We start from the raw sequence: 111903 nt of genomic DNA on the forward strand, positions 1-111903 counted from the left end.
CGAAACATCCGCGCCGGCCTGCTGCGCGACCACGATGCACGCCGTGCGGATCTGCTCGCGCGGGGACTCGACCCCGACCAGTACCTGACGGCCCCCTGGGAGCCCGAAGCGACTCCGGACTTCGACGACTTGCCCGAATACCTCGAGCGAGCGGAAGCCTCGGCCATGGAGGCGCGGGACCGGCTGCGGAAGGAGGGCGAGCGGATCGAGGCCGAGCGGGATTCCCTCCCAGTCGAAAGCGCTGCCGGATCGGCGGCGCGAGCACAGCCAGTGGTGCCCGATCCGCAGCAGCTCCAGCAGGAGATGGCAAAGGGCGACCGCTACGACCAGGCAAAACCGGGCACCGGGGATGCCGGGACCCATGGCGTCGAGGAGCCGGACGTCCCGACCGTGCCTGCCGATCCCCTGATGCGTCTCGGATACCTGCACTCCGCGCATCTCGGAGGATCGGCGCCCGCAATGCCAAGCTTCCGAAGCGCCAAGCTTCGCCGTCGGCTCTCGGTGGCCGAACCCGGGCAGCGCGCGTTCGCGCACATGAACCTGATCGGCGCCGATTTGTCCGGCATGGACCTTCGCGGAGCCGATTTCTCGCACGCCATGCTGGCGGATGCGGACCTGACGGGCGCGCAGCTCGACGACTGCAACTTTTCGCAGGCAGTTCTGGCGCGCGCCAACTTCACGGATGCGAGCCTTGCCCGAGCGTGGCTGGACGAGGCAAACATCGGCGGTGCGCGCTTCGATCGCACCAATCTCGAAGGCGCAAGCCTGCGGGAGGCGCATGCCGACGCAGCGCAGTTCGTTGGCTGCCGCATGGCGGGAGTCCGCATGGACCAGGTGCAGTTGCACGAGGCGTCGTTCGCGCGCTGCGACCTCCGCGGTTCGCGCTGGCACCAGGTGGCCCTGCTGCGAATGGCGCTCGAAGACCTGAATCTCGATCAGTCCGAGATGCTGCAGGTGGTCTGGATCGAATGCCAGCTGCGCCGCGTGTCATTTACCGGTGCAAAGCTGACGCGTTGCGGATTCGTGACGACAACGCTCGACAGCTCGGTGAACTTTTCCGATGCGACGCTGGACGCTTGCAGCGTGGCGCTGCGCAGCTCGCTGTCTGGCGTGCGGCTGAATGGCGCGAAGCTCAAGCAATGCGGCATGCGCGGCATGCCATTGGTTGCAGCGGACCTGAGCGCGGCGCACCTCGATACCTGCGATTTTTCCGAATGCAACTTCAGCGACGCGAAGATGGATGGCCTGTCCGCCGGCGAGAGCCTGTTCGTACGCGCCGATTTCACCCGCGCCTCCCTGCGCGCGGCCATCCTGATCGATGCGAACCTGTCGAAAGCCGTGCTCACCCATTGCGATCTGCGCGGTGCGAATCTCTTCCGCGCCGATGTCTCGCAGGCCCTCGTCGACGGCACCACCCTGCTGGATGGCGCCTACACCCGGCACGCCAAGGTATGGCCTGCGCGCCCTGCGGACGCACCAGCACCATGACGCGCGACGAACTTCTCGACCATGTGCGGCACGGCGTACAAGTGCGGAGCGTCGAATGCCGAGGCTGGGACCTTCGCGGCCTCGATCTGTCGGGCGCCCTCTGGGACAACGTCGATTTCACGGGCGCCAACTTCCAGGGCGCGCACCTGGCAGGCAGCGTGATCTCGCATTGCCGGATGGGTGAATGCGACTTCTCCGGCGGCATCGCAGGCAAGGCGCAGTTCTACCGGTGCCGACTGGAGCGCGCCGATTTCTCGCAGGCCACGCTCGAAGAGGCATCGTTCGTCGAATCGCACGTTCAGCAGGCCGATCTGTCCGGCGCCAATCTGGACCGTGCAACCTTCTTCCGCTCGGACCTCACGCAAACCCGGCTCGCCATGCTGCGAATGGATCGGGCCACCGTGGCCGAGTCGAAGCTCGCGCAGACCGATTTCACCGGTGCCGTGCTGAGCTTCGTGACCATGTACAAGCTCGACCTCTCGACGGCGATCTTCGCTGGCATGCAGGCCGACAGCGTGATATTCCTGGAGTGCGACCTGACGCGCCAGGTCTTTGCGGGCCTGACGCTGCAGCGGTGTCAATTCACCGACAGCAGGATGGACGGGGCGGACTTCCGCAACGCCACGTTGACGCAGAGCAATTTCAAGGGCGCGTCGCTGCTCAACGCGGACTTCTCCGGTGCCGCCGCAGCACAGACGATCTTTGCCGAAGCCGATCTGGGCGAGGCGAACTGCAGGGGCGGCCGCTTCGAGCAGTCGATCTGGGTCGACGCGAAGCTGCAGGGCACGGCGTTTGACGATGCCTTTCTGCCGCTGAGCGTGTTCCATCGCGCGCGTGCGAACGGGGCGGTCTTCCGCCGCGCCGAACTGCAAGACGCCGACTTTTCATACGCAGATCTCAGTGGTGCCGACATGAGCGGAGCGCACTTTTTTCGTACGCGCTTTCATCGAGCCATCCAGCAAGGGGCCCGGATTTCCGCACGCGGTGGCATCATTGAAAACGACCCCGAGCTGCACAAGGCGCAGGCCTGGTCCGACTCCCCGTGAACGGCAAAGCCATGCGCCATCGATCAACGCCAAGAAGGGAATCATCATGAATGTCGTTCCGCTCCGCTCGACTCCAGCCGAATCGACGCCGGTCCATTTCATCGGACGGCTGACAGCCTTCATGCCCGACGGGCAGCTGGGGGTCGAAGACGACGAAGGCGTCGTGTGGATGTGCCGGCGGGCAGCGAGCTGCCTGCTCAAACCAGAGCAGGGCGACACGGTGCTGTTGTCCGGGCCGGACCGCTACCGGGTCTACCTGATCGCGGTGATCGAACAGGCAGACCCCGCGACGAGCCGCATCGACGCCCCCGGCGACATCACGCTCGGTGGGGCTGTGGGAATGGTGTCGATCGAGAGCGCGGGCAATCTCAGCCTGCGAAGCGGAGCGACGCTGGAAATGAAAGGCGCGCAATGGACCCTGCAGGCCGACGAGGGCGATTGCCGCGTGGACCAGTTGCATGTCACAGCGCAGTCGGTCGATGCGACGGTGGGTCGGACGCGGCTCGTCGGCAAGGTGCTCGAGACCGTCGCCGAACGCATCGTGCAGATGGCGCGCAACGCCCTGCGCATGGTGGAGGAAGTCGACCAGTCCCGCGTCGGTCATCTGGACTGCAAGGCCACGCAGACGGTGCGCATCCACGGCCAGCACACGATGGTGACCGGCAAGGAACTGGTGAAGGTCGACGCCTCGCAGATCCACATGGGCTGACAAGGAGCTTCAACGATGTTTGCCAACTGCCAATTGATGGGGATGGACCTCGCCTTCCCGGACGTTTGCCGCACGCCGGTGCCTATTCCGTTCCCGAACATGGCCCTCGGGCCGATGGCCGTACCGAACGCCTGGAACATCCTCTTCATGGCGATGCCGGCACACAACATGGCTACGACCACGCCAATCACCCTGGGCGATCAGCCTGGGGCGCTGGGCGGCGTTGTGTCGCAGACCTTCATGCAGCAATCGCGTCACCTTACCGGCGCGTTCACGGTACTGCTCAAGGGCACGCCGGCCACCCGCGTGACCAGCATCACGATGCAGAACCGCTGCAACATGGTCGGCATGCGCATCGTGCCGAGCCAGTTCAAGGTGCTGATGCTGGCGCCCTGAGAAAGCGCGCCGCTTCCCGCGATCGTCAGACGGGCCTGGCCGTGCCCGCCAGCGTCACCTGCTGCGGAAACCCCACCCACACCGCCAGCGCCGAGTAGTTGTCGCGCGACTCATCGGCCTTGGCCTCGGCCGCGCGGCGCAGCAGCGCGAGCCACTCTTCAGCGCTGTCGGCCAGTTGCAATGAACGTTCCATCACCTGCTGTGAAATGAGCTGCCACAAGCCGTCGGTGCACAGCAAAAAAGCATCGCCGTCGGCCAGGCGCTGCGGCGTCGACACGGTGGTTTCCACCGCGGCCCTGGCGCCGAGCGCGCGGTACAGCAGGTTGGTCTTGACCAGGCGTTCTCCGCCATTGGTACCGTTGCCCAGTGCCGCTTCGCCCGAGCGCTCCGACAGGCTGTGGTCTTCGGTGCGCTGCATCAGCGCGCCGCGGCGGAACCAGTAGAGACGGCTGTCGCCCACGTGAGCCCAGCAGGCCTGGCCGCTGGTGCGGTCGACGAACAGCGAGACGATGGTCGCGCTCATCCTGCTCTGGTCGGCGAGCTCCCGCTGTTTGGCAAGGATGGCGTCGTTGGCGGCCTTCACGGCGTGCTGGATGTCCTCTTGCTCCACCGATGGGTTGCGCACGAAGGTGTTGAGCGCGGTGTCGACCGCAATGCGCGCGGCCAGTTCGCCGCCCGCGTTGCCGCCCACGCCGTCGCTGACGACGAAGCAGGCGTTGTATTCGTCGAGGTGGTAGCCGATGGCGTCCTGGTTGCCGCTGCGCTCGCCGACACAGGAGAACTGCGAGGTCGATATCGGCACCGCGAAAGCGCGGGTGAGTTCAAGCACGGCGCGCCTCCTTCAATCTTTCCATTTCCTTGTCGTAGGCCTGCTGGAAGGCCCGGCCGAAGACGGCCTGGAAGTCGTCCTCGACGGCCGCGGTGGTCTCGGTGTGCAGCTGCTGCAGTTCGCGCCACAGGCGCGCCTCGCGGCCACCGGGCAGCAGCTTCTCGCCCAGGCCTCCGTCGTGCGGCGTGGCGCTGTTCAGTGCCGCGGGATCGAAGCGCTTCAACAGCGTGAGCAGCGCGGCGCGCATGCCGGCAACCATGCCGAGCTGGTGCGACTGCAGGTCGCCGAGCGCATCGTGCACGGCCGCTTCGGGCGGCAGGAAGCCGGGCATGCGCGCGCCGAACATCTGCATCAGCACGGCGCGGCCGTTGGGCAGGATCTTGAACGGGTTGTTCTCCTCGTCCACGATCATCGTGATCTCGGCGCGCACCTCGCGCTTGAGCATGGCGCGCGAGGACAGCAGGTCGATGGTGCCGTCGGTGAAGGCCCGCATGATGCGGCCCAGCCGCTGCATGGCCTCGATGTCGAGCGGCTGCTGGCCGGCGACCTCGGGCACGCCGGCGCCTTCGAGGAAAGCCTTGAAGAGAGCTTCCGACGAGGAGGACGGGGCTGCGGGTTGTTGTTGCGCCGCAGGTTGCTGCGTTGCTGCCGCCGCTGTAGCGGCGGGCGCGGCAGCGGGCTCCGCGACCACGGCAGCCACCGGCGGAGCCACGACAGGCGGCGGCGCGGGCGGGCTCTCTTGCATCACGACGGGTGGAGACGGTGGCGGAGGCGCTGGAGGCGGCGGAACGGGCACCGGCGGAGGCGGCGGTGCCTCCACCTTCACCGGCTCGACAACGGGCGCAGGTGCGGGTGCCGGCGCTGGCATCGCCACGGGATTCGGCGGACGAAACTGCGCCGCCACTTCGCGCGCATGGTTCGACTGGCTGTACCCCTGCACGGCAGGCCTGTTGTTCTGCAGCAGGTCGAGCGCGGGGTGCGTGTCGCCCGGCAGCAGCGGATCGGTGTGCGCCAGCGCGGTGGGGCGCGGGTCGGTCAGCGGCGAGTGCGCGCTTTCGTCGGCCGCGAAGAAAGAGAGCGGATCGACGCCGCGCTTGAGCGCCATGTCCGACATGTCGTTGGCCGCGTCCGGGTTCAGTTCCGCGAGCGGATCGACCGGGTTGCGGCGCGCCTGCGACGGTAGCTCGAAGGGTTCGTGCGCCATCGGGTCGGGCATCGGCGCGGGCGTGCTGTCGACGCGGCGCGGCGCGTTGGCGAGGATGGCGTCCCAGTCCGCGGCGGAAGGAATCTGCGCCGGGGCAAGGCTCGGGCCTGTCTTTGGCGGGGGTGGCGGTGACGGCGGTGCCGATGGCTGCAGGGGCGCCGCGAAAGATTCGCTGGGCGCCGGCGCCGCCACGGGTGCTGGAGCCGGAGGGGGGGCCTGCCGCGGCGGCGTTGGCATCGCCACCGTGGGCTGCGTATCGCCGATGGGCAGCGCGCCTTCGCCGAACAGATCGGCGAACACGTCGGATGCGCCGGAGGACGGCAGCAGCGCATCGACGGGGCCCGCCGACACGGGCGCGGCCATCATCGGTGCTGCCATCGAAAGCGGCTGCAACGGCTGCACTGGAGAAGCCGGCGGCTGTACCGGTGCTGCCGCCGTCACGGGCGGCGCAACAGGCGGCGCACGCAGCGGGCTCGCGGCCTCCAGCACATAGCTGCCGATCGCCACGCGGTCGCCGTCGGCCACGCGCGCCTCCTGCTCATGCGCAAGCGAGCGCCCGTTCACGCTGATCGGCAGCACGGCACTCATGTTGCGCAGCACCGCAACGCCGTCGTCGTCGAAGCGCACTGTGGCCTGCAGGCGTGAGATCTGGCGCTGTTCGTCGGGCAGCACGAGGTGGTTGTCGGGGCTGCGTCCGATCGTTCCGCCGGGCGCCGCGAGCAATGCCGAGGGCCCCGCAGCCACCGGCCTGCCCGCATGTTCGATCACTGTCCAGAGCATGGCTTCTCCGTGTTCGTTTTCCCGCGCTTCGGCAACAGCGGCGGCCGCAGGGCCGCGGTGTTCTTCATCAGCGCTTCATTCGCTTGGCGGCCTCGAACGCAGGCCCCCACACCGGATGCTTGCGCTCCGCCACGTTGAGCTCGAAGCTCGGGAACGCATCGAGGATCTTGCGGAACTGCGTGCGGCATTCGGGCACCTGGTTTGCCACACAGTAGCTGAAGGCTTCGAGCTTCATCGCATCGAGCCGCGTAGCGGGCTCGGCGGCGTCGAACACCGACACGCCGCCGCTCTTGAGCGTGTTGACGGCCTTGGCATAGTCGCCGTCGTCATAAGCCTGCTGCGCGCGTTCGAGCGTGGTGCGTGCCACCTGCTGGCTCAGCCGTTCGGGTTGCGGTGCGGGATCGGGCGGTGGTGTGGTCGTGCAACCCGCGATCACCAAAAGAGCGAGCGCCAGAGCAGGCAGACATGACTTCAATCTTCTCTCCTACCTTGCAAAAGGCAATCCTTGAGTAGTGTGCCGCTGTGTTGCGACATGCACGCGACGCGCCATCGTAAGGGCGCACGACTTCGATAATATAGGCCGCGAACCCCCGGGGAGAATTCAATGCATCGACGAAGCTTGCTACAAGGCGCACTTGCAACCACACCGTTGTTTGCGGGCCTCATCAGTGGATGCGCATCGACGGCCAAGTCCATGCCCACGCCCTATGCCATCACCGTGAAGATCGACGATGGCGTCAACCCCGACGGACGCGGCCAGGCCGCGCCGATCCTCGTCAAAGTCTTCGAACTGAAATCTTCCGGCAACTTCGAGACGGCAGACTACTTTGCACTACAGGACCGTGACCGCGAGACGCTCATGACCGAGCTCGTGAACGCCGACCAGGCCATCATGCGCAGCGGCGAAGAGCGCGTGTTCAAGCGCGAGGCGGGACTCGACTCGCGCGCCATCGGCATCATCGCGGGCTACCGCAAGCTGGAAGCCGCGCGCTGGCGCATCGTGCTGCCATTGAAGGAACCGAAGCAGACCAACCTGTACAAGGTGTGGCAGTTCTCGCCGAGCGAGCAGGCCGTGCATGTCGCCATCCGCAAGACGGGCATCGAGTTGCTACCAAGTCGTTAATTTCTTCTCAAAAATTTGATTCGCTAGTACGAAAGTGCGAAAAATTAGCTAGCGAATTGCGATGCAAAACGTAAGACGCGCCGTGTAGCATCAAGAGCAAAACAGGTGGACCGGGAGGCCGCTCCTCAGCGCATCTTCCGCTTCGACGTGAGCACTCCCCAGGAGGTCTTTTGGTGACAGTTCGCAATCCGGGCGCCGCAAAGAACGGCGCCCTTCCGCAGGCGTTGGCGAATCGCGTGGTGTGGTCCGAAGGGATGTACCTGCGGCCGCAGCATTTCCAGCAAATGGAACGCTATGTCGAGCAGTACGTGACCCGGCGTACCGCAGGCCTGCAAGGCGCCTATTGGGGTTGGCTGCATCTCGAGATCGACCGCGACGCGTACGCACTGGGCCGCGTGTCGCTGCTCGGCGGTGCGGGCGTGATGCCGGATGGCACGCCGTTTTCGTTCGGCGCCGAAGACGCGCCCCTGCCTTACGAAGTACCGAACGACCTCACCGACGAACTCATCGTGCTCGCGCTGCCGCTGCGCAGGCCGGGCAGCGAGGAGGTCATCTTCTCGGAAGACGAAGGCTCGGCCGCGCGCTTCGGCGTGATCGAGCGCGAGGTGAACGACGGCAATGCCGTTGCGCTCGGTCCTGCCGTGCTGCAGCTCGCTTCGCCGCGCCTGCGCCTGGCGCGCGCTTCTTCGCTCACCGCGGAGTGGCAGGCCATCGGTGCGGTGCGCGTGATCGAGCGGCGCACCGACCACAAGCTGGTGGTCGATGCCAACTACATTCCGCCGGTGCTCGATGCCTCGGCGCACGGGATGCTGCGCAGCATGATCGCGGAACTGCACGGGCTGCTCACGCAGCGCTCCGAGGCACTGGCCTCGCGGCTGTCGCAGCCGGGGCGCGGCGGCGTGAGCGAGGTCTCCGACTTCCTGCTGCTCGAACTGGTCAATCGCTACCTTGCACTCACGTGGCACGCGCAGCAGGCGGTGCAGGTGCATCCCGAGGAGCTGTTCGTCGACTGGCTCAAGCTCGCTTGCCACCTGGCCACGCACACCTCGCCCACGCGCCGTCCGGTGCTGTGGCCGGTGTATGACCACGACAACCTCAACGATTGCATCCGCCCCTTGCTGGAAGAGCTGCGGCGTTCGCTGTCGGCGGTGCTCGAGCAGAGCGCGATCGCCATCGAACTCGAAGAGCGCAGCCACGGCGTGCGCGTGGGCCGCATGCCCGACCCGGTGCTGGTGCGCAACGCGGGCTTCGTGCTCGCGGTGCATGCCGACCTGCCGGCCGATGCCATCCAGCAGCGCTTCCCCACGCAGGTGAAGATCGGCTCGGTCGAGCGCATCCGCGACCTCGTGCAGCTGCAGCTGCCGGGCGTGGTGGTACGGCCGCTGCCGGTGGCGCCGCGGCAGATTCCGTACAACGCGGGCTATCACTATTTCGAACTCGACAAGAGCGGCGACATGTGGCGACAGCTCGAAAAGTCCGGCGGCGTGGCGATGCACCTGGCCGGTGACTTTCCCGGCCTGGCCATGGAGTTCTGGGCCATCCGTCCGTGAGGGAGTCTATGAACGGTGTCAACGACATGGCCGTCGGCCCGGGCGGCTTCGTGCCGCCGAACCCCGGCGGCGGCAACGCCAGCGGCGATGCAGGCGGCATGCCGTCCGCCTCGCGTGCCGGCGGTATCGGTGGCCTCGGCGCGCAGCCGGAGTCCTTCACCGCGTGGCACGACTCGCGGCGCCCGCATGCGGGCGACACGGCGCTCGCGGGCAACAACCCGCTGGTGGCCGCGGCCAATCCGCTGCTCGACCTGATCCCGCAGATCCGTGCCACCGGCCACCATGCCGCGCCCTCGCAGCTGCGCGAACACCTCGTCGACGAGGTGCGCCGCTTCGAGACGCGCGCGCAGCAGGCGGGCATTTCTCCCGAAGTGATCATCGGCGCGCGCTACTGCCTGTGCACGGCGGTCGACGAGGCCGCCGCGCTCACGCCGTGGGGCGGCAGCATCTGGTCGTCGCAGAGCCTGCTCGTGATGTTCCACAACGAGACCTGGGGCGGCGAGAAGTTCTTCCAGCTGCTGTCGCGCCTGGTGCAGAACCCGCAGCAGCACCTGCACCTGATCGAGCTCATCTACTTCTGCCTGGCGATGGGCTTCGAGGGGCGCTTTCGCGTCATCGACAACGGCCGCACGCAGCTCGAGACGCTCAAGCAGCGGCTGCTGCAGATCATCCGGCAGACGCGCGGCGAAATCGCCGTGCCGCTGTCGCCGCACTGGCAGGACGCGAGTGCGCCCGTGCGGCGCGCGCGCAACTGGCTGCCGGTGTGGGCGGTGGGCGCGGTGGCAGCGGTGCTGCTGGTGCTCGTGTTCGCGCTGCTTACCTTCAACCTGGCGGGCCATTCCGACGGCGCCTTCGCGGCCGTCAATGCAGTGCGCCTGCCGCAGACGGAGCGCGCCGTCGTCTTGCCAGCGCCGACGCCGCGGCTGCAGCGCTTTCTCGAGCCCGAGATCCGCGACGGCCTGCTGACCGTGCGCGACGAGGCCGATCGCAGCGTGGTGGTGCTGCGCGGCGACGGCCTGTTCGCCTCGGGCTCCGACCGCGTGCTCGACCGCTATGTGCCGGTGCTCGCGCGCGTGGCCGATGCGCTCAATGCCGTGGAAGGCAACGTGCTGGTCAGCGGCTTCAGCGACGACCAGCCGATCCGCAGCGTGCGCTTTCCTTCCAACTGGCAGCTCTCGCAGGCCCGCGCCGACGCGGTGCAGAAGATGATCGCCACCCGCCTCGCGCGGCCCCAGCGCCTGCGCGCCGAAGGCCGCGGCGATGCCGACCCGATCGTGCCCAATGATTCCGCTGCCAACCGCGCGCGCAACCGGCGCGTCGAGGTGACGCTGCTGGTGGCGCCCGTTGCCGGTATGCCAGCAACCTCCGCGCCGCTTGTGGCGCCCACTCCCGCTCCGCAGCCCGGAGGCTCCCGCTGATGCTGCGCGCCATCTTCCGTTTTCTCATCAGCCGCGACCTGTGGGTCTTCCTGGGCCTGGTCGCACTCGCCTTCCTGATCTGGATCATCGGCCCGGCCATCGCGGTGGGCCGCTATCGTCCGCTCGAGGACGAGATCGTGCGCATCGCGATCATCGTGCTGATGTTCGCGATCTGGCTCGTGCGCGTCATCTACCGCAAGTGGCGCGAACGCCGCCTCAATGCGCAGCTGCTCAACCAGCTGCGCACGCCTTCCAAGAAGGAGAAGGAGGCCAAACCCGAGGACGCGCCCGAGATCAAGGAGCTGCAGAGCGGCTTCACCGACGCCACGGCCATCCTGAAGAACATGCGCTTCGGCCAGGATGCCGACGGCAAGCCCGCGAGCCGCTTCTCGCTGTTCGACCGGCAGTACCTGTACCAGCTGCCCTGGTACATCTTCATCGGCGCGCCGGGCTCGGGCAAGACCACCGCGCTGGTCAATTCCGACCTAGACTTTCCGCTGGCCGACCAGCTCGGCAAGGCGGCCGTGCGCGGCATCGGCGGCACGCGCAACTGCGACTGGTGGTTCACCAACGAGGCGGTGCTGATCGACACGGCCGGGCGCTACACCACGCACGAGAGCAACCGCGAGACCGACGAGGGCGAGTGGAAGGGCTTCATCGAGCTGCTCAAGAAGTTCCGCCCGCGCCAGCCGATCAACGGCGCGATCCTCACCATCAGCATCGCCGACCTTCCGCTGGCCGACGACGCGCAGCGCGCGCGCCACGCGATGGCGCTGCGCAAGCGGCTGCTGGAACTGCGCAATGACCTGGGCATCGACTTCCCGGTGTACGTGCTGGTGACAAAGACCGACCTGCTGGCCGGCTTCAACGAATACTTCGGCTCGCTGGGCCGCGCCGAGCGGCAGCAGGTGTGGGGCTTTACCTTCCCCATCCAGGGCAACCCGGCGAACGCGAAGGCCGTCAAGGGCAAGGGCGCGGCCCCGGTGAGCGGCGACCTGCGCGAGCGCTTCCACCAGGAATACAAGCTGCTGCACCAGCGCCTCGACGAACGCCTGCCCGAACTGCTGGCGGCCGAGTCCGACCCGATGCGCCGCGCGCAGGCCTACCTGCTGCCGCAGCAGTTCGCGAGCTTCGAGGACATCCTCGGCACATTCCTGGCGGACGTGTTCAATCCGTCGAAGTTCGAGGCCGCGTCGATGCTGCGCGGCGTGTACTTCACCAGCGGCACGCAGGAGGGCACGGCCTTCGACCGCGTGATGGGCGCCATCAAGCGCTACCTGCAGGTCAACGCGCCGCCGGCGCCGCCGCCGGGCCCCGGCAAGAGCTACTTCCTGAAGGAGCTGCTGCAGCAGGTGATCTTCCGCGACGCGGGCGTGGCCGGCACCAACCTGAGCTGGTACCGGCGCAAGCGGGCCATCGACATCGCGGGCTACTGCGCCATCGGCGTGCTGCTGGTGCTGTTCCTGGGGGCCTGCGTGAACAGCTGGCGCAACAACAAGGACTACGTGGCCGAGGTCGACACCAACGCCAAGGCCTTCAACAAGGCGGCCGCGCGCGGCGAGCTGCCGACGGTGGTCGACTCGAGCGGCGACATCGCGAGCTCGCTGCTCGTCCTCGACAAGCTGCGCGATCTGCCGAAGTCCAGCCACTTCGACATCGGCGATCCGCCCACGTCCTACCGCTTCGGCCTCTACCAGGGCGAGAAGCTGCAGGCCGCGACCGACGGCGTGTACCAGCGCGCGCTCGAAACCGTGCTGCTGCCGCAGGCCGCGCAGCGCGTGGAGCAGTCGCTGCGCGAAGCCGCGAAGATCGACGCCGAGTACAGCTATGAAGCGCTCAAGGCGTATCTCATGCTGTACGACCCGGAGCGCTACGACGCCGACTTCCTGCAGGCCTGGCTGCTCACCGATGTGGACCGCAAGATCGGCGCCTCGCTCACGCGCGAGCAGCGCGCGAACCTCGAATCGCACCTGAAAGCGCTGTTCTCGGGACGCGTGGTGACCTCGCCCTTCGCCAAGGACGACAGGCTCATCACGCAGACGCGCGAGCGCCTGGCCGGCGTGCCGCTGGCGCAGCGCTCTTATGCGCGGCTGCGCCGCATCCTGCTGCAGACCAGCCCGCCCAATGCCTTCACCATCGCCGAGGCGGGCGGGGCCGAGTCGGCACTGGTCATCCGCCGTGCCAGCGGCAAGCCGCTGACCGATGGCATTCCCACGCTGTTCACCTACCGCGGCTACTGGGACATCTTCGACAAGCGCATCGCCGAGACCACGCTGTCGCTCGAGCAGGAAGACCGCTGGGTGCTGCAGATCCGCGCGCCCGGCATCACCGACATCACCTCGCGCGAGCTGCTGCTGCGCGAAGTGCGGCGGCTCTACCTCACCGACTACATCAAGGTGTGGGACGACTACCTCGTCGACATCCGCCTGGCCGACAGCCGTTCGCTGCTGCAGAGCATCCAGATGACGCGCGTGCTCTCCACAGCCGAGTCGCCGATGTCGCGGCTGATCCGCGGCGCCGCACGAGAGACCGACCTGCTGCGCAACCACGACGAGGCCGCGCGCAGCCTGCTCGACCAGGCGCAGAACCGCGTGCAGAGCACGCGCGAGCGCATCGAGCAGCTCATCGGCCAGCCCGACGGCAGCCAGCGCCGCAATACGCGCGTGGACCGGCCCGAATCGCTGGTGGACAACCACTTCGAGCCGCTGCGCCGCATGGTGACCGCGCCCAAGCAGGGCGGCCAGGCGCCCATCGACGCGACGGCCGCGCTCATCAACGAGCTCTACAACTTCCTCACTGCCACCGACACCGCGCTGCGCAGCGGCAACATCCCGCCGACCAGCGATTCGGTCACCAAGGTGCAGGCCGAGGCCGGGCGCCTGCCGGTGCCGTTCCAGGGCATGCTGAACGACCTGTCGGCCACTGCGTCGTCGAAGGCGGCGGCGGTGACGCGGCAGAACATCGGGCAGAGCGCTGCGGCCAGCATCGGCTCGTTCTGCAGCCAGGCGATCGCGGGGCGCTATCCGTTCACGCGTGGGTCGAACCGCGACGTGGCCTCGGGCGACTTCGCGCAGCTGTTCGCGCCGGGCGGGATGATGGACGACTTCTTCCAGAAGAACCTCGTCACGCAGGTCGACACCTCGGTCAACCCGTGGACCTTCAAGCGCGGCGTGGACGGCAGCGCCACCGGCCGTTCGGCCTACCTCGATTCGTTCCAGAAGGCGCAGGCCATCCGCGACGTGTTCTTCTCGGGCATGGCGGGCGGGCGCACGCCTTCGTTCACCATCGACATCCGGCCCGAGGACATGGACGCGTCGCTCACGCAGTTCACGCTCGACATTGACGGGCAGACGGTGCGCTACGCGCATGGCCCGCAGGCGCCGAGCACCGTCAAGTGGCCCGGCCCGCGCAACAGCAACCAGGTGCGCCTGCAGGTCACCACCGCCAACGGCACGCCGGCCGGCGGCATCGTGACCGAAGGGCCGTGGGCGCTGCACCGGCTGTTCGACAAGGCCTCGATCTCCGCGGGCAGCTCGCCCGAATCGTTCAATGCGAGCTTCGACCTGCAGGGCAAGAAGGTGGTGCTCGCGGTCACGGCCAACAGCGTCTACAACCCGCTGCGCCTGCCGCAGATGAACAGCTTCTCCTGCCCCGGGAAGTCCTGATATGAACAGCAGCATTCCCCCGCAGGCCTGGGTGCCCGTCGACGAACAGATCGGCTGGTACGGCAAGCTGCCCGCTGCCGGCGACTTTCTCTACCGCCGCATGCCGCGCGAGCTGCAGGCCTGGTGGGACCGCTGGATGCAGAACGGCCTGGGCAGCTTCAAGCGCTGGCCCGATGCGATGACGCAGCACTACGCGGTGGCTCCGGTGTGGAACTTCGCCATTCCCGCCACGCAGGGCGTCGACGCCGTGCAGTTCGGCTGCATCGCGCCGAGCTGCGACCGCGTGGGCCGCTACTACCCCGTCTGCATCACGCTGCAGGTGGCCGCGCGCAACTATCGCCCGTCGGTGCTCGAAGGCTCGGCCGAGTGGTATTGGCAGTGCGGCAGCGCGCTGCTGCAGGCCATCCGCCACGGCGTGGCGCCCGACCAGTTCGACAGCCAGGTGCTGGCCGCGGGCCGCGCCGGCTTCCAGACCGCCAGCGGCGGTTCGGACGACATCCTCTCGATCCTCGGGCCGACGGCAGGCGGCGCGGGTGCGCAGCAGCGCCTGGGCTGGCCCGAGCTTCCACTGTGTTTCGACCCCTTCGGCAGCACCAGCTACTGGTGGACCAACCAGGCCGATGGATCGCCGCTGCGCACCGCCGCCCACGGCGGCGGCCTCAACACACCATTGTTTTCCAAGTTGTTTTCGCAGGGACACGTGCCATGGGCATGAAGCACCAGATGAGCCATGAGAGCCACCGCCCCGCAGGAGAAGAAGCATGACCACGACGCACGGCACCGCAAGCCCGCCGGCCGACACGCAGGAGGAACGGCCGCATCCACTGGGCGTGAACCACCGGCTTGACGAATTCGAGCTGCTGGAGGTGATCGGCGAAGGCGGCTTCGGCATCGTCTACCGGGCCTACGACCACTCGCTGCAGCGCGAAGTGGCGATCAAGGAATACATGCCTTCGATGCTCGCGCGCCGCGTGGGCGACAACAGCGTGCACGTGCGTTCCGAGCGGGTCACGGCCACCTTCCAGGCGGGCCTGCGCAGCTTCATCAACGAGGCGCGCACGCTCGCGCAGTTCAGCCACCCGGCGCTGGTGCGGGTGCATCGCTTCTGGGAGGCCAACTCCACCGCCTACATGGCGATCCAGCTCTACAAGGGCCGCACGCTGCGTCGCCTGGCCGAGGACGAGCCGGGCAAGATCACCGAGCCCTGGCTGGTCGGCATGCTCGGGCCGCTGCTGGGCGCCCTCGAGACGCTGCACCGCAGCCAGTGCTTCCATCGCGACATCGCGCCCGACAACATCTTCATCCAGCAGGACGACCTGCCGGTGCTGCTCGACTTCGGCGCGGCGCGCAAGTCCATTGCCGACCTCGTCGACGAGGTGGCGGTGATGGTGAAGTCGGGCTACTCGCCCATCGAGCAGTACGCCGACGACAACACCCTGCTGCAGGGCGCGTGGACCGACCTGTATGCCCTGGGCGCCGTGCTGTACCGTGCGGTCACCGGCCATCCGCCGCCTTCGGCCGTGGTGCGCAGCGTGCAGGATGCCTACGTGCCGCTGTCCTCGATGGACCGCGCCGACCTGAGCCCGGCCTTCTGCGCCGCGGTCGACCACACGCTGGCCGTGCACAGCAAGGACCGCACGCAGACCGTGGCCGCCTTCGCGGCCGAACTGGGGCTGGTGAAGCTCGGCGACATCTACGTGAGTGGCATGGGCGCGCCGACGGTGATCGTTCCCGCATCGCCCGTGCCGGCAACGCCGCCGCCGCCGCTGGAGCCGCAGCAGTTCTCCCCGGTGTCGGCACCGGTACCGCTGGAACCGGTGCCGGTGGCGATGGCAGCGCCCGAGCTGCCGAAGGCGCCTGCGCCACAGGACAGTCGCAGCAAGGCGCCTGGCCGCAAGGCCGCGGCGCCCGCGCAAAAGAAGAAACCCGCATTCCCGCGGTGGGGCCTGGTGGGCGGGCTCGTGATCGCGCTCGTGGCCGTGGGCAGCTGGATCGGCCTGCGCCTGACCTCGGGCATGCAGCCGCAGGACGCCAAGACCGCGATGGTGCCGGCGCCGCCGCCACCCGCCGCGCCGATGTCGAGCAACACCGCGCCGCCGGTGGCGATGCCGCCGCCCGCCACCGATGGCGTGCCGCCAACCGTGGCCGGCGCACCCACCGCACCGCCGCCCGCCACGCCGGCCAGCGCGCCTGCTGCTGCGGCGGGTCCGCTGGCGCCGCTGGAGACCGTGCCGGTCGTCCCGCCGGCCGCACCGCCCGAATCCGCGCTGGCCATCGCCGAGGCCGAAGACTGGAATCTCGCGCAGACCGAGAACACGCGCGAAGGCTACGAGGCCTACCTGCGCCGCTACCGCCGCGGTGTGCATGCGCGCGAGGCGCGCAACGCCCTCGCCGAGATCAACCGGCTCTCGCCGCCGTCCGTGCCCCTCGTGCCGGGCACGCAGCCGCGGGGCACCACGACGACCGTGGCGGGTGCGACACCCGGCACGACGGGCGCTGCCGCCACCCCTGCACCCGCACCCGCGGCGGCGCCAGGCCTGGGACGCGTGCTGTTCAACGTCCGACCGTGGGGCCAGGTGTTCGTCGACGGCGCGGACCGCGGCGTGAGCCCGCCGCTCAAGTCGCTGTCGCTGCGCCCGGGCATCTACAACATCGAAGTGCGCAATGGCGACCTCGAGGTCTACCGGCAGCGGGTGACGGTGCAGGACAGCAAGTCGGCGCCCGTGGTGGCGCACGAGTTCAAATAGCAGTACGCCGGCGCTGGCGGCGGGGCCGCATTCATGTGCGGCTGTGCAGCGCCCTGCGGTACTGCACCGCCTCCGCAAGATGCTCGACCTGCACGGCCTCCGACGAGCCCAGGTCCGCAATCGTCCGCGCCACCTTCAGCGCGCGGTGCGTACTGCGCGCCGACCATCCGAGCTTGGACGCCGCGTTGAACATGAACCGGCGGGCCGCGTCGTCGAGCCCGGCGTGCCGGTCGATCGCCGCGCCCTGCAGCGACTGGTTCGCGTACCCCTGCCGCTGCATCGCGCGCTCGCGCGCCCCGATCACCCGGCCGCGGATGCTTTCCGTCGATTCCCCTGCCGGCGCGTCGAGCAGCAGCTGCGCCGACACCGCCGGTACCTCGATGTGCAGGTCGATGCGGTCCAGTAGCGGGCCGCTGAGCTTGCCCTGGTAGCGCGAGACCTGGTATGGGAAGTCAAATATAGTGAGCTTCGGTATGCAAGTGAATCAACAGTTTGCGCATTAACTTTGATCGACGATCTAAGTGCGTGGATCACACTTAGTGCACTCAGAGTGATTTCAGGCCGAAGTTGTTGAGCTAACTAACTGGGCATACAACATCTTCGGAATGGGGTCGCGAGTGTTGCCTCACACAGAACCGATGCCTGGTGTCACTTGTAGTGCGACGCCCAGTTATAGAAAGGGATCGAGAGGTCATGGCGGGACGCATAGAACGGCTCGGTCTCGGGGTTGTCCCAGTGCAGGACGGAAAAGCGACAGCTCTTGGTTCCGAATTCCTGCTCGACATGATCTGCGAGGATGTCCGTCATTGCTTCACGCTGGGCAAGGCTTCTGCTGTCCGAGAATTCGAACAGCCGCGCGAGGTATCTGCCGTCCTTCGTGACAAACGCGCGATCGGTCTTGAGAAGCGCACGCACGAACGGTTCGGCGCCATCGTGCAGCCAGAGCCAGCAACCACCGAACTCTCCGTTCTCCGCGGGACCGGCCTCCCGGTCGACCAGAGCCACGAGTTCGCCAAAGCGTGCGGAGATTGTTTGCGCTTCCAACTTGCTTCCGAGGAAGTACGGGGCGAGGTCGATCGATGCAGCTTGAAGAGTCTCGTTGAGCTGCTGCTTGTCCTGGATGTCACGTGGCGATGTCAGATCGTCGGTGACTAAGACGAAACGGAAGGCCGTCTCCTGAGCCACGTGAGCATCGATGAGAGCCAGCATGTCTCTTATCACTAGCTCGGCATGCTCGCGAGTCTTCACGACCGCGCCGATTCCGCTGAGTCCAGGTTGATACAGCTCGAGTCCAGGAACTTGGTCCCACTCGGCGGCACCGCCTTCGTCGCGGTGCGCAAGCTCTGCTCCACGCAGGGCCCAGCGCCACTCCCGTTCATGCGTCCAGTCGACCGTGCGGCCCGGCCCTACTACGTCCGTGACGTAGCGGTACTGCTCCGCGTGCGGTAGGACATCTGGCGAAAAAATTCGGGCGCCACCATCCGTGCCGCTGGATACTGTCGCGTTAGGCTGGCTCAGGCCGTAGATTGCAGTCCGAGCGCCGAGTGAGCGCATGTTGCTTTTGGGAAAAACAAGAGCAACCTCCCCCATGGCTTCTCCGCGCGCGTTCCGTTTGCGACTAGCCTCCACGAACGCAGCGAGGGGCATCTCCGAGAAGCAGACTGCGGGATCGGGTCCATAGATGGTTCGCACGCCGTTACGGTAGGACCAGGTGGCCCAGAGCCGCCCGTTACGCAATGCCGCCCTCAACATGAAGATCGCAGGGAGCTTTTCGTCCTCGTACACGCTATGCCATCCGAGGTGCTCCGGCAGGGAGATGCCGTTTGGGCCACTCTGATCGATGTCGCGAAAGAAATGGATCAGGTAGTCGGACAAGTCAAAGCGATAGTTGTTGTCCATGGGTGACCTTGGAAGATGAGGAAGTCGTTGGTTTTGAACGCGGCGTTGCTGTCATCGTCGGCCGGTTGTTCAACGAGAAGTCTACTGGCCCAAGGCTCGTGCTCTTCATCATAAAAACCTGAATGCGCGTCACGCCTCCGGGCTTTGCGACGCTCTCTTGCAGAGCGCATCCCTCTTTCAAGACGTGCATGCTTACCTCTCCCTTGATGCTTCTAACATCGCGTCTGCCAGGCCAGCGAAGGTTCAGGAGCTTGGCAGTAGCCGGTGGCCTCGTGCATCTTCGGACGAAGCGCTAGCTCGTCCACCACGTCTTCAGCGATTGCCAGATTCCTGCCGGTTTCAGACCCAGCGCGGAACTCGAGTCACGCTCGGCTGACGCTCGTGGCACCTGCGCCGGGACAGCCGGCGCTCCAGGTGGCAAAGTGATCGGACTGGATTTCGTGCTCGAGAAGTAGGCAGCCTTGTTCCGGCGGTCTCGAGACCGACCGAGTTCGATGGCCGCATCCGACATGTTCGCAGCCCACTCGACTGCGCCTCGGTCGATGAAGTAATGGGCGCGGCAGGGGAGAGACCAGTTGCCGACGGAAGGATCGAGGGAGACCGTGTCGCCATCGAAGATCAGCGACCAGTCGGTCGGTGACAACGGTGTCACCACCTCCTGGCCGCAGCCGCACGCGCATCGGTGGATGGCCGTGGCGCATTCCATCGAGACATACAGCACACCCTGTTCCGTCTCGGCTGGGATTTCCTCCACGAAAACATGCGACATGCGTTGCTGCTTCATTCGGAGACCTCGTCGCTAGTCAAGAGATTCATACTTGTGGAATAGGTCGAGTGGTGCTCGATTTCCTCGTCCGCGTAGAAGCCGCACATCTTTTTCCACTTGATGACCGCCAAGACCGCGTTCAAGGCGTTCAGGTCGGCGATTTGGATGTTCTGGTTGTACGCATCCTCTTCCTCGCGATCGGCCATCGAAATCCGCGATGCGATGTGGCACTTCTTGTCAGCGGTGACAGTCGTTACTCGACACACCGCTAACAGCTCTTGCGTTTCTGCGGTGAGTTCGACCCCCATGCCGACGTCGATGAACGACGCACCGGTCGCAACAAGTGCTTCGGCGATCATCTTGCGCGCGCTGCCCTTGTCCACGCAGATGAACACCATGTCGAACCCCTGAATCTCGTGCAGGTTCGTTTCGTCCAGGTAGCCGTTGTGCGCCACGATGTGGGCGTGCATGTTCGAGTAGATGCCCTTGAAGCGTTCGACCTTGCTCACCCGCGTCTCCAGTTCCGCCAGCGAAGCCGCCCCGGGTGACCGAAAGGCGTTGTGCTGCATGAAGACGTCGCCATCGAACAGGTGAATTTCGGTCGCCGGCGTTTTGGCGAGCAGATCGAGCAGGTAAGAACCGGTGCCGCCGAGCCCAACGATCGCGATGCGACGTGCGAGGCGCATCGCGATCGCTTGAATGCCGGCCCGACTCGAGGCGGTATCGACGTACCGGAACACCGATTCATCGGCTCCCGCGGCCACCGGGCGGAAGGTCTGCGCCTTGAGCGCGGGATCGCGGGAGCGCGCTGGAGCACTGATGATCTCGATATAGCGAGTCATCTTGTGGTGGTAGTCGGCGTAGCCATCGGCTGGCTTGTTAGAGAACGAATGGTTGGTGACGATGCCACCCCCCAAATCGGTCATGGCGCTTGCGTGCTTGATCTGCACGATCTCTGTGCCGTTCAGATTGCACGGATGCTCGCCCACAAAGTGGGCGACATGCGAGTTCGGCCTGACCGTGATGTTCCCGCCCAACGTCAGGTTCGAGACAAGGGTGCCCAAGGCCGTTTCACCGCGAGGGTTCACGTACGGGACCGAATGAACAAGCAGATGCCCTGCCCGGACTTCGACCTCGTACCCCTCGTCGCGAAGGCGCTTGAGGTCAGGACTACGATTTATCAGTGAATGTGACATTGAAGAGCATCCCGTCTTTGATGTAAACCGAACCGCCCTCGACCAGCGTGCCCTCGGGGTTGGTGGTCGGCCCGCGCTTGAACGTCACGGTGTAAACGCGCGAGTCGGTCGTCGCAGCGTCTGCGAATGCCAGCTTCACCACTTGGTCGAACGTCAGCGTTTCGGTGTGAACGTGGTGCGGCCTGGTGTTCACCTTGACCGTGATCGTGCGCAGCGCCGTGTAGAACCGCTCCACACCGGGCGCCGAGAGGTCGAAGAGTTCGGCATCGCCGATCAGGCGGTCCTTGCCGCCGCGTGCATCGAGCCAGACCGCGAAGGTCGCGAGGTCGACGCCGGCCAGCTTCTTCAGCGTCAACCCCGAAATGCGGGTTGCACCCCACTCAACAACGCGGTCGTCCAGCTCGAAGCGGAAAGAGCGGTCGTTGCGGAAAACGAGGAACCGCTCCACGCCGGAGCTGCGCAGATCGACCGTCTGGTCGGGGCCCAACTCCTGGAGGAGGCCGTTGTACGACATGAAGAACAGCAGGTGCTCCAGGGTGTCGCGCACATCGGCCGCCTCGAGGATCTGGCGACCCGTCGGAACGGGATCGGCAATGACCACCGGTCGGAACTCCAGCTTTTCGTCACCGATGAGCATGCCGTACGGGCCATGACCACGGATCTCGCGCCCGGCGCTCAGCGCCTGCAGCACATCTTCCACACCATCTTCAAAGTTCTTGGCCATGGGGCCCGTCCTTTCTTGCGCCGCGAGGAATCCCGCGGTCTGTTGCTAATGTGACGGCGCGTGCTAAGTTTGTCAAGCAAAAACATTGCATGCTTGAAAAAATTAGCATTCGGGATAGACTGAGGTTGTCGGGCGGTGGACGAAACCGCGTTCGTCGCTGTCGGCATCCAACGAGGAGAACGTGAAGCCAACACTTGGCCAATATCTGGCGTCTATCCGACAGGACAGAAAAATGTCACTCCGGCAGGTGGAGGAGGCCAGCAGCAAGGAGGTATCGAATGCCTACCTCAGTCAACTTGAAACAGGAAAGATCGCTCAGCCGAGCCCCAACGTGCTGAACACTCTTTCGGAGATCTACGGAATCGACTACGTCCAATTGATGGAACTAGCGGGCTACTTATCCCCCTCGGCTGCGCGCGAAGCGACGCAGCGCCACGGACGGCTTGCGACGTTCGCGGAGCACAACCTGACACCGGATGAAGAAGGTGAACTCATGAAATATCTGCAATTCCTGAGAATGAAAAAGCCACCATGAGAAAAGAGGACGACAGCAGCTTGCTACCGGCCGAACTGCAGGCCGTAGAGGAGCGCGCCCGGCAATCGCTCGACAAAGCAGCGGCATGGGGTCGCTTTCCTACGCCTGTCGATGACATCGTTTCGGCAGCAAAGCTGCGTGTCGCCCCTAAGGGCCTCTTCGATCCAGAACGCCTGCTGGCGTATGCCAAGGCGAAAACCGCCAAGGCATTCTTTGCGGTGAAGACTGCACTTTCGAAAATACTCGGTCTCTACGATGCGACTGAACAAATCATTCACATCGACGAGTCAGTCGGCCTGAGCAAGCAAAAATTCCTGACGCTTCACGAGACCGGGCACCATGAACTCCCGGCACATCGAAAAATTTTCACGTTCTTTCAGGACTGCGAACAGACTTTGGCGCCGGACATCGCCCACCAGTTTGAACGCGAGGCCAACAACTTTGCTCGTTACGCGCTCTTCCAGGGAACTGCCTATCGGCAACTCGCGGCGGACAGCCCGATGGGAATCAAATCGCCGATCAACTTGGCAAAGAAGTTCGGCGCATCCAACTATGCATCGGCGCGCGAATTCGCTCGGACGAATCACCGCTCCTGCGTGGTCTATGTGCTTGAACCTATCGAATTCATCCCTGGGAAGAGCGCATCCGCAGCGGTGCGCCGCATCGAGACATCACCTAGCTTCGAAGTGAGTTTCGGTTGCCCGTCCGATGTACTTATCGACAAAGGGCACGCATTGTTCTCGCTCCTGCCAATCGGCAAAAAGATGACGCGACCGACCACTTTGGTCTACCAGGATAAAAACGGTGATCAGCACGAGTGTCTGGGCGAGGCCTTCGATACCACCCACAACGTTCTGCTATTGATCTACCCGATCAAGGCGCTCACTGCAACGAGCATCCTTGTCCCGGCCGGATTCACGATGTAGTCGTAGCGGTCGAGCGACGCCGGTGCGATGCACCGTCATTCCCCCCATTGAAGGGCTAGGCGCGTCGGGTATGCCACTTCTGTACCTGTCGCGATCGTGGCTGCCTTCTCTGCTGCGACCGCGCGGCGTTGATCAGGAGAGAAGTCGTGCCAAAAAAGTTTGGTCGTGGATGGCTCGTACACCCATGGATGGTCGAGGACTTCGTAAGGCTGCAAGCGGCGGCCCCTGAGGTAGATGTGCTGCTCTGCGGTCGCAACATCCGGAGGCCAGTAGACACCGAAGTGCCGCTGGTTCATATGCTCATAAACCTTGGTGACCTGAGGCGCGCCGCCAATATCTCTAAAGCGCCTTGACGAGAGCACTTCAAAAAAAGCCTCCGCTGGCACCATGCCTAGCTTTGTGTGACGCGCTTTGCCGGCTTTCAAGATTTCGGATATTCGACGGACAGTGGCATTGACAGGGTCCTCGTCGCCGATGAAGGCGATCGACTGACCACCGTAAGATTTTGGGTGGGTTGCTTCAAATTGCTTTCGATCTGGGTGGAAGGCAATCCGCCGCACAAAGAAGTCCCTTTGGCGCACAGAAAATCCGGCGAAGATGAATGCGCAGTCGCCAGGAACCGCCACCGTGGCGTGGTCGGAATCTGAGACGAAATTCAGCGATTGATTCAGCATCGTGAGGATTTGCTGATAGACATCCGCGATGTCGATAACCCTATCCCGCAGGTTTATGAACGACTCAACGTAGGCCGAAATCTGAGCAATCAATGGGTATGTCCAAACGGTGTCCCCTGCGAATGCAATGACGCCATCGCTTCGGCCAATTGAAAATATCTTTGGGCCATAGTCCCAGAGCTTGCCGCCTGTAAGCCTGCTATCGGACATCACCCACAATTCGCGACCGGTCCGGGTCGGTCTGGTCCAAGCGACGACGAGTGTCATAAGTGATCGTTGTTTGAGAGGTTGGCTAGTGCGACGTCATGGACGGGAGCAAGCCACCCTCGCCGAGAGATTGATTCTGCCAACGAACTTGTTGGCTAGGTTCAATTTGCTGCTTCATGACGCTCGGGGAGCAACCGGTGGGAGCGACGCGCGAGCTCGGAGTGCGTTGAATTCTTCAAGGACCGCCGCTTGAATCCGATGATGATCAAAGGGCTCTACGTCGAACATGAACGCAAGGGCTGCTTCGTGACCATCGAAGGTCAGGACTGCATACTCGAGCCAGCTTTGGAAGCCTTCTGGCGGCACCGGCTTGTTGGAGGTGGTTGTCATGGAATTTCCTTTCTGCTGACACGCCGCACACGGAGGAGATTCATCTCGTCAGATCAAGACCGCAAGAGTCTCGCACCGATCGCAGCGCGTCCGAGCTATCGTCCCGCGGCGCCTACCCTTGCAAGGTGGCCTGTAGCTTCACTAGCCGCTGCAGGTACGCCTCAGCGTTCTTTCGCGATGCCCACGGCAGGCAGCCGTCGTTGTACAGGCTGCCTGGATGCGAGGGATGAAAAGCGAAAACCTGCATCCTCGATGAATCAAGGCGCAGGTGCAGGTGCGGATAATCCTGGTATTCGGCCCAGTCGTCAGAGATTTGACCCACGGGCTTGTACCGGCGGTTGACCAGCACGGTCGCATCGCCCTCTAGCTTTTGCGTCAGATAAGGCAACCAGCAACGCATCTCCCAGTTGAGCGTGGTTGCCGCATACACCTTGAAGCGGGGCAAAGAAAGCAGGCAGCGCATGTAGTCCACCGCAAAGTCGACTGCGTTCTGCGTAGAGATAAATCGCCGCGAGAGGTCCTTGACCGCATCACGCGCGACCTCAATGCGGTTGGCGCCACTGTGCGGTGGCAACTGCAGCTTGTGGGATGCCAGGCGCATCTCCTCGGGCGTTCGCATGAAGCGATAGGGAGATGGCGTGCCGTCGGGTTTGATCGAGTGTTTCTTCAATACTGACCAGTTGGGGAAACCGTTGGCGATCGCGATCTGGTCGAGCGCGTGGTGGTGGACTATGCCCAAGCTGCGACCCAGCGGCTTGGCTTGGCGCTTGAAGCACTCGATCTCGGAAGCGGAAAAGGATTTAGCCATAAGAGTTCCATAAGTTGGCCGCTGACAATCGACGCGCCCACACGTCGAGTCCTGCGGCGACCTATGAAAGTCGGCCTGACGTTCGCAATTGCTTGCGAACCACGTTGCTGAAACAGCTTTGCCGATGTGGGCGGGCTGGCCTACGTTGAAGGCCATACGCCATCTTATCCAGAAGGTCCCACTTCAGGCAATAGCCGGATTGAGCTGCGATTGCTGGCACTAAGACCTTGGTCAGATGCAATGCCAGACGGTTGGTGGCGGGCATAACTCGCGCACGCGCCCGCGTGCTGCACAACTGGAGAGCTTAGCTTCTGTGCGTGAGCTCACTGCAGCGAGCTCGCTGGAAAGCTCGAGAGTCTTTAGTGCTTCGCGAGCGCCGATGCGTCGCGGCGCCACCACGCGCTATTGCCCTGCGGTATTTCCGCGCTGTATGCTTGCGTCAGGCGACTTCCGGCGCCAGCTGCTCATCTTGGCAAACCCTCACGGGACGGTTGCAAACAACCCATTCCCTGGTTCCCTTTTTGCAGGCGGGCCTTGGCAGTGAGCACCTCGCGCCCGCATGCAGAAATGGAATTTCTCATGCGTTTCATTCCGACGTCCGCCTCCCAGGTGGACACCATGAAAAAAGCTGCCAAAAGGCTTCAGCGCAAAAATGGCGGCAAGCACACCGATCTCCTTAACCGCGTTGCTCGACAGCACGGGTACAACCACTGGCATCACGTGATCACCTGCCAGGAGATCACCGCGTCGCCGGAGGGTAGGCCACTCATTGATCCGACGGAAGTGCTGCTCCAAGCCTGCGGCGACGCGGTGCTTCGTGCGCAAGCGGGTGATGCAAAGATCTGGGTGTCGCCCAGTGACCTTTTCCAGAATGCGCGCCTGGTGATATTCACCACCTCGGATGGCGATGCATGGCTTCTTGAACCCAACGATGGATTGGTCATGTGCCTTTGCTGGCATGGGAAGAAGATGCCCTATCGAATCCGCGATGAGGGGCGCGACGTCGAGATGCTGTGGAACGGCGAGTTTGAAATGCGGGGACCGTTCTTCGAGGTGTTCACGGAACTGCCGGAGATCGGATCCCGGCTGATCGCAGGTTATCCGGTCGACGCCTTGCGCGAGCGCCTGGAAGAAGCCGTCACTTTCGAACGAAAGATGGAGCAGGTCATTTTTCAGACCGACAGCGTGCCGATCGATGAGCAAATCGTTCAGCACTTGGTCCGCACGAAGGACTTCACCCTCGAAGAGGTGAAAAAATTTCAGGCGGACGGCGGCCGGTACTCCCCAAGCCGCGATTCAGTTCTGTTCGGTCCGTTCATGGACGAAGACATGGACGACGACGAAGGTGCGGGAGCGCATGCCGAGCCCTGATGGAGATCAAGAAGATCTTTTGTCAGACTCAAAGCTTTCATTGGCGCGCTCGGCTGTCAGCAGTCGCGAACCCAATCGCCACTCTGCAACCCCACAACGCCGGAGCAGGTCCGCAAGCCGAGCTGCCAAGCCGAAGCCTTGAGTCGCAACGCCGAATCGCGAGAGGAACAGGGCACGCTGCGGTCGCTCGTACCGTTCAAAGCGGGTTCGAGCGCCCATTAGATAGCCTTCCATCCAACCCAGATAATTTCTCGCGAGCTGTCCGCGCGTGTTGTCCGAGTGGGCCGCGTGTCGCCAGTCCTCCAGCAAGTCTTGGCCCCGATCTAGGTCCAGCCTCGAGGTGGCCCTTAACGAGATGCCGAGCCAAGCCGCGGCAGCAATGCAGCATGCATCACGCATGAGGCAGGCACGTTCATCTCTCGCGCTCGTAGCGCTTGCCAGGTCGGAGTTCAAGAGCCCGACGACCGAAAGCATCTCGGTCTCTGACAAGCGACGGGTCATGATGGGATGAGACGCGTCAAGTGCCTTTCCTTCGGTCACGCCCAACATGCGTTTGATGGCGACCTTGGTCACCGGACACGCGGCGCTGCTCAGCAATGCAGCGGCGGCCGATATCTCGCCTGCAGTCGGTCGGTACCGCTTGCGGTCGAGGTGTTCCTTGCAGACGCGCCACAGCCAGTAAGGCACCGGGATCTCGGCCGTGGCGTATTCGTTGCATGTGATTCGGGCCTTGCCCATGGTTCTGACGAAACGTTCGGGCCAGTCCTTGGTCAGCCAGTCGATTAGGTTCAGCATTTGATGTCGCGCCGCTACCGGCTGGCGGTCAAACTTCATGCGAGCGGCGCCCGCCATGGAGTCGAGGATCGGGGCCAGCGGGCGAGGCAGTCCTGCCTTCTGAAGCTTTGCCGCGAGTCGAGGGCGCCCCAGCACGTTCAGCAAGACACGGATACCGTCCCACCAGAGCTTGCTGTGACCCACTGGTACGGGAAGGTCGGACCGCGTCGCATCCTGCGGATCGATAGCGCGCCATTTCGAAATTCGCCGAACAAGGACCGGATTTGCGTCGTCATGCAGAGCTCGGCCGCAGAATTCGCACATCCGCAGTGAAACTGCTCGCGCTCCCGAGAGAATCAATGCGCCACCGCAGGTCAGACACGTGTCGACAAGAAGTCGCATATGCACCGGACAAAAAGTGCTCGAAGTGAGGCGCCAAGCGCTGTGCCAATGCGGCTTCTCGTGCTCCGCCAAGCACGCTGAGCAGATCGAGTATCTGCATCCACGGCCGCCACTGGACATCAACCATCGCCCCGCCGTGCTCCCTGGCATCCCAGTCATGGCCGATAGCGAGATGTCCAGGGCATGCGTTCGCAACCGCTGAAACGCAACGCCTGAGAGTCGCTCCAGGCCTGAAAGTAGCGCCCATCGCTCTGGATCGACATCGACAAGCGCGTGAGCAGAAAGCGGCATGCCTTCGTTCTGTAGCAGCTCGCCGTAGGCGGCAAAACCATTGGCGATCGCTAACCGGAATAGCCACGAAGTCAGTGACTCCGCATGACTCTGGCTTACGATCGGTGCAGGCCTGATGAGCAATCTGGTCAGTTGTGGACGCATCTACAGTGCTCACGCGGTGGCGTTCTCGCAGTGCAGTTCAGGTCTGTCGCGGGCAGGTCAACCGCGTGGGCCCATGCCGTGAAAGTCGGCAAGCCAGCCGTCTATCACTGGTGAATTGTTGTGCTCGTGAACGAGTCGGAAAAAGTCAATCGGGCGACGCACTGCGAAGTCTTCAACAAACCATGCAGCCCGCGAGCGTATCTCGATGGGTTGCAGAAGAAATTTTTGCGCGGCCCTGACCTCGACGCGTCGCGCCAAATTTTTTCGCACCCGCTGCTCGACGAGCGATTCGATCGAGGTGATGCCTGCTTCCGCCAAACCTGCCAGATCTAAAAGACGGCGAAGTGCTCGGCATGGCAGCCCATATGACGGCTGGGATGTGTTCGCCGGGTGACCGTAGATGTCGTGCAGGGTTTGAAGGATCACTCGACTCTGGAAGGCCGCGGTGTCAATCGCAGAGCAGCGGAGATCGAAGCTGCAGTCGCCGCAGTGACTTAGTGGCCAGAGATTTTTCCTTGGCACAGTGAACGCACCGTGGCACTCCGGACAGCGTTCCAGCATGCCGGCGCCGTGAACGTCGCATGCGGTAGTGGTGGCAAGCCGCCAACTTCGTCGCCAGTAAGGCACTTCGTCATGCGCAAGGCACGCGGGACACACGACATGGCGGGCGGCAAAGGTTGGGCGTCGGTCGGGTTTTTCGCAAAGCGCCCACGCGCGCATGATTGTCGGCCCGGATGCGACCGACCGCTGCTCTTTCCCCAGCGACAAGAGCAGTGGCGCGATCTCCGCTGGACTGCGGCGGCTTACCTGGGCCCAGTCGAGTGCCGTCTTCTCGGGACTCGTGGGCGCATCGCTGATCCTGCCGTACGGAGCTTTCGCCCTCGCGCCGAGCATCAACGGGCTCGAGAGCCCGTTTGACTTCTGCAGACGAAAGGCCCACGAGGCCAGCGACTCGCAAGCGCGGAAATCCGACGACGACGTACCGATCGGTTTGGTGCGCACAAGGACCAAAGGGAGGTCGCCGGCCGCGGGCCTGTCCCCTCGCGGCCGCAAGGTGGAAGGACTAGACCTCTTCATACGACAAGCCCTCCTCATGGTTGTCGCCGTCCAAGTAGGTCGGTGCATGAATCTCTCCGACCCTGTTGAGCCGGCGCATCACGAAAGAGTTGTGAAACGGATTGAGCTTTGCAGGGACATCTGCCCAGTAGTAGCGAACGAACATTTTCTCGAGCACGTCGAACGTCAGCGTTTGCTCCTGTTTGGCGAGTTGAGCCATCCTCTTGACCATGAACGCGGTCGTCCGGTGAATACCATCGGTCGCGTAGAACAAGCGCTGCGACACGGCCGAGCTCGCCAGCCATCTGCGGTTTGCATCGCTCATGCCTTGGGCAAGTTCATGTACAAAGCCACGGTACTGCGCAAACCCGTCCCCGAGATTGAAGGGATAGAGCTTGAGCGTTTCGGGCACGCGGGAGCGCAGTTGCCCGTTGTGTGCGAAGAGGGTTTGTGCTCGGGGCGCGCCACCAAACGCCACCGGAATCTTCAAAAGATCGAGAATTTCCTTAAGTGCATCCGCAGCCGATGCGAAGGTATGGGCTTGGCCTCGATCTATCAGATGCTGAACTTCATCGATGCAGACGAACTGGACGCCGCATTCCTTGTAGAGAATTGCCGCGCGTGCGCACAGCTTGTCGGCGGATCCAGCACCAACGTGAATACCAACCGCCTTAAGGAATGCAGCAAAGACACCTTTTCGGGTCGGTTTCGACGGGATCTTGACGAGCACCACCGGTATGCGCGTGACCTCGTCCTCGATCACCGGGGGATGACGAAGGCAGTATTCCTTGAAGATGAACGATTTGCCCACACCCGAGACCCCGAGCAGCCGCATGCTCTGAGGATCGTCGTCGACACCACTGTCGGCATGGCATTCGGCCAAGCGCGCTATAGCGTTCTGAAACGCTGCGGTTTCGATGCAGATCACGATTGACCACCGTTCAATGTTGCTGGTGCTCGCACCACAGTCTTGAAAGACGGGAGCTCGTCTTCATCGCGTGTCGTTGCCGGGGTGTGCTCAATCAGCTCATACAGCGCGCCGGCGGTCGATTGCCTGCCGGAAAGCATCCCGCGGCTGCGCGAGGATAGCCGTCGAGCCGGACTTGCCGGTAGCGGACTCTCCGGGGGGGCCGTCGATGCTTCAGGAGGGAGCGCCAACAGCTTCAGCAGCCGGCGTCTGGTTGCCTGGGTCGATGCCTTCAAGAAGTCCCGCGCCTGATCGCGTGCTTTTACGATGGCTTGCGAGATGGTGATTCTCTGACCCGCTTCACGTGCCTTGTTCCGAACTGCACGAACGGCCGAGATCTGGTAGGCGCTCAATGTTGCCATTGTCTGATCAGTGTTCGGGACTCGCAGGCGTTCTTTCGATTTCGGATCCATCACCCAGATGAAGGCCATGAGGCTTCGATTGAGGCGGACCTGAACAGGCGCGCTCACCGTCCGCTTGCCCGATGTCTTTGGCGCCCTTCGCAGCAGGTTCTGCAAATGGTCGCTGTTGAACATACAGTTTTCGAGTTGAATGCCTTTGGTGGTCAGCGTGCACGTGACGGCTTCGGAGCAAACCACGTCTAGTTCGTCAGGGTCCGCAGGCAGCCGGATCGGCGTCACAGCGGCGCCGCTGCGCCAGGCTTCATAGGGACTCATAACAGCCCCCTGTGATTGCGGGTCATGTAGAAGTCCACGATCCAGCTGTGAAGGAGCTTCTGGAGTTCCTGCAAAGTGATCACGGCGTCGGCTGCTGGGTCCGCACCGTTCGGACGCTTGTAGAAATGGGCGCCGGTTGCGCCCGGAAGGCCGGTGAGCGCGGATTCGTTGAACGTCCGAAAGAACCGCTCGATGCGCGCCTTGTACCAGGGCTCCTTGATTGGACAGTACTGAAGATCGATGCCGAGCTCGAAGCAGGACTGTTTGAGGGAGTGCGAATGAAATTCCGGACCGTTATCGCACTTGAGCACCATCGGCACTCCATGACAGGGCCAATCGCCCTTCACCTCGGGATATCTGTCGCGCAGATAGTTCTTCGGAAGGATGGCATGCTTCAGACAATCCATTGCCGCTTGGGAGGATGTGCCAGTGAAGCCGACATCAAAGCCCATGATCGAACGGCTGTAGTGGTCGATGATGACGGTGAATCGAGGGCGACCCATCAGGACGCCGGTCATGTCATCGACAATGAACAGATCGAGCGTGGTGTGGTCAATCTCCCAGCAGTCGTTAAGGCCGTACAGCTCGGTGTTTTTCCCCGAAGGCCTGTAAGCCGTGAGAGCATGGACGGCCCCTTCTCGTGCGGCAGTGATCTCGTAGCCCGAACGACGCCGGAGACAACGCCTGAACGTTGTGTATGACGGAATCTGGTGCACTCGTTCACTGGGAAGCCACCTGTTCTTTTCGAGAAGTTGCCCCTCAAGAACTTCGTATGCCGTTCGGATGGAATACCGCTCCGTCGTCAGATAGAAGTTGTCGAGCACGCCATTGACTGCTTGCTCTACCTCGGGAGACATGCGCTGTTTCCCAGGACCACCACGGAGTGAGAAGTACGGCATGTGAGCCGCCGGATCGCCGCCCTGAATCTGGACCTGCCTGCGCCAGCGCTTCAAGCTTGACACAGAGGGGATACGTTCTAAACCGAGCGACTTGCGAACTTCCTCGAGCACGTCCTGCAGCTTCTTGTTGCCCGGCTGCAAAGAGGCGCCTGCTGCACGAATGGCGGCCAGATACTTCTGTCGTGCGAAGCCATGTCGCTTGGTTACTTCACTGACGTCGTCCGAAAGGCGCATGGCAACAGTTACCTTGCGCTGCTGGATGGGGAGTTGTGCGCTCTTGACGCCCTTGAGGTTGCCCGAGCGGTAATGGATGTGCAGAGTGGCGATGTCCCATAGCCGTTCGTTGCCTTCCTCGTCGGCGAGGATTACCTGATCGGGATCGACACTCGACCTGACGGTGACCACCTTCTCGAACATTCTGAACTGTTTACTGGACGTGAATGAAGTCAGCTGCATCGAAGCGCTCCTCCAGGCAATAGGTCAAGGGCGAGGCGCACGACATGGCTCGGTGCATGTCGAGATAGACATGACCGAGCGCGAGCATGCGCAGCGAGGAGGTGGCGCCTAGCAGCGATTTGAGCTCGGCGTATGCGGCCGGCTTCGACCGCATCAACTGGACGCGGTCGCGAGCGTCGCGATCTGGCGTACTGAGCGTCCGCAATGCTTGAGTAAGCATGCGGGCGTTGAGGCGGGTGCGAGGGCGTTCGAGCTCGTTTTCAGTGAGCGCCAGAAAGCGGACGTCGAAAGCGCTTAGATGCCGGCTGATAGCGCGGTAGCGGTCCTGGAGGGATTCGTCGGCCAGAAGTCTGGACTGAATGCACTCAATGCACACCAATTGGCCGTCATGTTTCAGGGCAAGCGCATCCGGCGTGTACCGGAACGAAACACCGTGCTGCAGAGGCACATCCATGGTGGTTGGCTGGGTGCACGCGTCGGCGACCAGCCAGGATGCCTCGAGGCGATAGATGAGGTCCCACTCCAGCATGGATTCCCAGTGCATGGCACGTCGAAAACGGGCGGAGGGGAAAATGCCGCGGACACGCAGACCGCTTCGGGTCACTATGCGCCGCGGGCGAAAGGACGGGTCTTGCCCTACCAATTGGGCAAAGCGTCCCCTTAGAGATGTCGTCATGCGACCTCCACAAATCAATAGGCGATGAAATTCCCGGGCGTACGCAAAAATGCGTACGCCGAAGGGGCTTCAGACTTGACGTGGAAGTTAGCCGGATGAGATACTGAACTCGCCCCTAAGCAAGGCCCGTCAGTAAAACGTCGGACTAACGCCGTCTAGCCCTCGCGGTTAGATGGCGTTTTTTATTTCATGGTGATTCCTTCGGCTTGTCTTGGCAAAACTGGTTAGGCGTCGGAATTTCCTTCTGGGAAATCACGGGTAATACTTTTTCCGCATCTACCCGATCCAGCACCGCGGCGATTTCTCGGGTTGACGCGAACAAACCCCTCCGACGTTCAATATCAAGGGGTGTGAAGGGGAGGTTTCCCCGCGTGCGTGCAGTATTCAGCGCGGTCACCGTGGGGTAGTGCAGCACTTTGCACAGTGCTTTCGCGTCCATGATCGGACCGTATTCCGCCCAAAGAAGAGCATGCGTGTTTGGCTCCATGGCGCTTCAGTCTGTTGGGGGTAATGCCAGTTGTGTAGGGATAAGGTCAGGCATCGTAGACCCAAGCCGGTTAAACTTCAACTTAAAACTTTCCAAGTCGGCCGCGTACTCTTTTTTAAGGGCGAGCTTGCTGAAGCGAGGGTTGTCTTATGGGTTGACCATTGGGTTTTTAATTGCGGTTGATGATCAATCGGCAATTGCGATGCAATTCCGATCGCAGTCATGCATTAAAGCAGGTCGTCTAACGGCGAAAACGGCTCTTTTCCCAAACGTACGCGGTCTTAGGAATACCGTTTAACGGCGCTGTAACCAAGGCGATTGCAATTGGCACCCAAATGAGGGGGACGCCCAAGAAGCAGGCCGACGACGTAGCGTTCATGGTCAGCAGCGGCGTTGACGTGGTTCCCGGACTCGGACGTCCTGCCAGTGCAGCCTCGAGCGAACGACGTTTGCCACATCTACTCCGTTAGTCGGCTCGACATGGGTTCCCTGATCGGACTCGAACAGCCAAGGCGTCTGGTCATGGCCGGGGAGGGCACGACATTGCCACAGGGCCGAGCACCGCGCGAACTCGAGCTCACCTAGCTCAGTCATGTATCCGGGCAGAAGTACATGGAGACATGTGGCTTCCCAGGGTTGGTTCGCCAATATGGCCGCGGCGTCGGCCGCGCGGGTGGCCAAGTACCTGCTCCAAAGCTGCATGCCGTCGATTGCCTTGAAGGGTAAGACCCCGATGTACCAGAGGGGCGCATCCATGCAGAGCTCAGCCCAATGAAATCGGCGCATGTGAGCGTCCTCCGACCCAAAGGCTGGGATCGTGATTTCGAAACGCTCGTCGACTTGCAGCATGGATCGGTGATATGTGGAAGATCGTCCGTGGTGCAATAGTACGCATGGCGGGACCATTTTGTCCATGCCTGCACCCTCTCCGAAACACGCGCGAGATCCTGCGCTTGTTGCACTTGGCGCGGCAATCAGATCATTGCGCAAAGCCCGCGGCATCTCTCAGGAAGAGCTTGCCCATCGAAGCCAGCTAGACCGGTCTTACATGAGCAGCGTGGAACGAGGCACGCAGAATCCGGGCGTTATGGCGGTGGTCTGCATTGCCAAAGGGATCGGGGTGTCGGTTGCCCACCTCGTCTCCGAAGCTGGGCTTTAGCCCTAACCTGCAAACAGCATCGCGTATACCGCGGTTTGCTGATGTCGCCATTTCACCGCAGACCGCGAGAAAACACGGGTGTCGTTCGCAGTGCAGTGCATCAAGAATGCCGGGGGAACTCGGAGAGGCCTCAATGACATGTGAAGTAGCTATCGCCAACAAATTGGCCATTGCCCTAGCGGCTGACAGCGCCGTAACTTTTTCAGGGGCAGGGTTGCAGAACACGTACGCCTCTGGTGCAAACAAGATTTTCCAGCTCGCAACACACGAACCTGTTGCGGTGATGGTCTACAACAATGCAAGCCTCAACGAAGTTCCGTGGGAGCTGATCGTCAAAACGTACCGCAAGACACTTGGTGAGGCGGGCTTCCCGAGCCTGAATGCCTATTGCGAGGATCTGACGCGCTTTCTGAACACTTGCCCCGAGGAATTGGTTCCGGCTGCACTCAAGCTTCGCGCAAGCCAAGCTGCATATAGGACCGGCTTCTTCTACGTCATCAAGCTGCTCTATGCCGCGCAGCCCCTACTGGAGCAAGGCGACGCACCGGCTGTGGATCTGCGCCAGGCTTGGGATGCTGCGCTGGAATCATTGCAGCAAATGCTTGAAGCGGCGGAGGTGGCGGAGTCATTGAGCCAAGCCGATCTGGACGAAGCGCTCGCGGAATTCGCCGGTGCCCTTTCGCAGGAGGTTGCCGAGTGGTTGCAGGCCCCGGAGCGCACACACCTTGTCCCCGTCGTCGATACGGCGGCCATCGCGCGCATGGCCATTGAAAGCACCTACAAGCAGGGCTCTAGCTTCCTGAACAGTGGCTACACCGGGGTCGTGATCGCCGGCTTTGGCAGAGATGACTACCTGCCCGGCTACTGCAACTTAAGGTTTTACGGGTACGTAGGCACTCGGGTGCTATGGACCCACAGCGACGAAGGCGTCATCGACTATGAACGACGTCCCTCGCTCATCCAGGCGTTCGCCCGTCAAGCCATGGTCGAGACCTTCACCCAAGGGGCAAGTCCGCAGGTGTGGAAAGCTGTCAACGAGGCCTACGACAAATGGACGGTCGAAATATGCCGCTCAGCCGCGACCGAGGCAGGAGTGGCCTTGGCAGATGAACACATTCTCAAGGCCGTCAACGACAACCGCGCAAATTTCACCGAGGGCTGGACATACGCTGTTTTCGACGAACACCTGAAGCCTCTGTGGCGCGTAGTCGCCGGCCTGAACATCGAAGAGCTGGCAGAGCTGGCGGAAACACTCGTGTTGCTAGAATCTTTGAAGGAAAAAGTAACGCTGAGAACTCAGTCGGTCGGCGGCCCAATCGATGTCGCCGTTATCACCAAGTCCGAAGGGCTTGTGTGGATCAAAAGAAAGCTGTATTTTGAGCCTCACCTCAACCATCGCTACTTCCAGCGTCTTGGTCAACCGAATGGAGTCAACCATGAGCCGCAAGGATGATGACATCGTAGGTTATCCGAGGGGACACGTTTCAAGATTGCAAGAGCATGGAGAAACGTTGAAAGCGCTCAAGCAATCGGAACTCCCCGCAGTGGACTCCCTGGGGTCAAGTGAAATGAGAAGATACCTCGAGCAGCGGCGCGAGTTTGAGCGTCTCGAACGTTCTAGTGCCGTGACTTCGCTAGCTGCATACGAGTAATCAGTTGCGGCGACAGTTTCTGAACGTTGTAGATTTCCGCTTAGCCGATCAGGGCCGCTCTCCACGGCCACCGCGTCGAAGGTGACGGCGCGTCCGTCCGCTGAAGAATCCCGAACGGCTTAGACTAGAGCGGCCAATGGGTCCTCAGCCGCCGTAGCTCGAGTTCGAGGGACCGCAGCTCTTCATTCACCGCTGCTAGCTCGTCGATGGAGTACTCGGTCGTCTGCTGAGCTCCGCCTGTAGGCAAGCCGACAACGTTTACAACCTTGCTCCGGTGCGCCTCGATGCCCCAGCGGCCATGGACAAGTCGATTTCTCTCGGCCCTTGCTATGTGCATGCGCTCAATCCAGCGGTCGTATGCTCCCCTGCGTTTCGAGCCTGCCGGCAGTTTGACCTGCACATGCTTCGCAAGCTCCGCGAGCTTGCCGTGAAACGACATGCCGGAAACCTTTGGCGTCAGGCTTTCCAGGTTCGCTCCGCTGTCGACCCATACGAGGCTAAGACCGAGGTTCACGTCTATGCGGGAGAACTCGAACAGCATGTGCCCGAGTAGGGACGCGGCGGCGCCCTCCATCGCCTCGCGGTGAGCCCAGAGTTCGCCGGCGGTCAGCGTATCGATATCGGGTTGCGGAAATGATTCCAGAGGTCCGCCTTCAAGTACATCAAGTTCAGCTGCAACGCTAGCAAAATCGGCCGGGGGGTGCCCGGAAGAGCGAACGGCCAGTTTCTGGATGGATTCTGCCCGAAGGGGGAATGGCTGGTGCGGCCCGAGAACGCAATCTCGGGTTGTGCCGGCTCTCTTGCGCCCGACCGAGAGGTGTGGGTCAACTCAATGCTATTGAGATAACTCTTCTTATCGCAATAGCCGTCTCGTCTGACTAAACTCCAAATATGAAAAGTACCCCGAGCGCGCTGATCCAAGAGGAGGCGTCGCAGGACTTCCCTGGTGCCGCAGCGCTCGCGGCCTTGAGAGCCTGGTACGCCGGAATGGGCACCGCCAAGGCCGTCGCGCAGTACCTGCCGCACAGCACCGGCACTGGAAGGTCGTCTCGCGCCGTGCTGGGCGAGATTCGGCGCCAGTTGGCGGACCATGCCCGACGGTGCCGTCGCGACGATCTGGCGCAACGGCTCATGCACTCGGCGTCCGAACGGCCCAAGCATGCCCGCGCTGTCATGGCGGCGATCGAGGTGTTGCGCGGGCTCGCCGTGCCGCGGCCGCTGGTGACGGACGCTGTCGAGCACTGGCTGTCCGCACGCATCGCCAAACCCCTGCGAACCCACGGCCTGCGCACGCTGGCCGATCTGACGGTGCGCGTGCCGCGCCGGCGGCGCTGGTGGGTGGGCATTCCCGGCTTGGGCGCCACCGGCGCCAGGCAGGTGGAAGCTTTTTTCGCGGCACATCCGTCTCTGACCGCCGCCGCCCGTGCGCTGGTGCCGGTCGGCATGCCGCAGGACGTGGTGCCCTGGGAGCGCCTGTACGTGCCCCATGAGGTCGACGGCTCGCGCGGTGCCTTCCGGGCGCCGCTGGAAACCTGCGTCCTGGGCGCGCGCAACGACTACGAGGCGGTGCAGGCCTGGCTGTCGCTGCACGAGTCGGCGCCCACCCAGCGGGCCTACCGCAAGGAAGCCGAGCGGTTGATCCTCTGGGCCATCGTGGAGCGCGGCAAGGCGCTGTCGTCGCTGACGACGGAAGATGCCGTGGCGTACCGGGCGTTTCTGCGTCACCCCGCACCGCGTGGGCGTTGGGTCGGACCCGCCGCGCCGCGATCCTCGTCCGAGTGGCGGCCATTCACGGGTGCGCTGTCGGCGCGATCCGTGGCCTACGCCTTGTCGGTTGCGGGGGCCTTGTTCCGCTGGCTGATCGAGCAGCGCTATGCGCTGGCCAACCCCTTCGCGGGCATCAAGGTCCGGGGCGCCTCGAGGTCTGAGTCGCTGGCGGTGACGCGGGTCTTTGGCGAAGGGGAATGGGCGATTCTGCAGGCGGTGGCCGAAGGCCTGGAATGGGTGCACGGCTGGGAGGCCGCTGCGGCGCATCGGCTGCGGTTCGTGCTGGATTTTGCATACGCGACCGGCCTGCGCATCGGCGAGCTGGTCGGCGCGACGCTCGGCCAGATCGACACGGATGTCCACGGCGATCACTGGCTGCGCCTGGTGGGCAAAGGCGGCAAGGCCGGCAAGGTGGCGCTGCCGCCGCTGGCCCGGTCTGCGCTGGACCGGTACCTGATGCAACGGCAGTTGCCGATCACGCCGGCCCGGTGGGATCCAAAGGCGCCGCTCGTCTGCAGCCTAGAGCTGGATAGTTCGGCCGGCATCACGGCCGCGCGGCTGTGGAGCGTCATGCGGCGCTTCTTCCTGCAGGTGGCCGAGGTCATCGAGGCGGACAGTCCGGCGCTCGCGGAGAAGCTGCGCCATGCCAGCCCCCACTGGATGCGCCACACCCACGCCACGCACGCGCTGGCACGCGGCGCGGAACTTACGACGGTGCGCGACAACCTGCGCCACGCCTCGATCACGACTACCTCGATCTACCTGCACGGCGACGAGGTCAAGCGAGCCCGCCAAATGGATGCCGCGTTCGCGGCACGCGCCCCGGACTCATAAGTCGGCCGCGGCGGCTGCCGGGGCCTGACGAGTGCCGAGAGATGAGGGCTCCGAACGGAGCCCTTTGAGGAATGGTCGCGAGGACCGGCTTGGCGGGGATCAGTAGCCTTGACGGGCCACCTCACTGGGCTGAATCCTTCACGGTGCTTCCACGACGCTGTCAGTTCCGCGTTCGACGAACGTAATTGTTCTGGGCGAAACGACGGCGGTACTACTCCCACCGCAACGGCGCCAGTCCGATCTGCTTCGGAAAAGCACTCTAGAAAACCGTTCGATCGAAGACCCCAAGCCACAGCATCTCGCTTCCCGGCAGGCAGCGCTACATTCTCAATTGATCTGCATCTGCAGCGACATTTTCAATATATCGCTGCTCGGCTACAACGATATCGTGAGTTTGGTTCAGATCGAGATTGATCCTCCTCAAGAGTTCCATGTCATCAAAGAACATCAAGATTGGACGATGCGAAATCTCAAGGGACGTCAGAAGTTTTCTCAACTCAGCAGCCAAGTTTTCAAACGAAGAAGACCCCTTCATCGCGTTCTGTTCAAACCTGCCTCTGACGTCCAAATACCCGATGTCATCAAGTTCGAGTGCGCGAAGCGCCAGGGCTCGCGTGTTAGCGATGAAATCCAGTCGAGGTGCGATACGAACATCGACGATAAGATGAGGGTGGGTCTGCTCCGCAAAGGCCCTAAATAAATGCCGGCGACCAAAATGATCGGCAAACACCAATACGACATTGTGAGGAGTGAGAAACGGCAAGGCGAGCTGCGTTCCTTTCGGAGGCAACGGTTGCTCGATTGGTTCGGCAGCAGATTTTCTCTGCAAATGCTCCGCCAGTGATATGACGTTAGGCATTGGGCCCGCTCTGAACTTCCAAGTGTTTCTCTACGTCCAAATAACTTTCGCGTAAAAGTCCGCGCTCCCACACCGGCACGTGGGAAATCATTGTGCCGGCATCATCTTTAAGTGCGCCATCTTTGAAGAACGCGCGCCTGTATAGCCTCGGAGCAACTCCGGTGAAAGCCCTAAAAAGAACTCGAGGCTTGGCTTGCCTAATACTTTCTAGATTCCCGCTTTGCAGAATTATACGAAACTTCGAAGGGGATGTCCACTTTACCGAGGATTTTTGCAGCGCGTCATCATGTAATTCGAAAGCCCTGCTTTTTGGATATGGTTCAATATATTGGACTTCATCCACACCGCTTGCAACAATGTGTCTTGCGCAGTAATGACAGGGAAAGGTTGTGACGAAGAGCTTCGTCCCGGCAGTCGCAACGCCAAGCCGAGCTGCTGAAAGCAAGGCATCCATTTCTGCATGAACCGCACGGCTGAACTCGATCAATCTCCCCAGAGGTGTTTTCTTTATCTGACCGGCGATCTTTTTTCTTTCTTCATCTTTAAAATCCTTTAACTGATCGATGCTAGCAATCACTTTTTCGATAATTTCATCTTGTATTCGGGTGTTGCTGCAATAGCCGCGATGAGCAAAGCACCGATCATCTTCATGATGAACGTCGTTAGGATCCTCAAAATTGCTACCGTAAACGCCGCCGCCCGCCATAGGTACTTCGTTTGTTCCCGTGGCAATAAGGTTGCCCTTGCTATCTGTCAGAGCTGCGCCTACTTGACGCGATAAGCATGCGCTTCGAAGTTGTGCCCCTTTTGCGTGAAACATTCCTGTTTCCGAAGCGTCGGGTCGAACAATTCTCTTATTGGTTAGTATATCGAAAAGTCTGCCAAGCTTATCAGTGACAATCCACTCGGGATTAGGCACTTTTTGTGCGGCGTCACTGTAGCGATTGGGAGTGTTATCTACAAAATAGTCGGCCAAGTGAAAGGTGTCCGCGACCTTCTGCCCATATTTAATATCAGCGCTTTCGTCGCGCTTCATAAATTTCTCAATATCGTCCAAAGAGGAATCTCGGAATTTTGCCGCGTGAAGGCGCTGAGTTCGAATGGTCTCTTCACACACAACGCCAATTAGGCAAAATGCTTCCCTGTATATTCCTCGTAGTAATTCCGCCTCTGCCGGGTTTTTGAGGGAATCAATAATATAGACCCGCGTTGGTTTTTCGTGTTCCACGAGGGCGACGACAGGATTGTGTGGCGTGGCAATCTTCTTATCTTCTGCTTCTCGAGTCGCCTTTATGCGCGACATTAACTTCAAGGCCACTGCGGAAATGTCAGCTTTTCGCATCTCGTCGCCAAGATCTTGGAGCGATGTACCGATCTCTAGTTTCTTTTTTTGGGCGAGATTGACTCGCTCTTCCTTTGTAAGCGAACTTTTAATAACGTCGCTTGCCTTTATGACGAAAACGTCTTTGGTCTCGAATGCCGTCGCAGCGAGCGACTCCAAAGTGGCCGCGACATAGGACGTTCCCGAGCCTGCGGGGCCCACAACCGCGAAGACCCATTCTTTTGCCGCGAGCGTGTTAAAGGACCTTTTTGCCTCGACAGCGCTGGGTTCATTCGCTGCTTCCGCAGAAGGCAAGGGCAATGAAGACATGAGTTCCTATGTATGAAGTCCGCACCGCGGGGAGACATGCAGAGTATGCCGTCAGGTGTCACCGAATGTAGCGAGCAAACCCTGCGAGCGGTCCGAGGAAGCGTGAAAATTCGCGCTGAGATGGGACTTCATGGCGTCAGACGCTGTGGCTGGTTCGCACAACCCGAGCAGGGGTCGGCGCTCCCAGCGGGCTGCTGAGCTTTCAACCGTTCGTGTCCGAAGGAGCCGGCGCAAGTTGATTGATCATCCTCACACGGCACGAACGACGAAATAGGCTTCGTCCGTGTCACCGAGATCGCGCAAGCCCGCCGTCCTGGCCGCATCGAAGGCCTTGATCCAGCGCTTGGCCAGCGCGATCTCGTCTTTGGTCAGGTCACTTTCGCGAGACTCGCTCGCGTTCTGGAACGCGCGCAGCGCCGGCACCACCTCATGGCCCAGCTGCCGGTCGAGCTCCCGCCGGAAGCGCTGCTCCGCGACCTTCACTGCATCGGCCACTGGATGCGGATAGTCGGAGAGCCGCACGAGGTAGGCGACCCTCGGTTCCGGCTCCACCTCTTCGAACCGGAACGGCGTGTCGTCGTCACAGGCCTCCTGCGGCGCGACGTCGATCGGTGCCGTAGGTATCGGCTGTGGGAAGAAGAGTTCAGCTTGGTCCATGGTCATCTCCTTGAGCAGTTCGCAACGCGCTATGCACTTCCACCGAGGCTGGAACCGCCGCGGCGCGATGGCCAGCGCTGCAACGCCTTCGCGATCATTTCGCCGTGGCGCTGCGCCTCCAGGCGGGCAGCCTTCGCATCGGGCGGGGCGGGCCGCGGCACCGGCCGGCAAAACCAGCGCTGCGGGTAGGTGTCCGCCTTGATGTTCTTGAGCGCCCGTCCACGCGGATTGATCTCGGTGCCTTCGATGAAGAAACCGCCCCGGACCTCGAGCATGGACGCGCGGTTGAGCAGCGGAATCACGTAGCTCTCCTGGTCGTCGGCCAGCAGCATCGCGATCATCAGGCTGCGGCCCGGGCGCGGGTCATGGATGCGTGGGACATAGAGCAGCTCTCCGATGCGGCGCGTGTGCTTCACCGCCTCCTTGTTGGAAAGTGCTTGGCCCTCGAACCGGTATCTAAACACTTCGCAGTACACCTGTATGAATATACAGTAGTATGGCGGCATGGAAGACGAGATTCCGACCGATCTGTGGATCTACTATTGCGCACAGCAGCTCAAGCGCCATTGGCGGACGGTGGATCCTGAGCAGCTCGAGGAGTTGGCGACCGGCTTGGCTTGCGAGACGCATTTGCGTGCGCTGTCGCCTAGGGCGGCCGCGCTCAAATGGCTCGAGCCGGTGATGACTCCAGAGGACCTGCTCCGCCAGAGATAGTCGCTTACGGAGGCGCCATGCCGACACTTCCCTATGCAATTCTTGAAGCCCCACGTTGGGCTTGGCGACAGATGGAGTGGAGCGCTTGCCCGAGGCTCCTGGGTCTCGGTCTTGCTGAGCGCATCCAGGCACGGCGCGCCGTGCGGCTGGCAGTGCCTTCGAAGGATCCGGCGCCCGACCCGGACCGGCATACTGAATGCCACGGCCGTTTCAGCGTGGTCTCCCCGCATTGCCGACGCGGTGGAAGCGGTGCTTGATGCGCGCGAATTCCCGGTCGTGCTCGGCGGCGATTGCACGATCTTTCTGGGCTCGATGCTCGCGTTTCGGCGGCGCGGCCGCTACGGCCTGTTCTTCATCGACGGCAACGCCGAGCTCTTCCAGCCCGAGGCTGAACCCAATGGTGAGGGCGCCTCGATGGACCTTGCCCTCGTCACCGGCTGGAGTGCCGCGTCCGCGAGCGCACGAGCCCGAAAACAGAAGAGCTCAGCGCAACGTCGATGTTCCTCCGACGTTGAAGAATACAAGCTCACTATCTGTGATCGGGCGAGATCAATAACTTTGGCCCAAGCTCACTAACTTTGACTCCCTACACCTGGTCGGGCGTGCAGCGGCAGGCCTTCGATGCGGAGCCCAGGTAGCCGCAAGGGCAGGGGTTCATCGCGGCGATCAATTGAAAGCGCGCCGGGAATTCGGCGCTGCGCGCGGCCCGTGAGATGGTGATCGTGCCGGTCTCCAGCGGCTCGCGCAGCGCCTCCAGTGCGGAGCGTGCGAATTCGGGGAATTCATCGAGGAAGAGAACGCCGTGGTGCGCTCTTGAAATCTCGCCGGGCCTTGGCGGAGAGCCGCCGCCCACCAGCGCCACCGCACTGGATGTGTGATGGGGCGAAGACGTAGGCCGTGTCATCCAGCGCTGCGTCGCGAAGCGCCCGCCCAGGCTGGCCACGGCGGCGCTCTCCAAGGCCTCGTCGATGCTCATCGCGGGCAGCAGCCCGGCGAAGCGCTGGGCGAGCATGGACTTGCCCGAGCCGGGTTCGCCCATCATCAGCAGGCTGTGGCCGCCGGCCGCCGCGATCTCCAGTGCGCGCTTGGCGCTCGCGTGTCCCTTGACGTCGGCCAGGTCGGCATAGTGCGGCACGCCTGCGCCGGCCGTCGCACGGACCCGCGCCCAGCCGTCGGCCGGCGGGTCGGGCCACTGGGAGGCGGCCTCGCTGTCGGCGACGAACTGGCGCACCACGTCCAGCAGGTGCCGGGCGCCATAGACCTCGCCGTCGGGCACCAGCGCGGCTTCCTGCGCACTGTCCAGGGGCAGCACCAGCCGCGTGGCCACGCCGCGCGTGTGCAGGGCCAGCGCCATCGCCAGGGCGCCGCGCACGGGCCGCAGCTCGCCCGACAGGGACAGCTCTCCCGCGAACTCGTGCCCGGCCAGCCGGGCGTTGTCGATCTGCCCGCTGGCCGCGAGGATGCCCAGCGCGATCGGCAGATCGAAGCGCCCCGAATCCTTCGGCAGGTCGGCCGGCGCGAGGTTGACGACGATCTTCTTGTTGTTGGGGTACTCCAGCCCCGCGTTCTGGATGGCCGAGCGCACCCGCTCGCGCGCCTCCTTGACCTCGGTTTCCGCCAGTCCGACCAGCGTGAAGCTCGGCAAGCCGTTCGCCAAATGCACCTCGACAGTGACACTGGCCGCTTCCAGCCCCAGCAAAGCGCGGCTTTGCACCAAAGACAGTCCCATTCTTCTTCCTCTCCCCAGTATGGTGCGTCATTCTTCCCGGACCCGCGGTGGTGCAACGCACCGGATAACTGCAACCACCCCGCAACAGACGTTGTAACGATTTGGCTCTCAGCCGAGGCGGTGTCCGGTGGCGCGAGGACCGGTATTCGTGCACTTTGGCACGCTCCCTGCTTTGAGCCTCCAGGTTCACAACACACTTGCGAGGAGTTTCCCGATGACGCACCGTACCGCCGTCCAGGCGCTGATCGTTCTGGCCACTGCATTGACCGCGTCGGGCGCAGCCCTTGCGCAGGCCACCACGGACGCCGCAACACCTGCGGCAGCGCCCGCCCCGAACCTCACGGGCAACGTGTCCATCACCACGAACTACAAGTTCCGTGGCCAGGACCAGGACATGATCGGCAAGAACGACTACGCCAAGACCAAGGGCTTCAAGCCCGCCATCCAGGGCGGCCTGGACTACGCCTTCGGCGACAGCGGCTTCTACGTCGGCAACTGGAATTCCAGCGTCAACTGGCTCAAGGGCAACAGCATCGAGATGGACGTGTACGGCGGCTACAAGTTCAAGGCCGGCCCGCTGGACATGGACGTGGGTGCGCTCTCCTACATCTACCCGGGCAACTCCTCGGGCAACACCACCGAGCTGTACGTCGCGGGCACCTACGCCAATGAAAGCCTCGGCTCCTTCACCGCCAAGTACTCGCACACAGTCTCCAAGGACTACTTCGGCTACGCAGGCAACAAGGCCGGCTCGGGCCTGAAGGGCACCAACACCGGCTACCTGAACCTGTCGTACAGCAAGGAGATCGTGCCCAAGGTCACGCTGAAGGCGGCCGTCGGCTACACGAACATGTCCAGCGACATCCGCAGCCTGGGCTACAAGAGCTACGTCGACTACAACGTGGGCGCGAGCTACGACTTCGGCAACGGCCTGTCGCTGACCGGTTCGGTGCAAGGCGCCAACAAGAAGAGCTCCTATGTCGCGGTCGCGAACCCGGGCATCGACCTGGGCTTCGGCCCCTTCGGCCAGACGACCTACTCGCCCAACAAGGCGCGCTTCATCCTGACGCTGACGAAGACGCTGTAAATAAAACAACGAGGTGCGGCCCAAGCTGCCGCACCATTTCATTTCCATCCGAAGGAGAAAACTCATGAAGCTGGTCACAGCCATCATCAAACCGTTCAAGCTCGACGAGGTGCGCGAAGCACTGTCGGCCATCGGCGTGCAGGGGATCACCGTCACCGAGGTGAAGGGCTTCGGCCGCCAGAAGGGCCACACCGAGCTCTACCGCGGCGCGGAGTACGTGGTCGATTTCCTGCCCAAGGTCAAGATCGAGGCGGCCGTCTCGGACGACCTCGTCGACCGCGTGATCGAGGCCGTCGAAGGCGCGGCACGCACCGGCAAGATCGGCGACGGCAAGATCTTTGTCTACAACCTCGAACAAGTCGTTCGCATCCGCACCGGCGAAACGGGCCGCGAAGCCCTCTGATCGAGTCCAGGCCCGAAAGAACAACGATTATGAAAAAACTGCTTGTCTCTCTTGCGTTCGGTTTGAGTGTGCTGGCTGCCGGCACCACCGCCCTTGCACAAACGCCCGCGGCCACGGCCGAGGCGCCCGCTGCTTCGGCATCCGCACCCGCGGCGGCTGCCCCTGCGGCAGCGCCCGCCGCGGCTGCGGCCGCCGCCGCCCCCGCGGCGCCCGCAGCCGCACCGGCTCCGAAGATCGACTCCGGCGACACCGCCTGGATGCTGACTTCGACGCTTCTCGTGATCCTGATGACCATCCCCGGCCTCGCGCTGTTCTATGGCGGCCTGGGCCGCTCGAAGAACATGCTGTCGGTGCTGATGCAGGTCTTCGTGATCTTCTCGCTGATCAGCATCCTGTGGGCCGTCTATGGCTACAGCCTGGCCTTCTCGGGCGACGGCAACTTCCTGGGGACCTTCGACAAGATCTTCATGAAGGGCATCACGCAGGAGACCTTCGGCGCGCTGACCACGATTCCCGAATACGTGTTCGTCGCCTTCCAGGGCACCTTCGCAGCCATCACCGTGGCGCTGATCGTCGGCGCCTTCGCAGAGCGTGCCAAGTTCTCGGCTGTGCTGCTCTTCTCGGTGCTGTGGTTCACCTTCAGCTACGTGCCGATCGCCCACATCGTGTGGGGCGGCGGCCTGCTGGGCAAGGACGGAGCGCTGGACTTCGCCGGCGGCACCGTGGTGCACATCAACGCCGGTGTGGCCGGCCTGGTCGGTGCCTACATGGTCGGCAAGCGCGTCGGCTACGGCAAGGAAGCGTTCACGCCTCACTCGCTCACGCTCACCATGGTCGGCGCTTCGCTGCTGTGGGTCGGCTGGTTCGGCTTCAACGCCGGCTCGGCCGGTGCTGCCAACGCCGTCGCCGGCCTGGCCTTCATCAACACGGTGCTCGCCACCGCTGCCGCGGCGCTGTCGTGGATCCTGGGTGAGAGCCTGCACAAGGGCAAGGCCTCGATGCTGGGTGCCGCGTCCGGCGCCGTGGCCGGCCTCGTGGCCGTCACGCCGGCAGCCGGCTTCGTCGGCCCGATGGGTTCGATCGTGCTCGGCCTGCTGGCCGGCCTGGTCTGCCTGTGGGGCGTGGGTGGCCTGAAGCGCATGCTCGGCGCGGACGACGCGTTCGACGTGTTCGGCGTGCACGGCGTGGGCGGCATCCTGGGTGCCATCCTGACCGGCGTGTTCGCGGCCAAGGGCCTCGGCGGCACCGGCGGCGCAACGCCCGACACCTTCGCGATGGGCGCACAGGTCTGGATCCAGATCAAGAGCGTGGCGCTCACGGTCGTGTGGTCCGGCGTGGTGGCCTTCATCGCCTACAAGATCGCCGACCTGACCCTCGGCCTGCGTGTGTCGGAAGAAGAAGAGCGCGAAGGCCTCGACATCTCCTCGCACGGCGAGACCGCATATAACAGGTAAACCCCCAGGCTACGCGCACTTCGTGTCGCTACGCCAACCCCCTTGCGGGGGGCAACACCAGCGGCCCGGCAAAGCCGGTTCCGCGGTGCCCACCGATTGAAGAAAAAGTTTTCAAGCGAGGTCTCCTTTGGATGTTCAGCCCGCGAGCGCTCCGGCGCCAGCGGGCTTTTTTTTGCCCGCCGCCGCGATGGCCGGGGGCACAATCGCGACACCATGTGGACCTCCATCGAAGACAGCCTCTGCGAGCTCGGCGAGTCGCCGTTCTGGCACCCGGAAGAACGCTCGCTCTACTGGCTCGACATTCCCGGGCGTGCCGTGCTGCGCACGCGCGGCGACATCGGCTCGCCGGAGGCGAAGGTAGAGCGATGGCCCTTGTCCACCGAGCCCGGCTGCATGGCGCCGGCGCGCAGCGGCGGCCTCGTGATCGCATTGCGCGACGGCATCTACCGCGCGCGCCAATGGGGTGGCGAATTGGTCGCGATGGCGCGCGTGGAGCATGACGTGAGCACCATGCGCTTCAACGACGGCAAGTGCGATGCGCTGGGCCGCTTCTGGGCCGGCTCGATCAACGAGGCCAAGGACCGCGCCAATGCCGCGCTCTATTGCCTCGACGCACGCAGCAACACCGGCATCTCGCCGACCATCACGCAGATGGCCAACCAGGCCACCACCGCCAACGGCCTCGCGTTCTCGCCCGACGCCCGCACGCTCTATTGGGCCGACACCCCCTCACACGTGGTGCGCGCGTGGGACTGGGACGCCGAGGGCAACTCGCTCTCGCGCGCCCGCGTGTTCCAGCAGTTCGACGCCAAGCCCGAGGGCTGGTCGCCAGACTCGCTGCTGCACTACGGGGGGCGCCCCGACGGCGCCACCATCGACGCCGAAGGCCACTACTGGGTGGCGATGTTCGAAGGCGCGCAGCTGCTGCGTTTCTCGCCCTCGGGCCAGCAAGTGGCGGCCGTGCCGGTGCCCGTCCAGTGCCCGACCATGCCCTGCTTCGGCGGCGACGACCTGAAGACGCTGTTCGTCACCAGCGGCCGCAAGGGTCGGCCCGCCGCCGAGATCGAGCAGCGGCCGGCCTCGGGGACGGTGATCTCGATGCAGGTCGAGACGCGAGGGTTGCCTGTGAACTTCTTCGAGGACTGATTGGCGTGAAGCGCGTTGTTCGGGTGCGATCACGCCGACGGGGGACATTCGCGGAGGGGAGTACCCGGTGTCCTGTGCACGCGCCCAGAACGCGATCGTCCCGCAAAGAAGCTAAGACGCCATGGCTGCGCAGCACATCCCCCCGATCCAATGCCTGCTGACCTTCGAGGCCGTCGCAAGGTTGCGGCACGCGGGCCGCGCGGCCGACGAGCTGTGCGTCACGCCCAGCGCGGTGAGCCACCGCATCCGCCAGCTCGAATCGCACGTCGGCTTCAAGCTCTTCGGCCGCAGCGACTTCAGCCTCACGGCAGACGGCGCGGCCTACCTCGCCAACGTGCGCACGGGGCTCGCCGCGCTGCAGGCCATGCCGCTCGGCGCCAACGCCGCGCAGCGCGCCACTCGCCTGCGCATTGCCGTCACGCCCACCTTCAGCCGGCAGTTCCTCATGCCCCGACTGGAGCTGTTCCGCAACATCTACCCCGACATCGAGCTGGTACTGCAGGTGTCGATCCCGCTGCTCGACGTGACGGCCGAGCAGGCCGACCTCGAAGTGCGCTACGGCCCCGGCGGGTATGCCGACTGCGAGCACCGGCTGTTGCTCGAGGAGCAGGTGGTGCCCGCGTGCAGCCCCAGCTATCTCAACGAGTTCGGGCCGTTCACGGGTTTTCGCACCGCGGCCGAGATCGCCAGCGCGCGGCTGATCCGCAGCCCGCTCGAACCCTGGGGCACCTGGTTTGCGAGCTGCGGGCTCGACCAGCCCGAGCCGAACATCGGCGCGCAGTTCAACGACCTGGGACTCGTGTACGACGCCGCCGCCAGCGGCTTCGGCATTGCGCTGGTGCGGCAGAAGTTGGGCGCCGCGTGGTTCGAATCGGGCCGGCTGGTCGCGCTGTCCGAGCAGGCCGTGCCGTCGCCGCACCGGCACTACATCTGCTGGCAGCCGGGCACGCTGGAGCGCTGGGAGTGCGCGGCCTTCGCCGATTGGCTGGAACAGAGCCTGCGCTGAAGAACCAATCACCACGTTCGCGAAGTTCTTTCAAGCGCCCGGCAAAAATCCGTCAACCCAGGGCCGCCGCAATTCCGTAGAGTGCGTGAAGTAAACCCCGAGACATCCCGCGAGCAGAAGAAAGCAGAAAGAGGTCGCCGCATGAATGCGCCGCTCACCCCCACGCAGCACGATTCGCTGCAGAAAACACAGCGCCAGTCCGAAGTGGTGCGCGCGCTGCAGGCGCATCTGCCCGCCCACGCGCTGATCTGGCAGGCCGAAGACACCACGCCCTACGAGTGCGACGGCCTCACCGCCTACCGCGCCCGCCCGCTGGTGGTGGCCCTGCCCGAGACCGAGGCGCAGGTGGCCGCCGTGCTCAAGGCCTGCCACCAACTCGGCGTGCCCGTGGTGGCGCGCGGCGCGGGCACCGGGCTCTCGGGCGGCGCCATGCCGCACACCATGGGCGTGACCATGTCGCTGGCCAAGTTCAACCGCATCCTGAAGATCGATCCGGTGGGCCGCACGGCCGTCGTGCAGTGCGGCGTGCGCAACCTCGCCATCAGCGAGGCGGCCGCGCCTTTCAACCTGTACTACGCACCCGACCCGTCGAGCCAGATCGCCTGCACCATCGGCGGCAACGTGGCCGAGAACTCGGGCGGCGTGCACTGCCTGAAGTACGGCCTGACGCTGCACAACGTGCTGCGCGTGCGCGGCTTCACGGCCGAGGGCGAGCCCATCGAGTTCGGTGGCGAGGCGCTCGACGCGCCGGGGCTCGACCTGCTCGCGCTGGTCATCGGCAGCGAAGGCATGCTGGCCGTGACCACCGAGGTCACCGTCAAGCTCGTACCGAAACCGCAGCTCGCGCGCTGCATCATGGCCAGCTTCGACGACGTGCGAAAGGCCGGCGACGCGGTGGCCGCGGTGATCGCGGCCGGCATCATCCCGGCGGGCCTGGAGATGATGGACAAGCCCATGACCGCCGCCGTCGAAGACTTCGTGCGCGCGGGCTACGACCTCGACGCGGCGGCCATCCTGCTGTGCGAATCCGACGGCACACCCGAAGAGGTCGAGGAAGAAATCGGCCGCATGACCGCCGTGCTGCGCGGCTGCGGCGCCACCGCCATCGCGTGCAGCAACAGCGAGGAAGAGCGCATGAAGTTCTGGAGCGGGCGCAAGAACGCGTTCCCCGCCTCGGGCCGCATCAGCCCCGACTACATGTGCCTCGACTCGACCATCCCGCGCAAGCGGCTCGCGGACATCCTGCTGGCCATCCAGCAGATGGAGAAGAAATACAACCTGCGCTGCTGCAACGTGTTCCACGCGGGCGACGGCAACCTGCATCCACTGGTGCTGTTCGATGCCAACGACCCCGACGAGCTGCACCGTTGCGAACTGTTCGGCGCCGACATCCTCGAGACCAGTGTCGCGATGGGCGGCACGGTATCGGGCGAGCACGGCGTAGGCGTGGAGAAGCTCAACAGCATGTGCGTTCAGTTCACGGCGGCCGAGAACGAGCAGATGTTCGGCGTGAAGCGCGCCTTCGATCCCGAGGGCATGCTGAATCCCGGCAAGGTGATTCCCACGCTTCAGCGCTGCGCCGAGTACGGCAAGCAGGTCGTGCGCGGGGGGAAGTTGCAGCATCCGGATCTGCCGAGGTTCTGAGATGGGGACCTGTTTTTCTAACCCGTGGGTTCATTCGGGGCGCGATCACGCCGACGGGGGACATTCGCGGAGGGGAGCACCCGGTGGCCTGTGCACGCACCCCGAACAACAGCACTCACGATGGAGCGCCAGATGAGTACCGACACAGCACTCCACCAGATCGTCGAGCGCATCCGTGCCGCAGCTGCAGCCAATACGCCGCTGTGCATCCGCGGCGGCGGCACCAAGGATTTCTACGGCGAAACACCGCAGGGTGAACTGCTCGACATGCGAGCGCTCACCGGCATCACGAGCTACGAGCCAAGCGAGCTGGTCGTCACTGTGCGCGCCGGCACGCCGCTCGCCGAACTGGAAGCGGTGCTTGCGGAAAAAGGCCAGTGCCTGCCGTTCGAGCCGCCACGCTTCGGCGGAAACGGCACCGTCTGCGGCATGGTCGCGGCCGGCCTCAGCGGACCCGCGCGCGCGAGCGTCGGCGCGGTGCGCGACTACGTGCTCGGCGCCACGCTGGTCAACGGCCGCGGCGAGCTGCTGACCTTCGGCGGGCAGGTGATGAAGAACGTCGCGGGCTACGACGTTTCGCGCGTGCTGGCCGGTTCGCTCGGCACGCTGGGCGTGATCGCCGAAGTGAGCCTCAAGGTACTGCCTGCCGCGCCTGCCGAGGCCACGCTAGCATTCGCCTGCGGCCAGGCCGATGCGCTGCGCCTGCTCAACGAATGGGGCGGGCGGCCGCTGCCGCTGAATGCGAGCTGCTGGTTTGAATACGAAGGCGCGGGTGTGCTTTACCTGCGCCTGCGCGGCGCCGCGGCCGCCGTGGAAGCCGCATGCACACACCTCGGCGGCGAGCGCAAGAACAACGCGCGTGCCGCCGCCGAATGGCAATCGCTGCGCGACCAGCAACTGCCGTGGTTCGCCACCGACGAAGGCACGGACGCGCTCTGGCGCCTGTCGGTGCCGCAGACCGCGCCGGTGCTCTCGCTCGACGGCGCCGCGCCCTTGATCGAATGGCACGGCGGCCAGCGCTGGTACAAGGCGCGGCCCGATCAGGCCGCGCGCATCCGCGAGATCGCGCGCGCCGCGGGCGGTCACGCCACGCTGTTCCGCCTGCCCCGGTCGGACACCCAAGGCAAGGTCCCGCGCTTCGACGCGTTGAGCGCGCCCGTCGAACGCATCCAGCGCGCGCTGATGCGCGAGTTCGATCCGCACGGCCTCTTCAACCGCGGCCGCCTGCTCGCCTCCACGTAGAACAAGAACCGACATGCAAACCGAGCTCGCCCCCGAATTCCGCGGCACCGACGATGGCCGCGAAGCCGAAGCCATCCTGCGCAAGTGCGTGCACTGCGGCTTCTGCACCGCCACCTGCCCCACCTACCAGCTGCTCGGCGACGAGCTCGACGGCCCGCGCGGGCGCATCTACCTCATCAAGCAGGTGCTCGAAGGCAAGGCGCCGACGCGCAGCACGCAGCTGCACCTCGACCGCTGCCTGACCTGCCGCAACTGCGAGAGCACCTGCCCGAGCGGCGTGCAGTACGGCAACCTCGTCGACATCGGCCGCAGGATCGTCGACGAGAAGGTGCCGCGCCCCGCGATGGAGTCGGCGCAGCGCTGGCTGCTGAAAGAGGGCCTGCCGTCGCCGCTGTTCGGCCCGGCGATGAAGCTCGGCCAGTCGGTGCGCGGCGTCTTGCCCGAGGCGCTGAAAGCCAAGGTGCCCGCCAGGCAGGATGCCGGCGCCTGGCCCACCGCCACGCACGCGCGCAAGGTGCTGATGCTCGCGGGCTGCGTGCAGCCGTCGATGATGCCGAACATCAACAGTGCCACCGCACGCGTGCTCGACGCGGCCGGCATACAGGCGGTGATCGCACCCGAGGCCGGCTGCTGCGGCGCGGTGAAGTTCCACCTCAACGACCAGGACGGAGGCAAGGCGCAGATGCGCGCCAACATCGATGCGTGGTGGCCTTTCGTGGAGCGCAACGAGGTGGAGGCCATCGTGATGAACGCTTCGGGCTGTGGTGTCACCGTGCGCGAGTACGGCCACATCCTGCAGCACGACGCGGCCTACGCGCTGAAGGCGGCACGCATCGGCGAGCTCACGCGCGACCTGAGCGAATTGCTGCCGGACCTCGTGCCTGCCCTGAAGGCCCGCGTGCGCGCGCCGCAGGGCGTGGTGGCCTACCACCCGCCGTGCACGCTGCAGCACGGCCAGAAGCTGCGCGGCGGCGTCGAGACGCATCTGCGCGCGCTGGGCTTCGACATCCGCGTGGCAATGAACGAATCGCACCTGTGCTGCGGCTCGGCCGGCACCTACTCGGTGCTGCAGCCCGAGCTGGCCTATCCGCTGCGCGACCGCAAGCTCGGCCACCTGGAGCAGCTGCAGCCGAGGGTCATCGCCTCGGCCAACATCGGCTGCATCACGCACCTGCAAAGCGGCAGCCGGGAGACGCCCGTGCGGCACTGGGTGGAACTGCTGGACGCGGCACTGGCGGCGGCCTGATCGCACACCGAAGAGCGCTCTGGTCCGACTCGCGCCATGGCAATTCGCGCCGCATCATGGCAGCACCGATTTTTCCAAGGAGCAAGCCTCATGTCTTCTGTTCAAGCAGCTTCCATCGTTCCGAAGAAGCACGTGCGGCACGCCCTGCTGGCGCTGGCTTGCGTGGCCGCTGCCGTTGGCGTGCAAGCCCAGTCGGCCATGCCGCAATGGAAGGGCGAGGGCGCGGTGCGCTATGTCTGCGGCGGCATCGGCTCGGACGAATCGACCGCGATGCGCGCGGCCATGAAGGAGCATCCTCTGGCGCTGCTCTTCGCGCGCTCCGACGGTGCCTACCTGACGGATGTCCAGGTCGACATCAAGGGCGCCGACGGCGCGCCTTCGCTGGGCCTGCGCGCCAGCGGGCCGGTCTGCCTGATCGACCTGCCGGCGGGCCGCTACACCATCGACGCTGCCATGGCCGGCAGTGCCAAGAGCCAGACGGTGACGGTGGGCGGCGGCTCGAAGACCGTCGATTTCAGGTTCTGAGCTTCCCGTGCGCTCAGGGCGCGCCGCAGCGCAGCGGCAAGCTCAGCCAGAACGTGGTGCCCACGCCCGGTGCGCTCTGCGCCTCGATGCGCCCGCCGTGCTGCTGCACGACCGCGCGCACCACTGAAAACCCAAGGCCCATGCCGCGTGCGGCGGGCATCGGAGCAGGCGCGGCGGCAGCCTGATCTTCCTTGTGCATGGCAGGGCGCTGGCCGCGCGGCGTGGTCAGCAGGGCCTGCAGTTGCGAAGGCGTCATGCCCGAGCCTTCGTCGCTGACGGTGATGCGAACAACGCCTCCGCCGGGGCTCTGGAGATCGGGCATGGCCTCCATGCGCAGGCTCACGCAGCTGCCCTGGCTGCTGTGGCGGATGGCGTTGTTCAGCAGGTTCACGATGGCGCGCGTCAGCAGCGCGCCGTCGGCCCGGATCGTTGTTTCATCGGCTTCGTCGAGCCCCGTCTCCACGCGCACGCCATGGGTCCGGGCGTAGGGCCACACCTGATCCCGCGCGTCGAGCAGCACCGTGCCGACATGCGTTTCCGCAAAGCGGTAATCGTTCGACCCGGCCTCGGTGTAGTCCATGAAACCCTCGGCCAGCGCGAGTGTGCGTTCCGCTTCCCGGCGGATCGCCCGCAGCAGATTCGCCGGCGGCGGCGCTGTGTCCGTCTCGGCGTCATGCATCGACAACAGGCTGAGGATGGTGATCTGCGGGCTGCGCAGGTCGTGGGACAGAAAACGCCGCCATTCATCGCGCTGGCGCTGGGCTTTGCGCTCGGCGGTGAGTTCGGGCAGTGCCACGACCCAGCCCCGCTCGTCACGCGCCGCGGCGCCGAAGGGCGCGGCCTCGAACTGGAACACGTGCGCCTCGGTGGTCTGGTATTCGCCGCGCAGGCGCACGGTCCAGTGGGGGTGTTCCGCCGCCATCGCTGCATCGGCTTGCACCGTGGTCGCCAGGGTCGCGAGCAACCTGGGCAGCGACACACCCCTGAGTGCCGCTGCCTCGCCGTCGCGCGAAGGCGGCGCACCGGCGCGCAACAGGCGAAAGGCCGCGGCGTTGCTCGATCCGATGCGCCCGTCTTCGTCGCAGATCAGCATGGCGACGGGCACGGTGTGCATGGCTTCGTCCATCAGCTTCTGCATGCGCTGGACACGGGCAATGGCCCGGTCCAGGGCCTGCTTGGGTTGCTGCGCGGAATCGGCCGCCGCAGGCGCGAGGGCCGGGAGCATCTCGAAGGCGCCGGCCGGAAGCATGTCCAGCGCCTGGGCGCGCTCGCGCAGAAAGGCGAACTGAGACTCCAGCCGCCGCCAACTCCACAGCAGGTAGAGGATGGCGAGCCCCGATATGGGGGCCGCCGGGGGCAGCCACCAGTGCCGCGCGAGCATGGCGGCGATGCTGAGCAGCAGGCAGGTCGCGGCCAGGCTGAAGGCGACCGGCAAGGCGTGGTGCGCCATGCGGATCAGCAGCCACAGCGCGATCCAGATCGGCACCACCGTCCATGCCGCATAGGCGAGTGGCGGCAGCACGCTGATGTTGCGGGCATGAAGCAGGTTGTCGATCGCATTGGCGTGCACCTCGACGCCGGACAGCACGCCCCGGACGCCCGCATGGGGTGCCAGCGTCTGGTCGCCGAGGCCTGGGGCCGTGGCGCCGATGAGCAGCAGCTTGCCCTGCAGTAGCTCACCGGGCACTTCCCCACGCAGTGCGCTCACATACGACACCGTGCGGTAGCTGCCGCGCGGGCCGGCGAACAGCAGGCGCAGCGGGTCCTCGCGCACCCAGGTGCCGGACGGTGCCGCCGGGGGCGCCTGCGACGGGACGCGGCCCGTCATGAGCGCCCCCACATAGGGCTGCAGGTGCCCGGCGTATCCCTCGCGCAGGTACAGCGTGCGCGCCACCCCGTCGGAATCCGGCGTCAGGCCCGCATGGCCGACGCCCCTGGCGCGTTCGGCGAATACCGCGAGAGGCGGCAGGAAGCCCGGCCAGTTCTCGCTCATCGACGCCAACGGCGGGGCATGCAGCAGCGGCAGGTAGACCGGCAGCTTGCCCATGGCTTGCGCCAGCCGCTCGTCATCCCGCGGGTTGATGCTGGGCTCGGTCAGGAAAAGATCCAGCAGCACCGCGCGCGGTGCATGGGGCGCCAGTCGCTCCAGCAGCCGGGCGTGGGTTTCCCTGGACCAAGGCCAGCGGCCGAGTTCGCCCAGGCTGCGTTCGTCGATCGCGATGATCATGATGTCGGGCGTCGCGGTGTGCGATGCAAGGCGCAGCATCCGGTCATGGATCGAGGCATCGATCTGCGTCACGATGGGGCGCTGCGCCAGTCCCAGCATGGCAATGGGTAACAGCAGCGCCATCAACAGCCGTTCGATGACGAGCCGCGTGCGCATTGCGAAGGCCCGGCTCAACGCGCGGGAATGTCGAAGCTTCCGCCGAAGCCCTGCCGGGGGCTCGCGGGTTCAGTGCTGCCCGGCTGCTGCTCGCGCACGCGCCAGTGGTAGCGGCCGCCGACCGCGAAGGGGCCCACCGTCATGCCCGTGGCGTAGACAGCCGGCTCGCTGAGCAGCAGCAGCGAGAAGTCGGCGCTGCGCGAAAGCTCGAAGGCGTAGCGCCGACCGGAAACCCCGGGCCACCGGATCTCGACGCGGCCGTCGGCTATCGGCGTGGCCGTTCCTGCGCTGCTGCCCTGTCCACTTGCACTGGATGGCGGCAGGTAGACCGTGCTGTCGCCCGGCAATCCCTCGAGCTGTGCGGCATCGAAGGCGGTGAGGCGAAGCTGGTAGAAGCCGGGCTCGATTTCGGGCGGCACGGTGAATGCGGGGCCGGTGCCGCGCTGCTCGTGCACCGGCAGCAGGACGCGCTCGTCGCGCGCGAGCTGCAACCGGTAGCCCTTGGCGTTCGCGACCGGCACGAGTTCGAGCGTCCGGTCGCCGCTTCGGGGCCCGGTGGCAGGCAGGAGCTGGGGCGCCGTCAGCAGGGTGCGCGCCTCGGCGCTGCCGTCTTCCAGCAGGACGGCGCCGTGGCCGGCGCGCAGTACGAGGGCAGGAGCTGCAGGCGCTGCGGGCCGCTGCGGGTCTTGTCGTCCTGCCGCGGCGCTCTTGCCGACCGACACTTCGCCTTCGATGACCTCGCTGGCCAGCAAGCCGCCTTCGTCGCGCACGCGGAAATGGGTGCCGCGCACGCCCAGGCCCAGCGACCGCGCACGGATCTCGAACTGCTGACTGGGCCGCTGCTTCTGGACTTGCGACTCCACGCGCCCTTCGATGAGCCGCAGCCTGACCGTCGCGGCATCGATCGCCAGCACTTCGAGCGCACTGCGGGAGGGCAGCACGACGCGGCTGCCGCCAGGCAGGCCCAGGGTAACGAAGGCCTCGCCGCCGGTGGTGAGGATGTCGCCCGGCTGGATCGGCATGCCGGGGGAGAGCGCCTGTTCGCCCCCGCTGCCGCCGCGGCGGCGCGAGGCCGCTCCTTCGACTGCCGTCACCACGGCTGCGCCCTCGGGCACGATGCGGCCGTCCGCGAAATGCAGCACCGTGCCGGGTTGCAGCAGGCGAGGTTCGCCGACCTGGTTGCGCTGCTGCACCTCGGGCCAGCGCTGCGGTGCCTGCAGGCGCTGCCCCGTGATGCCCCAGAGGGTTTCGCCGGGCTGCACCACGTGCGGCGTCGGCTGTGACTGTGCGGACACCGCGAATGCAATGAACCATGCGCATGCCACCAACTGCCTGCACTGCATCGCTTGAGAATCTCCCCTCGTTCCGTGATCGCTCTTTGTCATGTCGGAATCGTTCTGGTTGGCGGGAGCATAGTCCTTGCCCCCTGCGGCACCATCAGGGTTCCTCCTGCCGGGTGGCTTCGAGCCGATAGCCGCGTCCATAGACCGTGCGCAGGCTCAGCCCGCGCTCCGCCTCCAGCCCGAGCTTGCTGCGCAAGCGGTAGATGTGGCTGTCCAGTGTGCGCGACGGCAGCTCTTCGCTGCTGTAGCCGGCGCTTTCCAGGAGATGGGCGCGCGACACCACGCCGCCCATGTGCTGGAACAAGACCAGCACCAGCTTGAACTCGCGGTCGGTGAGCGCATGCCGCTCGGGCGGTGCGCTGTCCGGCGGAACCGGATGGATCAGCACGTTCTGCGTGAGCCTGTCGAACTCCCATCGGCCGAAGCGCTCCCGGTCCGACTGCGCCACCGGCGAGCGCCTGGCCATCAGGCGCTGCACGCGCGCACGCAACTCCAGCGGGCGGAACGGCTTGACGATGTAGTCGTCGGCGCCGAAGTTCAGCGCCTGCACCACGTCCTGCTCCGAGGTCCGGGAACTGAGCATGAGCACGGGCACCAGGTCGCGCTGCCAGGTGCGCAGCCATTTCAGCAACTCGAGCCCTTCCAGCCCCGGCACGTTCCAGTCGAGCACCAGCAGGTCGAAGCTTTCCCGCCGCAGCACCTGCTGCAGCGCGGCGCCGTCGGTGAAGGCCGTGCACGCCACCGTCGTTTCTCCCACCGTGAACAGCTGCTCCATCGTCCGCACGAGGTGGGACAGCTGGTCGGGGTCGTCTTCGAGGATGGCGATGCGCATGGGGTCCGTTCGTTTGGCGGCGGGATTCTGACAGCGAATCGAAGGACCAAATCTGACGATTTCACACAAACCGCCGCAGTTACTCGAAGGATGCGAACAGTGTAAAAAAAATTCACAAACCGACACGAAAAGTGCCGGCAATTCTGACGAAACCTCGTGGCGTGTCCGCGCCGCGGAACCTCCCTCGACATCATCCGCGCCCTGTGCAGTGCCGGCCGGTGCTGCGAATTCCGCAAAAAGCCACAGTCTCCCGTGCCCGGTCATGGACGAGGTTGTGCATGCAACCTGATGGATCGAGGAAGATTGAAATGAACAAGACCTACCGGTCTGTATGGAACGAGGCGCTGAGTGCCTGGGTGGCTGTGAGCGAGGTTGGGGCCGCGCGTGGAAAGAAGTGCCGCGGAGTCGGTGGTGCGCGGGTGCGGGCTGCGGCACTTGCGGCGGCGTGTGCAATGAGTTCGACCGCGTGGGCGGATACGGCCATTGGTGCCAACTTGACTCCCAATCCCGGTGGGGCCGTTTGCTCCACCAGTACCTCGCCGGCAACCTCAACTTCCACCTGGACCTGCCAAGTACCCAACGGCAGCGGGGGTTTTGCCACCATGTCCGGCATCCCGAGCACGGCGGCAGGGACTCCTGACACGTCCTTCCTTTCCACACTCATCTCGGCCAACCTGGGCGCCGGTGCGGTTCTCATCGGATCGACCACCACCTCTGCGGCAGGAAAAAATGCCATCGCGATCGGCGGCGGGGCGAAGGCTGTGAGTGAGAACGCGATCGTGATGGGTGCCCAGGCGGGAACCGGATCGACCGCCGTCTCTTACAACCAGATTGCGCTGGGCTACAGGACGGGACAGAGGGTCAGCGGCTCGAACAACATCGCTCTAGGCATGGATACCGGCAGCGGCGTTTCGGGGAGCAACAACATCTCCCTCGGCCAGACCTCCGGGATGTATGTCACCGGCGCAGGCAATCTCAGCATGGGTCTTGGCGCTGGCTACAGGGTCGCAGGGAGTGGAAATATCGCGTTCGGCGCGAATACCGCCCAGAGCGTGACCGGCGATCGCAACGTCGCCATCGGAGACGGTGCGGGCTACACCATCACGGCCAGCGAAACGGTGGCGCTCGGCTACTTGGCGAATGCAAGCAGGAGTGGCGGTGCGGCGCTCGGCACCCACACGTCTGTGACGGTCGCCGACGGCGTGGCTCTCGGCAGCAACTCAGTGGCCAGTACTTCTGCGAACGGTGTGGGCTTCGTTCCTGCGACCGCGTCGGCGGCCGAAAAAACCGCCATCGTGAACACCACGTTCGGGTCATTGGCTCCAGTATCGGTGGGCTCCGCTTTATCCGGCACGAGACAAATCCAATATGTGGCGGCAGGCACGGCCGACAGCGACGCGGTCAACGTGAGCCAGCTCAAGGCCGTGTCCAGCGCGGCGGCGGCAGGGGCTGTGCATTACTACAGCGTCAAATCGACCGACCAGAGTGCCGGCAGCAACTATGCCAACGACGGCGCCACGGGCTTCAATTCAATGGCTGCCGGCGTGGGGGCAACAGCAGCGACGCAGGGTTCCGTTGCGATCGGACACGGCGCCAAGACGATCCTGTCTCCTGCTTCTGTCGGCGGTATCGCGATCGGGGAATCCGCGACGGCAATGGGTTCGAATATCGCCATCGGACAAAGGGCAGGCGAATCTTCCACCTCAAGCAACAGCTACTTCATCGGTGAATCGGCGGGCCAGGGATCCAGCACGAACGGATCGATCGCGGTTGGGTACCAAGCAGCTTCGCGATCGACAGCGACCACCAGCTCCTTTTTTGGTGCGAACGCGGGCAGCGACTCCTCGGGCTACGGACTGGCCGGTTTTGGGACCTTCGCGTTGGAAGGAAGCCAGGGGGATTCAAATGCAGGCTTCGGCTATTCGGCGGGCAGTTCTTCGACCGGATCCAGCAATTCGTCCTTTGGTAGCGGCGCAGGCACGTCCGTCACGGGGAACTCCAATGTTGCGATTGGAGACTCCTCGGGCGGGGGCGTGAAGGGCGACTACAACTTTGCAGGAGGCTATGCGTCAGGCTACGGAAGCACCGGCAGTCGCAACGTCGCAATCGGCTATTTCGCGAACGTCGATGAAGCGACTGCTGCTGGTGTCACGGCCAACGATGTTGTCGCCATCGGATCCAGAGCATTGGCCGGCAAGGACAGCGCCATAGCGATCGGCACCGGCGCAAAAGCCACAGGCCTGCAGTCCATCAGCATCGGCACCGGCAACGCGGTCGGCGGCGACCACTCGGGCGCCATCGGCGACCCCAGCATCATCAACGGCGCCAACAGCTACAGCGTCGGCAACAACAACACCATTGGCGCCACCACCAGCGATGCTTTCGTGCTGGGCAACAACGTCCACCTGGGCGCCGATGCGGCCGGCGCCACGACCGCCAGCGTCAGCGGGGCCGTGGCGCTGGGCAGCGACACCAGCGTGACACAGCCTGGCGGCGTGGCACTGGGGCAGGGGTCGGTGGCAAGCACGGCAGCGGGCATCGCGCCCTACGTTCCACCGAGCGCCGCCGCGGCACAGGCCAGCGCCATCACCTCAACCACCGGCACACTGGCGGCCGTCAGCGTGGGCGACGCGGCCAACGGCAAGTTCCGCCAGATCACCGGCGTGGCCGCCGGCGCCGCGGACAGCGATGCGGTCAACGTGAGCCAGCTCAAGGCGGTGTCCAGCGCGGCGGCGGCGGGCGCGGTGCACTACTACAGCGTGAACGACGGGGGCACGCAGCAGGGCAACTACAGCAATGGCGGCGCCACCGGACTGAACAGCCTGGCGGCGGGCGTGAATGCGACGGCGCAGGCCGCCAATTCGGTTTCCATGGGCAACGGCGCGAGCGTGGGAGCTATCGCCACCGGCGGCATCGCCATCGGCACGGGCGCGTCGGTGTCGGGAACCGTCTCCACCGGCGCGACCACGCCTTCGACGTTCTACTCGTCGATCGCCATCGGCAACAACGCGAAGTCGCATGACGCGCAGGAAGTGGTCATCGGCACCAATGCAGGTTTGAACGCCACCATGCTGGCGCAGCCGGGCTACCTGTCCGACAGCGTGATGGTCGGGGCGCAGGCGGGCACCAACTCGAAGTACCAGTATGCGACCTTCATCGGCCAGGAGGCCGGGCGCAATACCAACGGTGTCCACAACACCGCTGTCGGCCAGAACGCGATGCGTTTCATGGACGGCAGCGCCAACACGGCGCTGGGCAGCAATGCGCTGGCATCGGCCAATGCTTCGGGTCTCAATCCGGCGTCGGGGTCCAGCAATACGGGCATCGGTTCCGGGGCCGGGGTCAGCCTGCAAGGCAGCGGAAATGCCTACCTGGGCGCCTCAGCGGGGGCGGACACGATAGGCAGCAACAATGTAGCCAGCGGCAACAGCGCCGGGGCTTCCGTCGAAGGCAGCGGCAACGTCGCGAGCGGCTACGTCGCAGGCTATAACGTGACCGGCAGCAACAATGTCGCGAGCGGCTTCCTGACGGGCATCAACGTGACCGGCGACTACAACATCGCCAGCGGTTTCATGGCCGGTACGGGCATCACCGCCAATGACACCGTGGCCATTGGCTCGCAAGCGCGGGCCTCTCAGAACAGCGCTATCGCCATCGGCAACGGCGCCCGTGCGAACGGCCTCCAGTCGATCAGCATCGGCACCGGCAACCAGGTCAATGGCGCGCATTCCGGCGCCATCGGCGACCCCAGCTATATCGACGCCGACGACAGCTACGCCATCGGCAACAACAACACCATCGCGGTCGGCGCCAACCAGAGCTTCGTGCTCGGCAACAACGTCACGGTGGCCAACGCCAACAACGTGGTGCTCGGCAACGACAGCGCCGACAAGGCGGCCGTCCAGGTCAGCAGCGCCACGGTGCCGGGCGTGATCGCCACGCTCAATCCGGACGGCTCGGTCAGCTATGCGCCGGGGCCGTCCATCACCTACGGCAACTTTGCCGGCACCGCCGCGGGCGTGGTGAGTGTGGGCGCCCCCGGCGCCGAGCGGCAGATCGTCAACGTGGCGCCGGGCGAGATCAGCAGCACCAGCACGGATGCCATCAACGGCAGCCAGCTGTACGCGGTCGCCAGCACCGTCAATGCGCTGGGCGGCAGCATCACCACCATCGTCAACAACGCGCAGACGCACTACTACAGCGTGAACGACGGCGGCACCAGGCAGGGCAACTACGACAACAGCGGTGCGAGCGCGGCCAACAGCATTGCTGTCGGCGCGGGGGCGAGCGTCGGCTCCGGCGCGGTCAATTCGCTGGCCGTGGGCACCAATGCCAGTGCCACCACCGCCAACAGCGTGGCCGTGGGCCCGAACGCCACCGCCAGCACCGACAACAGCGTGGCGCTCGGCGCGGGCTCGACCACCGCCGCGGCCACGCCCACGGCCAGCACCACCATCCAGGGACAGACCTACGACTTCGCCGGCGCCGCGCCGGTGGGCGTGGTCAGCGTCGGCGCGCCAGGGGCCGAGCGCCAGATCCAGAACGTGGCGGCCGGCCAGATCAGCGCCACCAGCACGGACGCGATCAACGGCAGTCAGCTCTATGCAACCAACCAGGCCATCAACAACATCCAGGTCGGCGGTGCAGGCATCAAGTACTTCCACGCCAACTCGCAGGCCGCGGACTCGCAGGCTGCCGGCGCGGAGAGCGTGGCCATCGGGCCGCAGGCGATCGCGCTGGGCAACAGCGCCTTTGCGGGCGGCAGCGGCGCGCAGGCGAATGGCGCAAGCAGCATCGCGCTGGGCGCGAATGCCATCGCCACCACCAGCAGCGGCGTGGCCCTTGGCAGCGGCGCATCGGCCGACCGCGCCGGCATGAACGGGCAGCGCGAGATGTTCTCGAACGTCTCGGTGCTGTCCGCGCAGGGCGCGGTGTCGGTGGGCAGTGCAGGCAACGAGCGCCAGATCACCAACGTCGCGGGCGGCACGCAGGCCACCGATGCGGTGAACGTGCGCCAGCTGCAGGCGGTGCAGGCCGGCAGCGTGCGCTACGACACGAACGTGGATGGCAGCGTCAACTACAACAGCGTGACGATGGGCAACGGCAGCGCCGCCGGGCCGGTGGCGGTGCACAACGTGGCGCCTGGCGTGGCGCCCACCGATGCCGTCAACGTGCAGCAGCTGAACCAGTCCAGCGCGGCCAACACGGCCTACACCGATGCGCGCGTCAACGCGCTCGGCAGCGACATCCGGGGCGTCGCGCGCAATGCCTACGCCGGCGTGGCCGCCGCCATGGCGGTGCAGATGCCCGGCACCTACGTGCCCGGCAAGACGGTGATGCGCATCGGCTATGGCGTCTTCAAGGGCGAGAGCGCGGTGGGCGTGAGCTTCCGCCGCACCTCGGAGAACAACGCATGGAGCCTGACGGGCGGCGTGGGCATGAGTCGCGCGGGAGCGGCCGCCACGGTCGGCGCCGAGTGGGTCTTCAATTGAGCGCGGGGAGAAGAGAAATCATGAATCGAACGATCTGTGGAACTGCACTGGCAGCGGCAATGCTGGTGCTCCAGGGCTGTGCGTCGCCGGGCGCCGCCATCGACAAGGACGCGCAGGCGCGCGTCGCATCGGAACGGCCGGAGGCGCCCAGGCCCGAGGACTTTCCGGACCTTGGCAGCGCCAAGTGGAAGCAGGGCGCCTTTCCCGGCACCGATGCATTCGCACGCATGCGCACCGGCATGGGCAAGGACCAGGTGCGCGAACTGCTGGGCTGGCCGCATTTCAGCGAAGGACTCTGGGGCGTGCGCGAGTGGAACTACATCTTCCACTTCCGCACGGGCAAGAGCGCCGACTATGTGACCTGCCAGTACATGGTGCGCTTCAGCGGCGACGGCGTGTCGACGGGCGGCTGGTGGAAGAACCCCGACTGCGCCTTGCTCGCGCAGCCGCCGGCGGCCACGCCGATTCCGGCCAGCACCAGGCTGGCGCCGCCGCAGAAGGTCACGTTGAATGCCGACGGCCTGTTCCGCTTCGACGGCTCTTCGCTGTCGGACCTTCTCCCCGACGGACAGGTGCGCATCGAGCGGCTGGCCGCCGAGCTGCGGGGCAACTTCAGGTCGCTGCACTACATCGTGGTGACGGGGCACACTGACCGGCTGGGCGGCGACGCCTACAACGAGGCCCTGTCGCTCGCCCGCGCCAACACCGTGCGCGATCTGCTGGTGAAGCAGGGCATCGACGGCAAGCTGATCCGCACCGCGGGCATGGGCAAGCGCCAGCCGGTGGTCAGCGATTGCGAGGGCACGCGCAGTTCGCCGGCCCTGCTGCGCTGCCTGCAGCCGAACCGCCGCGTCGAGATCGACGTCGCCGGGGAGCAGTAGCCTGTGAACGCATCCTGGATCCCCAGGGAGTATCGGATTGCCCTGGTGGATTCGGATGCGCTGCAGCGCATCTGCACCTCCAATTCGCTGTCGGTCCTGGGCGCGGACAGCGCGCCTTTCGGCCGGGTGTCCGAACTGGTAGCGGCGATCCGCGCAGGGCATCAGTTCGACGCCGTCATCATCGGGATCCATGCGGACGCCGCGAAGACGATCTCAAAGCTGTCCGACGTGGAGGATGCCGCGGGCCGGCCGCTTCCGGTGCTGTATGTCGCCCATCACACCGAGCTGCAGATCGTGCATCGGCTGCCTGCGCAGGTGCTGGCGCAGGAGTCGTTCCGGCTGCTGCCTTCGCCGGTCGACGAGGATGCGCTGATCGAGTGGCTGAACGCGCTGGACCGGCGCGATGGCCGGGATGGGCGGCACGCAGGCATCGGGTTCCTGCGCGTCGGGCCTTGATGAATCAGCCCGCCGCCAGCGCCGCCTCCACATCGCGCGTCAGCGAGGCCGGCGTGTCCAGCGGCGCGTAGCGCTTGAGCACGGTGCCGTCGCGCCCGATGAGGAACTTGGTGAAGTTCCACTTGATGGCCGTGCTGCCCAGCAGGCCCGGCTTTTCCTTCGTGAGCCACTGGTACAGCGGCGCGGCGTTGCTGCCGTTCACGTCGATCTTCTCCATCATCGGGAAGCTCACGCCGTAGTTCGTGGTGCAGAAGGCGCCGATTTCCTCGTTGGTGCCCGGGTCCTGCGCGCCGAACTGGTTCGACGGAAAGCCCAGCACCGCGAGCCCCTGGTCGGCGTACTTCTCGTGCAGCGCCTCCAGCCCCGCGAACTGCGGCGTGAAGCCGCATTTGCTGGCGGTGTTGACGATCAGCAGCACCTTGCCCTTGAAGGCGGAGAGCTTTACCGGCTTGCCGTCGATCCGGTTGGCCTCGAAGTCGTAGACGCTGGTCATGCTGTTTCCTCAGGTGGGGGAAGAGGCGCGATCATCACTCCGCCCGGGCGTTCGTGCAAACGCCGACCAGACGGCGCCCAGCACGATCAGCGCGCCGCCGGCGAGGATGCGCGGCTCCATCGTGGCCGCGCCGAGCGCCACCGACGACACGCTCGCGAACAGCACCTCCGACAGCATGATCACCGAGGTCGCGGCGGCCGGGAGCCGGGCCGCGCCGTACTGCAGGCACACGTTGGCGAAGACGAAGCCGGTGCCCAGCAGCACGGCCCAGCCGAGCCAGCCCGGCGAGGCGTGCAGCGGCGAATCGAACGCGCCGAGCGCGGTGCCGCCCAGCGCCGCGGCGCCGGCCACGATGGCGCAGCCGCAGAACATCGACAGCGCGCGCGACTCGCCCGGCGCCTGTCGCAGGTGGCGCAGCGCGATGTTGGTGACGGCAAAGCTGAAGCCCGCCGCCATGCCCAGCCAGTCGGGCAGGCTCGACGGCACCGGCCATTCGGTGCCGGGCGCCTTCAGCACCACCACCACGCCGGTGAGCGCCAGCGCCACGCGCGCCAGCGCGCCGCCGGTCGGCCGCTCGCCCAGCAGCAGCCAGCCCAGCAGCACGCTCCACAGCGGCATCAGGTAGAACAGCAGCACCACGCGCACCACGTCGCCCTGTGTCACGGCCCAATTGAATCCCACGTTGGTGAAGCCGGCCGCGAGACCCAGCAGTGCCAGCATCGGAAAGGCAATGAAACCTTTCCACGCGTGCCGTCGCAAAAGCCCCATCGCGGCGGCGATGACCAGGTAGATCAGGCAGGTGGTCCACAGCGGATGCAGGCCGTGGCTCGCGATCTGGCGAAACGGAAACCACGAAACGCCCCAGACGAAGGCGTTGAAGACGAGCGCGAGAGCTGCTTGCATTGGAGCGGAAATTTTCGTGGGGCACCGAGAAACCGGCTTTGCCGGGCCTCTGGTGTCGCCCCCGGCGAGGGGGAAGGCGCAGCGACACGAAGTGCGCGCAGCCTGGGGGAGGTCAATGATGCTTGTCGCTGCGGGCGATGGCCAGCAGATGCTCGATCTCTTCCGGGTATTTCTTCAGGTTGCTGTCGTACCAGTATTTGATGAGCCACATGCATCCCGCCACCACGAGGCCGAACGCACTGATCGCGCCGTACGCCGAGAGGCCGAGGCCCGTGCACACGCTGTAGAAGCCGCCGAGCAGGAGAATGCAGGCCTGCTCGTTGAAGTTCTGCACCGCGATGGAGCGGCCCGCGCCCATCAGGTTGTGGCCGCGGTGCTGCAGCAGCGCATTCATCGGCACCACCAGGAAACCGCCCAGGCCGCCCAGCAGGATCAGGAACGGCACCGCCAGCCACACGTTGCCGATGAAGTTCATGCAGATCACCATCAGTCCCATCGCGATGCCCATGGGGATCACTCGCGTGGCCATGTCCAGCCGCATGCGCATCGAGGCCACGATCGCGCCCACGGCCGTGCCGATGGTCACCACGCCCGTCAGCGCCGAGGCCTGCGTGGTGTTGTAGCCCAGGGCCAGCGAGGCCCAGGCCAGCACGATGTACTTGAGGTTGCCGCCCGCGCCCCAGAACAGCGTGGTGGTGGCCAGCGAGATCTGGCCAAGGCGGTCGCGCCACAGGCGGGCGTTGCAGTGCCAGAAGTCGGGCAGCAGCGCGGCGATGTTGCGCGCCAGGCCCTGTTCGGGGTTGGAGCGCAGCGGGCGCATCTCGACGCCGGTGTGCGGGATGCGCGTGTTGAACCATGCTGCCAGCACGTAGACAAAGATCAGCACCGAGATCGCGGCCTCGGCCGGTGAGTCGATGCCGGTGTCGATGAACGGGAGGTCGAAGGCCAGCAGTTTGCTGGAAATGGCATGCCCCACCAGCGAGCCGCCGAGCACGATGCCCAGCAGGATCGACGCGATGGTCAGTCCTTCGATCCAGCCGTTGGCCTTCACCAGTTGGGATGCCGGCAGCAGCTCGGTCAGGATGCCGTACTTTGCCGGCGAATACGCCGCGGCGCCGAGCCCCACGATCGAATACGACAGCAGCGGATGCGAGCCGAACAGCATCATCAGGCAGCCCACCACCTTGATGGCATTGCTGATGAACATCACCTTGCCTTTGGGCAAGGCGTCGGCAAAAGCGCCCACCAGCGGTGCCAGCACCACATAGAAGACCGCGAAGATAGGCACCAGGGCTGCGCGCTGCCATTCGGGCGCACCCGAACTTCGCATGAGGTCGACCGCAACAACGAAAAGCGCTTGGTCGGCCAGCGACGAAAAGAACTGGGCCGACATGATCGTGTAGAAACCGCGCTTCATCGATGGGCTGGCTGGCCAGAGGGGTCTGCTGGCGGTAGTGAAAAAGTGTTGCGCTGCGGGCGAATGGGCGGTTATAGCATGGGGGTGGGGCACGGAATTAGGGATCCCTACGGTGTTCAACCCCATTCCCGAAGATGCTAAAACGTGGTCTGCATTGTCCCCGAGTCTTCCCCGGAATTCCCATGCCGCGTCCCATTCTCGCCACCGTCCACACCGGCGCCCTGCGTCACAATCTCGAGCGGGCGCGTCGCTCGGCCCTCGAAGCCCGCGTCTGGGCCGTCGTCAAGGCCAATGCATATGGCCATGGCATCGAGCGGGTCTATGAAGGCTTGCGGGGCGCCGATGGCTTCGCGCTGCTCGACCTGGCCGAGGCCGAGCGCGTGCGCGCACTCGGTTGGCGCGGCCCGGTGCTGCTGCTCGAAGGCGTGTTCGACGCCCGCGACCTGGAGCTGTGCTCGCGGCTGGACCTCTGGCACACCGTGCACTGCGACGAGCAGATCGACATGCTCGCCGCCCACAAGACCCTGAAGCCGCAGCGCGTGTTCCTGAAGATGAATTCGGGCATGAACCGCCTGGGCTTCACGCCCGAGCGCTTCGGCTCCGCCTGGACCCGCCTGAACGCGCTGACGCAGGTCGACGAGATCTCGCTGATGACCCACTTCAGCGACGCCGACGGCGCGCGCGGCATCGCCCACCAGCTGGCGACCTTCGAGCGCGCCACGCGCGACCTGCCGGGCGAGCGCTCCATCGCCAACAGTGCCGCCACGCTGCGCCATGCCGAGCAGACGCGCGGCGACTGGGTGCGCCCCGGCATCCTGCTGTACGGCAGCGCGCCCGATTTTCCCGAGCACGATGCGGCGCACTGGCAGCTGCAGCCCACCATGACGCTGTCGACCCAGATCATCTCGGTGCAGACGCTGAAGGCCGGCGACACCATCGGCTACGGCTCCAGGTTCACGGCGCAGGGGCCGCTCACCATCGGCATCGCGGCAGTCGGCTATGCCGACGGCTATCCGCGCCACTGCGACAGCGGCACGCCGGTGCTGGTGAACGGCGTGCGCACCCACATGGTCGGCCGTGTGAGCATGGACATGATCACCGTCGACCTCACGAACGTGCCCGACGCGAAGTTCGGCAGCGAGGTCACGCTGTGGGGCAAGTCCGCGAAGACCGGCGCGGTGCTTCCCATCGACGAGGTTGCGAAGGCCGCGGGCACGATCGGCTACGAACTCATGTGCGCCGTGGCGCAGCGCGTGCCTTTCGCCGATCCGGCCCCCACCGAAGGCCGATGAAGATCCTTTCCGACTGGCGCTCCGTGCGCCTGTGGGAAACGCAGGTCGAACGCGACCTGCACCGCAGCTACAGCCTGCGCACGCACGGCATCCTGATCGGCACGTTCACGATGCTGCTGATGTGGGGCGTGTCGGCGCTGCAGATGCACCTGCTGCATGTGCACTCGCTGGCGGTGCGCTACCTCCTCACGCTGGGCGTGGGATACCTCGGCTATTTGCTGGTGCTGCGCTGGTGGGCCAGGCGCCTGGTGGAGGGCCGCGAGGTGGACGCCAACGTCGATGCGCCCGATCTGGACTTCGGCGGTGGTTCCCAAAGCCATGCGAGCGCCGGCGACGGCAGCGGCCTGTCCGACGTGGCGAGCGGCGCGCTCGACATCGCGGGCGGGGCGGACGAAGGCGCAGTCGTCGTCGTGCCGGTGATCGCCATCTTCCTGATCTGCGCGGCCGTCGTGCTCGGCGCCGGTTCGCTCGTGCTGCTGTACTTCGGCTGGGACGCGCTGCTGGCCGTGGCCATCGAGGTCGCGTTCTCGTACGTGTCGGCCCGCGCCGCGGTGCGCGTGGCGCGCGAGGGCTGGCTCATGGCGGCCGTGCGGCTCACATGGAAGCCGCTGCTGGGCGCGGTGGTCTGCGCGGTGGCCCTGGGCGCGCTGCTCGACCACTTCATGCCGCAGGTCAACTCCCTGCCCGAGGCGGTGCGCGTCCTGCTGAAGAAGCACTGAGCACCGAGCGCGAGCAGCGCCGCCTTCCTGCGCGCCGCGATGGTGTGCATGACGCGCTCAATACAGGCCGAGCTGCCGCGTCCTCAATCGCGCCAGGCCCAGCAGCGCGTCGGTAAAGGGCGTGGCCACCGCAGTCAACTCGCCCAGCTCGCGTACCACGGTCACCAGCGCGTCCAGCTCCACCGAGCGGCCGGCTTCCACGTCCTGCAGCATCGAGGTCTTGAACGCGCCGAGCTTCTTCGTGATCGCATGCCGGTCTTCCGGGCTCTGCGTGATCTCGATGCCGATGCGCCGGCCGATCTCCTTGGCCTCCAGCATCACCGCCGAGATGAAGCCGCGCACGTAGTCGTCGTCCATGATCAGGTCGGTGGTGCAGCCCGTCAGCGCGCTGATCGGGTTCACCGTCATGTTGCCCCACAGCTTGAACCACACGTCCTTCTGGATCTGCGGCGACAGCGTGGTGTCGATGCCTGCGGCGTTCAGCAGCTCGACCAGCTTCTGCACGCGCGGCGTGGCTTCGCCCGAAGGCTCGCCCACGATCAGCCCGTTGCCGAAGTGATGCCGCACCACGCCGGGTCCGTCGAGCGAGCAGCTCGCGTGCACCACGCAGCCGATCACGTTGCGCGCGGGAATGGCCTTGGCAATAGCGCCTTCGGGGTCCACCGCCGCGAGCCGGTGGCCCGTGATCTCGCCGCCGAAGCCGCCTTCGAGGAACCACCATGGCACGCCGTTCATCGCGACCAGCACGATGGTGTCGGCGCCGATCAGCGGCCCGATGCGCTCGGCCACGCCGGCCAGCGCGGGCGCCTTCACGGCGATCACCACCAGGTCTTGAACACCGAGCGCTTCGGGGTCGGCGACCGCGTTCACCGGCACACGCGTGCGCACGTCGCCACGCATGAGCGAGAGGCCGTCGCGTTGCAGCGCATCGAGCGTGGCGCCGCGCGCCACCACGTTGAGGCGTTGGCCTGCCTGTGCGAGGCCGACGCCGATCCATCCGCCGATCGCGCCGGCGCCGTAGATGCAAATCTTCATGGGAACAGGCGCCTCAGTTGCGGTAGCTCGGGTCGATGCGGTCCACTTGCCGCACCAGCGCATCGAACACGTCCTGCCCCGCGCCATGCTCGGGGCTGAACTGCAGCGCGTCGCGCGTGCAGCGCTGCGCGATTTCATCGCTCACCGGAATGGCCGCGCCCATCGAGAAGGTGGCCATCTGGATCTCGCAGGCGCGCTGCAGCGTCCAGAGGATCGCGAAGGTCTGCGGCAGCGTCTGGCCCCAGGCCAGCAGCCCGTGGTTGCGCAGGATCACCGCGTTGCGGTTGCCGATGCTCTTGAGCAGGCGCGGGCCTTCGTCGGCATGGATGGTGATGCCCTCGAAGTCGTGGTACGCCACCATGTCGTGCAGCTGGGCGGTATAGAAGTTGGTCTGCTGCAGCCCGCCCTGCAGGCAGGCCACGGCCACGCCGGCCGTGGTGTGCGTGTGCATCACGCAGTGCGCACCGGGCAGGCCGTCGTGGATGGCGGCATGCACCGTGAAGCCGGCCGGGTTCACCGGATGGGTCGAGCCGTCGAGCACCTTGCCCTGCAGGTCGATCTTCACCAGGTTGCTCGCAGTGACCTCGCTGTAGTGCAGGCCGAAGGGGTTGATGAGGAACTGCTTCTCCCCGCCCGTCACGCTGTCGGGCAGCCGCATCGTGATGTGGTTGTAGATCATCTCGGTCCAGCCCAGCATCGCGAACACGCGGTAGCAGGCCGCGAGCTGCTCGCGCGCGGTGCGCTCGTCGGGGTGCAGCGAGGGATGGACCAGCGCCGGCGGCGCGGTGGTGGCGAGTGTGTTCATGGCAGTTCCTTCATGTGTTCAACCCTCCGCGGTGAAGCCGACCTCTTTGACGATCGGCGCCCACTTGGCGGTGTCTTTCTTCAGCAGCTCGGCCAGCTCGGCCGGCGTGGAAGACATCGCCTCCAGGCCGAATGTGCCGAGGCCGTCGATCACGTCCTTCTGCGCGAGCGCGTTCTTCATTGCGGTGTTCAGCTTCGCCACCAGCTCGGGCGAGGCCTTGGCCGGCAGGAAGAAGGCGAACCATTCGCTGTGCGCCATGTCCTTGATGCCCTGTTCGCCGAAGGTGGGCACTTCGGGCGCGAAGCGGCTGCGCTTGGCGCCCGAGACGCCCAGGATGCGCACCTTGCCAGAGGGCAGGTGCTGTGTGATGTCGCCGATCGGCCCCGACACCGCCGAGATGTTGCTGCCCAGCAGGTCGAGCATGGCGGGCTGCGTGCCGCGGTAGGCCGCGTGCTTGAGCTCGACGCCGCCCTTCTTGCCCAGCAGCGCGCCGATGAAGTGCGGCGTGGAGCCCGCGGCGGGCGAACCGTAGTTGGCGCCGGCCGGATTGGCCTTGGCCCAGGCCAGGAACTCGGGCACCGTCTTCACGCTGGCCGGCACGGCCGGGCCCACGGCAAAGCCGAAGTCGAAGATGCAGGCCAGGCTGACGGGCGTGATGTCGACCATCGGGTCGTACGGCAGCTTCTTGTAGATGTGCGGGTAGATCGTGAGGATCGAGGTCGGCGTCTGCAGGATGGTGCTGCCGTCGGCCGGGCGGCCCTTCACGTAGCTCACGGCGATCTGGCCGCCCGCGCCGGTGCGGTTCTCGACCACCGCCACCTTCGCGTACTCGGGGCTGAGCTTCTGCGCGAGGCGCCGGCAGGTGGTGTCCGAGGTGCCGCCGGCCGCGAAGCCGGTGACGATGGTGGCGGTCTCGATGCTCATCGCCTGCGCGAAGACGTTCTGGCCAAGGCTGGCCATCAAGGCGGATGCACTGGTGGTCTGCAGGATCTGGCGGCGGGTGAAGCTCATGGTGTCTCTCTCCGGACGGTGGTTATGGAGGGTCGATCAAGACTCGTCGCGCAGCCAGGTGACCGCGCCCGAGTGGGTCACGGCGCCCTGGTGGGCCGGGCGCACGGTGAGCGCGTATTTTTCCAGCAAGCCCCCGCGGGCCGCCCCCGCGTTTACCTCACGTCGGGCGAGCCGCGCGGCGATTTCCTCCGTGGTGAGATCGACCGTGATCGAGCGTGCCTCGGCACGCGCGTCGATGGCGATCACGTCGCCGTCGCGCAGCGCCGCGATCGGGCCGCCGTCCGCCGCCTCGGGCCCCGCGTAGCCGATGCACAGGCCGCGCGTGGCGCCCGAGAAGCGCCCGTCGGTCAGCAGTGCCACCTTGTCGCCCATGCCCTGGCCATAGAGCAGGGCGGTGATGCCGAGCATCTCGCGCATGCCGGGACTGCCCTTGGGGCCTTCGTTGCGGATCACGATCACGTCGCCGGGTTCGTACAGGCGGTTCTGCACGGCGGTCTGCGCTTCTTCCTCCGAGTTGAAGACGCGCGCCGGCCCGCGAAACACCAGCCCCTGGAGCCCCGCCGTCTTGAGCAGCGCGCCGTCCGGGCAGAGGTTGCCCTTGAGCACTGCGAGGCCGCCGTCGCGCGTGATCGGGTTGCCGGCCTCGCGCACCACGCGGCCATCAGGCGCAAGGGCGCCGGCCAGTTCCTCGGCCATCGTGCGGCCGGTGAAGGTGAGCGCATCGCCGTGCAGGAAGCCCTGCTCCAGCAGCGTGCGCAGGATCACGCCGGCGCCGCCGATGTAGAACACGTCGCGCGCAAGGTACTGGCCGCCGGGGCGCAGGTCGGCGATGAGCGGCGTGCGCGCGAAGACCTCGGCCACGTCGTCGAGGTGGAACTTGATGCCGGCTTCGTGCGCAATCGCCGGCAGGTGCAGCGCGGCATTGGTCGAACCGCCCGTGGCCGATACCACGGCGCAGGCGTTTTCCAGCGCCTTGCGCGTGACGATGTCGCGCGGCAGCGGGCTGTCGCCCATCACTGCCTTCATCAGCGTCTTCGCGGCGCGGCGCATCAGCGGCGCGCGTTCGCTGAACACGGCAGGCACCATGCTCGAGCCGATGGGCGCGAGGCCCAGTGCCTCCGACACCATGCCCATCGTGTTGGCCGTGAACTGCCCTGCGCAGGCGCCGGCCGTCGGCAGGCAGGCGCGGCTCATCGCGTCGAGTTCGTCGTGCGTGGCGGTGCCGGCCAGCACCTTGCCGATGGTCTCGTAGGTGTCGACCACGTTCAGGTCGCGCCCGTCCGGCCCCGGCATCTGGCCAGGCAGCGCCGAGCCGCCATGCACGAACACGCTGGGCACGTTGCAGCGGACCATGCCCATCATCAGGCCGGGCAGGTTCTTGTCGCACGCGCCGATGGCGAAGATCCCGTCCCACTGGTGGCCGCGCGTGGAGGCTTCCACGCTGTCGGCGATCAGCTCGCGCGAGATCAGCGAGAAGCGCATGCCCGAGTGCGCCATCGTCAACCCATCGCTGATCGACACCACCGGGCATTCGTGCGGCGTGCCGCCGCCCGCATAGATGCCGGTCTTGGCGTGCTGCGCCTGCTCGCGCAGGTTGAGGTTGCACGGGCTCATCTCGCCGCCCGTATGGAACACGCCGATGTGCGGGCGCGCGATGTCCTCGTCGTCCTGTCCCAGCGCATGCAGGAAGCTGCGCGTGGTCGCACGGATCGTGCCCTCGCGGATGGTGGCGGAGCGAAAGCGCTTGGGTGGGTCGGCGGGCGCGGTCATGGGGTCAGAACATCCCGTTCTTGTTTGCAGCGGTTTCCGGCACGGGCTGCACCACGTCCCAGTGCTCGACGATCTTGCCGTTCTCCAGCTTGAAGATGTCGACGATGGCGCTGCCGCGCGTGCCCGGCTCCCGCACTGCGTTGACGTGCAGGATCACGTAGTCGCCGTCGACGAAGCTGCGCTTGATGTCGCTGTGCGAGTTCGGAAACTTCTCGCGCAGGAACGCGATGAACTTGCGAAAACCCTCGGGGCCGTCGGCCGCCGTGGGGTTGTGCTGCACGTAGCGGCTGCCCACGTACTGCAGCGCTGCGTCGGCGTCCTTCTGGTTCAGGCCTTTTTCATAGAAGGCGAGCACCGCCTGGCGGTTGGCTTCCTGCTGGGCGGTCGCGCCTTGCTTGCCGGCGCCCATGGGTGCGCACGCGGCGAGGAAGAGGGTGGCTGCTGTGGCGATGGCCGCCAAAGTCATGCGTTGCATCGAGCGTGCTCCGGTGTGAAGAAAATCAGTAGCCGTTGGGCGAGGCGGTGCCGGGCGCGGCCTTGTACATGCCCAGCAGCTGCTTCGCCGCCGCCGCCAGCACGATGGTGTCCACGCCCACCGCCACGAACAGCGCGCCGGCCGCGAGCCACTTGCGTGCCTGTTCCTCGGTGGTCGACAGGATGCCCGGCGCCTTGCCGGCCTTGCGGATGCGCGCAATCGCGTCGGCAATCACGGCCTGCACCTCGGGGTGGTTCGGCTGGCCCACGAAGCCCATCGAGGCCGACAGGTCGGCCGGGCCGATGAACACGCCGTCCACGCCCGGCGTGGCCGCGATGGCGTCGAGGTTCTTCATTGCCTCCACCGTTTCGGCCTGCACCAGCAGGCAGGTCTGCGCATTGGCCTCGTGCAGGTAGTTGGGGTAGGCCTGCCAGCGCGAGGCGCGCGCCAGCGCACTGCCCATGCCGCGGATGCCTTCGGGCGGGTAGCGCATGCCCTGCACCAGCCGCGCCGCCTGCTCGGCCGTGTCGACCATCGGCACCAGCAGCGTCTGCGCGCCGATGTCGAGGTGCTGCTTGATCAGCGTGGTGTCGCCGACCGGAATGCGCACGACGGGGTGCGAGCGCTCCGACTCGGGCTGCGCCGACCATGCGCTCGAAATGCCCTGCAGCTGCGCGAGCACCGAGCGCAGGTCGTTGGGCGCATGCTCGCCGTCGACCAGCAGCCAGTCGTAGCCGGTGCCGGCCAGGATCTCGGCGGCGTAGCCGTCGGCCAGCCCGACCCACAGGCCGATCTGGGGCTTGCCTGATTGAAGGGCTTGCTTGAAGGTGTTGATGGGGGTGTGCATGTTTAGTCCGGGAGGTGGAAGGGTGATGTCTTCATTCGTGGAACACCGCGGAACCGGCTTTTCCGGGCCGCTGGCGTTGCCCCCGGTAGGGGGTTGGCGAAGCGACACGAAGTGCGCGAAGCCTGGGGGCGAGCCTCATACAAATCGGAAGGAGATGGAGCCGAGCGGGCCGTAGTCCGCGTGGAAGGTGTCACCGGGAACTGCGGTGGTGGGCCGCGTGAACGAACCGCCCAACACCACTTCGCCGGCTTCGAGGCATTCGTCCCACGGCGCCAGCTTGTTCGCAAGCCACGCCACACCGGTCGCCGGGTGGTTGAGCACGGCCGCGGCCACGCCCGATTCCTCGATCACGCCGTTCTTGTAGAGCAGCGCGCTCACCCAGCGCAGGTCGACCGCGTCGGGCTTCACCGGCCGGCCACCCATCACGATGCCGGCATTGGCCGCGTTGTCGGCGATGGTGTCGAACACCTTGCGCGGCGCCTTGGTGTGGCGGTCGAACTGCTCGATGCGCGCATCGATGATCTCGATGGCCGGCACCACGTAGTCGGTGGCGGCCAGCACGTCGAAGATGGTCACGTTCGGGCCCCGCAGCTTCTTGCCGAGGACGAAGGCCAGCTCCACCTCGACGCGCGGCGCGATGAAGCGCTTGAATGGGATGTCGCCGCCCTGCTCGAAGAACATGTCGTCCAGCAGCGTGCCGTAATCGGGCTCGTCGATCTGGCTGGACTGCTGCATGGCGCGCGAGGTCAGGCCGATCTTGTGGCCCTTCACGGTGCGGCCTTCGGCAATCTTGGCCTTCACCCATTCGCGCGAGATGGCGTAGCCGTCTTCCACGGTCATCTCGGGAAAGCGCTTGGAGAAGTGCTCGACCTGCACGCGCGACTTCTCGCTTTCGTGCAACTCGGCGGCCAGTTGGGCGATGGTGGCTTTGGAGAGCATGTGGCTTCGTTCAGTTCTTGTTGAACAGGGGATGCAGGTTGCTGTGCTTGCCGTCGTACACCTGCCCGGGGCTTTCGTCGATCTGCAGCGTGATGCCGATGGGGCGTTGGTCGAAGATCGGCGCGAAATGCGCGCGCACGCCGGCCAGCAGATCGTCGCCGGCCTTCTTCTTCACCGCCTCGGCGCGGCCCGCAGCCATGCGCAGGTTGAGGTAAACGAAGGCGTAGTCGGCCTTGCCATCGGCCACCGCGTGGTGCGCCGCAGGGTAGGCCAGCACGCGCGTACCGCCGATGGGGAACACCGGCTTGCCGGCTTCGTCGCGCTGCTCCAGCATGGTGTCGGCCAGCGTGCGGCACAGGGCCGACATGTCGGTCTCGGCCTCGATATTCGGCGTGTAGAGGATCACCAGATGGGGCATTGCTGTTCTCCGTTCATTCCACCGACATGGTCGCGGCCGTGCACGTTACCGCGAAGATCGGAATCGCCTTCATATGGAAGATCTCACCCTTGCCGCGCGCGGCCGCGGCCACGCTGAGGAAGGTGCGGATCTCGAAGCCGCCCTGGCCCGCCTCGCGGTAGGTGGCTTCGTCGCCATAGTCGTCCAGCGAGAGCATGCCCTCGCGATCGTTGGCGCACCAGCGGCGCATGAACTCGGCGTCCCACTCCGCGTTCACCTTGCCAGAATCGGGCGTGGCCGGCCAGTGCGAGATACCGCCCGTGCCCACCAGCGCGATGCGCTCGGGCACCTTGTCGCAGGCGCGGCGCAAGGCCTCGCCGAAGGCCCAGGCGCGGTGCAGCGGCGTGAGCGGCGGGCCCTGGCAGTTGATGTTCACGGGGATGACCTTGGTGTCGAAGTTCGGCGTGAGGAAGTTCAGCGGCACCATGATGCCGTGGTCGAACTTCCATTCCTCCGCATAGGCCACGTCCACTGTCTGCATCACCTCGCGGATGAGGCGCTGCGACAGTGCTGCGTCGCCGGGGATGGTGTGCTTCTCGATGCCCAGCCACTTCGGGTCTTCGATGGGGCCTTCGTAGCTGTCGGCCATGCCGATGGCATAGGCCGGCATGTTGTTCATGAAGAAGTTCGCGAAGTGCTCCGCGGCGATCACGATCACCGCGTCGGGCTTGGTGGCGCGCATGGCCTCGCCGAAGCGGTGGAACTGCGCATGGAACTCGTCCTTCACGGCCGGGTCCGCCAGATGCGCGCGGCCGGTGATGCCGGGGGCGTGGCTGCACACGCCTGCAAAAACCAGACTCATACGCCTGCCACCTTTTCGTCTGTGCCCGTCGTCATCGCATAGATGCCCGCGCGCACCGGTCCGTACTTGCGCACGCCTTCGCGCATGGCTTCGAGGTAATCGGCCCACGGAATGCCGAGCAGGGGCGCGAAGTGCATCAGCAACTGGCCGTTGCAGCCGAGCACGTAGAGCTTGCCGATGTCGCCGGTGTCGATGGCTTCGCGTTCTTCGTCGTCGAGGTCATAGCCGGCGAGCAGCGCGGTGCGCGTGTTGCCCCCTTCGGCATAGCGCCGCTGCACTTCGGGTTCGCGGTTGAGCGCGAAGAGGAATTTCTGCATCGCATAGAGGCTCATGGTTCAGCCCTCGATCTGGATGTTGGCCTTGCGGATCACGTCGTCGTACTTCGCGATCTCGCTCTGGATGAAGGCCGCGAAGCGCTCCGGCGTGCCCGACAGCGACGCGATGCCTCCCTTCTGGAAGGCCTCGGTCAACGCGGGGCCCGCGAGCGCGCGGTTCACCTCGGCGTTCACGCGCTGCACGATGGCGTCGGGCGCGCCGGCCGGCGCCAGCAGGCCGTTCCACGAATTGGACTCGATGGGCACGCCCTGTTCGGCCAGTGTGGGTATGGCGGGCGCGTACTGCGAGCGCTGCGCGGTCGCCATGCCCAGCGCCAGCAGCTTGCCGCTCTGGATGTGGCCGCGGAACTCGGGCCAGTTGCCGAACATCATCGTCACCTGCCCGCCGAGCAGGTCGGTGAGCGCCGGGCCCTGGCCCTTGTAGGGCACGTGCACGATGTCCAGGCCCATCTGCAGCTTGAGCATCTCGCCAGAGAGATGCGCCGAGGTGCCGTTGCCGAAGGAGGCGAAGCTCAGCGTGCCGGGCTTGGCCTTGGCGGCGTTGCGCAGGTCGGCCAGCGTCTTCAGGCCGCTCGCGGGGTGCGTGGCCAGCACGTGCTCCGACATGCCCATCAGGGCGACGGGGCGCAGGTCTTTCTGCGTGTCGTAGGGCAGCTTGCGTATCAGCTTCTGATTGGCCGCGAAGCTGTTGGCCACGCAGACGAAGGTGTTGCCGTCGGGCGCGGCCTTGGCGGCGGCATCGACGCCGATCACCGTGCCTGCACCGGGCTTGTTGTCGACGATCACCGGCTGGCCCAGCGCCTTCGCCACCTCGGTGCCCACCAGCCGCGCGACGAAGTCGGTGGTGCCGCCGGGCGGGAAGGGCACGATCACGCGGATCGGCTTATTGGGCCAGGCGGCCTGGGCACGCGCGAGCGAGGGCAACGCGGCGAGTGCGGCCGCGCCTTGCAGCAGCGTGCGGCGCCGCGTGTTCATGCAACGCCCCAGTGCGGAATATGGTGCGAACCCAGCGATACCGCCACGTTCTTCGGCTCGCAGAACACTTCATAGCTCCAGGTGCCGCCTTCGCGCCCCGTGCCCGAGGCCTTGGTGCCGCCGAAGGGCTGGCGCAGGTCGCGAACGTTCTGGCTGTTGACGAAGCACATGCCGGCTTCCACGGCGGCGGCCACCCGGTGGGCCTTGCCGATGTTCTCGGTCCATACGTAGCTGCTCAGGCCGTACTGGATGTCGTTGGCCAGCCGGATGGCATCGGCCTCGTCCTTGAACGGGATCAGGCAGGCCACGGGGCCGAAGATCTCTTCCTGCGCGATCTTCATGCGGTTGTCGACATCGGCGAACACGGTGGGCATCACGTAGTTGCCCTTCTTCACGCGGTCCGGCAGGTTCGACGGCGCATCGAGCCCGCCGCACAGCATCGTCGCGCCTTCCTTCGGGCCCAGCTCGATGTAGCTGCGCACCTTGGCCAGGTGGGCCTGCGAGATCATCGGGCCGACGATGGTCTTCTCGTCGAGCGGGTCGCCGACCGTGATGCGCTTGGCGCGCTCCGCGAACTTCGCGGCGAAGTCGGCGTAGATCGACTGCTGCACCAGGATGCGCGAGCCGGCCGTGCAGCGTTCGCCGTTGTTGCTGAAGATCATGAACACGGCCGCGTCGAGCGCGCGGTCGAGGTCGGCGTCTTCGAAGATCACGAACGGGCTCTTGCCGCCGAGTTCCATGCTGAACTTCTTCAGCCCCGCGCTCTTCACGATGCGGTTGCCGGTGGCGGTGGAGCCGGTGAACGAAATGGCGCGCACGTCGGGGTGCCCCACCAGCGGCTCGCCGGCCTCCTTGCCGTAGCCGTGCACGAGGTTCAGCACGCCGGGCGGAATGCCCGCTTCGAGCGCCAGTTCGCCCAGCCGCGCGGCCGTCAGCGGCGACAGCTCGCTCATCTTCAGCACCGCCGTGTTGCCGAAGGCCAGGCAGGGCGCGACCTTCCAGGTGGCGGTCATGAAGGGCACGTTCCACGGGCTGATGAGCGCGCAAACGCCCACCGGATGGAACAGCGTGTAGTTCAGGTGCGTGGGCGTCGGGTAGGTGTGGCCGTCCACGCGCGTGCACATCTCGGCGAAGTAGTAGAAGTTGTCGGCCGCGCGCGGAATCAGCTGCTTGCCGGTCTGCGCGATCACCTGGCCACAGTCGTCGGTCTCGGTCTGCGCGATCTCGGGCACGTGCTTCGCGATCAGGTCGCCGAGCTTGCGGATCAGCTTGGCGCGCTCGGGCGCGGGCAAGCCGGCCCATTTGGGAAAGGCTTCCTTGGCGGCGGCCACGGCGGCGTTCACTTCGGCTTCGCCGCCCGAGGCGACTTCGGCCAGCACTTCCTGCGTGGCCGGGTTGACGGTCTCGAAGTAGTCCTTGCCCGTGACGGACTTGCCGCCGATGAGATGGTCGATCTGTTGCATGAAGAAGTGTCCGGTCCGGTTCAATCGAGTTTGATGTCGCGCGCCTTGATCAGGGCATGCCATTTCTTGCGCTCGGCGTCGGTGTAGCGCGTCATTTCGGTGGCGTCGGCGGGGCGTGCTTCCCAGCCCGCGTCGTAGAGCTTCTGGCGCACGCCGCCGTCGGCCATGGCCTTCTGAAGCTCGGCGCCCAGCTTCGCCTGCACTTCCTTCGGCGTGGCCGCGGGCGCGACGAGGCCCTGCCAGGTGTAGGCCTCGACGTTGGCAAAGCCGAGTTCCTTCGCGGTGGGAATGTTCGGCAGCTGCGGCACGCGCTCGGCCGACATGGCGAGAAGCGGCACCACCTTGCCGGCCTTGACGGCGCTCACGCCGCTGGGCAGGTCGAGCATCATCAGCGCGACCTGGCCGCCCATCAGGTCCTGCAGTGCGGGCGCGCCGCCCTTGTACGGCACGTGCAGCATCGACACGCCGGCTTCGCGCTGGAACAACTCGAGCGCCAGGTGGTGCGGGCTGCCGGTGCCCGGCGTGGCGATGCTGTACTTGCCGGGCGAAGCCTTGAGCGCGGTGAGCAATGCCTTGGCATCGGCGATGCCGGCGTTGGGCGCGGCCGTGAGGATGAGCGGCGAGCGGCCCATCATGCCGACCAGCGCGAAGTCTTTTTCGGCGTCGTAGGGCAGCTTCTTGTAGAGCGCGGGGTTGTAGACCAGCACGCCGTTGTCGGCCGAGAACACGGTATAGCCGTCGCCCGGTGCGCGCGCCACGTTCTCCGACGCGATGATCGCGCCCGCGCCGGGCTTGTTGTCGACGAGCACCGGCTGGCCTAGCTGCTGCGATACCTGCGCGCCGACCGTGCGCGCGAGAAAGTCGGTGCCGCCGCCCGCCGGGTAGCCCACCACCCAGCGCACGGGCTTGGTGGGGAAGGCCGCAGTCTGCGCGGGCGCGTCGAGCGCGAACATCGAGGCGCTCACGGCCACGAGGGCGGCGGCGAGGGCGAGCGTTTTCTTTCCGGCGTTCATTGCGTTTGTCTCCGCTTGTTGATGTGTGACAGGAAAAAGGGTTCAGGCCGCGTCGATGGTGTTGACCAGCGCGCCGATGTGCTCGATCTCGGTCACGACCACATCGCCCGGCTTGCAATCGACCACGCCGTCGGGCGTGCCCGTGAGGATCAGGTCGCCCGGCGACAGCGTCATGAAGCGGCTGAAGTACGCGATGAGGAAGGGCGCGTCGAAGATCATGTCGCGCGTGTTGCCTTGCTGCGTGACCGTGCCGTTGACCGTGGTGCGCAATGCAAGAGCCATGGGGTCGGGCACGTCGGCCGCGTCGACGAACCACGGACCCAGCGGCGTGCAGGTGTCGCGGTTCTTCACGCGCAGGTTGGGGCGGTACCAGTTCTCGAGGTAGTCGCGGATCGCGTAATCGTTGGCCACCGTGTAGCCGCCGATGAAGTCATACGCGTCATCGCGCTTCACGTTCTTCGCGGTCTTGCCGACCACGATGGCGAGCTCGCATTCATAGTGCATGAACTGCACGCCGGCCGGACGGTGCGTGAGCTGGCGGTGGCCGATGAGCGTGCTCTGGCCCTTGACGAACACCAGCGGTTCCTCGGGTGCCTTGAACTCGAGCTCCTTCGCGTGGTCGGCGTAGTTGAGGCCGAGCGCGAGGATGGTGCGCGGCCGCGCCGTGGGCGCGAGCGGCGGCAGCCAGACGAGCTGCTCCTGCGGCACGATGCGGCCGTCGTCCAGGCGCACGGCGGCGTCTTGCTGCCCATTGAACTCATGGCTCGTGCCGGAATGCTCGCGGCCTTCGAAGATGACGCGTGCGTGCTTCATGCGGCCTCCTTCACCAGCGTGTTGCTCAGGGTCTCGAAGCCCGGCGCCGAGATGTCGATGCGCTGGCCCGCGCGGGCCAGCGGACGGCCAAGGTCGCAGCCGAGCATCAGGACGTCGCCGTGCGCCAGCGTCATGAACTCGCCGACATCGGCAAGCAGTTGCTGCGCCGGGCGCACGAGCTGCGAGAAGACGATGGATTGCTTCAGCTCGCCGTCGATGCGCACCTCGACGAGGAAGTTCGCGGGGTCGGCCACCTCCTGTGCGTCGCGCAGCACGGGGCCGATGCCGAGGAAGCCGTCGACGCACTTGAACTTCACCGGCGGGCGGAAGAAGCTCGCATGGGGAATCGACAGGTCGTTCATCAGCACCAAGCCCTCGACGTCGCCTTCGGCGCCGATCACCATGCCGATGCTTGCGCCGATTTCCACCTCGGGCACGGTCGCCGGCACTGCAATGGCGCTGCCGTGCGGGCTCCAGGTGTTGGCCGTCTTCACATAGAGCACGGGCGCCTTCGGCGGTGCCTTGTAGGGCGGCTGCGTCATCTGCGCTGCGAGCGCCACCACTTCGGCGCGGAAGTTCAGCAGGGTGCCGTACACCGTGCCGGTGGGCAGGAAATGGGGGGCGCTGCTCATGAAGGTTGCTCCAGTGCGATGAGTTCGTCGAGCAGCCCGTAGAGCTGCGCGAGCTTGGCCTTGCCGAGCGACTTTTCCATCCAGTCGTAATGCGCCTCGATGCTGGTGCCCAGCCGCTTCACCAGCTTCATGCCGTGCGGCGTGGCCTCGACCACGGTGCGGCGCTGGTCGGCAGGGTCGCGCGCGCGGGTGATGAGGTTGTCGCGCTCCATGCGCGCAAGCACGCCGGTGAGGCTGGGCCCGAGGATGAAAGCTTCGCGCGCCACGCGGCCGGTGTCGACCGCACCGTGTTCGCCCAGCACGCGCAGCACGCGCCATTGCTGGTCGGACAGCGCGTGCTCGCGCAGGCTGGGCCGGGTGTGGGCCATCACAGCTTCGCGGGCCTGCAGCAGCAGGCGCGGCAAATTGCGGTGCGTGAATGTCGTGCTCAAGACGCGTCTCTCTTTGAAATTACTTAACATGTTAAATGATTCGCCAGGGCTTTCCTAGCTGTCAGTCATCAGGGTTTGTGCGGACACCTAAACTCGCCGCATGGCCAAGGACAAAACACTTTTCGTCTGCAGTGAATGCGGCGGCACCAGCCCCAAATGGCTCGGCAAATGCCCGAGCTGCGGCGCCTGGAACACATTGATCGAGCAGGTCGCGGGCGCGGGCAGCGGCCCGGCCAACAACCGCTTCGGTACGCAGTTCGCATCGCTCGCGGGCGCGTCGGAGCTCGCCACGCTGTCGGAAATAGAAGCGACCGACGTCGCGCGCACGCCCACAGGCATTGACGAGCTCGACCGCGTGCTGGGCGGCGGCATCGTCTCGGGCGGCGTCACGCTGATCGGCGGCGACCCGGGCATCGGCAAGTCGACGCTGCTGCTGCAGGCGGTCGATGCGCTGCAGCGCGCGGGGCAGAACGCGCTGTATGTCACCGGTGAAGAAAGCGGGGCGCAGGTGGCGCTGCGATCCAAACGGCTCGGGCTCGATCACTCTCAGGTGCAGGTGCTGGCCGAGATCCAGCTGGAGAAGATCATCGCCACGCTCGACGCCACGCGTCCGGCCATCGCGGTGATCGATTCGATCCAGACTGTCTATTCGGACCAGCTCACGTCAGCCCCCGGTTCCGTCGCGCAGGTGCGCGAATGCGCGGCGCACTTGACGCGCTTCGCCAAGACCAGCGGCACGGCCGTGGTGCTGGTGGGCCACGTCACCAAGGAAGGCGCACTGGCCGGCCCACGCGTGCTCGAACACATGGTCGACACAGTGCTGTACTTCGAGGGCGACACGCATTCGAGCTTCCGCCTCGTGCGCGCCATCAAGAACCGCTTCGGCGCGGTCAACGAGATCGGCGTGTTCGCCATGACCGAGCGCGGCCTCAAGGGCGTGACCAATCCGAGCGCCATCTTCCTGAGCCAGCATGCCGAGCCCGTGCCCGGCAGCGTGGTGCTGGTGACGCTCGAAGGCACGCGGCCGATGCTGGTGGAAATCCAGGCGCTGGTCGACAACGGCGGTCCGAGCCCGCGCCGCCTGTCGGTGGGCCTGGACCGCGACCGCCTCGCGATGCTGCTGGCCGTGCTGCACCGCCATGCGAGCGTGGCCTGCATGGACCAGGACGTGTTCGTCAACGCGGTGGGCGGCGTGCGCATCAGCGAGCCCGCGGCCGACCTCGCCGTGATGCTGGCCATCACCTCGAGCCTGCGCGGCAAACCGCTGCCCAAGGGCTTCATCGCGTTCGGTGAGGTGGGCCTGGCCGGCGAGGTGCGGCCGGCGCCGCGCGGGCAGGAGCGCCTGCGCGAGGCTGCCAAGCTGGGCTTCAGCGTGGCGGTGGTTCCAAAGGCCAACGCGCCCCGCAAGGGCGCGAAGGAAATCGAAGGGCTGACGATCCACGCCGTCGACCGCATCGAAGAGGCGATGGACGTGGTCCGCCGCCTCGACTGATTGATTGATCAGTGACCGGGAAGTCCGGGAAAAAATGGCCCGGCGCACCGTGGCGCCGGGCCCCCCCTCCCTATCCCCCGATGTGCATCGTGAACGCCGGTCCGCTGTTGAGCACGCATTGGCCGCTGCCCAACGTGGCCGAGTTCATCGTGTACTGGCAACTCAGGTTGCCGCCGCGGCTGCCGGTGGCATTCGCCACGCCGGTGCCTCGCGAGCCTGCGACCCGGGTTGCCTCTCCCTGAAACTGTTCGCCGCCGATCTGTGCGTTGAAGTGGCCGCGGCCGTTCATGTCGTTCGTGACCGTGCCGGCGACGGCGCCGTAGCGCGCGGCTTCGGCGTTCGACGGGTACAGCCGCGCGTTGAAGGTCTGTGCGACCGGGCCCGGTGCCACGGCGTACGCCTGCGAGGGCGGTGCTGCGGGAGCGGGTTGTCCGAGCGGGACCACGTAGCAGCCGCTGAGGGCGATGCCCGCGAGCGCGGCGACGAGGGTGAGACGAACGAAAGTGACGGAACGCGGAATGGTCATACGCTTTTCAGTGGCCCGGGCTGATGCCCGTGCGGCGAAATGTGCCGCGTGGCGCTCGCGTGCCGTGCGCTTTTCGGGGGGAGTACCGTCCGGCGCGCCCGGCGGTAGCCATGGTCGCTACTGCGGGCGGCGACAATGCGCGCCATGAATTTCAAGAAATTTCTGGTGCCCGTCGGTGCCGTCCTTCTCCTCGGGCTGGCGTGGCGCAGCGGCGGATGGGGCGGCGTGGCCCTGGCCGGTGGCGCGATCGTGATGTTCCTGCTGTTGCACTTCAACCGCGCGATGCAGGTGCTCAAGCGAGCCGCCGAGCGGCCGGTGGGCTATGTGGCAAGTGCCGTGATGCTCAATGCCAAGCTCAAGCCTGGGGTCACGCTGATGCACGTGATCGCGATGACGCGCGCCCTCGGCGAGCTGCGCTCGCCCAAGGACGAGCAGCCCGAGCACTACCGCTGGACCGACGGCGGCGGCTCGTACGTAGACGCCGTGTTCAATGGCGGCAAGCTGCAGAGCTGGACGATGACGCGGCCCGAAACCCCGGAAGAAGACCCGCCGGCGGCCTGAGCCACGCCTGTTGGAAGACGCGTCAGAACGGCGCGTCTTCTTCCTCGGGCGCGTCGGCCGGGGTCGTCATTGTGGGAGCGGCTGCTGCTGCGGCGGCGGGCTTCGCCGCTTCGTCCGGCACGGCCGCCGAGAATGCCGCCTCGCCGCCGAGCGCATCGAGCAGCGCCGGCACCAGCTGGCCCAGTTCGCCCGTGGCAATGGCCACATCGGCGTCGAAGTTGTCTTCCTTCTTGCCGCCCGCGGCGCCGTCGCCCGTGCCTTCGAGGAAGGTGATCTTGCGGATCAGCAGGCCATGCGTCAACTCGAACGACACGCGGTCGTCCCAGGTGAGCGCCAGGCGCGTCGGGCGCTTGCCGTCCGTGATGTGCTTCTGCACTTCCTCGATGTCCAGCGGATGCTTGGCGTAGCGCACCACGGCCTTGGAGTCGTCCGAGGCCTTGAGCTCGCACTCGCGGTCGATGGTGAAGCCGGCTGGCGGCTCCTGCGTCAGCAGCCAGTTGGCCATGGCGGCGGCGGGCTCGATCTGCGTGTTGATGAGGGCCACCGCGAAACCGTCGAGCGACTTCACGAGGCTGGTGACCACTTCGTCGGCGCGCGATGCGTTGCCGCTGTTGATCACGAGGCGGTTCTCGGCCTTGTCGATCCACACCGTCACGCGCGCACTGCGGGTGAAGGCCATCGGCAGCAGCTCCAGGGTGATGTCTTCCTTGAGTTCCTTCTTTTCCTTCTTGCCGGGCTTGCGGCCGGTGGTGGCTTCGATCTGAGCGCAGCGTTCGTCGAGCTTGCGGCGCACCACCGAGCCGGGGACCTGCTTGCTCTCGATCATGTATTCGACCAACCACTGGCCGTCGATGGACTCGACCAGCGGGCCATTGGCTTCGCCGCGGGGCTCGACCCAGCCGGCGGACTTTTCCTGCGAGGGGCCACAAGGCACGAAGCGCTGCTTGCCGAGCCCTTCTTCTGCCTCGGTCAGTGTCTGGGACCAGGCAGGTTCGATGCGATAGACGATGACGTTCTTGAATACGGACACGGAAACCCTTTTCCACTGGTTTGCACAACCGGGCATTGTCGGGCACCCCGCCAATCCCGCCGCCGTAAAATCGAAAGCTTTTGCGACTTCCCACCTCGCTCCCAACACCGCTTCCAAAGGAATCAGGAAATGAGCTCGATCCCCCCCTCGCTGGACGACCGTGACGGCAAGATCTGGATGGACGGCGAACTCGTGGACTGGCGCGACGCCAAGATCCACGTGCTGAGCCACACGCTGCACTACGGCTGCGGCGCCTTCGAGGGCGTGCGCGCCTACAAGACGCCCGAGGGCACCGCGATCTTCCGCCTGGCCGAGCACACCGAGCGCCTGTTCAACAGCGCCAAGATCCTGCGCATGAAGATCCCGTTCACGCAAGAACAGCTGAACGAGGCCCAGAAACAGGTGGTGCGCGAGAACAAGCTCGAAAGCTGCTACCTGCGCCCGCTGATCTGGATCGGCTCCGAGAAGCTCGGCGTGAGCCCCAAGGGCAATCGCGTCCACGCCATGGTCGCGGCCTGGTCGTGGGGTGCCTACCTCGGTGAAGAAGGCATGAAGCGCGGCATCCGCGTGAAGACTTCGAGCTACACCCGCCACCACGTCAACATCACGATGACGCAGGCCAAGACGGTGAGCAACTACACCAACTCGATCCTCGCCAACATGGAAGCGCTGGACGACGGCTACGACGAGGCACTGCTGCTCGACGCGAGCGGCTTCGTCTCCGAAGGCGCGGGCGAGAACATCTTCGTGGTCAAGGGCGGCGTGGTCTACACGCCCGACCTGTCGGCCGGCGCGCTCAACGGCATCACGCGCAACACCATCCTGCACGTGTGCAAGGACCTGGGCCTGGAGCTGGTGCAGAAGCGCATCACGCGCGACGAGGTCTACATTGCCGACGAAGCCTTCTTCACCGGCACCGCCGCTGAAGTGACGCCCATCCGCGAACTCGACCGCGTCGAGATCGGCAACCGCGGCGACGGCGGCGCCCGTGGCCCGATCACCGAGAAAATCCAGTCTGCCTTCTTCGACATCGTGAACGGCAAGAATCCCAAGTACGCCCACTGGCTCACGAAAGTCTGAGAAAACCCATGTCCACCAATGCAGTCGTCGAACTCCTGGCCAAGGAGCTCAATCATCAAGGCGGCGTGTTCTGCCCCAGCCCCAAGGCCGACATGAAGCTCTGGAACAGCCACCCGAAGGTCTACCTCGACGTGGCGCGCACCGGCGAGGCCAAGTGCCCGTATTGCGGCACGGTGTACCGGCTGAAGGCCGGCGAGACGGTGTCGTCGCGGCACTGAGCCGCTGGCCGCCGAGCCATCCGGCCCCGGCCGTCCGATGCCTCTTCAGGCAGCCGGGCGGGTGGGGTCTTTTTCCAGGTTTTCCAGGCTCTTCAAGCGCGAGGACAGCAGTCCGCGCCACGGATCCGGGTCGTTCTTCTCCTGCGCGAGCCGCAGGTAGACCATCGAGACGAACAGCAGCGCCAGGCCGATCTGCGCGTCGCGCATGGCCGAATTCACGCTCGATGCGATCAGCGCGATCAGCGTCGCGGCCAGCGCATAGCGGCCCGCGATGTCGGGCCGCTTCCATGCCTGCCAGACCGCGGCGACCATGATGATGAGCAGGCTCAGCAGGGCAGGCAGCCCGCCTTGCGCGCCGGCCCACAGGAAGTCGTTGTGCGGCATGTTCGAGTCGGCGAGCAGCGCCGGGCCGCGCTTGTGCCACTGGTCGGTCCAGCCACCGATGCCCCAGCCGGTGAACGGTCGATCGGCGATCATGAGGCCGGTGTCGCGGTACATGTAGTAGCGGATGACCCAGCTGCCCTTGAAGACCGCGCCGGCCTGCGCCTCCTCGAGTTCCTGCACGCCGGTCTCGACCTTGTGCTGCAGCTGCGGCACCTGATAGAGCGCCGCCCCGAGCACCACAGCCCCCAGCACCAGCGCGCCCACCAGCATCTTCAGGTGATTGCGCCACTGATGGACGCAGACCACCGGAATCACCAGCAGCAGCGCGAGCACCGAGGTGCGCGAGGTCAGCGGCAGCGCCACCACCAGGCCCAGTCCGAGCATCAGCACGAAGGCGGGAATGGAGCGCAGCGGCCTGTGCGCGGCGATCTGCGCGATGCCCCACACGGCGGCCGTGGACGCCACCACGCTGAACAGCAGTGCGTTGCTGATCGACTTGTTGCCCACTTCCATCACCACCGCGCGCAGCGGCAACCAGATGTTGAAGCCGCCGACCGCGTAGAAGAAGCTGACCAGCAGGATGTTCAGCACGGCGACCAGCAGGAAGCCGCGCAGCGCCCAGATGGCCTCTTCGCGCGTGAGCGCCATCGCCATGAGCATGGTGAGGCCGATGCGGATGCCGTGGAACAGGTTGGAGCCGGTCTCGGGATAGTGCTGCCCGATGGCCAGCACGATGAGGGTCCAGGCCAGGTAGGCCATCACCGGCCACCACAGCGGGTTGGCGCGCAGCCGCGCATAGCGCTTGTCCAGGCCGCCGGCCACCAGCATGGTGAGCAGCAGCAGGATGGCCGAAAGATAGGTGACGCCGACCGGCATGAACACCACCAGCCCCCAGAACATGGCCGCGGGCCGAACGATGTGCGATCTCTGCATAGGGGCGGGATTTTAGGTGGACGGGCTTGGTATTCCCCAGGCTTCGCGCACTTCGTGTCGCTTCTCCTTCCCCCTCGCCGGGGGCGACGCCTGCGGCCCGGCGAAGCCGGTTCCGCGGCGTCCCGCCAACAGGACCGGGGGCTCAGTGCCCGCGCGCGGCCACCGGCAGGCGGATCACGAAGCTCGCGCCGCCGCCCGGGCGGTCTTCGCAGCGCACTGTGCCGCCGTGGCGCTCGGCGATCGACTTCACCAGCGCCAGCCCCAGGCCGACGCCGCCGTTGCGCTCACTGGCGCCGGGCAGCCGGTAGAAGGGCTCGAAGATGCGTTCGCGCAGGGCCGTGGGCACGCCCGGGCCGCGGTCGTTGACGCGCACGGTGGCGTAGCCGTTGGCGCTGCCCAGCTCCACGGCGATTTCGCCGGCACCGTAGCGGCGGGCGTTCTCCAGCAGGTTGCGGATCGCGCGGCGCAGCAGGCGCGACACACCCGGCACGGTCAGCGTGGCGTTGTCGGCGCCTGCGGCCAGGTCGAGTTCGGCGTTCACCTGCGAGCATTCCTCGGCCGCGAGGCCGGTCAGGTCCACGGCCTCGATGGTGCCCATGTCGGCCTCGCTGGCGTCGAGGCGGCTGGCCAGCAGGATCTCGTCGATGAGTTGGTCGAGCTCGCCGATGTTGCGCGAGATCTCTTCTCGAGCCGACTGGCTCGGGCGCTCGCCCATCAGCTCCAGGCCCATGCGGATGCGGGTGAGCGGCGAGCGCAGCTCGTGCGAGGCGTTGGCCAGCAGCGACTTGTGCGAACGCACCAGCTGCTCGATGCGTTCGGCCGACGCGTTGAATCGTTTGGAGAGATCGGTCACTTCGTCCTGCCCTTCTTCGGTCACGCGCACCGAGAGATCGCCTTCGCCCCATCGCTGCACGCCGCGCTGCAGCGATTCCAGCCGCTGCGTGATGCGCCGCACGATCGGATACACGCCCAGTGCCACCGCTACCCCCACCAGCGCGATCATCCATCCCAGCCCGAACGGCGTGCGCCATGGCGCGAAGCCGGCTGAACCCGGGAGCCGTTCGCGCGGCGCCACGCGCAGCGTGAGCGCCTTGCCGTCGCTCAGCGTCACGTCGAACTCCAGGCCCTGGCCCGGCACGCGCAGCGCGGTGCCTGCGCCGATGGGCTTGTCCTGCGCGTCGAGCACCACCACGTGGCGCGGCACCGGCGCCAGGCGCTCGCGCTCGGCCTCCGCCGCTTCGCGCACGATCCAGTTGGCCATCAGCGTGAGGATGACGACGCCACCCACCACCGCGAGCCAGATGCGGACGTAGAGGTGGCGGGAATAGAGGTTGCGCAGCATCGGGCCGGGGTCGGGTCAATCTTGCTGCTTGGCAAAGACGTAGCCCACGCCGCGCACCGTGAGGATGCGCTTCGGGTTCTTCGCGTCGACCTCGATGGCCGCGCGGATGCGGCCCATGTGCACGTCGATGGAGCGGTCGAAGGCCTCGAGTTCGCGGCCGCGCACGGCTTCCATGATCTGGTCGCGCGTGAGCACGCGGCCCGCGCGTTCGGCCATCGCCACCAGCAGGTCGAACTGGTAGGAGGTGAGGTCGGCCAGCGCGCCGGCCACCGACACGGTGCGCGCGTTGCGATCGATCTCCAGCGTGCCGAAGCGCATCACGGTGGAGGCTTCGGCCTCGGTGGCGTTCTCGCTGCGGCGGCGCAGCACGGCGCGGATGCGCGCCAGCAGCTCGCGCGGCTCGAAGGGCTTGGGCAGGTAGTCGTCGGCGCCGATCTCCAGGCCGATGATGCGGTCCATCGGGTCGCCCTTGGCCGTCAGCATCAGCACCGACACCTTCGACAGCGGAGCAGGCAGCGCGCGGATGCGGCGGCACACTTCGAGCCCGTCGGTGTCGGGCAGCATCAGGTCGAGGATCACGAGGTCGGGCGCGTGCTGCTGCAGCTGCTCGAGTCCGCTCGCGCCGTCGCCGGCATGGTTGAACGCGAAGCCCGACTGCGTCAGGTACTCGCCCACCATCTGCGCCAGGCGGGCGTCGTCTTCGATCATCAGGAGTTGGGGGGTGCTCATGCGCTTCATGGTCGTCCAAAGTGAGCAAGCGGGCTTGAACGCTCCGTAAAGTTGGGTAAACCTCGAACACCCCTGTCAACCGGCGATGCTGCGAAAAGCATAGCGCCGACTCCAGAGGGCGTGGGCTCAGCCCCGCTCGAGCGGCCGCAACTGCAGCCGCAGCGACAGGGACGAGGACAGCGGCAGGTCAACCGGCGTGCCCGCGCCGTTTCCCGAGTGCGCCAGGTGCGCCAGCGATTCGAACAGCGCCAGCGCCTGGGCCATGGGGTTGATCTCGGCCAGCGATTTCGCCGCTTCCGAGCTCGGTGGCGTGGCTGCGGGCGCCGTGCCGCCCTCGCCGGCCAGCGACCAGTCGAGCGCCGCCACGGTGCGCTGCGTCGGCTCGTGGGCGATCACCAGCGCCACCGCCAGCAGGCCGCGGCTGTCGGTGACCGAAGCCAGTGCGCCCACCGTGGGCGTGTCGCAGCCCACCAGCAGCACCGGCTCCTGGTCGCAGGCGCACTGCACCGCCGCTTCGAGCAGGCCCGAGGCAAAGCTGTGCTCGTAGGCCGAAATCGCGTTGCTGGCCGCCATGCAGCCGGTGCCGATGGTCCAGTAGCCCACGGCCGCGTTGTGCACCGAGTTGTGGAACTTGGTGGGCGACAGCATCTTCGGATCGCTCGCGAGCGTGCTGCACATGTAGTCGTTGATCGACAGGTCGCCGTGCGCCGACGTGAACACGCAGGGCACGTCGGCCGCGTTGCGGCCCGAAGCGGCCATGGCGGCGGCCGCCACTTCGAGCGCCAGCGCCACGGTGTCGGGCGCGCGGCGGCGCTCGGCCGGGGCCAGCACCTGCGGCGAGGGGCGCTTCGCGGGCGGGTCGGCCAGCGCGCCTTCGCCGCGGAAGGCGGCGCGCGCGGCTTCCCAGCCGGGCAGCGTGGGCGTCCAGAAGGCGGGGCCTTCGATGTAGAGGGTCGGGCGGGTAGGGACGCTTGTCGTGGTTGTCATTGGATTGCCTTCTCGCGGAACACCGTGGAACCGGCTTTGCCGGGCCATTGGTGTTGCCCCCGGTCGGGGGGAGGAGAAGCGACACGAAGTGCGCGCAGCCTGGGGGCGAGCCTCATGATTCCGCCTTGCCGAAAACGAGGGAGCAGTTGTTGCCACCGAAGCCGAACGAATTGGACAGTGCATAGCGCACCTCGCCGTGCGCCGGTTCGAGCTTGATCTGCGGGCCGAAGCCTTCGTCCAGCGTGCGGGTGTTGACCGTGCCCGGCATCAGGCCGCGCTCGATGGCCAGCAGGCTGATGACAGCCTCGACGATGCCCGCCGCGCCCAGCGTGTGGCCCATGAAGCCCTTGGTCGAGCTGGCGTGCGTGCGCGCCGGGAAGCGGCGCGCCACCAGCGCGCCTTCGACCTCGTCGTTCTTCTGGCTCGCGGTGCCGTGCATGTTGATGTAGTCGATCGCCTCGGGTGGCAGGCCGGCGCGCGCCAGCGCTTCGTCGAGCGCACGCTCGGCGCCCAGGCCCTCGGGGTGCGGCGTCGACATGTGGTGCGCATCGCTGGCCTCGCCATAGCCCAGCAGGTGCAGCGGTGCGGCATCGGCGCCGGCCTGCACGCGCTCGACCAGCGCGAAGCCCGCGGCCTCGCCCAGGCTGATGCCCTTGCGGGAGGCGTCGAAAGGCCGGCACGGCTCGCTCGACACCAGTTCGAGCGAGTTGAAGCCGAACAGCACGCTGCCGCACAGCGTGTCGGCCCCGCCGACCACGGCCGCGTCGGCCAGGCCCAGCCGGATCAGCCGCTCGGCCGAGGCGAACACCTTGGCGCTCGACGAGCAGGCGGTGGAAATGGTTTCGCTCGGGCCGCTGATTCCCAGAAGCTGCTGCGTGAACATGGCCAGCGAATGCGGCGTGTGCACCCTGGCGCGGCGCTGGTTGGGCGGGAACATGCCCTGTTCGTCGAGCTGCGTGTAGGCCAGTTCGGTTTCGCCGATGCTGGCGGTCGAGGTGCCCAGGATCAGCGCGACGCGCGAAGCACCGTACTTCTCGCGCGCCGCAGCCACCGCCTCGAGGAAGCCATCGGCCTGCAGGCCCAGCCAGGCGAGCCGGTTGTTGCGGCAGTCCCAGTGGGCCAGCGATTCGGGCAGGCGCACTTCTTCGAGTCCATCGACGCGGCCGATCCAGGTGGGCAGCGGCGCATCGCCGAAGTCGTTGGCGCGCAGCCCGCTGCGCGACTGCGCAAGCGCGTCGGCCAGCACTTCCTTGCCGACGCCGACGGCGGAAGTCGCCGTGTAGGCGCTGATTTGGAGAGGAGAAATTCGGGACGGCACGATCTTGTAGGGGCTTGCTGGCAGACGGGTGCGCGGGAAGTGGCGCAGGAAGGGAAAAGAAAACGAATGTATAGCGCCCGCAGCCTACCAGTTGCGCGGTGCGCGCAATGTCGGCTGTTTCCTATAAGGCCCAGGCCCTATTGACGGTCCGCGGGCCTTGTGGTCGTCGTCAGCCGCGAGGCCAAAGCCACCAGCACCAGCACCGGCAGGCCGAGCATCGCGGTGGCGACGAAGAAGGTGCTGTATCCATAGGCATCGACGAAGGCGCCCGAATAGCCGGCGATGAACTTCGGCAGCAGCAGCATCAGCGAGCTGAACAGGGCGTACTGCGTGGCCGAGTAGCTGATGTTGGTGAGGCTCGACAGGTAGGCGATGAAGGCCGCCGAGGCGATGCCGCCGGCCAGGTTGTCGGCCGAGACCACCGCGATCAGCGCCGTCAGGTCGTGCCCGCGCGAGGCCAGCCAGGCGAACAGCAGGTTGCTGGCCGCGCTCAGCACCGCGCCCAGCATCAGCACCCGCATCACGCCCAGGCGCATCGACAGCACGCCGCCGACGAAGGCGCCCACCAGCGTCATGATCACGCCGTAGATCTTGCTGACCGTGGCCACCTGATCCTTGGTGAAACCCATGTCCACGTAAAAAGGGTTGGCCATGATGCCCATCACCACGTCGCTGATGCGGTAGATGGCGATCAGCGAGAGGATCAGCGCGGCCTGCCACCTGTAGCGGCGGATGAAGTCGGCGAAGGGCTCGATGAGCACGCTGCGCAGCCACTCGGCGGCATTCTTTGCCTTGGGCAGCACGCGCGGCACCGGTTCGGGCGACAGCAGCACCGTCAGCACCCCCACCGCCATCGAAGCGGCCATTACCAGGTACGCCGTCTTCCACGCCCCGTTCTGGTACGCCGCCGCACCCGTGACCGCGGCCGCCGGCACCACCTCGGCCCAGGCCGCGACCCACAGCACGCCCGCACCGGCCCAGATCATCGCGAGCCGGTAGCCCGTCTGGTAGGCGGCCGCCAGCGCGGCCTGCTTGCGTGTCTCGGCCGATTCGATGCGGAAGGCGTCGAGCGCGATGTCCTGCGTGGCCGAGCCGAAGGCCACCAGCAGCGCGCACCAGATCAGCGGCGTGAGCCCCTGGCGCGGGTCGTTCAGCGCCATGCCGATCAGGCCGGCGATCACCACGCACTGCGCCAGCAGCAGCCAGCCGCGCCGGCGTCCGAGCAGCGTGGTCAGCGGCGGCAGCGGCAGCCGGTCGACCAGCGGCGCCCAGACCCACTTGAAGCCGTAGGCCAGCCCGACCCAGCTCAAGTAGCCGATGGTGGTGCGGTCGATGCCCGCTTCGCGCAGGCGAAAACTCAGGGTGCCCAGCACCAGCAGCAGCGGCAGCCCGGCCGAGAAGCCCAGCGCCAGCATGCGCAGGGTGGCGGGCTCCAGGTAGACCTTCAGCGCATCGCGCCAGGGCGGGGAAGAGGCGGTGGGGGTTTCTGCGGAAGGTACGGACATGAGCCTCGGATTGTCCATGAGTGCCGGGGGGGCCTCGCCCCGGCCCTTTGTCTTCATTTGTTCCTATGATCCGGCTCCTATGTGCACACGATGCGATCGCCCTGTTTCCGCCATCTCCACAGCCTCCGCATGGAATCCCCGGCGGGCCTTCCTGCTGGCGGCCGCCGGCGCCGCCCTCAGCGGTAGGGCGCTGGCGCAGGTCAATGTCGGCAATGCCTCGGTGGCGCGCAACCTCGTGCCGGCCGACAGGATCGAGGCGGCCGGCGTGCAGCAGTATGGCCAGCTGCTCGAACAGGCGCGCGCCAAGAACGCGCTCGCGGGCGACGGCAACCCGCAGCTGCAGCGCCTGCGCGCCATCGCGAAGCGCCTCATTCCCTTCGCCACGCCCTGGAATTCGCGCGCCCGCGACTGGAAGTGGGAGGTCAACCTGATCGGCAGCAAGCAGATCAACGCCTTCTGCATGCCCGGCGGCAAGATCGCCTTCTTCACCGGCATCCTCGAACAGCTCAAGCTCACGGACGACGAGGTCGCGATGGTCATGGGCCACGAGATGGCCCACGCGCTGCGCGAGCATGCGCGTGCCCGAATGGCCAAGAGCGCGGGCACGGGTGCGGCGCTCTCCATCGGTGCGCAGCTGCTCGGGCTGGGGCAGATGGGCGACCTGGCGGCGCGCGCCGGCACGCAGCTCCTCACGCTCAAGTTCAGCCGCAGCGACGAGTCGGAGGCCGACCTCGTGGGGCTCGAACTCGCGGCACGTGCGGGCTATGACCCGAAGGCATCGGTGTCGCTGTGGCAGAAGATGGCCACGGCGTCGAAGAACCAGGGCGGGTTGAGCTTTCTCTCGACGCATCCGAGCGGGCCGGACCGCATCGCGAAGCTGGAGGCGAACCTGCCGAAGGTGGAGACGCTCTACCGCGACGCGAAGAAGAGCTGACCTGCCTGACTCCCTCTCTCCCCTGGGCAGGGGTGAGGGTGGCCGCCTTCATACGAGGGCCGCGCTTCTTCGCCTGCACCTGCCCTCGCCCCAACCCCCTCCCCGAGGGGAGAGGGAGCAACGGCCCAATTCCCTGAATTGATCCGCGCGACCCTGCGTCGCCGCTGGCACGCCGCTTGCATCTTAACTTGTACACATGTTTGGATGCTTGATGATGGTGCATGAAGAAAACGGATCGCCCGCCGCCGCCTGGATCACCAGGTTCGCGCAGCCCATGGCGCACGCCCGGGCTGGCGAAGCCCCCGGCTCAGTCCTGCCGCTCGACGGGCTGCGCTTCGCGGTCAAGGACAACATCGACGTGGCCGGCGTGCCCACCACCGCCGCCTGTCCGGCCTTCGACCGCCTGCCCCCGGTCCACGCGGCCGTGGTGCAGCGCCTGCTTGAAGCCGGTGCATCGCTGGCCGGCAAGACCAACCTCGACCAGTTCGCCTGCGGCCTGAACGGCACGCGCTCGCCCTACGGCGAGGTGCCCAATGCCTTCGACGCGCGCTATGTCTCGGGCGGGTCTAGTTCGGGCTCGGCCTACGTGGTGGCGGCTGGCGAGGTCGACTTTGCGCTGGGCACCGACACCGCGGGCTCGGGCCGCGTGCCGGCCGGGCTCAACAACATCGTCGGCCTGAAGCCCTCGCGCGGCCTGCTGAGCACCTTCGGCGTGGTGCCCGCTGCGCAGAGCGCGGACTGCGTCTCCATCTTTGCGCGCACCGTCGCCACCGGGGTCGACGTGCTGCTCGCTTGCGCCGGCTACGACGCGCGCGACCCCTATTCGCGCGACCTGCCTTTGCGCCGCGAGCCGCTGCCTGCGCACTTCCGCTTCGGCGTGCCCGACAGGCTGAGCTTCTTCGGCGACACCGCCGCCGAGGAGGCCTTCAACGACGCGACCGCACGGCTGCTGGCCATGGGCGGCTCGCCCCTCAGCATTCCCTACGCCCCGCTTGCCGAGGCTGCTGCGCTGCTCTATGAAAGTGCGCTCGTCGCCGAACGCTACGCCGCGGTGCGCGAGTTCTTCGACGCGCACGGCGACGAAGTGATCGAGCCCGTGCGCGGCATCCTCGCGAGCGGCCGGGGCTACAGCGCCGCCGACCTGTTCGACGCGCAAACGAAGCTGCGCGCCATCGCCCGGCAGGTCGAGCCGATGTGGCGCGGCATCGACGTGTTGCTCGTGCCCACCGCGCCCACGCACTACACCCGCGAGCAGATGCGCGCCGATCCGGTGGTGCTCAACCGCAACCTCGGTGCGTACACCAACTTCGTCAACCTGCTCGATTACGCCGCGCTCTCCGTGCCCAGCAGCCTGCGCGCGGACGGCCTGCCGTTCGGCATCACGCTGATCGGCCCCTGCGGCAGCGACCTTGCGCTGGCCGACCTGGGCCAGCGCTACCACCACGCCACGGGGCTCGCGCAAGGCGCCCTCGGCCTGCCGCTGCCCGCGCCGCGCGCCATTCCCGGCCTCGCCGCGCCGGGTGCCGGCACCCTGCCCATCGCTGTGGTCGGCGCGCATCTTTCGGGCATGCCGCTCAACGGCCAGCTCACAGAGCGTGGCGCCACGCTGCTGCGCACCACCACCACCTCGGCCGCCTACCGCCTCTATGCGCTACCGGGCACCGTGCCGCCCAAGCCCGGCCTGCAGCGGGTGGCACAAGGCGATGAAGACGCTCTCGCCATCGCGCTCGAAGTGTGGGCCTTGCCCCTGGCGCAGGTCGGCAGCTTTCTTGCCCTCATCCCGCCGCCTCTTGGCCTTGGCAGCGTCGAGCTGGCCGATGGCAGCTGGGTGAAAGGCTTCATCTGCGAGGGCCATGCACTGGTTGGCGCGCAGGACGTGACCCGTCACGGCGGCTGGCGCGCATATGTCGCGAGCCGCGCCACCCCGAGTTCCAACTGATTCCAACTGATCAGGAGTTCCGATGAACACCCCGGAAAAATCTTCCACGTCGCGTCGGCAGTTGCTGCAGGCCGCTGCTTCCGGCCTGGCTGTGCTGGCTGCGCCTGCCGTCGTGCACGCGCAGGCCGCCGCACCCAAGCTGCGTATCGGCTTCTGGCCGGTGGCCGCCGGCCTGCCGTTCTTCGCGGCGGTCGACAAGGGCTACTTCAAGGAGGCCGGCCTCGACGTCGAGCCGCTCAAGTTCGCCGGCGCGCAGCAGGTGATGGAAGGCATGCTCGCGGGCCGCTGCGACGGCAGCGCCAACGGCACGGGCTCGGCCAACCTCGCCATCGGCGAGATCGCGCAGCCCGGCCTGTTCAAGATCTTCTGCACCAACCCGAGCAACGCGAAGTTCGTGCTCGACGAGTTCATCGTCGCGCAAGATAGCCCCATCAAGACCATGGCCGAGCTGGCCGGCAGGAAGGTCGCCTCGGGCCCGGGCATCCAGAACGTGACGCTGTGCAAGACCATGCTGGAGCGCGCCGGCGCCAAGGGCGCGGTCGTGAGCGAGCTGCCCATCGGCCAGCACGTGGCCGCGCTGGTCGCGGGCCAGGTCGACGCCTGCTACACGCTGGAACCCACCGGTACCGTGGGCCGCATGAACGGCACCACGCGCGTCATCGAGGCCGGCGTGGTCGCCAAATACATCCTCGGTGACCCGATGGCGCCGTGGCACGGGGGTGCGGCCAGCCTCACCACCGAGTTCATCAAGAAGAACCCCGAGGTCGCGAAGAAGTACATCACCGCCTATGCGCGTGGCGTGGAGCTGGTGCGCAGCAAGCCCGATGAGGCGCGCCAGTTCATGAAGGGCTACACCGCCATCGAAGGCAAGCTCACGGCCGAAGTGCCGCTCGCGTCGTACATGCTCTACAACGAGTTCAAGCTCAGCGACGTCGCATACTTCCAGAAGTTCTACGACCTGTTCACCGAAAAAGGCATCTTCGAGAAGAAGGTCGCGGTGGACGCCTTGCTCTACAAGGCCTGACGACCATGGCCGACGCAAGCTCGACCACGGCCGCGCCGTGGACCCCGCCGGCCAGCGCCGCCACATCGACGCCCAGGCCACCGCTGCGCGACCGCCTGCTGCCGTTCATCGGTCCGGTGGTGCTGTTCATCGTGTGGGACCTGGTGGTGCGGCTGGGTTTCATCAAGCCGATCCTGCTGCCCACACCCGCCGACACCATCGCCGCACTCATCACCGGCCTGGTCGGCGGCCCGCTGCTCACCGACTTCGCCATGACCGTGTGGCGCACCGTACAGGCCTTCGTCATTGCGGCGGCCATCGGCGTGCCGCTGGGCGTGCTGCTCGGCAGCAACGAGAAGGCCTACCGCAGCGTGGAGTTCCTGATCGACTTCTTCCGCTCCACGCCATCATCCGCGCTCATCCCGCTGTTCCTGCTGATCTTCGGCGTGAGCGACGTCAACAAGGTGGCCATCGCGGCCTTCGGCGCGCTGCTCATCGTGGTGTTCAACAGCGCCTACGGCGTCATCAACGCACGCAAGCAGCGCGTGATGGCGGCCAAGGTGATGGGCGCCTCGCGCTGGCAGGTCTTCAAGGACGTGCTGGTGTGGGAAAGCCTGCAGCCCAGCTTCGTCGGCCTGCGTTCGGCAGTGTCCATGGCGCTGGTGATCGTCATTGTGGCCGAGATGTTCATCGGCTCCGACACGGGGCTCGGCCACCGGATCATCGACGCGCAGCAGGTGCTCAACGTGAAGAGCATGTACGCCGCGATTCTTGCGGCGGGTGCGTTGGGCTATGCGCTCAACATTCTTTTCCTGATCGCCGAGCGCCGCATCGTGCACTGGAGCGGAAGGTGATGGACCACCCCCAGGCTTGCTCGCTTCGCGTAGCCGCCAACCCCCTGCGAGGGGGCGCTGCCTGCGGCCCGGCAAAGCCGGTTCCGTGGCAGCTCACGCAAAGACCTCAACAGGAGCGCCTCCATGCGAGCTTCAACTGACATCGTCGTCAACGGTCCGGTGTACGCCGACGTGCCCAAGCCCGTGTTCAGGCCTGGCCCGGCCGGCACGCACATCACCATCCGCGGTCTCACCAAGTACTTCGCGGGCTGGCCGCTGTACGAGAACTTCGATCTCGACATTCCCAAGCACGCGATCGTCTCGGTGTTCGGACCGAATGGCTGCGGCAAGTCCACGCTCATCAACATGATCGCGGGGCTCATTCCCATCGACTCGGGCGAGATCCTGTTCGACGGAAAGCGGCGCTTGGACACCAAGATCGGCTACGTGTTCCAGAACTACCGCGAGGCGATGTTCCCGTGGATGCGCACCATCGACAACATCGCCTATCCGCTGAAGCTCGAAGGCCGCAGCAAGGCCGAGGTCGACCGGCGCATGGAAGAACTGGTGGCCTCCTTCGACGTGAAGTTCGACCTGAAGCGCTTTCCGTACGAGCTCTCGGGCGGCCAGCAGCAGACGGCATCGATCATGCGCGCGCTCGCGCCGGAACCCGAGGTGCTGTTCCTCGACGAGCCCTTCTCGGCGCTCGACTTCGAGATGACGCTCTTCATCCGCGAGAAGCTGCAGGAAGTGTTCATGCAGACCGGCACCACCATGCTGCTGGTGTCGCACGACCTCGAGGAAGCGGTGTACCTCGCCGACGAGGTACTGCTGCTGACCAAGCGGCCCACCAAGGTGGCCGAGATCCTGCGCTATGGCGATGCGCGCCCGCGCACCGTCGAGACGCTGAGCACCGAGAGCTTCGTCGCGACCAAGAAGCTCAGCCTGGACATCTTCCAGCGCGAGGTTCGCCGATGACGCCGGAAATCAACATCCCCGAGGTGCTGGCCGAAGTGCAGGCCGTGTTCGCCCGCTACGAGGCCGCGCTGGTCGGCAACGACCGCGCCACGCTCGACGAGCTCTTCTGGAACAGCCCCCACACGCTGCGCTACGGCTTTTCCGAGAACCACTACGGCCACGCCGACATCGCCGCCTTCCGCGCCTCGCTGCCCGTGCAGAGCCCGCCGCGCGAACTGCTGCGCACCGTCATCACCACCTACGGCCGCGACTTCGCGACCGCGAACGTCGAGTTCCGACGCGAAGGCAGTCGTCAGACCGGCCGCCAGAGCCAGACCTGGATGCGCACGGCCGAGGGCTGGCGCGTGGTCGCCGCCCACGTGAGCCTGCTCGGCTGAGCCCGGGGCACATTTTTTGCACCTCAACCTGTAACGGAGAAGAACGCCATGACCCGCCACCTCAATCGCCGCGATTCGCTCAAGACACTGGCCGCGCTGGGTACCGCCGGCAGCCTCGGAAGCTGGAGCGCGCTCGCCGCCGCCCAGGCCAAGCCCAAGCCGCTCACCGTCGGCGTGATCTACGTCGGCGCGCGCGACGACTACGGCTACAACCAGGCGCACGCCATGGCCGCCGCCGAGATCAAGAAGCTGCCCGGCGTGAAGGTGGTGGAGGAAGAGAACGTGCCCGAGACGGCGGCCGTGCAGAAGACCATGACCGGCATGATCTCGCAGGACGGCGCGGGCCTGCTCTTTCCCACCTCGTTCGGCTACTTCGATCCGCACATCCTCGCGGTGGCTCCCAAGAACCCCGACGTGCGCTTCTCGCACTGCGGCGGCCTCTGGACCGAGGGCAAGCACCCCAAGAACGTCGGCAGCTTCTTCGGCTACATCGACGAGTGCCAGTACCTCAACGGTGTGATCGCCGCGCACATGACGAAGAGCAACAAGATCGCCTTCGTCGCCGCCAAGCCCATTCCGCAGGTGCTGCGCAACATCAACGCCTTCACGCTCGGCGCGCGCTCGGTCAAGCCGAACATCACCTGCAGCGTGATCTTCACGGGCGACTGGTCGATGGCGGTGAAGGAGGCGGAAGCCACCAACAGCCTGGCCGACCAGGGCTGCGACGTGTTCACCATGCACGTGGACGGCCCCAAGGTGGTGGTCGAGACGGCGGCCAAGCGCGGCAAGATGGTTTGCGGCTATCACGCGAGCCAGGCCAAGCTCGCGCCCAATGCGTACCTCACCGGCGCCGAATGGAACTGGCTCACCGCCTACAAGACCGCCATCGAAGCCGCGCAAACCGGCAAGCCGCATCCCAACTTCCTGCGCGGCGGTTTGAAGGAAGGCTACGTGAAGATGTCCGCCTACGGCCCCATGGTGCCGGACGCCGCGAAGAAACAGGCCGACGAGATCAAGGCCAAGATGATCGCGGGCAGCTTCGACATCTTCAAGGACGGCATCAAGGACAACAAGGGTGCGGTCGTGGTGCCGGCGGGCAAGGTCCTGAAGCAGACCGACCTGGAGCTCGAGAAGATGAACTACCTCGTCGAAGGCGTCGTCGGCAGCGTCTGACCGTCACACCGTCAACGCCATGCTGCGCCCCGCGCTCTTCAAGGAACTGGCCCTGCCGGCGTTCGCCATCGCGGCGGCGCTGCTGCTGTTCGGGCTGGTGGTGGCCTTCGCGGGCGTCGACCCGGTGGAGGTGTGGGCCACGCTGTTCAAGGGCGCGTTCGGCGACTGGTTCTCGTGGCAGAACACGCTGCAGCGCGCGGCGCCGCTGATGCTCACCGCGCTGTGCGTGGCGCTGCCCGCGCGCGCGGGGCTGATCGTCATCGGCGGAGAGGGGGCGCTGGTGCTGGGCGGGCTGGCCTGCGCGGCGCTGGCGCATGCGGTGCCGCTGCCGGGCAACGTTGTCGGCACTGTGGCTGTCTGCATCGCCGGTGCGCTTGCCGGCGCGTTGTGGATCGTGCTGGCTGGCTGGCTGCGCCAGTACCGTGGCATCAACGAGACCATCAGCAGCCTGCTGCTGGCTTACATCGCCATCGGCATCTTCAAGCACCTGGTCGAGGGGCCGCTGCGCGATCCGGCCAGCCTCAACAAGCCATCGACCTACGCGCTGGGCGACGGACTGCTGATCGGCGGCATCGGCGGTTCCGACGTGCATTGGGGGCTGGTGATCGGCATCGTGGCTTGCCTGGGGCTCGGCTGGTGGCTGCGCGCCACGGCCTCGGGTTTTTCGGTGCGGGTGGTGGGCGGCAATCCGCGCACCGCGCAGCTCGTGGGCCTGCCGGCCACGCGGCTCATTCTTTCGGCCTGCGGGCTCGGCGGCGCATGCGCGGGGCTCGCGGGCGCCATCGAGGTGGCGGCGGTGCACACGAATGCGAACGCATCGCTGATCGCGGGCTACGGCTACGCGGGCATCCTGGTGTCTTTCATCGCGCGGCACAACCCGGTGGCCATCGTGCCGGTGGCCATCCTGTTCGGCGGCTTCGGCGCGGCGGGCAGCCTGCTGCAGCGCCGGCTGGGCCTGCCGGATGCATCGGTGCTGGTGCTGCAGGGCATCGCCTTCGTGCTGATCCTCGCCAGCGAAGGCCTGCGCACGGTCGACTGGAAGAAGTTCGGTGACCGCATGCTTCCGGAAGCAAGGAGCTACACATGACGGCCGACCAGTGGATCGCTCTGGTCGCCGGCATCGTCGGCGGCGCATTGCGCGTGGGCGCCCCGTTCCTCTTCGTGAGCCTGGGCGAGTGCCTCACCGAGAAATCGGGCCGCATCAACCTCGGCCTCGAAGGCGTGCTGGTGCTGTCGGCCATGGCTGCCTTCGGCGGCGCCTACCTCACCGACTCCGCATGGCTCGGCGTGCTGATCGGCGCGCTGGCCGGTGCGGCGCTCGCGCTGCTGCACGGGCTGCTGTGCTCGCTCGATCGCGTGAACGACGTGGCGACCGGCATCGCGCTGATGCTGCTGGGCACGGGGCTCGCGTTCTACCTGGGCAAGCCGCTGATCCAGCCGCAGGCGCCGCAGATCCCGGCCATTCCGCTGGGCTTCTGGAGCGACAACACCGTGGTGCGCTCGGCCCTGCAGCTCAATGCGCTGGTGCCCATCGGCGTGGCGCTCGCAGTGCTGCTGTGGTGGGGCTTCGCGCGCACGCGCGCCGGGTTGCTGGTGCGCATGGCGGGCGACTCGGCGCAGGCGACGCGCGCGCTCGGCTATTCGGTCTCGGGGCTGCGCATCGCGGCCACCACGGCGGGCGGCTTCATCGCGGGGCTGGGCGGCGCGTCGCTCACGCTCTTCTACCCGGGCAGCTGGAGCGAAGGCATCTCCAGCGGACAAGGCCTGATTGCGGTCGCGCTGGTGATCTTCGCGCGCTGGAGCCCGCTGCGCTGCGTGGGCGCGGCGCTGCTCTTCGGCGGCGCGGGCGCCATCGGGCCGGCGCTGCAGTCCATCGGCATCGGCTGGGGCTACCACCTCTTCAACACGGTGCCTTATGTGCTCACGCTGGTGATCCTGGTGTTCACCTGCAGGCCGGGCAGCGCCGCCGCCGGCAGCCCCGGCGAACTCTCATCGACAAGGAACTGAACGTCATGACCGAAACGACGACATCGACGAAGACCGTCGCCGCCGAGCCCTACGCCTGGCCCTACAACGCGAACATGCGCCCCGACAACACCGCGCTGATCGTCATCGACATGCAGACCGACTTCTGCGGCAAGGGCGGGTATGTCGACGTGATGGGCTACGACCTGTCGCTGGTGCAGGCGCCGATCCAGCCGATCGCGCGAACGCTGGCAGCGCTACGTCCGCTGGGCTATCACATCATCCACACGCGCGAGGGCCACCGGCCCGACCTCGGCGACCTGCCGGCCAACAAGCGCTGGCGCTCGCGGCAGATCGGTGCGAACGGCGTGGGCATCGGCGACGACGGGCCCTGCGGGCGCATCCTGGTGCGTGGCGAGCCCGGCTGGGAAATCATTCCCGAGCTGGCGCCGATGCCGGGCGAGGTGATCATCGACAAGCCAGGCAAGGGTTCGTTCTACGCGACCGACCTGGAGCTGATCCTGCGCACGCGCGGCATCGAGAACATCATCCTCGCGGGCATCACCACCGACGTGTGCGTGCACACCACGATGCGCGACGCCAACGACCGCGGCTTCGAGTGCCTGCTGCTGTCGGATTGCACCGCGGCCACGGACTACGGCAACCACCTCGCAGCGCTGAAGATGATCACGATGCAGGGCGGCGTCTTCGGCGCGCACGCCACCTCGCAGGCGCTGCTGGCCGCGCTGGACTGACCGCGATGGGCGCCGCGTCTTCTTCCTCCCGTGCCATCGGAGGCCTGCCGGCGGGCAGCGGCGCGCTCGCGCTGGACACGTATCAACTCACCAAGCGCTTCGGCGACTTCACCGCGATGGACCGCGTGACGATGCGCGTCGAGCCCGGCACGGTGCATGCGCTGCTGGGCGAGAACGGCGCGGGCAAGAGCACGCTGGTGAAGTGCGTGGCGGGCTTCCAGCGCGCGGAGGAGGGCAGCATCCTGATCGACGGGCGCGAGCAGGACATTGCCAACCCGATCGTGGCGCGCGCGCTGGGTATCGGCATGGTCTACCAGCATTTCACGCTGGCGCCGGGCATGACGGTGGCCGAGAACCTGCTGCTGGCGGGCGGAAAGACGCCGGCGGTGATCGACTGGAAGAGCAAGCGCGCGGAGCTGCAGAACTTCCTGGCGACCACGCCGTTCAGCCTCGACCTCGACGCGCGGCCTGTCGAACTCGCGGCGGGCGAGAAGCAGAAGCTCGAACTGCTCAAGCAGCTCTACCTGAAGCCGCGCCTGCTGATACTCGACGAGCCGACCTCCGTGCTCACGCCGCAGGAGGCCGACGAGGTGCTGGGCCACGTGCGCGAGTTCGCGCGCAGCGGCCTGTGCACCGTGCTCATCATCACGCACAAGTTCCGTGAGGTGATGGCGTATGCGGACAGCGTGACGGTGCTGCGCAGGGGCAAGGCGGTGCATCACTGCCGCGTGGCGGACACCAGCCCGGCGCAGCTGGCGCAGGCCATGATGGGCGGCGAGCAGGCCGCATCGTCGGCGCAAGCTTCCGCTGCGAGGAAGCCCGTGCCTGCCAATGCATCGGTCGCATTGAATGTCGAAGGCCTCAAGGCGCAGGGCGACCGCGGCACGCTGGCGTTGCATGACCTGAGCCTGTCGGTGCGCGCGGGCGAAATCCTCGGCGTGGCCGGCGTCTCCGGCAACGGACAGCGCGAGCTTGTCGAGGCGCTGGTCGGCCAGCGTCCGCGCCTTGCCGGCAAGGTCAGCGTGATGGGGCAACCCTACGATGCACACCGCGTGGAAAACCGTGAGCTCAAGGTTCGGAGTCTCCCCGAAGAGCCGTTGCGCAATGCGTGCGTCGGCGACCTCAGCGTTGCGGAGAACATGGCACTGCGGGATTTTGATCAACCGCCGTTGTCGCGCGGCGGCGTGCTGAGCTTTCCTTGCTGGCGCAGCCGTGCGCGCGAGTGGATTGCCGAGTACGGCGTCAAGACGCAGGGTGAGGGCGCGCCGATACGCAGCCTGTCCGGCGGCAACGTGCAGCGCGCCGTGCTGGCGCGGGAACTGGCGGGCGACATCAATGTACTGGTCGCGGCCAACCCCGTGTTCGGGCTGGACTTCGCAGCCGTCGCGGAAATCCATTCGCGCATCGTGCAGGTGCGTGAGAAGGGCGGGGCGGTGCTGCTGATCAGCGAAGACCTCGACGAGCTGCTGGAGCTGGCGGACCGGATCGTGGTGATGAGCGAAGGGCGGATCGTGTTCGAGACTTCGGCTGCCGGGGCGGAAAGACACGTGATCGGAGCCCACATGGGTGGCGGGCATCACTAGCCTTTGAAGCGAGAACCGACATGCGAATAGAAGAAGCCAACCCCTTTCCCTACGAATTCGACGTGGCCAGCACGGCGCTGGTCCTCATCGACATGCAGCGCGACTTCATCGAGCCCGGCGGCTTCGGCGAAGCGCTGGGCAACGACGTGTCGCTGCTCGAAGCGATCGTTCCCGCGACGAAGGCCGCCCTGGCGGCGTGGCGAAAAGCCGGCGGTCTGGTGGTCCACACCCGCGAGGCGCACAAGGCGGACCTCTCCGACTGCCCGCCCGCCAAGCGCAACCGCGGCAACCCGAGCCTGCGCATCGGCGACGAAGGCCCGATGGGCCGCATCCTCGTGGCCGGCGAGCCCGGCAACCAGATCATCGATGCGCTCGCGCCGGTCGACGGCGAACTCGTCATCGACAAGCCCGGCAAGGGCGCGTTCTATGCCACCGGCCTGCACGAAGTGCTGCAGCAGCGCGGCATCACCCACCTGCTGTTCGGCGGCGTCACGACCGAGGTCTGCGTGCAGACCAGCATGCGCGAAGCCAACGACCGCGGCTACGACAGCCTGCTGCTCGAGGACTGTACCGAGAGTTACTTTCCGGTATTCAAGGCGGCGACGCTCGACATGGTGCGCGCCCAGGGCGCCATCGTCGGCTGGACCGCGCCGAGCGCCGCGTTGCTCGCTGCGCTGAATGGCAACCCTTCGTGACGCTGGCGCCAGCGACTACCATTCCACACGTGTCTACCGTCCGAACCCGCCCCGCGCCTCCTGTCCCCGCCGCCGATACGGCCGTTTTCCGCACGCGGGCCGACGAGGTCTATGCGCAGCTCAAGCGCGACGTGGCCGACTTCATCCTCGTGCCCGGTGACCGCTTCACCGAGAACGAGATCAGCGAGCGGCTGGGCGTGTCGCGCACGCCGATCCGGCAGGCGCTGTTCCGGTTGCAGCAGGAGGGTTTCGTTGAAGTGCTGTTCCGAAGCGGCTGGCGCGTGCTGCCCTTCGACTTCGACCAGTTCGAGCAGCTCTACGATTTGCGCATGGTGCTGGAGACCACCGCAGTGCATCGGCTGTGCGAAACCGACCGCCACATCGACCGCAGCCTGCTCGACGCGCTGGCCAGCATCTGGCTGGTGCCCGCGGCGCAGCGCAGCGCCGACATGGCGCAAGTGGCGCAGTGGGACGAAGCCTTCCACTGCGCGCTCGTGGCGGCCGCCGGCAACGACGAGATGGCGCGCGTGCACCGCGATGTGACCGACCGCATCCGCATCATCCGTCGGCTCGACTTCACCAAGCAGCCTCGCATCGACGCTACCTACGACGAGCACGCGAAGATCCTGAAGGCCATCCGCGCGAACCGCGGCGACCAGGCGGCGATGCTGCTGCGGGCGCACATCGAGACCAGCCAGGCGGAGGTGCGCAAGATCACGCTGCACCAGGTGCATCTGGCGCGGCATGCGGGGAAGGCACGGCTCTGAGCAGCCACGACTTCCCCGCGCGATCACGGAGGGCCGATAGGGACGAATGCCATTTTCGGATCGTCTGTCAGGGCGATGGCGACCATTCCATCTGGCGTGACCACCAGTTGGCGAGGCACTAGTCCATGTGCATAACCCACAAACTTGAACGATTTCAGCAAGGTCCCGTTCGGGGCGTGAAGCCAGATATCAGAGGCCGAATAGAGTCCATTGATGCCACAGATCACGCGACCATCGCTGGTAACTTCGACGTTGTTGGGGTAAGCGTCTCCTCCTGGAAGACTTGCAATGAAAGCCAGGTTGGCGGGGTTCACAGACGAGCAACGATATGGCGCACCTGATGCCGCATAGAGCGCGGTCCCGTCTGCATTCACTGCGATATCTTGGCCATTCGATGCGCCATTGATGAAGCTCGCTTCTGCGGTGAAATTCACTGTCAGAACGCCGTTCGCCATCGCCGAGTAATCGACATCGAATGCGCTGACGCTGGCGGGGCTGAGGCCTGTGTCCTGTACGAAAAATCGTCGGCCATCGGACGATGCGGTGAGACTCCCGTTGCTGCTGTAGGGCGGCGGAAATGCTGCAAAACGGTTGCCATCTATATACGCGGTGCCGTTGCCTGTCAGAACGATATTCTTGCCATTGACACGGATTGCCAGCAAGGTTTGTGGATAGGACTCGCCGGGCTTCAGCATCAACGGCCACGTCGCGATCTTCGATGCGCTGGCGAGGTCGATGACGACTATGGGACCGCTACCTTTGTCGAGCACGTACAGGAGACCCCCATCGGGCGCGACGCTCATGTCTGACAGCCAAGCGCCGACATTCGCGATGGTGCCGACCTTCGTGCCCAGGTGCGCGTTGTAGATGTCGATGGATGTGCCACCGCTGTGCGCATAGACGTAGGGTCGTATCTTGTCGGCGACGACGTTTGTATAGCTCGCGGACAGCGGGGTCAGGGCGGTCAGTCCGCCTTCGGCACGCCATAGGCCGACACGGATGACCGCGTCTGCCACGTTCGGATGGGACGTCTTCAGCGTGACGGTCGCATAGCTGATTACGCCCATCGGCACCTGCTGGGGATCCGCGGTAAGCATCAGGCCCGGGCCGGTTCCGGTGGTCCCGCTGCCCGTCACGGAAAGCCACGGGGCGCTGGAGGTGGCGGTCCACGGCAGGGCGCCTTCGAAGTTGTCGGTGACCCGCAGCGTTCTCGTGAGCACCGATCCGCCAGGGGTGCTTGCAAAGCCGATGCCCGATTCGGAAGGAACAAGTTGCCGCTTGTCCCGGTTCAGGACCAGGGTCAGGGGCAGCGTGGCCGTGTTGCCGTTGACCGTCGCCGTCACCGTCGCCACGCCCGACTGAGTGCCGGGCGTGGCGGCATTGAAGACAGGCGAGAAGCTCAACGAAGTGCCGCTTGCATCGACGGTGCCGGAGGTGGGGGAGGCGGTGACCCAGCCGGGCAGCGGTGCCGAGAGCGTCCAGGGCCACTTGTTGTCCCTGTTCAGGCTCATGAAGATCGATTGCGAGGCCTCGTCGCGCCCATTGGGGCCACCCAGCGTGACGGTCGTGGATAGCGCCGACAACTTGGGGGGTGGGGGCGGGACCGGAAGCGTGGCCCGGGCAGCCAGAGCGTCTGGATCGAAAGGCAGTCGTGACGAAGCAGCGCTCGCCGTCAAGCCGCTGATCGGCCCAAGGCTCGAAGCTTGCAGCGGGACGGTCGCACCATTCACGTCCGTGAAGGAGAGTGCCTTCGTGTTGTTCGTATCAGCAAGGCTGGAAGCTGCTGGAACTGCGCCAGCAAGGCTGGGAGAACCCTCGCCGCCCCCTCCACCACATGCAGCCAGCGCCAGACAAAAGCCAACAATGGCTATGAATTTCAGCGTCATGTCCCTCTTCCCTCTTCATCTCCATCGCTCGGGGCCGCACTGCGAAGTCATGCACGCATGCACGGCGGTTAATACTTATTGAGAAAGTATCGCAGCTTTCGAACGGCGAAAGTCTTGGCGGCCAAGTGATACCCCCGCCCACCGGTCCGCATCCTTCTTCACTGACGCCCCGAACTCGGCCTGATCCCTTCGTCGTTCGTGGCCGCGGACCTGGGCGCGGGTGCCGGATGGGCAGAAGCTGCTGAAGGCCTGCTCCGCGCCCCGGGGGGCTGCCGGCTTACAGTGTGAAGTCGTAGTCCACCGTGATCGGCGCGTGGTCGCTGAACTTGATGGTCTTGAAGATCTGTTCGGTGCGGGCGAGCGCGGCGGTCTTTGGCGTGGCCAGGTGGTAGTCGAGCCGCCATCCCACGTTGTTCGCGTAGGCCTGGCCGCGGTTGCTCCACCAGGTGTAGGCCTCGGCGGTGGTGTCGGGCTTGAGCATGCGGTACACGTCCACCAGGCCCGCGCCGTCGGCGCCGGCGTCGAGCAGCTTCGTCATCCAGGCGCGCTCCTCGGGCAGGAAGCCGCTGTTCTTCTGGTTGCCGCGCCAGTTCTTCAGGTCGATCTCCTTGTGGGCGATGTTGATGTCGCCGCACAGCACGAACTCGCGCTCCTTCTTCAGCGCCACCAGGTGCGGGAAGAAGCCCTTGAGGAAGCGGAACTTGGCTTCCTGGCGCTCCTCGCCCGAGCTGCCGCTCGGGAAGTAGCAGCTGATGACGGAGAACTTGCGCTTGGGCGTGTCGAAGCGCAGTTCGAGATACCGGCCCTCGGCGTCGAACTCGGCGTCGCCCCAGCCCACCAC

General features: G+C 65.8%; 103 protein-coding genes and 4 pseudogenes (2 of these 107 running past the window's edge). 50 read left to right on the forward strand and 57 right to left on the reverse strand.

The genetic code is table 11. The annotated features are described in order from the left end of the window. The 4 genes in view from ACEN9N_RS25625 to ACEN9N_RS25640 are tightly spaced (at most 46 nt apart) and all read left to right on the forward strand, a layout consistent with a single transcriptional unit that may run on beyond the window. Positions 1-1488, forward strand: partial view of a DUF2169 family type VI secretion system accessory protein gene (locus ACEN9N_RS25625; RefSeq protein WP_495654808.1) — the 3' portion only. The gene continues 1128 nt to the left of window position 1, outside the view; the window shows 1488 of its 2616 coding nt (coding positions 1129-2616); the start codon falls outside the window, past its left edge; its stop codon occupies positions 1486-1488. After that, positions 1485-2534 (forward strand): pentapeptide repeat-containing protein, encoded by a 1050-nt coding sequence (locus ACEN9N_RS25630; RefSeq protein WP_413314909.1) that lies wholly within the window; start codon positions 1485-1487, stop codon positions 2532-2534. Before ACEN9N_RS25625 ends, ACEN9N_RS25630 begins: the two co-directional genes overlap by 4 nt. 46 nt (positions 2535-2580) lie before the next feature. After that, on the forward strand, positions 2581-3243 hold the full coding sequence (locus ACEN9N_RS25635; RefSeq protein WP_413314910.1) for a DUF3540 domain-containing protein: 663 nt from the start codon (positions 2581-2583) through the stop codon (positions 3241-3243). Between the two features lie 15 nt (positions 3244-3258). Continuing rightward, positions 3259-3639 (forward strand): DUF4150 domain-containing protein, encoded by a 381-nt coding sequence (locus tag ACEN9N_RS25640; RefSeq protein ID WP_413314911.1) that lies wholly within the window; start codon positions 3259-3261, stop codon positions 3637-3639. A gap of 25 nt (positions 3640-3664) precedes the next feature. Here the strand turns inward: ACEN9N_RS25640 and ACEN9N_RS25645 are convergent, their stop codons facing one another. The 3 genes from ACEN9N_RS25645 to ACEN9N_RS25655 form a co-directional block, all read right to left on the reverse strand. After that, positions 3665-4468: a PP2C family protein-serine/threonine phosphatase gene (locus ACEN9N_RS25645; RefSeq protein ID WP_413333077.1), complete on the reverse strand. Its 804-nt coding sequence runs from the start codon at positions 4466-4468 to the stop codon at positions 3665-3667. Beyond that, a complete protein-coding gene (gene tagH / locus ACEN9N_RS25650) occupies positions 4461-6452 on the reverse strand; it encodes a type VI secretion system-associated FHA domain protein TagH (RefSeq protein ID WP_495654809.1) in 1992 nt (663 codons plus the stop codon). Before tagH ends, ACEN9N_RS25645 begins: the two co-directional genes overlap by 8 nt. A 67-nt stretch (positions 6453-6519) precedes the next feature. Next, the gene (locus ACEN9N_RS25655) at positions 6520-6927 is read right to left on the reverse strand and encodes a TssQ family T6SS-associated lipoprotein (protein ID WP_007831825.1); all 408 of its coding nucleotides are present in this window, start codon (positions 6925-6927) and stop codon (positions 6520-6522) included. 219 nt (positions 6928-7146) lie between these two features. On the opposite strand from ACEN9N_RS25655, the gene tssJ reads away from it, so the two are divergent. The 6 genes from tssJ (at position 7147) to ACEN9N_RS25685 (ending at position 16955) form a co-directional block, all read left to right on the forward strand. Beyond that, positions 7147-7575: a type VI secretion system lipoprotein TssJ gene (gene tssJ, locus ACEN9N_RS25660; RefSeq protein ID WP_007831824.1), complete on the forward strand. Its 429-nt coding sequence runs from the start codon at positions 7147-7149 to the stop codon at positions 7573-7575. A 254-nt stretch (positions 7576-7829) separates the two neighbouring features. Beyond that, positions 7830-9125, forward strand: coding sequence for a type VI secretion system baseplate subunit TssK (tssK, locus tag ACEN9N_RS25665; protein ID WP_237726069.1), 1296 nt, complete (start codon positions 7830-7832; stop codon positions 9123-9125). 8 nt (positions 9126-9133) lie between these two features. After that, positions 9134-10543, forward strand: a complete 1410-nt coding sequence (locus ACEN9N_RS25670; protein WP_495654810.1) for a DotU family type VI secretion system protein — start codon at positions 9134-9136, stop codon at positions 10541-10543. Continuing rightward, complete coding sequence (gene tssM, locus ACEN9N_RS25675; protein WP_495654811.1) at positions 10543-14208, forward strand: type VI secretion system membrane subunit TssM; 3666 nt, start codon at positions 10543-10545, stop codon at positions 14206-14208. The genes ACEN9N_RS25670 and tssM overlap by 1 nt, the downstream gene beginning before the upstream one ends. Position 14209: 1 nt before the next feature. Beyond that, positions 14210-14923, forward strand: coding sequence for a type VI secretion system-associated protein TagF (gene tagF / locus ACEN9N_RS25680; protein ID WP_007831816.1), 714 nt, complete (start codon positions 14210-14212; stop codon positions 14921-14923). A 46-nt stretch (positions 14924-14969) separates the two neighbouring features. After that, positions 14970-16955 carry a serine/threonine-protein kinase gene (locus ACEN9N_RS25685; RefSeq protein ID WP_495654812.1) on the forward strand — a complete coding sequence of 662 codons (1986 nt, stop codon included), beginning with the start codon at positions 14970-14972 and terminating at the stop codon, positions 16953-16955. Positions 16956-16986: 31 nt separating this feature from the next. Here the strand turns inward: ACEN9N_RS25685 and ACEN9N_RS25690 are convergent. From ACEN9N_RS25690 to ACEN9N_RS25710, 5 genes and pseudogenes are all read right to left on the reverse strand, one after another. Then, positions 16987-17403 (reverse strand): annotated as a pseudogene (locus tag ACEN9N_RS25690) (magnesium chelatase subunit ChlI family protein); the annotation flags it as partial. Positions 17404-17603: 200 nt separating this feature from the next. Continuing rightward, positions 17604-18854, reverse strand: coding sequence for a DUF4427 domain-containing protein (locus ACEN9N_RS25695; RefSeq protein WP_495654813.1), 1251 nt, complete (start codon positions 18852-18854; stop codon positions 17604-17606). Positions 18855-19146: 292 nt separating this feature from the next. Beyond that, a complete protein-coding gene (locus ACEN9N_RS25700) occupies positions 19147-19638 on the reverse strand; it encodes a ubiquitination-like system serine protease family protein (RefSeq protein WP_495654814.1) in 492 nt (163 codons plus the stop codon). Next, positions 19635-20816: a ThiF family adenylyltransferase gene (locus ACEN9N_RS25705; protein ID WP_495654815.1), complete on the reverse strand. Its 1182-nt coding sequence runs from the start codon at positions 20814-20816 to the stop codon at positions 19635-19637. Before ACEN9N_RS25705 ends, ACEN9N_RS25700 begins: the two co-directional genes overlap by 4 nt. After that, complete coding sequence (locus ACEN9N_RS25710) at positions 20791-21540, reverse strand: multiubiquitin domain-containing protein (RefSeq protein ID WP_495654816.1); 750 nt, start codon at positions 21538-21540, stop codon at positions 20791-20793. Before ACEN9N_RS25710 ends, ACEN9N_RS25705 begins: the two co-directional genes overlap by 26 nt. Before the next feature lie 181 nt (positions 21541-21721). On the opposite strand from ACEN9N_RS25710, the gene ACEN9N_RS25715 reads away from it, so the two are divergent. Next, positions 21722-22075 carry a helix-turn-helix domain-containing protein gene (locus tag ACEN9N_RS25715; RefSeq protein ID WP_409172376.1) on the forward strand — a complete coding sequence of 118 codons (354 nt, stop codon included), beginning with the start codon at positions 21722-21724 and terminating at the stop codon, positions 22073-22075. After that, positions 22072-23001 carry an ImmA/IrrE family metallo-endopeptidase gene (locus ACEN9N_RS25720; RefSeq protein ID WP_495654817.1) on the forward strand — a complete coding sequence of 310 codons (930 nt, stop codon included), beginning with the start codon at positions 22072-22074 and terminating at the stop codon, positions 22999-23001. The genes ACEN9N_RS25715 and ACEN9N_RS25720 overlap by 4 nt, the downstream gene beginning before the upstream one ends. Before the next feature lie 35 nt (positions 23002-23036). Here the strand turns inward: ACEN9N_RS25720 and ACEN9N_RS25725 are convergent, their stop codons facing one another. The 3 genes from ACEN9N_RS25725 to ACEN9N_RS25735 form a co-directional block, all read right to left on the reverse strand. Then, positions 23037-23942: a hypothetical protein gene (locus ACEN9N_RS25725; protein ID WP_495654818.1), complete on the reverse strand. Its 906-nt coding sequence runs from the start codon at positions 23940-23942 to the stop codon at positions 23037-23039. A gap of 114 nt (positions 23943-24056) precedes the next feature. Then, positions 24057-24272, reverse strand: coding sequence for a hypothetical protein (locus ACEN9N_RS25730; protein ID WP_495654819.1), 216 nt, complete (start codon positions 24270-24272; stop codon positions 24057-24059). Between the two features lie 112 nt (positions 24273-24384). Next, positions 24385-25080, reverse strand: coding sequence for a hypothetical protein (locus tag ACEN9N_RS25735; RefSeq protein WP_495654820.1), 696 nt, complete (start codon positions 25078-25080; stop codon positions 24385-24387). Between the two features lie 579 nt (positions 25081-25659). Between ACEN9N_RS25735 and ACEN9N_RS25740 the strand changes: the two genes are divergently transcribed. Continuing rightward, entirely contained in the window at positions 25660-26451 is a 792-nt protein-coding gene (locus ACEN9N_RS25740; protein ID WP_495654821.1) for a hypothetical protein, read from the forward strand. Between the two features lie 6 nt (positions 26452-26457). Here the strand turns inward: ACEN9N_RS25740 and ACEN9N_RS25745 are convergent, their stop codons facing one another. The 8 genes and pseudogenes from ACEN9N_RS25745 to ACEN9N_RS25780 form a co-directional block, all read right to left on the reverse strand. Next, positions 26458-27390, reverse strand: coding sequence for a hypothetical protein (locus ACEN9N_RS25745; protein WP_495656447.1), 933 nt, complete (start codon positions 27388-27390; stop codon positions 26458-26460). Positions 27391-27675: 285 nt separating this feature from the next. Beyond that, positions 27676-28062: pseudogene (locus tag ACEN9N_RS25750) on the reverse strand (TniQ family protein); the annotation flags it as partial. Positions 28063-28119: 57 nt separating this feature from the next. Continuing rightward, positions 28120-29064, reverse strand: a complete 945-nt coding sequence (locus ACEN9N_RS25755) for a TniQ family protein (RefSeq protein WP_495654822.1) — start codon at positions 29062-29064, stop codon at positions 28120-28122. A 61-nt stretch (positions 29065-29125) separates the two neighbouring features. After that, positions 29126-30046: a TniB family NTP-binding protein gene (locus tag ACEN9N_RS25760; protein ID WP_495654823.1), complete on the reverse strand. Its 921-nt coding sequence runs from the start codon at positions 30044-30046 to the stop codon at positions 29126-29128. Then, a complete protein-coding gene (locus tag ACEN9N_RS25765; protein ID WP_495654824.1) occupies positions 30043-30762 on the reverse strand; it encodes a hypothetical protein in 720 nt (239 codons plus the stop codon). The genes ACEN9N_RS25760 and ACEN9N_RS25765 overlap by 4 nt, the downstream gene beginning before the upstream one ends. After that, positions 30759-32117: a TnsB C-terminal domain-containing protein gene (locus ACEN9N_RS25770; protein ID WP_495654825.1), complete on the reverse strand. Its 1359-nt coding sequence runs from the start codon at positions 32115-32117 to the stop codon at positions 30759-30761. The genes ACEN9N_RS25765 and ACEN9N_RS25770 overlap by 4 nt, the downstream gene beginning before the upstream one ends. Further along, positions 32089-32661, reverse strand: coding sequence for a hypothetical protein (locus tag ACEN9N_RS25775; RefSeq protein WP_495654826.1), 573 nt, complete (start codon positions 32659-32661; stop codon positions 32089-32091). Before ACEN9N_RS25775 ends, ACEN9N_RS25770 begins: the two co-directional genes overlap by 29 nt. Positions 32662-32980: 319 nt before the next feature. Further along, positions 32981-33280, reverse strand: coding sequence for a hypothetical protein (locus tag ACEN9N_RS25780; protein WP_495654827.1), 300 nt, complete (start codon positions 33278-33280; stop codon positions 32981-32983). Positions 33281-34193: 913 nt separating this feature from the next. Here ACEN9N_RS25780 and ACEN9N_RS25785 point away from each other — a divergent pair. Continuing rightward, complete coding sequence (locus ACEN9N_RS25785; RefSeq protein WP_495654828.1) at positions 34194-34439, forward strand: helix-turn-helix domain-containing protein; 246 nt, start codon at positions 34194-34196, stop codon at positions 34437-34439. 133 nt (positions 34440-34572) lie between these two features. Continuing rightward, on the forward strand, positions 34573-35892 hold the full coding sequence (locus ACEN9N_RS25790) for a hypothetical protein (protein WP_495654829.1): 1320 nt from the start codon (positions 34573-34575) through the stop codon (positions 35890-35892). A gap of 323 nt (positions 35893-36215) precedes the next feature. Here the strand turns inward: ACEN9N_RS25790 and ACEN9N_RS25795 are convergent, their stop codons facing one another. Then, on the reverse strand, positions 36216-36632 hold the full coding sequence (locus ACEN9N_RS25795) for a hypothetical protein (RefSeq protein WP_495654830.1): 417 nt from the start codon (positions 36630-36632) through the stop codon (positions 36216-36218). 350 nt (positions 36633-36982) lie between these two features. On the opposite strand from ACEN9N_RS25795, the gene ACEN9N_RS25800 reads away from it, so the two are divergent. Continuing rightward, a complete protein-coding gene (locus ACEN9N_RS25800) occupies positions 36983-38692 on the forward strand; it encodes a site-specific integrase (protein ID WP_495654831.1) in 1710 nt (569 codons plus the stop codon). A gap of 319 nt (positions 38693-39011) precedes the next feature. Here ACEN9N_RS25800 and ACEN9N_RS25805 read toward each other — a convergent pair whose 3' ends face one another. From ACEN9N_RS25805 to ACEN9N_RS25820, 4 genes are all read right to left on the reverse strand, one after another. Next, complete coding sequence (locus tag ACEN9N_RS25805; RefSeq protein WP_495654832.1) at positions 39012-39551, reverse strand: hypothetical protein; 540 nt, start codon at positions 39549-39551, stop codon at positions 39012-39014. Further along, positions 39544-41202: an anti-phage dCTP deaminase gene (locus tag ACEN9N_RS25810; protein WP_495654833.1), complete on the reverse strand. Its 1659-nt coding sequence runs from the start codon at positions 41200-41202 to the stop codon at positions 39544-39546. Before ACEN9N_RS25810 ends, ACEN9N_RS25805 begins: the two co-directional genes overlap by 8 nt. 249 nt (positions 41203-41451) lie before the next feature. Beyond that, a complete protein-coding gene (locus ACEN9N_RS25815; protein ID WP_495654834.1) occupies positions 41452-41859 on the reverse strand; it encodes a hypothetical protein in 408 nt (135 codons plus the stop codon). A gap of 29 nt (positions 41860-41888) precedes the next feature. Beyond that, positions 41889-42275 carry a hypothetical protein gene (locus tag ACEN9N_RS25820; protein WP_495654835.1) on the reverse strand — a complete coding sequence of 129 codons (387 nt, stop codon included), beginning with the start codon at positions 42273-42275 and terminating at the stop codon, positions 41889-41891. A gap of 88 nt (positions 42276-42363) precedes the next feature. Here ACEN9N_RS25820 and ACEN9N_RS25825 point away from each other — a divergent pair, with 88 nt between their 5' ends. Both ACEN9N_RS25825 and ACEN9N_RS25830 read left to right on the forward strand, forming a co-directional pair. Then, positions 42364-42573: a hypothetical protein gene (locus ACEN9N_RS25825; protein WP_495654836.1), complete on the forward strand. Its 210-nt coding sequence runs from the start codon at positions 42364-42366 to the stop codon at positions 42571-42573. Positions 42574-42684: 111 nt separating this feature from the next. Beyond that, a complete protein-coding gene (locus ACEN9N_RS25830) occupies positions 42685-43149 on the forward strand; it encodes an arginase family protein (RefSeq protein WP_495654837.1) in 465 nt (154 codons plus the stop codon). A 13-nt stretch (positions 43150-43162) separates the two neighbouring features. Here the strand turns inward: ACEN9N_RS25830 and ACEN9N_RS25835 are convergent. After that, positions 43163-44302 (reverse strand): annotated as a pseudogene (locus ACEN9N_RS25835) (YifB family Mg chelatase-like AAA ATPase); the annotation flags it as partial. 214 nt (positions 44303-44516) lie between these two features. Here ACEN9N_RS25835 and ACEN9N_RS25840 point away from each other — a divergent pair. The 9 genes from ACEN9N_RS25840 to ACEN9N_RS25880 all read left to right on the forward strand — a co-directional run bounded on the left by ACEN9N_RS25840 (position 44517) and on the right by ACEN9N_RS25880 (position 54055). Then, positions 44517-45389, forward strand: a complete 873-nt coding sequence (locus tag ACEN9N_RS25840) for a TorF family putative porin (RefSeq protein ID WP_495654838.1) — start codon at positions 44517-44519, stop codon at positions 45387-45389. Positions 45390-45453: 64 nt separating this feature from the next. Continuing rightward, complete coding sequence (gene glnK / locus ACEN9N_RS25845) at positions 45454-45792, forward strand: P-II family nitrogen regulator (RefSeq protein ID WP_007833403.1); 339 nt, start codon at positions 45454-45456, stop codon at positions 45790-45792. Positions 45793-45821: 29 nt separating this feature from the next. Further along, positions 45822-47246, forward strand: a complete 1425-nt coding sequence (locus ACEN9N_RS25850; RefSeq protein WP_007833397.1) for an ammonium transporter — start codon at positions 45822-45824, stop codon at positions 47244-47246. Between the two features lie 213 nt (positions 47247-47459). Beyond that, the gene (locus ACEN9N_RS25855; protein ID WP_495654839.1) at positions 47460-48392 is read left to right on the forward strand and encodes an SMP-30/gluconolactonase/LRE family protein; all 933 of its coding nucleotides are present in this window, start codon (positions 47460-47462) and stop codon (positions 48390-48392) included. Between the two features lie 121 nt (positions 48393-48513). Next, positions 48514-49398, forward strand: coding sequence for a LysR substrate-binding domain-containing protein (locus ACEN9N_RS25860; RefSeq protein WP_495654840.1), 885 nt, complete (start codon positions 48514-48516; stop codon positions 49396-49398). A 141-nt stretch (positions 49399-49539) separates the two neighbouring features. Continuing rightward, positions 49540-51042, forward strand: coding sequence for an FAD-linked oxidase C-terminal domain-containing protein (locus tag ACEN9N_RS25865; RefSeq protein WP_007833382.1), 1503 nt, complete (start codon positions 49540-49542; stop codon positions 51040-51042). Positions 51043-51174: 132 nt separating this feature from the next. Further along, the gene (gene glcE, locus ACEN9N_RS25870; protein WP_495654841.1) at positions 51175-52284 is read left to right on the forward strand and encodes a glycolate oxidase subunit GlcE; all 1110 of its coding nucleotides are present in this window, start codon (positions 51175-51177) and stop codon (positions 52282-52284) included. A 13-nt stretch (positions 52285-52297) separates the two neighbouring features. Next, positions 52298-53530, forward strand: coding sequence for a glycolate oxidase subunit GlcF (gene glcF, locus ACEN9N_RS25875; RefSeq protein WP_495654842.1), 1233 nt, complete (start codon positions 52298-52300; stop codon positions 53528-53530). Positions 53531-53620: 90 nt separating this feature from the next. Further along, positions 53621-54055 carry a carboxypeptidase regulatory-like domain-containing protein gene (locus tag ACEN9N_RS25880; RefSeq protein ID WP_495654843.1) on the forward strand — a complete coding sequence of 145 codons (435 nt, stop codon included), beginning with the start codon at positions 53621-53623 and terminating at the stop codon, positions 54053-54055. A gap of 13 nt (positions 54056-54068) precedes the next feature. Here the strand turns inward: ACEN9N_RS25880 and ACEN9N_RS25885 are convergent, their stop codons facing one another. From ACEN9N_RS25885 to ACEN9N_RS25895, 3 genes are all read right to left on the reverse strand, one after another. Continuing rightward, the gene (locus tag ACEN9N_RS25885; RefSeq protein WP_495654844.1) at positions 54069-56438 is read right to left on the reverse strand and encodes a CHASE2 domain-containing protein; all 2370 of its coding nucleotides are present in this window, start codon (positions 56436-56438) and stop codon (positions 54069-54071) included. 14 nt (positions 56439-56452) lie between these two features. After that, the gene (locus tag ACEN9N_RS25890) at positions 56453-57733 is read right to left on the reverse strand and encodes a FecR family protein (protein ID WP_478180052.1); all 1281 of its coding nucleotides are present in this window, start codon (positions 57731-57733) and stop codon (positions 56453-56455) included. A 142-nt stretch (positions 57734-57875) separates the two neighbouring features. Beyond that, positions 57876-58613, reverse strand: a complete 738-nt coding sequence (locus ACEN9N_RS25895) for a response regulator transcription factor (RefSeq protein WP_413315937.1) — start codon at positions 58611-58613, stop codon at positions 57876-57878. Positions 58614-58921: 308 nt separating this feature from the next. On the opposite strand from ACEN9N_RS25895, the pseudogene ACEN9N_RS25900 reads away from it, so the two are divergent. The 4 genes and pseudogenes from ACEN9N_RS25900 to ACEN9N_RS25915 all read left to right on the forward strand — a co-directional run. Then, a pseudogene (locus ACEN9N_RS25900) lies at positions 58922-59002 on the forward strand (ESPR-type extended signal peptide-containing protein); the annotation flags it as partial. Between the two features lie 213 nt (positions 59003-59215). Further along, positions 59216-64105 carry a beta strand repeat-containing protein gene (locus ACEN9N_RS25905; RefSeq protein WP_495656424.1) on the forward strand — a complete coding sequence of 1630 codons (4890 nt, stop codon included), beginning with the start codon at positions 59216-59218 and terminating at the stop codon, positions 64103-64105. Between the two features lie 20 nt (positions 64106-64125). Next, positions 64126-64986 (forward strand): OmpA family protein, encoded by an 861-nt coding sequence (locus tag ACEN9N_RS25910; protein WP_495654845.1) that lies wholly within the window; start codon positions 64126-64128, stop codon positions 64984-64986. A gap of 3 nt (positions 64987-64989) precedes the next feature. Continuing rightward, positions 64990-65442, forward strand: a complete 453-nt coding sequence (locus ACEN9N_RS25915; protein WP_495654846.1) for a hypothetical protein — start codon at positions 64990-64992, stop codon at positions 65440-65442. A gap of 4 nt (positions 65443-65446) precedes the next feature. On the opposite strand, the gene ACEN9N_RS25920 is transcribed toward ACEN9N_RS25915, so the two are convergent. The 3 genes from ACEN9N_RS25920 to lplT form a co-directional block, all read right to left on the reverse strand. Further along, positions 65447-65935 carry a glutathione peroxidase gene (locus ACEN9N_RS25920; protein WP_007831681.1) on the reverse strand — a complete coding sequence of 163 codons (489 nt, stop codon included), beginning with the start codon at positions 65933-65935 and terminating at the stop codon, positions 65447-65449. Positions 65936-65944: 9 nt separating this feature from the next. Further along, positions 65945-66838 carry a DMT family transporter gene (locus ACEN9N_RS25925; RefSeq protein WP_495654847.1) on the reverse strand — a complete coding sequence of 298 codons (894 nt, stop codon included), beginning with the start codon at positions 66836-66838 and terminating at the stop codon, positions 65945-65947. Positions 66839-66950: 112 nt separating this feature from the next. Next, positions 66951-68255 (reverse strand): lysophospholipid transporter LplT, encoded by a 1305-nt coding sequence (gene lplT / locus ACEN9N_RS25930; RefSeq protein ID WP_495654848.1) that lies wholly within the window; start codon positions 68253-68255, stop codon positions 66951-66953. A 182-nt stretch (positions 68256-68437) separates the two neighbouring features. Here lplT and alr point away from each other — a divergent pair, with 182 nt between their 5' ends. Then, the gene (gene alr, locus ACEN9N_RS25935) at positions 68438-69547 is read left to right on the forward strand and encodes an alanine racemase (RefSeq protein ID WP_007831670.1); all 1110 of its coding nucleotides are present in this window, start codon (positions 68438-68440) and stop codon (positions 69545-69547) included. Further along, complete coding sequence (locus tag ACEN9N_RS25940) at positions 69544-70266, forward strand: hypothetical protein (protein ID WP_495654849.1); 723 nt, start codon at positions 69544-69546, stop codon at positions 70264-70266. Before alr ends, ACEN9N_RS25940 begins: the two co-directional genes overlap by 4 nt. A 57-nt stretch (positions 70267-70323) precedes the next feature. Here ACEN9N_RS25940 and ACEN9N_RS25945 read toward each other — a convergent pair whose 3' ends face one another. From ACEN9N_RS25945 to hpaR, 16 genes are all read right to left on the reverse strand, one after another. After that, a complete protein-coding gene (locus ACEN9N_RS25945) occupies positions 70324-71301 on the reverse strand; it encodes a 2-dehydropantoate 2-reductase (RefSeq protein ID WP_007831665.1) in 978 nt (325 codons plus the stop codon). Positions 71302-71314: 13 nt separating this feature from the next. Then, the gene (locus ACEN9N_RS25950) at positions 71315-72106 is read right to left on the reverse strand and encodes a class II aldolase/adducin family protein (RefSeq protein ID WP_413315943.1); all 792 of its coding nucleotides are present in this window, start codon (positions 72104-72106) and stop codon (positions 71315-71317) included. Between the two features lie 18 nt (positions 72107-72124). Then, positions 72125-73117 (reverse strand): Bug family tripartite tricarboxylate transporter substrate binding protein, encoded by a 993-nt coding sequence (locus ACEN9N_RS25955; RefSeq protein ID WP_413315944.1) that lies wholly within the window; start codon positions 73115-73117, stop codon positions 72125-72127. A 36-nt stretch (positions 73118-73153) separates the two neighbouring features. Continuing rightward, a complete protein-coding gene (gene ilvD / locus ACEN9N_RS25960) occupies positions 73154-74887 on the reverse strand; it encodes a dihydroxy-acid dehydratase (RefSeq protein WP_413315945.1) in 1734 nt (577 codons plus the stop codon). Between the two features lie 4 nt (positions 74888-74891). Beyond that, positions 74892-75362 (reverse strand): nuclear transport factor 2 family protein, encoded by a 471-nt coding sequence (locus ACEN9N_RS25965; RefSeq protein ID WP_495654850.1) that lies wholly within the window; start codon positions 75360-75362, stop codon positions 74892-74894. Between the two features lie 25 nt (positions 75363-75387). After that, on the reverse strand, positions 75388-76209 hold the full coding sequence (hpaI, locus tag ACEN9N_RS25970) for a 4-hydroxy-2-oxoheptanedioate aldolase (protein ID WP_413315947.1): 822 nt from the start codon (positions 76207-76209) through the stop codon (positions 75388-75390). Positions 76210-76344: 135 nt separating this feature from the next. Beyond that, the gene (hpaH, locus tag ACEN9N_RS25975; protein WP_413315948.1) at positions 76345-77148 is read right to left on the reverse strand and encodes a 2-oxo-hept-4-ene-1,7-dioate hydratase; all 804 of its coding nucleotides are present in this window, start codon (positions 77146-77148) and stop codon (positions 76345-76347) included. A 10-nt stretch (positions 77149-77158) separates the two neighbouring features. Continuing rightward, entirely contained in the window at positions 77159-77566 is a 408-nt protein-coding gene (locus ACEN9N_RS25980; RefSeq protein ID WP_413333036.1) for a 5-carboxymethyl-2-hydroxymuconate Delta-isomerase, read from the reverse strand. A gap of 13 nt (positions 77567-77579) precedes the next feature. After that, the gene (locus ACEN9N_RS25985; RefSeq protein WP_495654851.1) at positions 77580-78407 is read right to left on the reverse strand and encodes a DODA-type extradiol aromatic ring-opening family dioxygenase; all 828 of its coding nucleotides are present in this window, start codon (positions 78405-78407) and stop codon (positions 77580-77582) included. Then, entirely contained in the window at positions 78404-78739 is a 336-nt protein-coding gene (locus ACEN9N_RS25990; RefSeq protein ID WP_495654852.1) for an aromatic ring-opening dioxygenase subunit LigA, read from the reverse strand. Before ACEN9N_RS25990 ends, ACEN9N_RS25985 begins: the two co-directional genes overlap by 4 nt. Before the next feature lie 3 nt (positions 78740-78742). Then, on the reverse strand, positions 78743-79717 hold the full coding sequence (locus ACEN9N_RS25995; protein WP_495654853.1) for a tripartite tricarboxylate transporter substrate binding protein: 975 nt from the start codon (positions 79715-79717) through the stop codon (positions 78743-78745). After that, positions 79714-81180: a 5-carboxymethyl-2-hydroxymuconate semialdehyde dehydrogenase gene (gene hpaE, locus ACEN9N_RS26000; RefSeq protein WP_007836784.1), complete on the reverse strand. Its 1467-nt coding sequence runs from the start codon at positions 81178-81180 to the stop codon at positions 79714-79716. Before hpaE ends, ACEN9N_RS25995 begins: the two co-directional genes overlap by 4 nt. A 20-nt stretch (positions 81181-81200) precedes the next feature. After that, complete coding sequence (locus ACEN9N_RS26005; protein WP_413333030.1) at positions 81201-82193, reverse strand: Bug family tripartite tricarboxylate transporter substrate binding protein; 993 nt, start codon at positions 82191-82193, stop codon at positions 81201-81203. 42 nt (positions 82194-82235) lie between these two features. Then, positions 82236-83006, reverse strand: coding sequence for a fumarylacetoacetate hydrolase family protein (locus ACEN9N_RS26010; RefSeq protein WP_413315954.1), 771 nt, complete (start codon positions 83004-83006; stop codon positions 82236-82238). Then, positions 83003-83638: a fumarylacetoacetate hydrolase family protein gene (locus tag ACEN9N_RS26015; RefSeq protein WP_495654854.1), complete on the reverse strand. Its 636-nt coding sequence runs from the start codon at positions 83636-83638 to the stop codon at positions 83003-83005. The genes ACEN9N_RS26010 and ACEN9N_RS26015 overlap by 4 nt, the downstream gene beginning before the upstream one ends. Then, entirely contained in the window at positions 83635-84069 is a 435-nt protein-coding gene (hpaR, locus tag ACEN9N_RS26020; RefSeq protein WP_007836792.1) for a homoprotocatechuate degradation operon regulator HpaR, read from the reverse strand. The genes ACEN9N_RS26015 and hpaR overlap by 4 nt, the downstream gene beginning before the upstream one ends. A 100-nt stretch (positions 84070-84169) precedes the next feature. Between hpaR and radA the strand changes: the two genes are divergently transcribed. Continuing rightward, entirely contained in the window at positions 84170-85561 is a 1392-nt protein-coding gene (gene radA / locus ACEN9N_RS26025; RefSeq protein WP_495654855.1) for a DNA repair protein RadA, read from the forward strand. A 70-nt stretch (positions 85562-85631) separates the two neighbouring features. On the opposite strand, the gene ACEN9N_RS26030 is transcribed toward radA, so the two are convergent. Continuing rightward, positions 85632-86087, reverse strand: coding sequence for a hypothetical protein (locus ACEN9N_RS26030; RefSeq protein WP_007836795.1), 456 nt, complete (start codon positions 86085-86087; stop codon positions 85632-85634). A gap of 135 nt (positions 86088-86222) precedes the next feature. On the opposite strand from ACEN9N_RS26030, the gene ACEN9N_RS26035 reads away from it, so the two are divergent. Next, complete coding sequence (locus ACEN9N_RS26035; RefSeq protein ID WP_007836797.1) at positions 86223-86648, forward strand: hypothetical protein; 426 nt, start codon at positions 86223-86225, stop codon at positions 86646-86648. Between the two features lie 22 nt (positions 86649-86670). Here ACEN9N_RS26035 and ACEN9N_RS26040 read toward each other — a convergent pair whose 3' ends face one another. Beyond that, a complete protein-coding gene (locus tag ACEN9N_RS26040; RefSeq protein ID WP_413312227.1) occupies positions 86671-87678 on the reverse strand; it encodes a recombination-associated protein RdgC in 1008 nt (335 codons plus the stop codon). A gap of 129 nt (positions 87679-87807) precedes the next feature. Between ACEN9N_RS26040 and ACEN9N_RS26045 the strand changes: the two genes are divergently transcribed. Both ACEN9N_RS26045 and ACEN9N_RS26050 read left to right on the forward strand, forming a co-directional pair. After that, positions 87808-88758, forward strand: a complete 951-nt coding sequence (locus ACEN9N_RS26045) for a branched-chain amino acid transaminase (protein ID WP_007836800.1) — start codon at positions 87808-87810, stop codon at positions 88756-88758. An 8-nt stretch (positions 88759-88766) separates the two neighbouring features. Beyond that, positions 88767-88976, forward strand: coding sequence for a zinc-finger domain-containing protein (locus tag ACEN9N_RS26050; RefSeq protein WP_007836801.1), 210 nt, complete (start codon positions 88767-88769; stop codon positions 88974-88976). A gap of 45 nt (positions 88977-89021) precedes the next feature. Here ACEN9N_RS26050 and ACEN9N_RS26055 read toward each other — a convergent pair whose 3' ends face one another. From ACEN9N_RS26055 to ACEN9N_RS26080, 6 genes are all read right to left on the reverse strand, one after another. Next, on the reverse strand, positions 89022-90293 hold the full coding sequence (locus ACEN9N_RS26055) for an O-antigen ligase family protein (protein WP_495654856.1): 1272 nt from the start codon (positions 90291-90293) through the stop codon (positions 89022-89024). A 142-nt stretch (positions 90294-90435) separates the two neighbouring features. Further along, positions 90436-91635, reverse strand: coding sequence for an ATP-binding protein (locus tag ACEN9N_RS26060; RefSeq protein ID WP_495654857.1), 1200 nt, complete (start codon positions 91633-91635; stop codon positions 90436-90438). 15 nt (positions 91636-91650) lie between these two features. Then, the gene (locus ACEN9N_RS26065) at positions 91651-92373 is read right to left on the reverse strand and encodes a response regulator (RefSeq protein WP_007838761.1); all 723 of its coding nucleotides are present in this window, start codon (positions 92371-92373) and stop codon (positions 91651-91653) included. Positions 92374-92490: 117 nt separating this feature from the next. Further along, complete coding sequence (locus ACEN9N_RS26070; RefSeq protein ID WP_007838762.1) at positions 92491-93351, reverse strand: beta-ketoacyl synthase chain length factor; 861 nt, start codon at positions 93349-93351, stop codon at positions 92491-92493. A gap of 112 nt (positions 93352-93463) precedes the next feature. Beyond that, the gene (locus tag ACEN9N_RS26075) at positions 93464-94669 is read right to left on the reverse strand and encodes a beta-ketoacyl-[acyl-carrier-protein] synthase family protein (RefSeq protein ID WP_007838018.1); all 1206 of its coding nucleotides are present in this window, start codon (positions 94667-94669) and stop codon (positions 93464-93466) included. 137 nt (positions 94670-94806) lie between these two features. After that, positions 94807-96192, reverse strand: coding sequence for an AmpG family muropeptide MFS transporter (locus tag ACEN9N_RS26080; protein ID WP_495654858.1), 1386 nt, complete (start codon positions 96190-96192; stop codon positions 94807-94809). Positions 96193-96253: 61 nt separating this feature from the next. On the opposite strand from ACEN9N_RS26080, the gene ACEN9N_RS26085 reads away from it, so the two are divergent. The 13 genes from ACEN9N_RS26085 to ACEN9N_RS26145 all read left to right on the forward strand — a co-directional run bounded on the left by ACEN9N_RS26085 (position 96254) and on the right by ACEN9N_RS26145 (position 109176). After that, positions 96254-97108, forward strand: a complete 855-nt coding sequence (locus ACEN9N_RS26085) for a M48 family metallopeptidase (protein WP_413334171.1) — start codon at positions 96254-96256, stop codon at positions 97106-97108. 211 nt (positions 97109-97319) lie between these two features. After that, the gene (atzF, locus tag ACEN9N_RS26090; RefSeq protein ID WP_495654859.1) at positions 97320-99047 is read left to right on the forward strand and encodes an allophanate hydrolase; all 1728 of its coding nucleotides are present in this window, start codon (positions 97320-97322) and stop codon (positions 99045-99047) included. Between the two features lie 22 nt (positions 99048-99069). Beyond that, a complete protein-coding gene (locus ACEN9N_RS26095; RefSeq protein WP_495654860.1) occupies positions 99070-100071 on the forward strand; it encodes an ABC transporter substrate-binding protein in 1002 nt (333 codons plus the stop codon). Between the two features lie 5 nt (positions 100072-100076). Next, entirely contained in the window at positions 100077-100904 is an 828-nt protein-coding gene (locus ACEN9N_RS26100) for an ABC transporter permease (protein WP_495654861.1), read from the forward strand. A gap of 123 nt (positions 100905-101027) precedes the next feature. Further along, a complete protein-coding gene (locus tag ACEN9N_RS26105) occupies positions 101028-101861 on the forward strand; it encodes an ABC transporter ATP-binding protein (protein ID WP_495654862.1) in 834 nt (277 codons plus the stop codon). After that, positions 101858-102238: an oxalurate catabolism protein HpxZ gene (gene hpxZ / locus ACEN9N_RS26110; protein ID WP_413312249.1), complete on the forward strand. Its 381-nt coding sequence runs from the start codon at positions 101858-101860 to the stop codon at positions 102236-102238. The genes ACEN9N_RS26105 and hpxZ overlap by 4 nt, the downstream gene beginning before the upstream one ends. 48 nt (positions 102239-102286) lie before the next feature. Further along, complete coding sequence (locus ACEN9N_RS26115) at positions 102287-103411, forward strand: BMP family ABC transporter substrate-binding protein (RefSeq protein ID WP_483161722.1); 1125 nt, start codon at positions 102287-102289, stop codon at positions 103409-103411. Positions 103412-103430: 19 nt separating this feature from the next. After that, the gene (locus ACEN9N_RS26120; RefSeq protein WP_495654863.1) at positions 103431-104498 is read left to right on the forward strand and encodes an ABC transporter permease; all 1068 of its coding nucleotides are present in this window, start codon (positions 103431-103433) and stop codon (positions 104496-104498) included. Continuing rightward, complete coding sequence (locus ACEN9N_RS26125; RefSeq protein WP_495654864.1) at positions 104495-105418, forward strand: ABC transporter permease; 924 nt, start codon at positions 104495-104497, stop codon at positions 105416-105418. The genes ACEN9N_RS26120 and ACEN9N_RS26125 overlap by 4 nt, the downstream gene beginning before the upstream one ends. A gap of 5 nt (positions 105419-105423) precedes the next feature. Next, a complete protein-coding gene (biuH, locus tag ACEN9N_RS26130; RefSeq protein ID WP_413312255.1) occupies positions 105424-106131 on the forward strand; it encodes a biuret amidohydrolase in 708 nt (235 codons plus the stop codon). A 5-nt stretch (positions 106132-106136) separates the two neighbouring features. After that, positions 106137-107714, forward strand: coding sequence for an ABC transporter ATP-binding protein (locus ACEN9N_RS26135; protein WP_495654865.1), 1578 nt, complete (start codon positions 106137-106139; stop codon positions 107712-107714). A 20-nt stretch (positions 107715-107734) separates the two neighbouring features. Next, a complete protein-coding gene (locus ACEN9N_RS26140) occupies positions 107735-108409 on the forward strand; it encodes a cysteine hydrolase family protein (protein WP_495654866.1) in 675 nt (224 codons plus the stop codon). A 29-nt stretch (positions 108410-108438) separates the two neighbouring features. Further along, complete coding sequence (locus tag ACEN9N_RS26145) at positions 108439-109176, forward strand: GntR family transcriptional regulator (RefSeq protein WP_495654867.1); 738 nt, start codon at positions 108439-108441, stop codon at positions 109174-109176. Positions 109177-109199: 23 nt separating this feature from the next. On the opposite strand, the gene ACEN9N_RS26150 is transcribed toward ACEN9N_RS26145, so the two are convergent. Together ACEN9N_RS26150 and ACEN9N_RS26155 are read right to left on the reverse strand one after the other, a co-directional pair. Next, positions 109200-111062, reverse strand: coding sequence for a BACON domain-containing protein (locus tag ACEN9N_RS26150; protein WP_495654868.1), 1863 nt, complete (start codon positions 111060-111062; stop codon positions 109200-109202). A 277-nt stretch (positions 111063-111339) separates the two neighbouring features. Beyond that, positions 111340-111903: the 3' portion of an exodeoxyribonuclease III gene (locus ACEN9N_RS26155; protein ID WP_495654869.1), read on the reverse strand. The gene runs 240 nt beyond the window's last position; 564 of the gene's 804 nt are visible here — the last part of the coding sequence; the start codon falls outside the window, past its right edge — the gene reads right to left on this strand; it ends in the stop codon at positions 111340-111342.

Source organism: Variovorax sp. Varisp46, from assembly GCF_059491885.1.

What these genes read in the sequence shown, in the direction of transcription:
- ACEN9N_RS26015 (WP_495654854.1), bottom strand. Translation starts at nt 83,638, where the DNA reads ATGAGCAGCGCCCCCCATTTCCTGCCCACCGGCACGGTGTACGGCACC.
- radA (WP_495654855.1), top strand. Translation starts at nt 84,170, where the DNA reads ATGGCCAAGGACAAAACACTTTTCGTCTGCAGTGAATGCGGCGGCACC.
- ACEN9N_RS26085 (WP_413334171.1), top strand. Translation starts at nt 96,254, where the DNA reads ATGTGCACACGATGCGATCGCCCTGTTTCCGCCATCTCCACAGCCTCC.
- ACEN9N_RS26070 (WP_007838762.1), bottom strand. Translation starts at nt 93,351, where the DNA reads ATGACAACCACGACAAGCGTCCCTACCCGCCCGACCCTCTACATCGAA.
- ACEN9N_RS25740 (WP_495654821.1), top strand. Translation starts at nt 25,660, where the DNA reads ATGCGTTTCATTCCGACGTCCGCCTCCCAGGTGGACACCATGAAAAAA.
- ACEN9N_RS26055 (WP_495654856.1), bottom strand. Translation starts at nt 90,293, where the DNA reads ATGCAGAGATCGCACATCGTTCGGCCCGCGGCCATGTTCTGGGGGCTG.
- ACEN9N_RS25800 (WP_495654831.1), top strand. Translation starts at nt 36,983, where the DNA reads ATGAAAAGTACCCCGAGCGCGCTGATCCAAGAGGAGGCGTCGCAGGAC.
- hpxZ (WP_413312249.1), top strand. Translation starts at nt 101,858, where the DNA reads ATGACGCCGGAAATCAACATCCCCGAGGTGCTGGCCGAAGTGCAGGCC.
- ACEN9N_RS25855 (WP_495654839.1), top strand. Translation starts at nt 47,460, where the DNA reads ATGTGGACCTCCATCGAAGACAGCCTCTGCGAGCTCGGCGAGTCGCCG.
- tssK (WP_237726069.1), top strand. Translation starts at nt 7,830, where the DNA reads ATGTACCTGCGGCCGCAGCATTTCCAGCAAATGGAACGCTATGTCGAG.
- ACEN9N_RS26135 (WP_495654865.1), top strand. Translation starts at nt 106,137, where the DNA reads ATGGGCGCCGCGTCTTCTTCCTCCCGTGCCATCGGAGGCCTGCCGGCG.
- hpaH (WP_413315948.1), bottom strand. Translation starts at nt 77,148, where the DNA reads ATGCTCTCCAAAGCCACCATCGCCCAACTGGCCGCCGAGTTGCACGAA.
- ACEN9N_RS25810 (WP_495654833.1), bottom strand. Translation starts at nt 41,202, where the DNA reads ATGTCTTCATTGCCCTTGCCTTCTGCGGAAGCAGCGAATGAACCCAGC.
- ACEN9N_RS26150 (WP_495654868.1), bottom strand. Translation starts at nt 111,062, where the DNA reads ATGACGCTGAAATTCATAGCCATTGTTGGCTTTTGTCTGGCGCTGGCT.
- ACEN9N_RS25955 (WP_413315944.1), bottom strand. Translation starts at nt 73,117, where the DNA reads ATGAGCTTCACCCGCCGCCAGATCCTGCAGACCACCAGTGCATCCGCC.
- ACEN9N_RS25770 (WP_495654825.1), bottom strand. Translation starts at nt 32,117, where the DNA reads ATGCAGCTGACTTCATTCACGTCCAGTAAACAGTTCAGAATGTTCGAG.
- ACEN9N_RS25965 (WP_495654850.1), bottom strand. Translation starts at nt 75,362, where the DNA reads ATGCAACGCATGACTTTGGCGGCCATCGCCACAGCAGCCACCCTCTTC.
- ACEN9N_RS25805 (WP_495654832.1), bottom strand. Translation starts at nt 39,551, where the DNA reads ATGCCTAACGTCATATCACTGGCGGAGCATTTGCAGAGAAAATCTGCT.
- ACEN9N_RS25640 (WP_413314911.1), top strand. Translation starts at nt 3,259, where the DNA reads ATGTTTGCCAACTGCCAATTGATGGGGATGGACCTCGCCTTCCCGGAC.
- ACEN9N_RS25725 (WP_495654818.1), bottom strand. Translation starts at nt 23,942, where the DNA reads ATGACACTCGTCGTCGCTTGGACCAGACCGACCCGGACCGGTCGCGAA.
- ACEN9N_RS26065 (WP_007838761.1), bottom strand. Translation starts at nt 92,373, where the DNA reads ATGAAGCGCATGAGCACCCCCCAACTCCTGATGATCGAAGACGACGCC.
- ACEN9N_RS25695 (WP_495654813.1), bottom strand. Translation starts at nt 18,854, where the DNA reads ATGGACAACAACTATCGCTTTGACTTGTCCGACTACCTGATCCATTTC.
- tssJ (WP_007831824.1), top strand. Translation starts at nt 7,147, where the DNA reads ATGCCCACGCCCTATGCCATCACCGTGAAGATCGACGATGGCGTCAAC.
- atzF (WP_495654859.1), top strand. Translation starts at nt 97,320, where the DNA reads ATGATGGTGCATGAAGAAAACGGATCGCCCGCCGCCGCCTGGATCACC.
- ACEN9N_RS25710 (WP_495654816.1), bottom strand. Translation starts at nt 21,540, where the DNA reads ATGGCCAAGAACTTTGAAGATGGTGTGGAAGATGTGCTGCAGGCGCTG.
- ACEN9N_RS26005 (WP_413333030.1), bottom strand. Translation starts at nt 82,193, where the DNA reads ATGAACGCCGGAAAGAAAACGCTCGCCCTCGCCGCCGCCCTCGTGGCC.
- ACEN9N_RS25865 (WP_007833382.1), top strand. Translation starts at nt 49,540, where the DNA reads ATGAATGCGCCGCTCACCCCCACGCAGCACGATTCGCTGCAGAAAACA.
- ACEN9N_RS26140 (WP_495654866.1), top strand. Translation starts at nt 107,735, where the DNA reads ATGCGAATAGAAGAAGCCAACCCCTTTCCCTACGAATTCGACGTGGCC.
- ACEN9N_RS25790 (WP_495654829.1), top strand. Translation starts at nt 34,573, where the DNA reads ATGACATGTGAAGTAGCTATCGCCAACAAATTGGCCATTGCCCTAGCG.
- ACEN9N_RS25895 (WP_413315937.1), bottom strand. Translation starts at nt 58,613, where the DNA reads ATGCGCATCGCCATCCTCGAAGACGACCCCGACCAGCTGTCCCACCTC.
- ACEN9N_RS25735 (WP_495654820.1), bottom strand. Translation starts at nt 25,080, where the DNA reads ATGGCTAAATCCTTTTCCGCTTCCGAGATCGAGTGCTTCAAGCGCCAA.
- glcF (WP_495654842.1), top strand. Translation starts at nt 52,298, where the DNA reads ATGCAAACCGAGCTCGCCCCCGAATTCCGCGGCACCGACGATGGCCGC.
- biuH (WP_413312255.1), top strand. Translation starts at nt 105,424, where the DNA reads ATGACCGAAACGACGACATCGACGAAGACCGTCGCCGCCGAGCCCTAC.
- tagH (WP_495654809.1), bottom strand. Translation starts at nt 6,452, where the DNA reads ATGCTCTGGACAGTGATCGAACATGCGGGCAGGCCGGTGGCTGCGGGG.
- ACEN9N_RS26080 (WP_495654858.1), bottom strand. Translation starts at nt 96,192, where the DNA reads ATGGACAATCCGAGGCTCATGTCCGTACCTTCCGCAGAAACCCCCACC.
- ACEN9N_RS26050 (WP_007836801.1), top strand. Translation starts at nt 88,767, where the DNA reads ATGTCCACCAATGCAGTCGTCGAACTCCTGGCCAAGGAGCTCAATCAT.
- ACEN9N_RS25885 (WP_495654844.1), bottom strand. Translation starts at nt 56,438, where the DNA reads ATGCGCACGCGGCTCGTCATCGAACGGCTGTTGATGGCGCTGCTGTTA.
- tagF (WP_007831816.1), top strand. Translation starts at nt 14,210, where the DNA reads ATGAACAGCAGCATTCCCCCGCAGGCCTGGGTGCCCGTCGACGAACAG.
- ACEN9N_RS25945 (WP_007831665.1), bottom strand. Translation starts at nt 71,301, where the DNA reads ATGAAGATTTGCATCTACGGCGCCGGCGCGATCGGCGGATGGATCGGC.
- ACEN9N_RS26060 (WP_495654857.1), bottom strand. Translation starts at nt 91,635, where the DNA reads ATGCTGCGCAACCTCTATTCCCGCCACCTCTACGTCCGCATCTGGCTC.
- ACEN9N_RS25815 (WP_495654834.1), bottom strand. Translation starts at nt 41,859, where the DNA reads ATGGACCAAGCTGAACTCTTCTTCCCACAGCCGATACCTACGGCACCG.
- ACEN9N_RS26100 (WP_495654861.1), top strand. Translation starts at nt 100,077, where the DNA reads ATGGCCGACGCAAGCTCGACCACGGCCGCGCCGTGGACCCCGCCGGCC.
- ACEN9N_RS25685 (WP_495654812.1), top strand. Translation starts at nt 14,970, where the DNA reads ATGACCACGACGCACGGCACCGCAAGCCCGCCGGCCGACACGCAGGAG.
- tssM (WP_495654811.1), top strand. Translation starts at nt 10,543, where the DNA reads ATGCTGCGCGCCATCTTCCGTTTTCTCATCAGCCGCGACCTGTGGGTC.
- ACEN9N_RS25850 (WP_007833397.1), top strand. Translation starts at nt 45,822, where the DNA reads ATGAAAAAACTGCTTGTCTCTCTTGCGTTCGGTTTGAGTGTGCTGGCT.
- ilvD (WP_413315945.1), bottom strand. Translation starts at nt 74,887, where the DNA reads ATGACCGCGCCCGCCGACCCACCCAAGCGCTTTCGCTCCGCCACCATC.
- ACEN9N_RS25775 (WP_495654826.1), bottom strand. Translation starts at nt 32,661, where the DNA reads ATGCACTGGGAATCCATGCTGGAGTGGGACCTCATCTATCGCCTCGAG.
- ACEN9N_RS26035 (WP_007836797.1), top strand. Translation starts at nt 86,223, where the DNA reads ATGCGCGCCATGAATTTCAAGAAATTTCTGGTGCCCGTCGGTGCCGTC.
- ACEN9N_RS25825 (WP_495654836.1), top strand. Translation starts at nt 42,364, where the DNA reads ATGGAAGACGAGATTCCGACCGATCTGTGGATCTACTATTGCGCACAG.
- glcE (WP_495654841.1), top strand. Translation starts at nt 51,175, where the DNA reads ATGAGTACCGACACAGCACTCCACCAGATCGTCGAGCGCATCCGTGCC.
- ACEN9N_RS26030 (WP_007836795.1), bottom strand. Translation starts at nt 86,087, where the DNA reads ATGACCATTCCGCGTTCCGTCACTTTCGTTCGTCTCACCCTCGTCGCC.
- alr (WP_007831670.1), top strand. Translation starts at nt 68,438, where the DNA reads ATGCCGCGTCCCATTCTCGCCACCGTCCACACCGGCGCCCTGCGTCAC.
- ACEN9N_RS26045 (WP_007836800.1), top strand. Translation starts at nt 87,808, where the DNA reads ATGAGCTCGATCCCCCCCTCGCTGGACGACCGTGACGGCAAGATCTGG.
- ACEN9N_RS25985 (WP_495654851.1), bottom strand. Translation starts at nt 78,407, where the DNA reads ATGAGTCTGGTTTTTGCAGGCGTGTGCAGCCACGCCCCCGGCATCACC.
- ACEN9N_RS25910 (WP_495654845.1), top strand. Translation starts at nt 64,126, where the DNA reads ATGAATCGAACGATCTGTGGAACTGCACTGGCAGCGGCAATGCTGGTG.
- ACEN9N_RS25780 (WP_495654827.1), bottom strand. Translation starts at nt 33,280, where the DNA reads ATGGAGCCAAACACGCATGCTCTTCTTTGGGCGGAATACGGTCCGATC.
- ACEN9N_RS26095 (WP_495654860.1), top strand. Translation starts at nt 99,070, where the DNA reads ATGAACACCCCGGAAAAATCTTCCACGTCGCGTCGGCAGTTGCTGCAG.
- ACEN9N_RS25705 (WP_495654815.1), bottom strand. Translation starts at nt 20,816, where the DNA reads ATGTCACATTCACTGATAAATCGTAGTCCTGACCTCAAGCGCCTTCGC.
- ACEN9N_RS26125 (WP_495654864.1), top strand. Translation starts at nt 104,495, where the DNA reads ATGACGGCCGACCAGTGGATCGCTCTGGTCGCCGGCATCGTCGGCGGC.
- ACEN9N_RS25785 (WP_495654828.1), top strand. Translation starts at nt 34,194, where the DNA reads ATGCCTGCACCCTCTCCGAAACACGCGCGAGATCCTGCGCTTGTTGCA.
- ACEN9N_RS25795 (WP_495654830.1), bottom strand. Translation starts at nt 36,632, where the DNA reads ATGCTGTTCGAGTTCTCCCGCATAGACGTGAACCTCGGTCTTAGCCTC.
- ACEN9N_RS25940 (WP_495654849.1), top strand. Translation starts at nt 69,544, where the DNA reads ATGAAGATCCTTTCCGACTGGCGCTCCGTGCGCCTGTGGGAAACGCAG.
- hpaE (WP_007836784.1), bottom strand. Translation starts at nt 81,180, where the DNA reads ATGCAACAGATCGACCATCTCATCGGCGGCAAGTCCGTCACGGGCAAG.
- ACEN9N_RS25920 (WP_007831681.1), bottom strand. Translation starts at nt 65,935, where the DNA reads ATGACCAGCGTCTACGACTTCGAGGCCAACCGGATCGACGGCAAGCCG.
- lplT (WP_495654848.1), bottom strand. Translation starts at nt 68,255, where the DNA reads ATGAAGCGCGGTTTCTACACGATCATGTCGGCCCAGTTCTTTTCGTCG.
- ACEN9N_RS25840 (WP_495654838.1), top strand. Translation starts at nt 44,517, where the DNA reads ATGACGCACCGTACCGCCGTCCAGGCGCTGATCGTTCTGGCCACTGCA.
- ACEN9N_RS25720 (WP_495654817.1), top strand. Translation starts at nt 22,072, where the DNA reads ATGAGAAAAGAGGACGACAGCAGCTTGCTACCGGCCGAACTGCAGGCC.
- ACEN9N_RS26105 (WP_495654862.1), top strand. Translation starts at nt 101,028, where the DNA reads ATGCGAGCTTCAACTGACATCGTCGTCAACGGTCCGGTGTACGCCGAC.
- ACEN9N_RS25980 (WP_413333036.1), bottom strand. Translation starts at nt 77,566, where the DNA reads ATGCCCCATCTGGTGATCCTCTACACGCCGAATATCGAGGCCGAGACC.
- ACEN9N_RS25630 (WP_413314909.1), top strand. Translation starts at nt 1,485, where the DNA reads ATGACGCGCGACGAACTTCTCGACCATGTGCGGCACGGCGTACAAGTG.
- ACEN9N_RS25860 (WP_495654840.1), top strand. Translation starts at nt 48,514, where the DNA reads ATGGCTGCGCAGCACATCCCCCCGATCCAATGCCTGCTGACCTTCGAG.
- ACEN9N_RS25950 (WP_413315943.1), bottom strand. Translation starts at nt 72,106, where the DNA reads ATGAACACACTCGCCACCACCGCGCCGCCGGCGCTGGTCCATCCCTCG.
- ACEN9N_RS26120 (WP_495654863.1), top strand. Translation starts at nt 103,431, where the DNA reads ATGCTGCGCCCCGCGCTCTTCAAGGAACTGGCCCTGCCGGCGTTCGCC.
- ACEN9N_RS25635 (WP_413314910.1), top strand. Translation starts at nt 2,581, where the DNA reads ATGAATGTCGTTCCGCTCCGCTCGACTCCAGCCGAATCGACGCCGGTC.
- glnK (WP_007833403.1), top strand. Translation starts at nt 45,454, where the DNA reads ATGAAGCTGGTCACAGCCATCATCAAACCGTTCAAGCTCGACGAGGTG.
- ACEN9N_RS25765 (WP_495654824.1), bottom strand. Translation starts at nt 30,762, where the DNA reads ATGAGTCCCTATGAAGCCTGGCGCAGCGGCGCCGCTGTGACGCCGATC.
- ACEN9N_RS26115 (WP_483161722.1), top strand. Translation starts at nt 102,287, where the DNA reads ATGACCCGCCACCTCAATCGCCGCGATTCGCTCAAGACACTGGCCGCG.
- ACEN9N_RS25670 (WP_495654810.1), top strand. Translation starts at nt 9,134, where the DNA reads ATGAACGGTGTCAACGACATGGCCGTCGGCCCGGGCGGCTTCGTGCCG.
- ACEN9N_RS25700 (WP_495654814.1), bottom strand. Translation starts at nt 19,638, where the DNA reads ATGAAGCAGCAACGCATGTCGCATGTTTTCGTGGAGGAAATCCCAGCC.
- ACEN9N_RS26010 (WP_413315954.1), bottom strand. Translation starts at nt 83,006, where the DNA reads ATGAAGCACGCACGCGTCATCTTCGAAGGCCGCGAGCATTCCGGCACG.
- ACEN9N_RS25880 (WP_495654843.1), top strand. Translation starts at nt 53,621, where the DNA reads ATGTCTTCTGTTCAAGCAGCTTCCATCGTTCCGAAGAAGCACGTGCGG.
- ACEN9N_RS25995 (WP_495654853.1), bottom strand. Translation starts at nt 79,717, where the DNA reads ATGAACACGCGGCGCCGCACGCTGCTGCAAGGCGCGGCCGCACTCGCC.
- ACEN9N_RS25925 (WP_495654847.1), bottom strand. Translation starts at nt 66,838, where the DNA reads ATGCAAGCAGCTCTCGCGCTCGTCTTCAACGCCTTCGTCTGGGGCGTT.
- hpaI (WP_413315947.1), bottom strand. Translation starts at nt 76,209, where the DNA reads ATGCACACCCCCATCAACACCTTCAAGCAAGCCCTTCAATCAGGCAAG.
- ACEN9N_RS25905 (WP_495656424.1), top strand. Translation starts at nt 59,216, where the DNA reads ATGTCCGGCATCCCGAGCACGGCGGCAGGGACTCCTGACACGTCCTTC.
- ACEN9N_RS25730 (WP_495654819.1), bottom strand. Translation starts at nt 24,272, where the DNA reads ATGACAACCACCTCCAACAAGCCGGTGCCGCCAGAAGGCTTCCAAAGC.
- ACEN9N_RS25990 (WP_495654852.1), bottom strand. Translation starts at nt 78,739, where the DNA reads ATGAGCCTCTATGCGATGCAGAAATTCCTCTTCGCGCTCAACCGCGAA.